The sequence below is a fragment of the Thermovibrio guaymasensis genome, from assembly GCF_003633715.1.
Taxonomy (GTDB): Bacteria; Aquificota; Aquificia; order Desulfurobacteriales; family Desulfurobacteriaceae; genus Thermovibrio; species Thermovibrio guaymasensis.
On the sequence record NZ_RBIE01000001.1, the window covers coordinates 558,229 to 673,571 of the forward strand.

Below are 115,343 nucleotides of genomic sequence, written 5' to 3' on the forward strand. Positions count from 1 at the left end.
TCAAACCACCTCGGTTTGCCGATGTAGAAGACGTATTTAAAGTCTTTGTTCAACCTGTAGGAGTACTTAATTGAATCTGCTATGTAGGTTTCAAAACCTTCGGATATGAACTGACGACCTATTGAAAGGAGAGAGTTCCTGTCCTTCTTCAGGGGAACGTCAACGTACACCTGGTAAAGGTCTACGTCCCAGTCATTTCCGTACCCTAAGTCTTTCCATAGCTTTCCGTAGAAGTGAAGTTCACTGTTGCCCTTTAAGTCCCTTATGTCAAGCTTTAGGTAGTTATCAAAGGGGATAGAATCCTTATCGTAAACGTCCTGGCGAAACTCTATCTGAGTTTTTACCTCTCCCTCGTATCCAGGTAGTTTAAGTGCGGCCAGCGAACCGCTGGTTGAGAGGAGTCCTATTCCCAGTCCCAGAGCTAAGGTTCTCTTTCCTATCCCCACGTTTAACCCTCTCTGTTAGAGCTGTACCTTCGGATATTACAAAAAAACTTAATTCCATGTCAAGCTTTTAAAAAAATAAAAATCGCTTTATCAAAGAGATTTATCCTATATTGAATATCTATTTCCTTAGAAAGGGTTGTTGAAGAGGAGGACTTCAACTGTTTCACCTTTTTCAACGTTTCCCCTCTCTCTGCCGATTACTGCAAGTCCCTGGCATTTTACCACTGTTAGAAAGTTGCTGGTTTGTTGGTTACTCTCGGGGTAAACTTTTAGGACTCCTTCCTCAGATGAGAGTTTAACTCTTATGAAATCAACCCTTCCCTTCCTTGATTTTAACTTATCTCCGGCTACTGCCGTAACGTACTTGTTCTGAAATTCCTTAATTCCCATAGCTTTCTTAACTGCCGGTACTAAAAACTCAAGGGCGTTGACTAAACAGGCAGCCGGGTAACCTGGAAGGCCGAAGAAGAGTTTATCCTCCCTCACTCCAAAAGTTAGGGGTCTTCCCGGCCTGATGTCCGTCTGTGTAAAGAGGATTTCTACTCCAAGTTCTCTTATAACTTCCCTTACGAGGTCATACTTTCCCTTAGAGATTCCCCCTGTAGTAACGGTAAAGTCGCAGGTTGAGAGGGACTGGGCTATGAGCTCTTTTAGCTCTTCAACGTTATCCTTTCCCTTTCCAACGTATACGACTTCTGCTCCTAAAGACTCAAGGAGGCCTTTCAAGGTGTAAAAGTTGGTATTCCTTACGGCTCCTTTTCTAAAAGGTTCTTCAGGTTCAAGTACTTCTGTTCCTGTCGTTACTATTCCTACTTTTACTCTCTGAAATACTTTTATTCTGTAAACTCCAAGGTGGGCAAGGAGGCCTACTTTCCGGTAGTCTAAGAGCTCTCCTCTCTTAATTACCCTTTCTCCCTTCCTTATTTCGCTTCCTCTAAAGTTTACGAGGTTACCCTCTTCAACCGGAAAGTCGATTACTAATTCATCTCCCTCAACCTTGACGTCCTCAATTCTGACGGCAGCGTTACTCCCTTCGGGGATGACTCCCCCGGTCATAACGAATGCAGCTTCTCCACGTTTAAGGGAAAACTTCTTTTGGCTTCCTGCCGGAATTTCACCTACTACCTTTAACCTTGCAGGGAGTTCTGTTAGTAAAGCTGTATTAAAGGCAAAACCATCTATTGCAGACTTATCCTGGTCGGGGATATCAACCGGAGATACTACGTCCTGGGCTATTACTCTACCGTAGGCTTCGTCAAGGACTTTAGTTTCAGTTCCAGTAACTTTTACCCTTCCGTTTATTATCCCTTTTGCTTCCTCTCTCTTTACCTTCACTTTCTCCTCCAACTATGGCCTTCCAAATGGACATATTGGGAAAACGCAGACTGGACAGCTGTGACAGAGCCCTCCGTGTCCCTTAGAAGCGACTTCTTCCTTCGTTATGACGTCTCCTACCAGGAGCCTTGGGAGCCAGATGTCAAAGGATGTTGCTTTGAAGAAGAGGGCTGCTGCCGGGACTGCAACTATAGGTTTTCCTTTTATCCACCCCAATGTAAGCATATTTCCAGGCTGGATAGGATTACCCCTTATGAAGTTCTCCGCTCCTGCTTTCTTTATGGCCCTGTAGGTAACGTCATCGGGGTCAACCGACGTTCCGCCTGTAAGGACCACAATGTCGTACTTCTTGCTGAATTCCTCTATCTTTTCCCTTATTTTCTCCTCATCGTCTGGAAGAATTACTTTCTCTGCGACTTCACACTTGAAGAACTCCAGTTTAGGTCTAAGTTTTTCGTAAAACTTATCCTTGATTCTTCCATAGTAAACTTCATTTCCGGTTATTATCATTCCTGCTCTTTTTTGTGTAAAAGGAATAACCCTAATTATCCCGTCCTTTGCAATTTCTACTGCCTTCTCTATCTGTTCCTTTGGAGCTGTGAGCGAGATAATCCTTACTGCAGCGACTTTCTGACCGGGTTTGACCCACATGTTTGTGTGGATAGTTGGACACGAAGGCTCACCTACCATGTTGAACTTTAGTAGTTTTTCAGTATCTACCTTTACGACTCCAAAGACCTTTGAGTAAATGACTATCTTCCCTTCCTTAGGCTCTTCATCCCGATAGAGGTTCTCTCCCATAAGTGCATCGGCAAGGACTTTTGCAGCTTCGTCTTCGTGTACTTCATCTTCCCCAAGCTCTAAGACGTAAACGTACTCCTTTCCGAGGTTCTTAAGCTTCTCAACGTCTTCTTCCCTTATTATGTGTCCCTTCTTAAAGGCCCTTCCTTTAATCCCTTTTTCTGGGTTAACTTCTGTGATGTCGTGGACTAAAACCATTCCAATGGCGTCTTCAACCTTAACTTTCCTCTTCATTCTTCCTCCCTATTACTGGTAAGTGATGGGCTGAAAGGTAGAAAGTACTTTCCCTTCCTTCCTGAAGTAGGAAATTTGGAGATAGGGAAGATGGGATGTGGAGCTCTACCTCTTTTCCCTCAAAGGTGGCGTAAACCCTGCTGATTTCCCTTCCCTTTTCAACCTTCTTAACGACCATTTCAACTCTGTTCGTTTCATCGGCAAGGGAGAGGGCGAGTGAGTTGGGAAGTATTGAGACGGACACTTTCTCCCCAACTTTAAAGTTCCCCTTTCTACACTTTAGAACTCTTCCTGAGGGGAGCTCTACAGCTGTAAACTTCCCAACTTCCTTTACTGTACCTTCAACGAAGCTCCTGTGGCCGAGTAGTTTTGCAGTTTCCACAGATTCTGGATTGAAGAAAACTTCGTTCGGTTCTCCTTCCTGAATGACCTTTCCGTTGTTCATAACAACTATCCACTCTGCTAGCTCAAAGAGCTCTTCAGGGTCGTGGGTTACCAAGATGGTAGGTATTCTGTAAATCTCTAATATCCCCTTTAGTTCCTTCCAGAGCTCCTCCTTTAAGTTCCTATCAAGGGCTGAGAAGGGTTCATCAAGGAGCAGGATTTCAGGTTGGCTTGCAAGGGCCCTTGCAAGGGCTACCCTCTGCTTCTGTCCACCGGAAATCTGTTTAGGGTACTTGTCCTTTAGGTTTTCTATCTTGAGGGTTTTTAGGAGTTCCTCAACCCTTCTTCTATCCTTTGCTCCGTAAGTGACGTTTTGGTGTACAGTCATGTGTGGGAAAAGAGCGTACTCTTGAAATAGGTAGCCAACCTTTCTTTCCTGGGGAGGGAGGTTGACTTCCCTTTCTGAGTCAAAGAGGAGCTTCCCGTTAACTTCAATCCTTCCACTGTCAGGCTCTATTAAGCCTGCAACTGCTTGGAGGGTAAGGCTCTTTCCTGAGCCGGAAGGAGCGAAGAGGGCAGTTACCTGAGACTCAGATTTAAAGTTCACATCTAAGGAAAAGTTCTTAAATTCCTTCCTTACGGATACTTTCAGCATGGCTCTATCTGTACCTTTATGTCTGCAGGTTTTCCAAAGTAAGCACAGGTTAAGACTATTATGTCAACCCCTGTAGAGGCGTAGGTTTTAATGTTACTCTCATTTATCCCTCCGGCGGCTGCTACTTTTGCAGAAGGGAAATTCCTTTCCTTAAACTCAACGACCTTTTTAACCTCTTCCGGTGAGAATTTATCAATCTGAACTACATCGGCGCCGGCCTTCAGCGCTAAAAAGGCTTCTTCAACTGAGTTAACTTCTACTGTGACCTTTTTCTCAGGAACTCTCTTCTTTAAAGAGGGTAATTTCTTTAAGAGCTCCTCCAATCCTCCCAGGAACTTTGAGTGTTGTTCAAAGATTAGGACAGTCTCAGATAGACCTAAACGGTGGGGGAGAGCTCCACCGGCCAGGATACCCTTTATACAGATTTTCTTTGAAAGGGGAAGAGTTTTCCTCGTTGTAACGATTTCTACGTCTGGATTTACGCTTTTAGCAAGGTTAACTAGGTTCCTTGTTCTCGTTGCTATTCCGGAGCCGTACTCAAGAAGGTTCTGAGTTACCTTCCATACTTTATGTATTGCTTCAGCTTTGCCTTTTGCTTTAAGGAACACTTCCTTGGGAGGCACTTGAGTTCCGCTGGAAGTGAATTTAAGGACCTTTAAGTTGAACCTGTCAAAAATCCTTTTACACTCCTCCGTTGCACAGACTACTATTTCGTGTCTTGCTGAAAAGCTTATAGTTCCCTCTTTATTTCCAATATCCAGTAAATAGGTTGTTAGGTCAAAGTAGGGAACGTCCTCTTCAATGAGTTTATCAATTTCACTTTCTGTAAAGGTTACCATCTCTTTCCCTCTTGGGAGAGCCTGTTAATTAGATAGATGATCACAATTGAGATCCCTGCTGAAACGGCAGTTAGGATATTTGCCCTCTCAAAGTCTCCTCCTGAAACAGCGCTGTATATTTCCAGGGGAATCGTGTTTGTTTTAAATGGGATATTACCTGCAAGCATCAAAGTTGCTCCAAACTCCCCTAAAGCCCTTGCAAAGGAAAGGACAAGCCCAGCGATTATGCCACTTTTTGCTAAAGGTAAAACAACTTTAAAGAATGTGTAGAGTTCACTTTTACCCAGTGTATAGGAAACCTTTATTAAGTTTTCGTCAACAGATTCAATTGCGGCTTTGGAGCTCTTTACAAAGAGGGGGAAGCCGGCAACAAATGAGGCAACGACGGCTCCGTACCACGTGAAGACTATTCCCGTATTAAAGAGCTTATATAGAACGGAACCTACGGGGCCGTTTCTCCCAAGAATTAGAAGGAGAAGGTATCCTGTTACTACCGGAGGGAATACTAGTGGAAGGGTTATAAGTGTGTCAACTAGGTTTTTTAAAGGAAAGTCCTTCTTTGCAAGGGCGTAGGAAAGTGGAAGTCCGAGTATAAAAATCATCATAACTGATACGGTAGCAACCTTAAGTGAGAGTTTAATTGAAAAGAGAGCTTGCGGGTCTAGCATCTATTTGCTCCCGTTAACTTTTAAGAAACCAAACTTTCTAAGCTCTCTTTCGTCTTGAGATAGGAGAAACTGAACGAATTCTTTGGCGAGTTCATCCTTTTTTGAGGAGCTTACTACTCCTGCGTAGAACTTTATTGAACTGTGTAGGTTATCGGGAAAGGTTTTTAAAAGCCTCAGTTTGTTTTTAAACTTTAAGTAGTCTGAGTAGAAAATGATTCCTGCATCTACGTTTCCTGTTACTGTCCAGATAGTAATTTGCCTTACAGTTGGAGCGAAGATGAGTTTTCCCTTTAACTTTTCGTAAAGGGCGAGTTTTTTTAGGGTCTCTAAAGTGTACTTTCCTACGGGAGCGAGTCTATCCCCGACTGCTATTCTCCCTGCTTCCTCTAGTGATGACAGTTTAGAGTTCTTTGGTGTTACAAGAACTAACGATGTTTTGGCAAAGGGTTGGGAATTTCCCTTCTCTATGAGTCCCTTTTCAATTAAGTACTCCATCCACTCTTTAGAGGCCGATATGTAAACGTCGGCCGGGGCTCCAGCCTCAATTTGACTTGCAAGTTTGCCTGAGGATGAAAAGTTGAAGATTAGCCTGTGGCCCGTCTTTTTCTCAAACTCTTTTCCAACTTCAGAAATTAGCTCTTTAGCTCCCATTGCAGAAGAGATAAAGAGTTCCTCTCCAAAAGCAGGTAAGTTAAGGAGAAGAGTTATAATTAGAAGGAAAATCAGCCTCATCTCTCACCTCCTGATAGGGAGGGCCCGACGGGCGTTTGGGGAGGTGCGTGGTCGGGCCCGCTCAAAAAGTGCTCCAATAAATCAAAAGGGGCCAGCCCCGAGCTTGGGACTGACCCCTTTCAAAGAGAGGTTCCTTTCCAAGCTCGGGAGGCACGTCCGTTTCCAGACGCACCCTGTCGGCCTGGCCCCATAGGACTTTAGTCCCTTAGGAAGCCAGGCTCGGAACCTCCGCCTCCATTATACACTAGATTTTCAATTACTAAAAGGCCGTCTCCCACTCCGATTAGGTAGCTTCTGAAGTTTGGATACTCTTTGACTTGATTTAGGAAGAGCCTAAGGAGGGCTACTGACCTTTCGTACCTTCTTTCATATTTCCTTCCTGCAACGTATCCCCTGAAGAGGACGTTATCAAATACTACCATCCCTCCAGGCTCTATCAGGGCCTGGACTTTGTAGTTGAAGAAGGGGTACTCTCCCTTTGTGCTATCAATGAAGATAAAGTCGTACTTTCTGCCTTCCGATAGTTCTTCCCTTATGAAGTCAAAGCCGTCCGACTCAACAACTTTTATGGATGCTTCGGCTCTTTTAAAGAAACTTCTTGCTACTTCAAGCCTTTTCCTGTTGGAGTCAACGGTTGTTACCTGAGAGGACCTATTTGCGAAGTAGATGTTTAACGTGCTGTATCCTATTCCCGTTCCTATCTCAAGAACTTTTTTAGGCTTTAGCGTTGAAACTAACAGCCTTAGAAGTTGAGCGCTTGAAGGAAGGAGAATTGGAACCTTCTCCCTTTTTGCGTACTCTTCAATCTCTATTAGTATCTCTTCCTTCTTTCCAAAGGAGCCTATGAACTCTTCAACTTCCTGGGGTAGAATTTCCCCTAAGTTTTTCCACCTTTTAAATTCCATAAGTTAAATTATAGGAGGTTTTGATGAAGTTTGCCCTTCCAGTTAAAAGTGCTGAAGGACCAGATGTTGAGGTCTTAAGCACTTTTGAAGGAGCTCCCTACTTGGCAATCTTAACCTTAAGTGAAGAGGGAGTAAAAGTAGATTTCTTTGAAAACCCTGCTTCTTCCCGCTCAGAGATCGCTCAGTTCCTTCTCTCCCTTGGTGTAAAGAAGGTAGTATTCCCTTCTGCAAAGCCGCTGGTAAAGTCGGCCCTGAATCAGCTGGGAATAGAGGTAGTTGATAGGAGTTTCAGAACTCTAAAAGAGGCAGTTTACGCTCTTTTTTAACTACTCCCACCTGTTCCCTGATACAACGCTTACACTTAGGGGAACAGAGAGCTTCACTACCCCTTCCATTACCTCCCTTACTAGCCTTTTAGTTTCCTCTTCCTTTTCCTGGGGGGTTTCAACAACTATTTCATCGTGAACCTGGAGGACCATAAAGGAGTCTGTGCTTTGAAGTTCCCTATCAAGTTTAATCATTGCTAGTTTCATTACGTCTGCTGCAGTTCCCTGTATTACTGCGTTAACTGCAGCCCTTTTCCCGAAACTCCTTACGTGGTAGTTCCTATCTTTCAGTTCTGGAAGAGGTCTTTTTCTTCCAAAGAGCGTTGTTACAAAGCCTTTCCTGTAAGCTTCATCAAGGGTAGAGTCTATAAACTCCTTAACCTTTGGAAAGTTTTTAAAGTACTTCTCTATAAACTCTTCAGCCTCTTTAAGTGGAATTCCAAGCCTCTCTGAAAGTCCGTGAGGGCTCATTCCGTATATGATTCCGAAGTTAACCGTTTTTGCAACTCTCCTCATCCTTTCGTCAACCTCTTTAACCTCAAAGAGGTGTTTTGCAGTTTCAGAGTGTATGTCTTCTCCCTTTCTGAAAGCTTCTATTAACCTTTCATCCCCTGAAAGGTGGGCCAGTATCCTTAGTTCAACCTGGGAGTAGTCTGCCCAGACCAGCTTATAACCTTCTGGGGAAATTACTGCATGCCTTACCTTCTTTGATATCTCGTCTGAAACTGGAAGGTTTTGTAGGTTAGGTTCTGCTGAGGAGAGCCTTCCAGTTGCAGTTGCCGTTTGAAGGAACTTTGTATGAACTCTCCCTTGACTGTCAACGTACTTTAGTATTCCCTTTACAAAAGTTCCTTCAATTTTAGTTAACTTTCTGTAGATAAGGAGGAGCTGGGCTATTCTGTGACCTTCTAAAGCTAAAGTTGTTAATGTTTCAACGTCCGTTGAGTAGCCTGATTTTGTCCTCTTTAGAGGTTTGAGCCCCAACTTTTCAAACAGGATTTTAGCAAGCTGCTTTGGTGAGTTAAGGTTAAAGGCTTCTCTGGCTATTTGGTATATCTTCTCCTCTATTCTTTCTGCTTCCTCCCTAAGTTCCTTTCCAAAAGTTTCAAGGTACTCCCTATCAAAGAGGACACCCCTCTTCTCCATTCTGTATAGGACGTAGGACAGGGGTTCTTCAATCTCCCTGTAGAGTTTGTAGAGTCCCTCTTTCTTAAGCTTTTCCTCTGTAATCTGGCCAAGGGAGATTACGTGGTGGGAAATCTCCTTTAAAGGTGGAAGTTCGGCACTTTTTAGGTGTTCCTTCAGTAAGTTCTCCGGAGAGTAGTCCTTTAAAAGAGGGTTCAGTAAATAGTATCCCAGTGATATGTCAAAGAGGGGGAGCTCCCTCATCTCCTGACCGCAATTGTGGTAGATATCCTTTAAGTTGAAGGTGTAGAGTTTTACTCTTCCTCGTTCTTTTAGTTTGGGTAGGACTTCTTTCAGCGGAATTACCGTAAAGTATTTCCCGGCAGAGAGTATAGCCTCATCTCCTCTTACTATTAGTCCTCCGGCCGGCTGAGAGAAGAGGTCTTTAGGTGCGAGTAACTTTAAGATCTCAGTTAGGTCTTTCTCTTTCCCCTTCTCAATTTCGCTTCCCTTTAGTTCTAAATTTGGGAAAATTTTCTTTAGCTCCTTTGCAGTACTTCTCATTTCAAGTTCAGTTAAGAGTTCCGATAGGCACTTACCGTCTGGTGGTTTAACCTTTAACTCCTCTGGAGAAATCTCTACTGGAACGTCTTTCTTAACTTTTGCAAGCTCTCTGCTGAGGAATGCCTGTTCTTTGAACTTTTTTAAAGTTTCCCTTCTCTTTGGAGTGAGCTTTTCAAGGTTTTTGTAGAGTTCTTCAAGGTTTCCAAATTCCCGAATTAGTTTTACGGCAGTTTTTTCCCCAATTCCTGGAACTCCCGGTATGTTGTCAATCTGATCTCCTGATAGGCCGAAGACCTCAGGAATTTGCCAAGGTTCAATTCCATACTCCTTTTTGAACTTTTCAAGGTCGTAGAGTTTCTGACTTCCCCTGTGTGAGATTGAGATGACCTTTACGTTCTCTCCAATTAGCTGTCTCATATCCTTGTCGGACGTGACTATGAAGACCTCAAAGCCTTCCTTTGAGAGCTTATCAGCTAGAGTAGCAATTACGTCGTCTGCTTCGTAACCTTCAACCTCCAAAACCTTTATCCCTAGACACTTCAGGAACTTCTTTATGTAGGGAAGTTGCACTTTAAATGCATCGGGAGTCGGTTTCCTGTTTGCCTTGTAACTCTTTAAGATTTCATTTCTAAAGGTCTTCTTGCCAACGTCAAAGGCGACGGCTGCGTACTCAGGTTTAAAGTCCTTAAGTAGCTTTAGGAAAATCCTTATAAATCCAAAGATTGCGTTCGTTGGGAAACCTTTACTGGTTGAAAGGTTCCTTATTGCGTAAAAGGCCCTATAGGCCATTCCTGTTCCGTCAAAGAGGAATACCCTTTTATTCAATTCCTTCTCCCGTATAGAGTTTAAAGAAGTTTGTTACGTCTCCTGCTCCCAAAGTAAGGAGAACGTCTCCTGGTAAGAGCTCCCTCCTTAATACCTCTACCGCTTCTTTTAAGCTTCCGCAGTAGAGAGCTCCAACCTCCTTGGCCAGTGTCTCTGCCGTTATTCCCTCAATTGGCCTCTCTCCTGCAGGGTATATATCGCAAATATAGAGGTTATCTATTCCTTTGAGAACCCTTACGAACTCCTTCCACAGAGCGGCAGTTCTTGTGTATCTGTGGGGCTGAAAGAGGATAACTATTCTCCTATCTGGAAAGGCTTCTTTAATTGCCCTGTAGGATGCCTCAATCTCGGTAGGATGGTGTCCGTAGTCGTCAAAGAAGGTAATTCCGTTGTAACTTCCTTTAAGTTCCATTCTCCTCCTTGCGTTCCTAAACTCTTCAAGACCCTGGGCTATCTCGTTAAAAGGAATTCCTACTTCAAGGGAAACGGCTACTGCTCCAAGGGCGTTGACGACGTTGTGCCTGCCCGGAACGTTTAACTTTACCCTGCCTAGTTTCTTCTCCCTGTAAAGGACTTCAAATACAGTTCCAAGACCTAAAGGAGTGATATCCTTAGCCTGAAAGTCTGCATCTTTTGAAAGGCCGAAGCTGTTTTTCCTCTTGTAGACTTTCTGGTAAATGTCCCGTGTATTTTCGCAGTCTATACATGCAAAGAGTTTTCCGTAGAAAGAGGTCCTGTTTGCAAACTCTAAAAAGGCTTCCTTTATGTTTTCTAGACTTCCGTAGTAGTCTAGGTGGTCGGCATCAATGTTCGTTATTACCGATAGTGTTGGGTTGAGCTTTAAAAATGTTCCGTCGCTCTCGTCAGCCTCTGCAACCAGCCACTTCCCCTCTCCCTGAACGGCGTTGTATCCGCCTAAGAAAGAAAGGCTTCCTCCAACTAAGATTGTCGGCTTTAAACCTGCTCCGTAAAGTATCCTTGAGATCATAGAGCTTGTCGTCGTTTTCCCGTGAGTTCCTGCAACTGCTATGCTTTCCGTTAACTTCATTATGTCAGCAAGGACGTCTGAGCGTGGGATTACCGGTATACCTCTTCTTTTAGCCTCTTTTATCTCAGGGTTATTCTCCCTAACTGCCGATGAGTGGATTAAGACGTCTGCTCCTTCAACATTTTCGGCTCTGTGGCCTATAAAAACTCTTATTCCTTTATCCCTAAGTTTTTTTACCATTATTCTTTCTTTTATATCAGAACCTTGAACATCAAATCCTCTATCCTTTAGGATTAGGGCAATTCCTGACATTCCAATTCCGCCAATACCAACTATGTGTACTTTCAACGTCTCCTCCAAGTAAAATTTCCTATTAAGTTTCAGGGGGTGGTATGGATTTTACATTAGTTACAGGAGGAGCAGGCTTTATAGGTTCCCACCTAGTCGAAGAGCTCCTATCTCAGGGAAGAATAGTAGTGGTTCTTGACGATTTATCAACGGGAAAAAGGAAAAACTTGCCAGAGAGTCCAAATCTCATCTTTGTTGAAGGCTCTATAGCTGATAAGGAAATCCTAAAAAGACTTTTCTCCGAGTACAGGTTCTCAACTGTCTTCCACCTTGCCGCAGTTGCTTCCGTTTACCACTCTATTGAGGAGCCCCTTTACTGCCATCAGGTCAACTTTGATGGAACACTCTACCTCCTTGAAGAGTCAAAAAGGGTAGGCGTTGAGAAGTTCATCTTTGCCTCATCTGCTGCTGTTTACGGCGATTTACCGGAGCTCCCAAAGAGGGAAAATATGGCCGTTAAGCCTCAAACTCCTTATGCCGTTGATAAATACGCCTCCGAAAGGTATACGGTAAACTCTTTTAACCTTTACGGCCTTGATGCTACAGCTTTAAGGTTCTTTAACGTTTACGGTGAAAGGCAGGATCCAACTTCTCCTTACTCTGGAGTTATTTCAATCTTTATTGAGAGAATTAGGAGGTTTCAAAGAGGAGAAAGTGTGATTATTGACATCTACGGTGATGGAAAGCAGACGAGGGATTTCGTTTACGTTAAGGATGTCGTTAGAGCTCTCTTATTGGCAGAGGAGAAGCAAACTGCCGGCGAAGTTTATAACGTTGGGACAGGTGTGGAAACTTCTCTTCTTCACCTCCTAGAAGTTTTAAGAGAAATTGCTGGTGAGATTCCCCCTGTTCGTTTTCTGCCTTCCCGTCCTGGAGATATAAAACGTTCAGTTGCTGATATTTCTAAGATTTCACAGATAGGGTATAGTCCTTCCTATTCCCTTAAAGAAGGATTGGAAAGGCTTTGGAAATGGGTAACTAGAACTTAGTCTTCCTTGCTATCCATGGAGGAACGTATCCGGTTCTTCTGTGGGCGTCAAAGAAAGCTTCATCAATGTAGGCATACAGTGCGTTAAGCCTTAGTACTAGTGCGTATATTGGGAATAAAAAAGTGTAAGGTATAAGCTTAACGTCCCAGTTTTTCCTTTCCGATATTAGGACAACAAAGAAGAGTATTAAAAAGAACGTGTGGAGTGCGTAGATAAGGTAGATAAAGGTTATTATGGCCAGAACTTCAAGGAGTGAAAACTGAAGGAACAACTTGATGTAGTAAAGGAGTATAAAAACTGGGAGGGCAAAATTTTGAATTAAGACTAAGTAGTAAGTGTATAAGGCCTCTCTCCAGCCGACGATTTTTGGATTAAGTGCCCACGTGTGTTTTTTAAAGTACAGGTAAACGAGGTCACCGTCCCACCTTTTCCTCTGTTTTAAAATTCCTGTCCAGGTTTCAGGGCCGTCTGTTAAGCCTATTGCATCGTAGGCAAACCCCAACTTTATGTCCGGATAAAGGTTTCTGTACTTTTTAAACCTAAGCGTTAGGTCTAGGTCTTCTGCCGTACCAGCATCCCAACCTCCAAGACCGTTTAAGAAGTCAGTTTTGAATATCCCGAAAGCTCCTGATATGTTGTTTATGAGACCCAAGGCGTCTAAAAACTGTTTTGCCATGTAGATTGATATCGCGTACTCTATTGCCTGAAATTTCGTTACTATGGTTTTATTCCAGTTCCTTATTCTTAAGTTTCCCGAAAGTGCAACTAGCCTTTCATTGCTAAAGTGGGACACAGCGTTTTTTATCATGTCCCTATCGTAAGAGGTATCTCCATCAAGGGCCAGTGTGATTTCACCTTTTGCGAAGTTTAATCCAAGGTTAAGGGATGAAGCTCTTCCTCCCCTTTCCCACTTTGGAATTACCAAAATTTCCTTATTTCCATGGATTCCTTCATATTTCCTCGCTACCTCGTAAGTTTCCCTGTTCTGTTTTGCACCGTCAACGATAACTATTACCTGAATATAACCTCGGTAGTTCTGTTCAAGCATTGATTCAATAGAGTTCTTTACAGATTTTCCTTCGTTGTAAGCTGTAATAAGAACGCTTACAGGAGGTGTCCAATCTCTTCTTTTCCTTTCAAAGAGGCCAAAGGTGACTTTTAGGGTTAGTACTATTACCATTCCTGCTGCTAAAGGGAAATCAAAGAGTAAGTAAGGGAGGATTAAAATTATCTTTTCATATAAGTTTGTGTTAAGGATGATGTTTGATAGATATGTGAATACTGCGTAGATGTAGTTTCCTAGGAATTCTATCATTTTTCCATCTCTTTAAAGAGTTCTTTAACTACCTCTTCTGCTGATAGATCAGTTATTCCCTTATCTGTACATATATAACTCTCTTTAAACTCAATTTGATCAGTTAGATTGTTCACTTTAAGTAATCTCTCTACCTGTTCTGCAATTCTCTTCACTACTACTTTAGCTCCTTCTGGTGGAGTTTCAGGAAGGAGTATCAGAATGTACCTCCTCTCTGAAGAGCTTATTATGTCGGAGCTCCTTAAGTTTTCTTTTATAATAGATACGAGGTCTTTAAGAAAGAGTTTAACTTTTGTTGGTGCTTCAGTTATGGCTTCCTCCTTTACTGTAAGCTTTAACCCTAAAACACAAAAGGTCCTTTCGGGATATCTCTTGGCCAGTTTAAGGAACTTATCAAGTATGTATATGAAGAGGTTAAAGCCTATTACGCCTAGCTGAACGGAGAGCTCTTCAAATATATTAAGCGGGAACTTTCCTTCTGCTGCAACTAACTTTCCAAAAGGAGTTAAAATGTAGGTATTAACAGTTTCCTCCTTTATGTTTTCTGGTGGAAAGGTTTTTGAACAGTTAGCGCATAGTACACTTATGTCAGGTTCAATGAATACGCTTTTACACTCGTCACAGATATACTTTTCAAGAGGTTTATCGTAATCTACTCCTATGTGTTTAAGCTCTTCGTGGCACTTTGGACAGATTAATTTGTCTCCGACCTGAAACTCACTTGCTGGACCTATGTATCCACAGGAGTAGTGGTGTATGAACTCTTCAAGTCTAATTTTTACTGAGCCGCAGTTAGGGCAAATCTCCCTTAGAATTAGGTTATAGTAACCGCAAAAAGGGCATAGGGATGTTTTATTTTCTATTTCTGTTGAGAAGATTTTTTGCCTCTTCATCAGCTCTAAATCTTCAAGTTCCCTACCTTTTTCCTCCTTTCTTAAGATTGTTTTTGCTTCAGGCCAGAAAAAGCCGATAACAGAATTTCTGTTTAGTACTGGTGAAATTTCCTCTATCTTCCTTGTAACTAAGAACCTTAGTAAGTTCATTCTCCAGTTTTCAGGTAGAGTCGTTGCATAAGGATTAGGTACGAGTTTCTCTATTGTTTCCCATATCTCTCTAGCTTTTTCAATAGATTCGTTTGATAGGGAAGCTTCAACTCCATCAACGAGTTTTTTAAATTCTGGAGATGGTTCAAGGTTCGAAAAGAGGGGAGATAAGGAACTTTCAGGTTCTCTACGCAGGACCTCTATGGCTCTATCAACGAACTTCCTGTTCTTGGCTTCAACGAAGAAGAGGTGAGGTGATCTGAAAAGTCCCATTTTATTAACTTCTATTAAAGCTTCTTCAGGTTTAGGGAAGATTAATCCTTCACTTTTCTTTGCTCCTTGAAGTATTATTATCTTCGTTATTTCCATTTTCTACTCCTAAGTAATTTAGTACTGATAGAGCTCTTTCTTTGGCAAGGATAATATTAGACTTTACCTTTGCTTTTACAATTTTTGTTGAATCAGCATATCCGATTACTTTTAGGTTACAGACTTTTATTAGTGGTTTAATTTCATCTAAGATGAGTTTAGCCTTGCTATCTAGTTGGTAAGAACCTTTTTGGAAAAAAATAGGAATTTTAAAAGAAATTGTGTTTTTTTCATCTATTTTAGGTGCTAAAAGAGAATCTTTATTTTCCTTTAATTTTACTGAATACTTCAAAAGATATTCCTTTTGAGGATTTAAGTTTTTTATTTGGAGTTCTCCGTTCCTAAAAGGTAATTGAGCAATCTGTTTGATAGTATTATTTTCTTTAATCTCAAATAGCTCAGCTGTACTTGATAGCTCTTCTCCTTTACGGGTAGGTTGTTTTAAGACAAATTCTTTCCCTGGGAAAGTTATCTCAACGTTAATTTTTAGACCTAACCTTTCAACGGTTAAAGAGTACTTTCCTGAATCTTTAAAGGAGCACTTAAAGATAACCTCAGCCCTTCTTCCTAAATCTCCCTTTACTTTAAGAACTTTGTACTCAACTTGAGCTCCTAAAGAGCTTGAGTTTAAGCTTAGGAATATAAACAGTAACGGGAAGATTCTCATAGAGCTCATTTCCTTCCTCTTTTAACCTGATTTCTATTTCTCCGTGAAGATCTCTCTTTTCTAGAGGTCCTACTAAAAACGGAGGCTTTAATTTTAGATTTGGTTTGATTTTGACTATATTTCCTTTCAAAATCTTTCCTGAAGGTAGTTTTACCAGAGCTTCATCTCCTAGCTTAATCTCTGTTAGAACTTTAGATGGAATGTAAACTATAACTTTATAACTGTTTTCTTTAATTAATTCAACAACTTTCTCGCCGGTATTTATCGTTGAGCAGGAAGGGAATACAAAGGACACTTTTGCAGGAAAGGGAGCTTTTATTAGCTGAACGCTTTCCGACTTTAACCTTTCTAATTGTGCTTTTGTCTGTTCAATTTGGGTGTCAATTGAAGTGATTAATGGTAGAAATGGGTTAGGTGGTGTCCCAGTCTTTGATAAGTATATAGCTTTTTTTAATTCTTCTTCTTTAGTTGTTAGTTCTATCTGAATTCTTTCTTTTTCTCTGATTAAATTTTTTAAATTATTCCTGAGTAAGTTTATGTCGTAAAGTGTTGCGTAGCCTTTGCTCAGAAGTTTTTTGACTTTATTAAGTCTACTTTCTAGTTCTCTTTCTTCCTTTTCAATTTGAATCAACCTTTTTTTAAGTATTGATATTTCTTTTTTTACACTTTGAGGAGAATTAACTCTTAAAGTTGTAAGAATTTTGTCTTGCTTTGCCTTCCTAGCCCCTTCTTTAATAATTTCCTGTTTTATTTTTTTAAGCTTTTTTATCTTCTGAATTAAAGCTTCTATTTCCTTTTCCCTTGAAGAATTTTTTATTATTCCAATTACCTTTCCTTTCTCTACTTTATTTCCCACTTTAACGTAAGACTCAAATTTACCAGAGATGGTAGAGTAAATTACCGATTTATCGGATTCTATTATTCCTGTAAATCTGTACGTGAAAAACTCTTTAAAAAGAACTATTAGGATCCCTATAAATATGAAAAAACTGGCAACTCTTAAAAACCACTTCTTGGCCCTTGAAGGAGGTAAGGGAGGTGGATGTTCAACTTCAAGAGGAGTAGGGGCTCTAAAACGTTCTCTTAAGCTTTTAGAAATTGAGAACCTTTTCATCTGACTACAATTTCCTCTGGAAGGGTTTTAGCGTCTAAGAAGACCAACTTAAACTTCCTTCTACTTTCCTTCTCTTCTTCCAAGTAAATTCTAAAGTCCGTTAGGTTTTGAACAGCCACACTTTTTATTCCTTCCATTTTTATCATATTAACAGCTTTTATAAATTCTACCCTTGGCCTTTTAAAGAAGGACTGACTGGGGGGAAGTTCTTTTTCAACTGATAGGGATATTAAAACAGGTTTAAGCTCTTTTAATGAAAGCTGCGCGTACTCGGAAGCTTTTCTCTTTAAGTAATTGATGTTGGTTGAGTAACACATTACGTTTATACCGTCTGCAATTTCTAGAACGGTTTCCGTAAGGCTTGTTTCATCGTACTTGATTCTATCGTACTGAGGTGATACGTCAACAAATACTGGTTTTTCGCTTAAGTCTTTTACTTGGTTAAGGGTTTCCAAGTAGAGGTTTACTAGCTTTTCTTTTGAGGTTTTCCACTGAGGAAGGGCATGAGGTTCAATATCAAGGTGAAGAGCGGAAAAACCGTTAATTCCTGCGTAATCGTTGAACCTGTTAAATAGATTAACAATTTTTAAGAGCTTTTGTCTATTTTGGGTAAATATCCAGCTGTTTTCTCCTAAGAGTAGCTGAAGTTCTATACCTTCATTGTGGGCACTCTCTATAAACATCTTAAGTTCTCTCCAACCCTCTAAGTTTCCTAGGAATTTATTTAACTGCTTTTCATTTAAAGACATGTATATCGTTCCAATGTTTAGTTTTTTTACTTCTTTTATGAATTCAATTTCTCTTTTAAAGTTCCCAAGTACGTTATCTGTTTTCCACCAGTAAGCGTGAAGTTTTCTAGAGACAGAGACGTGCTCCTTTCCTCTTAGAAACTCTTTCTCAGTTAACCCTTTTAGTGCAAAAAGAGCTTGAACAACTTTTCTTTCACTATCAAGGAGGGAAACTTTAATTGAAAAGAGTTCAGAGGTTAGTAGGGCTTCTTTAAGATAGCTGTCAGTCCCCCCGGTAAGTCCTGCCTCTCTTCTCAGCTGAAGGGTTTTAAGTGCTTCTTCTTTTTCCTTTAGGGACGCCTTTAAGCTTTTAACTCTTTCCTGATAGATAAGGGCGTTTCTGTAAGGAATTTGAGATGCTGTGATTAGGGCGTAATTTGCTATTTTCGCTCTAAGGAGTTCTCTCTGAGCCCTGAGGATTTTCTCTCTGTGGAGTTTCTCCGTTAGGTTTTTACTGTTAAGAGGCATTGAGAGGGTAAAGGAGACGCCGATTCCTTTTTGAAAATCTCCAATTTCTTTATCGGTTATCCCTCCGGTGAACGTAAACCAGCCGGTAAGGAGGCTTTCTCCTTTTTGGGAACTCTCCCTTAGAACTTTAAAGGCTTCCTGTAAAAGTTTTATTTCCTTAAGTTGAAGGGCATCCCTATAAATTTCTGTAGGGTCGGGGATGTAAGCTTCTTCAGGGTTTCTTATTTCAAGAAAAGGTTTAAAGTGAGGAAAGTTTGGCTTTCCTATTAGTTCTCTTATTGTTGCGAAGGCTTTCTCCTTTTTCTCTTTAAATATTCTTTTTGTAGTTTCTATTCCTATTAGGTTTGATTCAACTGATAGGAGCTCTGACCAGAGGGCGAGTTTTTCTTCAAATCTTTTCCTCAGTACGTCTTTAATAATGAGTAACTGATTAATACTTTCCTCTGCCAAGTTTTCCATTTTGCCGTAGTAATAGTAATCTGTATAAGCTTTCCTTAGTTTAGTTAGCAGTTTCCTCTTTAGGAAAAAAAACTCAGCCTCTTTTTCAAGGATTAGGGCTTTAAGAGCAGCTTTTTTGATAAAGGTTTTCTTTATTACGGGAACTTTTATAGATGTTGACAAACCATACCTGTATCCTGAAACTTCTTTTGCATATTCTTCCGATGGGAAATAGGTGGCTGTTACTGACAGTTGGGAACTCTTCCTTTCCTCTCTTATATACTCAAGGCTTCCTTTCAATATCTCAATCTCTTTCTCCTTCTCAAGGAGTACAGGATTAGACCTAATTAGAAGTTCCTCAAGATAACTTAAGCTTATTGTTTTCCCGCTTGCTGTTAGCGTTAGGATTGCCGTTATGAGAAACAGGTTTAAAATTATGCTCTTCATTTCTAAATTCTCAATACTTAATTATGAGGAATTATATTAATTTAATTTGAGAGGTTGATATGCCGATTCTCCTTGATGGTATTTACGATGGAAAGAAGCTTTATAGGGAGCTCCGTCACCTTGGTCTTAGGAAGCACGACGTTAAGGAGGTCTTTGTTGCCAACGGTAAGACTTTGATTTACCTAAAGGACGACTCCTTGAGCGGAGTTTACCCTGAGCTCCAGCCCTCTCCTGAAGAGGAAAGGGAGATTAAAACTGTTCACAACTACGTTGAGAAGTTTAAGTACCTGATTGACCTTGAAAGGCTCTCTGAGATTGGGTTTCAGGAAGAGGAGATAAGGAGGTTATCGGGTAGGGAAAGGGAACTCCTTGGAAGGGCAATCCTTGACCTTAAGGGAAGTAGAGCTGGAACTAAGTTCCACCTCCACCTTGTAAGGTTCTGGAGGGAAAAGCCTATAGAGACTGAGATATCAACTGGGGACGTTGTCCTTGTAAGTAAGGGAAATCCTCTAAAGAGCGACCTCCTTGGAACTGTTGTGAGGATAACGGAAAAGACGATTACCGTCGCCTTTGACAACCGTCCACCAAACTGGGTTTATAAGAAGGGCGTTCGTGTTGACCTCTACGTTAACGATGTAACCTTTAAGAGGATGGAGGAAAACCTAGAGGAGCTCCGCCATGCCGTTGGAAGGCAAAGGGAGATTAGGAACGTAATAGTTGGTTTAGAGGAACCAAAAGCTGTTACTGAAGCTGTTGAATTTGAGCCCTTTGACTCAAGGCTGAACGAAACCCAGAAAAGGGCCGTTTCACTAGCCCTTGGAGCTCCAGACTTCTTCTTAGTTCACGGTCCTCCCGGAACTGGGAAGACGAGTACTGTAACTGAGTTAATCGTTCAACTTGTAAAGGAGGGAAAGAAGGTTCTTGCGACTGCAGATTCAAACATTGCCGCAGATAATATCCTCCTTAACCTATCAAAGTACCCTGAACTTAAACTGGTTAGAATAGGTCACCCTGCAAGGGTTCTTGAGGAGCTTGAGAAGTTTTCAATTTACGCTCTCTTTGAGGAGCACGAAAAGAGTTCAAAAGTGAAAGAGGGTTGGGAGAGAGTTAAGGAACTTATAGATAAGAGAGATCAGTTTACGAAACCTACTCCTTCCCTCAGGAGAGGAATGAGCGACGAGGAGATAGTTTACTTCGGAAGAAAGGGAAAGAGCTTTAGGGGTGTTCCTAAGAAAGTTATGCACTCCATGGCAAACTGGATTTTAACCAACTACGAAATTGATGTAAGGATAAAGGCCCTTAAGGAGATGGAATCTATTATCTACAGGGAGATTATTGCTGACGCTGACGTTGTTGTATCAACGAACTCAATGGTTAAGTCGGAGCTCCTTGAAGGCTTCCACTTTGACGTTGCAGTTATAGACGAGGGAAGCCAGCAGGTTGAACCTTCAACCCTTATTCCGATCATGAGGGCCGATAAGTTCTACATTGCAGGTGATCACAAGCAACTTCCCCCCACTGTTATGAGCGAGGAGGCAAAGGAGCTTGAGAGGACCCTTTTTGAGAGGTTGATAGAGAAACATAGGGCGCTCTCAACGATGCTCACTGTTCAGTACAGGATGAATGAGAAAATTATGGAGTTTCCAAGTAAGGAGTTCTACGAAGGTAAGTTGATTGCCGCCCCTGAAGTTAAGAACCATACCTTGAAAGATTTATGCGTAAGTGAGCCTGAAAAGTTTAAAGAGGTCCTTGATCCTGAGCTACCACTTGCCTTTGTTGATACTTCAAACATAAACGCTTACGAGTTCCAGCCTAAAGGTTCAACTTCCTACGAAAACTATGAAGAGGCAAAGCTTTCGGTTGAGATTGCACACCTCCTTTACAGGATGGGGCTTGATAGGAGGGATATAGGAATCATTACTCCCTACGCTGCCCAGGTTAAGCTCATAAAACAGCTCCTCATAGAGAAGGAATTAAAAGTTGAAGTAAACTCAGTTGATGGCTTCCAGGGTAGGGAAAAGGAGGCAATCATTATTAGTTTCGTTCGTTCAAACGATGAAGGAGAGATAGGCTTCCTTAGGGATTTAAGGAGGTTGAACGTAGCAATAACCAGGCCAAGGAGAAAACTGATAGCCATAGGAAACTCAAAGACCCTCAGCAACCACGAAACCTATAAAAAGTTTATAGATTACGTTAAGGAGAAGGGAAAGTTTTACTCCCTTAAAGGCTAACTCTCCTTGACCGTATAGTTAATAAGCGTTCCAATACCCTCTATATCTACCTCTACTCTATCTCCTTCGTTTAGGGGGCCTACTCCAGGAGGGGTCCCCGTTGCTATTACGTCTCCTGGAAGGAGGGTCATTACTTGGGATATGAAGGAAACTAGCTCAAAGGGTGAGAAGATCATATCCTCGGTGTTCCCTTCCTGTCTTACCTCTCCATTTACCTTAGTTGTAATCTTTAATCCTATCGGGTCAATATCTGTAGCAATCCACGGACCGTAAGGGGCGAACGTATCAAAGGATTTTGCCCTTGTGTACTGAACGTCTTTCTGCTGAAGGTCCCTTGCCGTAACGTCGTTAAAACAGGAGTAACCGAGGATGTACTCCTTTGCTTCCTCAGGGGTAACCTTCCTGCACTTTTTCCCTATTACTACTGCAAGTTCACCTTCGTAGTCAACCCTGTTTGACATGCTTGGTAGGACTATTCTCATCTTGTTTGCTATAACTGCCGTTGAGGGTTTGAGGAATAGGAGAGGTTCTTCAGGTAGAGGTTTACCCATCTCTTCGGCGTGGGCCTTATAGTTAAGACCGACCGCAACGATCTTTGAAGGCCTTGTAGGTGATAAGAACTTTGTTTCCCTTATTGGAATTACCTCGTCTGTCGGGGTTATACTCTCCATCAGATCTGAAACCCTTGTTTCCTTAACTGGGACTATTTCCCTTCCTTTAATGATCCCAAAGATAGTCCTTTCTCCATACTTAAACCTTCCTATTTTCACGGTTCCCTCCTAAACTACGGCAACTGCAAACATTTTACCATTGACTGAAACCCTATCTCCTTCAGTAACGTCTACTACTTGGTTCGTTAGAACCGTAAACTCAAGCTCCTCTGAAAAGAGGTCAATCGCTAGGAGCTCTCTACCTCTAAACTGAACTTTTTTAACCGAAGTTACTATACCAACTATAAAGTATTGATTTAGAGAAGGAAGTACGCAGGTATCAAGCAGTTCTTCTGGGTGGCCTTTAAGCTCGGATAACAGCCTACGGGTTTCTTCCTCTCCAACTTCCCTTTCTAGCTTCTCAATGGCCTTTTCGTTCCCCTTTACTGCCAGTTTGAGGAGCTCCCTGTTTTCGTCTGCTATCTGGTCCAGCTTGGTTAAAGGTGCAAGTTTCTTTATCTCTTTTCCGTAAAGAGTAAGGATTACCTCAAGTTCCCCCTTTAGATCCTCCGGTAGCTGGCAGAGGTTGCACAGTTCAAAGTAGAAGCTGATTCCGGATGTAACCTCAACTGCTTCGGTTAGGAGGGTGAACTCTTCAAGGGAGTTTATCTTGAAGTTAAAGTCCTCAAAGGTGTAAAGTGAACCTTCCCTGTATCCCAAGTAACAGCCGAGTTCTCTCTCTTCCTGGCGGGAAAATAGGGAAAACTTCTCTTTCCTGAGGATGTAAGAGTAGACTGAGAAGTCTGTTAAGTCTTTACTGTAGCAGATTAATTTTTCGTGGGTGTCAAGGAGGTCTTCAAAGACGAAGTGCTTAATTTCCTGTTCCTTTCCTTCACTTACGGCTTCTTCGCAGATATCCCTATCAAGGCCTAGGATACTAAAACTGTCCTCCATAAAGTCTCCCCTTTTGGTTTAGAGGAAGGGGGAGAGTTTCCCCCTTTACTGCTGGTGAATTTCAAGCTGATTGAAGAAGAACGGAATCTCGTAAGCTGCAGACTCAGGAGAGTCTGAAGCGTGAACGGCGTTCCTTCCAACGTCGGTTCCGTACTTCCTCCTAATTGTCCCTTCGGCGGCCTTTGCAGGGTCTGTTGCGCCGATGATTTCCCTTACCCTTGAGATAGCGTTTTCTCCTTCAAATACCATAGGAACACAAGGACCTGATGACATAAAGTCTGTAAGCTCGTCGTAGAAGGGTCTGTCCTTGTGAACTATGTAGAACCTCTTTGCCTGCTCCTTTGAAAGGTGGACCATTTTGATTGCAAGGAGTTTGAGGTCATTTTCCTGTAGAATCCTAATGATATCTCCCACTGCATTTTTCTTAACGGCGTCTGGTTTGATGATAACGAGAGTTCTCTCAACTGCCATCCTTTTCCCTCCGGTCTGTAAAGTTTTCAGAGATTATACCTTTTCTTACTTCCTGGAGGTAGTTGTGGGCGAGCCTTGTCGGTTCTGGAAGTCTGTACTTCGTTGAGAGCTTTAGAACCCAGTCTCGGGCTTCCTCGTTAGTTATGAGGTTTCCGGCTGAGACGTAAACAGGTTTTACGTTACTTCTAGTTCTTAACGAGTAGCCTATAACTTTTCCATCCTTTGGGTCCAGTATAGGCGTGTAGCACCCTTTCTCCCTGCAAGGCTCCTCTGTCTTTCCGTAGAGGATCTTCTTTGCACACCCTACTGTAGGGACCTTCTCTACTACTCCAAAGTGGGCTGCAATTCCAAGTCCCCTCGGATGGGCTATTCCGTGGCCGTCAACGACTACAAGCTGTGGTCTGTTCTTAAGTTTTCTGAATGTCTTTATTAAAAGTGGGAGTTCCCTAAAGGCTAAAAAACCCGGGTAGTAGGGAATTTCCACTTTCATAACTTCGTACCTTTTCTCTACTACTTCCATCTCAGGATATCTAAGGACTACGAAGGCACCAATACCGATGGTTGGGTTTTTATAGGGGTCAACGAAGGTTAAATCGCATCCTCCTACTAACTTCGGTTCCTTTTTAAGAGGCTCAAGTTTTACCTTTTCCCTCAGTATCTCCTGAACTTTCCTTGCTCTGTTAAAGAAGAACTTCACTTTCCCCCCTTAAGTATCGACTCTTCCTAGGAGTGTTAGCCCTACTGCTCCAAAAATGAAAAGGGGAGCGAATGCAGCGTATGAAGGTGGAAGAACTCCGCTCTTTCCAAGGCTTAGAAATAGAGAAATTACGATCCACATTGATACGATTAAGAGAGCTGCAAACAGGAGAGTGTATCCTCTTTTGTTCCTTGGGTTGTAAACCCCAAAGGGAATCCCGATAATGACTGCAACGATAGGTAGAAGGGAGAGGGAAAGTCTTGAGTAGAGTTCAAGGCTGAGGTAATCTGTTTCATAACCTATCCTTGATAGTCTTTTAATGGTTAAGAATAGTTGGGTTAGTCCCATACTTTCAGGTAAGGTTGAGGAGAGTAGGAGTTCCTTCGGGGTAATTTGCAAATTTAAGTCTTTCTCCTTGAACTTTTGGCTTTTAAGCTCTTCAAAGTCCCTCTCAAAACCTTCTTTTAACCTCCAGATACCATTTCTCCTATACTTTGCTTTTAAAGCATCAATTCTCTTTACAGGCTTTGTTCCGTTAACGCTCAAAACTGTTATCCTTTCTCCTTCCTTTTCAGCTGGTTTAAAGCTCCAAAAGAAGATGTACTGGTTCTTTTCGTTCTTTACCCAAATCCCGTTTATAGGAACTTTCTCTCCCTTTCTTTTCTCCATGAGTGCTTCGACTTCCTTTACCTTACTCAGCCCGGCTGGAACTACTTTTTCCTGAAGGAGTAGAGAGGAAAGAGAGGCAAGGGATGCTAAAAGTACTAGGGGAAGTGTGAACCTGTAAATACTTATCCCTAGTGCTTTTACAACTGTAAGTTCACTAGTTGAGGAAAACTTTGAGAGGGTAATCATTGCAGATAGTAAAACTGCTATCGGTATTACTCTGACTAAGTAAAGGGGAAACCTGCCGGTAACGTAAGTAACTTCCGTTTTTAAGCCGTACTTAATGAGAATTTCTAAGTTGCTAACCATGTCAATTACTGCAAATAGAGTGAGAAAGGTTAGGATACTCAAGGTAAAGTACTTTAGACTTTCGGTAAAAACGTACTTATCAAGGATTTTTACCATCTTCCACCGATCTCTATTTGGAGCTTTTCCTTTATAGTTCGTAGATAAAGTGGGACTGTAATTAGTCCAAATACTAAATCTGGAGTAAAGGCTAAGATAGGTACTCCCGTTTTAACTGCCAATTTTTTACTAACTGTGTAAATTACGTAGTAAATAACTACGATTAGAAGTCCGAGAGTTACTCCGGTTCCCACTGCTCCCCTTGGAAGGGAAACGGCTACTGAGAAGGCAAGGAGCCCTACTATTAGGGGGGCGAGTGATAGGGAGAGTCTCTTTATAATCTCGGCTCTGCTTTCTATACTTCCGTCTTCAATCAGCTGAAAGAGTGTTTTATATTTCTTTGCTTTAAACTGCTCCTTTTTTGAGAACTTGTAGAGCTCCACTGTGTAACTCTTAAATGAAAGGAACTTTAGTCCTTCCGGCTTTTTCCAGTCTATAACTTGGGCATTCCCGTTAAATATATCTAAGAAAACGCTGTCCCCTTTGGTTCTTAGAACGCCTTTCTCTCCAAATATAGTTATCAGTTGAAGTTTTTTCTGGATTGATACCATGAAGTTAAGGATGTACCCCTTTTCGGGGTAGATCTTCTCAACGTAAAAGGTAACTCCCGGGAAGTTGGAAGAGAATTTCTTGGGGGTTATGTTCATCGTTATCTTCTTCTTCAGGAGTTGAGTAATTTCCTTTTTCACCTCAACGTTGCTCTTTGGCGCAATGAACATGAGAGATAGGAACGATAGTAGTGAGAAGAGGAGACCGAGAACTATTACCGGCTTGGAAATGTCTTTAATGCTGATTCCGCACGACTTTAAGGCCACAAGTTCGTTAGAACTTCCCATCTGTATAAAAGTTATGAGGACGGAGATTACGAAAGATATGGGAATTACTATTCCTAAGAAGGAAGGAACTGTCTTAATTAGGACGCTGAGAAAGTCAAGGAAGCCTACCCCCTGACCTAAAACCGTTTCAGCTATGAATGATGCCCTATCCATCAGAATGATGAAGATGAAGAGGGATGTAGTTAGAGTTACTGCCTTTAATACCTCAATTCCAATGTACCTGTAGAGTATTTTCATTTTTCCTTTTTAACGTACCTGTACCAGTCAACTACTATAGCACTTGCAATAAAGATTGATGAGTAGGTTCCGACGATTATTCCTACAAGGAGTACAAACGCAAAGTCGTTTATTACTCCGCCTCCAAACAGGTAAAGGCATAGGACAACGAACAGCGTTGTTAACGATGTTATGACTGTCCTTGAGAGGGTTTGGCTTATACTATCGTTAACTATCTCCTCAAAGGGTCTACTCCTAAGTAAGACCTTCATGTTCTCCCTTATCCTGTCGTAAACAACGATCGTGTCGTTAATGGAGTATCCGATAACTGTAAGCAAAGCTGCAATGACGGGAAGGCTAAACTCCCTTCCAACGCTCATGAAGATTCCGACGGTAGCTAGTGAGTCGTGAACGAGGGCCAAAATTGCTCCACATGCGAAGATGGGCTCAAACCTCCATGCTACGTAGATTAGGATTCCTATTAGGGCGTAAATTATCGCCATTATTCCCTTTTCTTTGAGTTCCTTTCCGATTGTTGGACCTATCATTTCAACTTTTAGGACTGTTAGCTTTCCGTCAAACTCTTCCTTTAAAGTTTTCCTTATCTTTGAAACTGTTTCATTCGGATCTCCCTGAACAGGAGCTTTTATAAGAAAAGCTCTTTCACCTTCAACGTTCTGGACTGAGACCCCCTCCACTTTCCCTTTAAGTAGGTTTCTGATCGTTTCTGTATTAACGTTTTCCTGGTTAATCCTTACCTCAACCAGAGTTCCTCCGGTAAAGTCAATTCCAAACTTAGGTCCCTTAACGAAAGCTCCGTAAAACCAGCTTCCAGCTATCAGAAGGAGTGAAAGGAGGTAGGCTAGGTGCCTCTTTCCGATAAAGTCAAACTTCCTTTTCATCAGAGCTCCCTATATCCTAAGTAGTGATGGTTTGTACCTTACCAGTAAGTCAAGGAGGACTTTCGTCACAAAGACGGCTGTGAACATACTGGTTAGAATACCCAAGGAGAGGGTAACTGCAAATCCTTTAATCGGCCCGGTTCCAAACTGGAATAGAACTGCTGCAGCAATTAAGGTTGTAATGTTTGCGTCAAGAATTGTTCCCCAAGCCCTTGAAAATCCTGCTTCAACTGAAGGGAAAAGGTTTCTTCCCTTCCTTAATTCTTCTTTAATTCTTTCAAAAATTATTACATTTGCGTCAACTGCCATACCAATTGTCAAAATGAATCCTGCAATTCCAGGGAGCGTAAGGGTTGCACCAATTAAGGCCATAAGTGCCCAAAGCAGAATAACGTTCATTAGTAGGGCAACGTCTGCAATTACTCCTGCAGTTTTGTAGTAGACCATCATGAATAGCATTACGATTACTAAACCTGCCACTCCCGCCTTTATTCCCTTTTCGACCGATTCTTTACCTAGTGACGGTCCAACCGTCGTTTCTTCAACAATCTTTACAGGTGCAGGGAGGGCTCCCGCCCTTAAGACTATTGATAGGTCCCTTGCTTCCTGGTAGGAGAACTGGCCGGAAATCTGGCCCCTTGCTCCGATTTGGCTCCTTATCACAGGAGCTGACTGGACTTTATTGTCAAGGACTATTGCAAGGCGTGTTCCTATGTGTTTTGCAGTGTACTCCTCAAAGATCCTTGCTCCTTCGGAGTTAAGGATAAAGCTAACTGCCGGCATGCCAAGTTCATCCCTGCTGGGGTAGGCATCTTTAAGGTAAGCGCCCGTTAGTATAGGCTCTCTCTTTACTATGAAAAAGTTGTAGCCGACAACTTTCCCGTTTTTATCCTTTATCTCCTGGATTAAAACTTGTTTATCTTCTGGAACTCTCCCACCGAACTTCTTAACGAGTTCCTCAAGGGAGGAAACCTTAACTTCTTCCCTCTTTCCGTCCTTTATCAGGTAGAACTTTGGCCCTGTTGGAGATGGCTCAACTAAGAGACTGCTCCCTTGAGGGATAGTTCCCCCTAGCTTTCCTACGAGTTCTTCGGGGCTCCTTGCTACGTCAACGACTTCTTTAAACTCTAAGTTTGCTACTTTTCCAATTACCTTTTTGGCCCTTTCCGGGTCTTTAACGCCGGGGAGCTCTACTATAATCCTATCCTTTCCGTTCCTAACTATTACAGGTTCTGCAACTCCCAGCTGGTCAATCCTGTTCCTTATGGTCTCAAGGGCCTGTTCTGCAAGCCTATCTACCTCCTTTGATACGTAGGAGGGTTTAAGGAAGAGCTCTATCTTCTTACCCGAAACTTTTATGTTGAACATGCTACCGTAATCTTCTTTTATGATTTCAACTGCCTTTTTGACTGAATCCTCTGTTAAGAGTTCTATCTCAACCTTTTTCCCTTCCCTCTTTAGGTTTAAAACTGGAATATCTTCAGATTCAAGCCTCTTCTTAATGTCCCTTGCTGCATTTAAAGCTTCCGTTTCAAGGGCCTTTTCCGTATCAATCTGGAGGACTAAGTGAGTTCCACCCTTTAGGTCAAGTCCGAGGTTAATTGGCTTTGTTAGTGCAACGTAGATGGCGCCTAAGAGTACTGCTAAAACGAAAACTACTTTCCACTTAAGGTTCTTCATTTCCCAGACTCCCCGCTTTTGTCGGCCAAAGTTTACTACATGTAGACTTTAACGCTGGCCTCCTTCTTTAGCCTATCTGTGTAGTCCTTAAGGGCTTTTTGAAACTTCCTCATGTAGATTTCTTGCTTTATCTTCTCCCTGTCGCACTTGCCCGTTTCTTCACTCTTAACGAAGACTATGAAGTAGCCCTTATCAGTTCTAACCAGCTTGTACTGACCTGGCTTGAGGCTCCAAATGGCTTCGTCAAGGGGTTTTACCAGCATTCCCCTTGTTACTCTACCTATGTAACCTCCCCTCTCGGCAGTAGCCCTGTCCTGGCTCAGTTCTCTTGCGACTTTCTCAAAGGAGACTCCTTCTTTTAGAAGTGAAAGGGCCTTCTCTGCAGTTTCCTGGGAAGTTGTGTAGATGTAGTAAACCTCCCTTACAGGTTTACTCTCCACTTTCCTGCAGTACTTCTCAACTTCAACGGGGGACACTTCAACCTTTGACTTAACCTCTTTTGCTATTAACTTTGTAATGAGGAGCTGTTCCCTCAGCTTTTCCTTAACGTCTTTAATGGTGAGACCCTCCCTTTTGAGGGCCTCTTCAAACTCCTTTTCACTCTTGAAACCGCTTCTCTCTATAAGGTCTTTAAGGGCCCTTTGAAGCTCCCTGTCTGAGACCTTTAAACCCTTTTTCTTGGCCTCTGTTAAAAGGATCTTCTTCTCAATAAGTCTATCCCTTGCAACTCTCAGGTCGTTTATTCCCTTTTCCTTTGCAAACTTAACGACTTCGCTGTAGAGAACTGGCTCCCCATTTACAACCGCAGCTATGAAGTCAACTACCTTTGAGTAACTAACGGTTGGGAGGATAACTATCAAAAGGAGGTAAAGGAGAAGCCTTTTCATTTTCCCTCCTTACTTGCCGTTTATCTGGACTTTTCCCTTCTTTTGGAGTTCCATAACGTACTTTTTAATTGCCTTTCTGAAGGCCTCCTGCTCTTTCTGCTGTTTGAGAGACTGAACTATGAAAGGTTTGAGTGACTGGAAGGGAATTTGTTTTCCGTTTGGATCTATAAACTGCTTTTTATTCTTCTCATAAAAAGCCCTTGCCTCCTCGTCCGTTACGTTAACTTTAGGGACTTTAACGTGTTTCCTTATGAGTTCCTGAACTAGTATCCTCCTTTTGGCCAGTTCCAACTCTTTTTGAACTTTCGGGTCCTTCTCTATTCCCTCCTTTTGGGCTTCCTGGTAGAGGATCTCTTCCTTAACCATGTTCTCAAGGACCATTTTCCTGAACTGAGGGTTATTCTTAAGTCCTTGATATTTAGCGGGCAGACTGTCAATTGCACTGTTGAGCTGGCTTTCCGTAATTTTCTTGCCGTTAACTGTTGCTAAGACCTTATCTGCCGCCATTGATGAAGTTGAGGCTGAAGCTACGATTAGAGCCGTTAGAAGTGCCTTTTTCATTTTTCCTCCAAAAGCAATTATTTGGTGAATAAACTTACTACTAAATTGAAGTAATTGCAAAGATTGGCTGATAGCATATTTTATCCACCGTCCTAAACCTTTTTCTGGGTGAGAAATGAAGAGGAAAGTCAATTTAAGTGAAGTTACAGTAAAGGAGCCTATTAAGGTTGATACTGAAATACAGCCTTCACTGGTGGAGCTCCCCCCTGAGGAAGTTAGCAAGTCTTCCCCCTTTAAACTCCACCTTGAGGTAAAGAAAAAGCCCGTAGGTTATCAGGTTAAAGGTAGGGTTACGGGAGAGGTTGAGCTTACCTGTAGTAGGTGTTTAAAGAAGTTTAGCCATAAGGTTGATAGGGAGTTTAATTACGATCTGATGCCGACTTCCCAAATAAGCGGAGGGCAGATAAAGTCTGGGGAACTTGATATAAAATTCTCCGATGAAAGTATCCTTGACCTTGCCGAAGTTGTTCAGGAGCAGGTTATGTTGGAGCTCCCCGTTAAGCCCCTTTGCAGCCCTGAGTGTAAGGAGGTTAAGTACACAGAAGGGGAGTTTGAGGAGGAAGAGGAGAAGAGAGAAGTTGATAAGAGATGGGAGAAGTTAAAGGAACTTCAAAATAAACTAAGGGAAAAGGAGAAGTAAGATGGCAGTTCCAAAGAGAAAAGTCTCAAGAACTAGAAGGGACAAGAGGAGAACTCACTGGAAGGCCAAGAACCCTGCTATCTCCGTCTGCCCCAACTGTCTTCAGCCAAAGCTTCCTCACAGGGTTTGCAGGCACTGTGGTTACTACAAAGGGGAGACAGTTGTAGAGGTAGAGGAGTAAATGAGGATTGTCCTTGATGCCATGGGGGGTGACTTTGCCCCCCAGGTTCCCGTAATGGGAGCTGTTCAGGCCGTAAAGGAGCTGGGCGTAAAAGTTTTCCTAACGGGGAAGAAGGAACTTGTAGAGAGCGAACTTAAAAAGTACTCCTATCCTGAAGACTTAATTGAAGTAGTTGATGCTTCCCAGTCTGTTAGTATGGATGAACAACCTTCAAAGGCCCTCAGGAAGAGGGACTCCTCAATCCACGTAGGCCTTAACCTCGTTAAAGAGGGGAGGGCCGATGCCTTCGTTAGTGCAGGTAACACCGGTGCGGTTATGGCCATATCCCTCTTCACAGTTGGAAGGATAAGGGGGGTTGAAAGACCTGCCATTACGGCCGTTCTTCCAAACCTTACCGGCTATACTTTCCTACTTGACGTTGGAGCGAACGTTGACTGTAAGCCCTTTCACCTTCTCCAGTTTGCGGTTATGGGTAGCGCTTACGCCCGTTACGTCCTCGATGAGGAGAGGCCAAGGGTTGGTCTTTTAAACGTTGGAGAGGAGGAAGGAAAGGGAAACGAACTGGCTAAGGAAGCCTATAGGCTCCTTAAGGATGCTAAGGATAAGGGCCTTAACTTTATTGGGAATGCTGAAGGAAGGGATATTTATTCTGGGAAATTTGACGTTATAGTTTGTGACGGTTTTGTAGGTAACGTTTGTTTAAAGTTGAGTGAAAGTATAGCTAAAACTCTTGCAAAGATCCTGAAGGAAGAGATAGATAAGCACTTCATCTCAAAAATTGGTGCAATAACTCTAAAGCCGGCGATAAAGGGCTTTAAAAGGAGAATTGATTACGCAGAGATTGGTGGAGCTCCCCTTCTTGGTCTAAACGCTCCTGTTATAATCTCCCATGGGAGCTCAAACGCAAAAGCGATAAAGAACGCTATTAAAACAGCTACCCGTTTTGTAAAGAGCGAACTTAACAGACACATAGAGGAAGAGATAGAGAGGTTCGGGAAGTCAAATGGGAGTTAGAATCGTTTCAACAGGCTCTTACCTGCCAGATAGAGTCCTTACTAACTTTGACCTTGAGAGTATGGTTGAGACCTCCGACCAGTGGATAACTACAAGGACTGGGATAAAGGAGAGGAGGATCAGCAAGGGAGAAACAACCTCAGATATGGCTACTGAGGCGGCGGTAAGGGCTTTAGGGGATGTTTCACCTGAAAACCTTGAGCTCATAGTTGTTGCAACGGCAACTCCCGATTCCTTCTTCCCTTCAACTGCCTGTAAAGTTCAATCAAAGATAGGGAACAGAGGAGCAGTTGCCTTTGACGTTTCTGCTGCCTGCACAGGTTTTATTTATGCCCTTTACGTTGCTGATTCAATTATGAGGAGTAAGGGAGTAAGTAGGGCTCTCGTAATAGGTGCTGAAAGGTTGTCAAAGATAGTTGACTGGAGTGACAGAACCACCTGCATTCTCTTTGGAGATGGTGCAGGAGCAGTTTACCTTGAAACTTCAGAGGATGAAGGGATCCTCGGCTTTGACCTTGGAGCTGACGGTTCTTACGGGGAGCTCCTTGCAGTTCCTTCTGTAGGTTCAAACGAAGAATTTCCTTACTACATTAGGATGAAGGGAAATGAGGTCTTTAAGGTTGCCGTTAGGACTATGGTTGAATCGGCTTTAAGAGTTCTAGAGAAGGTTGGAATGAAGCCTGAAGATGTATCTCTCCTAATTCCTCATCAGGCAAACTTGCGTATAATAAAGGCGGTTTCTGAGAGGTTGGGCATAAATCAGGAGAAAGTCTTTGTTAACCTTGATAGATACGGAAATACCAGTGCAGCTTCAATACCCGTTGCCTTAGATGAAGCCTTAAGGAGCGGAAAGTTAAAGAGGGGAGATGTTGCCCTGTTGGTCGCTTTTGGGGGAGGTTTTACCTGGGGTTCCTGTGTTATAAAAGTTTAAACTAACTGGAGGGAGAATGTTAAAGACGAGGCTCTGTGAGATACTCGGAATTGAGTATCCGATTTTACAAGGGGGAATGGCCTGGATTGCAGATGCCGAGCTTGCCGCTGCAGTTTCAAATGCTGGAGGTCTTGGGATTATTGCAGGCGGTAGCAGGAGCGCTGAAGAGCTCCGCCAGGAGATTAGAAAGTGTAAAGAGCTTACGGATAAGCCCTTTGGCGTAAATGTAATGCTAATGATGCCTAACGCTGAGGATATTATAAGAGTTTGTATTGAAGAGGAAGTTCCGGTAGTAACAACCGGAGCGGGAAACCCGGGAAAGTACATCCCCGCCTTTAAGGAAAAGGGAATAAAGGTAATTCCTGTTGTTGCAAGTGATGCCCTTGCAAAGAGAATGGAGAGGATAGGCGTTGATGCTGTGGTTGCCGAAGGAATGGAAGCCGGAGGCCATATAGGGAAGTTGACTACAATGGTTCTCATTCCTTCCATAGTAAGGGCTGTAAGTATTCCTGTAATTGCTGCCGGTGGAATAGCCCTTGGAGAACAAGCAGCTGCAGCCTTTGCCCTCGGAGCTGAAGGAGTCCAAGTAGGTACTCGCTTCTTGGCAGCTAAGGAGTGTAACGTTCACCCCAAGTATAAGGAGAAGATATTAAAGGCGCGTTTCAATCAGGTTACTGTTACCGGAATTACGACAGGCCATCCTGTAAGGCTCATTGAGAATAAGTTGACTAAGAAGTTTGAGGAACTTGAGTTTTCAGGAGCTCCAAAGGAGGAGCTTGAGGAACTTGGAAGGGGAAGGCTCCGTCTTGCTGCTGAGAGCGGTGATGTTGATTGGGGCTCTGTGATGGCCGGTCAGGTTGTCGGATACGTTAATAAAGAGGAGACGGCTGAGGAAATTATTAAGGACATAATGGGAGGAGCTGAGAGGACCTTGAAGAATTTGTGCAACAAGTTCTTTAATTGTGAGGTTTAACCTATGAAGGTAAACGAAGGGAATTTAAACGCTGAAGGTTTGAAGTTTGCAATAGTTGTTAGCAGGTTCAACTCTTTTATAACTGAAAGGTTACTTGAAGGAGCTCTTGACTGTCTCGTTAGACACGGATGTAGTAAAGACAATATAGAGATCTTTAAGATTCCCGGAGCTTTTGAGATACCTCTTGTTGCAAAGAAGCTTGCAGAGAGAGATTACGACGCAGTTATAGCCCTCGGTGCAGTGATAAGGGGAGAGACTCCCCACTTTGATTACGTAGCTGCCGAGGTAAGTAAGGGAGTTGCCTCTGTTTCCCTTGAAACCGGAAAGCCGGTTATTTTTGGAGTTTTAACTACAGATACGGTTGAGCAAGCAATAGATAGGGCTGGAGCTAAGGCTGGAAATAAGGGTTGGGAAGCAGCTTTAGCGGCTATAGAAATGGTTAACCTCCTAAAGGGTATGGAGAGGTAATGACTAACAGGGATAAGAGAAGGGCAAGACACCACGCTTACCTTATGCTTTACCAGTGGGATATTTCGTCCCTTTCTCCCGAAGAGATATCCTCCCTCTACTGGGAAGAGGTGGAAGAAACTTCACCACAAGTAAAGGAGCTTGCCAAGAGGCTCTTTAGATCAACAGTTGAAAGCCTTGAAAATGTTGATACTGAAATAGAGAAACACTTAAAGGAAGGCTGGAAAGTCTTAAGGCTCCTTCCCGTTGACCGTTCAATCTTGAGGGGGGCTACCTACGAGATCCTAAACTGGAATCTATCTCCTGCCGAGGCCGTAATAAACGATGCCGTTGAATTTGCAAAGCTTTACGGTGAAGACCCAAAGTCTCCAGCATTCATTAACGCCGTCCTTGATAAAGTAAAAAGAGATGTCGGGAAGTAGGCTGGCCCTCTTTGCAGGTTCGGGAGATCTTCCCTTAGAGTTTTTGAAGTCGGCCTCAAGGAGAGGTGAAAAGGTTATTACCTTTGCCCTCTCCGGTATAACCCAGCCTGCCGTTGAGGAGATTTCCTACAGGACTTTCTGGATAAAGCCCTTTAAGTTAGGGGACTTTCTAAAGAAGTTGGCCTCTTCTCAAGTTAGGGAGATAGTTTTCCTTGGAAAAGTTGAACACAGAGTTGCCCTTTCCCTCAGCGGCCTTGACTTAAAGGCCTTAAAGTTCCTCTTCTCCCTTAAAGATAGAAAACCTGAAACCATAATTAAGGGTATTTTCTCTGAAGTTGAGCGTTTAGGTGTGAAAGTTGTAGATCCAATCCCTTACCTGACTCACCTTCTTGTCCCCTCAGGTACCGTAATGGGGAAGGTTCCCTCTGAGGAACTCTTAGAGGAGCTATCTTCTGGAATGGAAATTACGCGGAAGATTGCATCCCTTGATATTGGCCAGACTGTCGTTATAAAGGATGGGGGTGTTGTTGCAGTTGAGGCAGTTGAGGGAACTGATGAGTGTATAAGGAGAGGGGCAAAACTTGCAGGGAAAGGTTTTATAGTCTGTAAAGCCGCTAGAGAGTCTCAAGATATGAAGGTTGACGTTCCAACTGTTGGAATTGAAACTGTTAGGCTTATTAAATCGTTAGGGGGGAAAGCGTTAGCAATTGACTCTGGGAAGACCTACTTGCTCAATAGAGAGGAGGTGGAAGATTTCTGTAAAAAGCATAATTTTTCCCTCGTTTCCCTTTAAGTCCCCCTCCCTCCCCTTATGGAGAGGGAGCCGCCCTTATTGATTTTTCTAACGCCTTCACCTACAAGCTTACTTAAAGTTTTATACGTAATCAATACCTTTAAGTTTTAAACTAAAGTTTGAAGAATTCCCCTAATTTCTCTTTCTGAAGGGATTTTAGGCAGGTTGCCCATCAGAAACTTTTTCTCCATGCACTTTTCAACGAAAAATGCTATGTCGCTCTTTTCAACTCCAAGGTCCTTAAGGCTTGAAGGTATTCCAAGGAACTCTAACCACTCTTCAAGCCCTTCTATTACCTTTCTGTAGTCGCCGTTTATTCCCAGGTGTTTCCCTAGTTCCTCTATTTCCTCTTTAACACTTAGACCGTAGAACTTTAAAACTGAAACTAGGAAAACTCCGTTTGCAAGGCCGTGGGGAACCTTCTTTAAAACCCCTAGAATGTGGGCAAGCGTGTGGACGAGGCCTGCTCCTGCAAGGCTTATTGCCATCCCTCCAAGCAGACTCCCCTTCATAACTCCTTCCCTTGCCACTAGATCTGCAGGGTTTCCTGCTGCCCTTGGAAGGTTCTTGAAGATCAGTTCTGCCCCTTTGAGGGAGTAGAGCTTACTTATTATCCTTGCCCTCTTGGATAGAAGGGATTCAACTGTATGGGTGAATGCGTCAACTCCGGTGTTTACAGTTACGCTCCTCGGCATTGACAAAGTAAGTGTTGGGTCATCAACTGCAAGGGTCGGAAAGAGGTAGTGTGAGATTAAAGGGGCCTTTTTCATTCTTTCCTTGTCTGTAAGCACTGCGTAGGGGGTTACTTCTGAGCCTGAGCCTGAGGTTGTTGGAACTGCAACTAGAGGAATTCCGAGCTTTTTAAACCCTTCAGGGACGCCTATGTACTCCTCTAACTTACCTTCGTTTGTAAGCATTACTGAAACAGCTTTTGCAACGTCAAGGGGACTCCCTCCCCCTATAGCGATTATGAGTGTTGGGGAAAACTCTTTTACTTCCTCTAAAATCTCAAGTGCGTTCTCAACCGTAGGTTCCTGCTTTACGTTGCTGAAGATTTTTATCTCTCCTTTAATGTTTTCCTCTACCTGTTTTACGTATCCGTTTGAGATGGCAGAAGGTGAGCAGATAACTGCCGTTCTTTCTGGGTTTAGCCTGAGGAAGTTGACTTCCTCTTCCAGTTTCTTAAGAGCTCCGTTCCCAAAAACAACTCTCGTTGGAATGTGATACTTCTCAAAAGGCATCTTTCCTCCTTTTGTCTTTTCCTCTATGATACACTCTGATTAAGTATAAAGGAGAGAGGGAAGAGATGAAAATTGCCGAATTTTACCGTATGTGTCCTAACTGCGGAGGGATTATTTCAGACGAAAGGCTTAAAAAGGGACTTCCCTGTGAGAAGTGTTTACCAAAAGAGATTGACTATTCAGAGAGGGAGGAGATATGCTCTGACCTTGGAGATAACTTAAGGAGGTTTGAGGAGCTCTGCTCCCTTGATTCCTTTGTTAAAGACTATACCCGTTTCTTTAAGGAGAAAACAGGTTTTACCCCTTGGTCGCTTCAGATTATGTGGGCAAAGAGGGTTGCCCTTAAGAAGTCCTTTACTATGATTGCTCCTACTGGTGTAGGGAAGACTACCTGGGGCCTTGTAACTTCTGCTTACTTAAAGGGTAAGGTTTATATACTAGTTCCTACGAAGCTCTTGGTTTTGCAAACGCTTGATAGACTCTCAAAACTAACGGATAAGAGAATAGTTGCATATACTGGAAAAAAGAGTGAAAAGGAAGAAATAAAAAGCGGCAATTTTGACGTCCTTATAACGACGACAAACTTCCTCTATAGGAACTTTGAGATTATTCCAAAGCCCTTTAACTTTGTCTTCGTTGATGACGTTGATTCCCTCTTAAAGAGCGCAAAGAACGTTGATAAAGTCATTCAACTTCTCGGCTTTACTGAGGAGGACGTTAACCTTGCTATGAAGGTTATTGACCTTAAGTCAAAGATTGCCTCTTTAGGGGAGAGAGCTCCCAAGTCCCTCTTTGAGAGGTTGAGGAAGTATGAACGGTACCTGGAAAGGAGGAGGGAGGCAATAGAGAACGTCTTGGTTGTATCCTCAGCTACTTCTCAGCCCCGTTCAAAGAGGGTTAAGCTCTTTAGGGAGCTCCTCGGCTTTGAAGTAGGTAAATCTGCTTCAGCTTTAAGGAACGTTGAAGATGTCCTCATATATACAGATAAGGATTTCCTTGATGAAGCTGTAAGGCTCATAAAAAAGTATGGAAAGGGCGTTTTCGTCTTTATTTCTTCAGATATGGGTAAAGATTTTGTTGACGTTGTAGTTGATAGGTTAAACAGTAGTGGAGTTCCTTCTGTTTCTTACGAAGATTTCACCCCTGAAAATCAGGAGAAGTTCGTAAACGGTGAAATCTGGGCTGCAGTCGGAATTGCAAGCTACAGGAACCCCCTTGCAAGGGGTATAGACCTACCTCAGGCTGTAAGGTACGCTGTCTTCCTAGGTGTTCCAAAAATGGAGTTTTCCGTTAGGTTAACCCTTGCTCCTGTGAAGCTCTTTGGAATGCTTCTAGTTTTAAGGGACCTCTTTCCCAGGGAGGAGGAACCTAAGGTAATTTCCTACCTTACCTACCTTAAAAGGTACTTGAGCTTAAAGGAGGAACTCCTTGATAAGTATCCAAGGATAAAGGGGAAGCTTGAAGAGATTAGATCCTTCCTAGAAGGTTATCTGAGCGATGAGGAATTCTTAAAGAAGATTAAAGAGTCTGAGACTGTAATCCTTAAGGAGAGGGATGGGGAGCTCTACGTAGTTGTTGGAGACGCTGCAGGGTACGTTCAGGCTTCCGGTAGGACTTCAAGGATGTTTGCGGGAGGTTTAACTAAGGGCGTTAGCCTTATGTTCGTTGATGACCTTAAGGCCCTTACTTCCCTAAGGAAAAGGATTTTAATCTTCCTTGAAGATGTTAACTTCAAAGTTCTTAGCTACGGCAAGGGTAAAGAGCTTTCAGAGAAGTTCGGGTTTGAGCTTATAGAAGAGAAAGATTTAAGGAGAATTTTTGAGGTAGTTGATAAAGATAGGGAGAGGGTTAGGAAAATCCTCTCAAGAGAGATAACCTCTGAAACAAAGAGTTTGGTCAAGACTGCTCTAGTTGTAGTTGAGTCTCCAAACAAGGCCAGGACTATTGCCTCTTTCTTTGGAAAACCTGTTAGAAGGAGGTTAAAGGACGTAGATGCCTATGAGATAAACATAGGTAACAAACTCCTCTTACTTACAGCATCTAAAGGGCACGTCTTTGACCTTACCGTTAGGGATGGTATCTGGGGAGTTAAGGAGGAAGAGGGAAGGTTTATCACCGTCTATGACACTATAAAGTACTGTACGAAGTGTAACGAACAGACTACTGAACCCTTCTGTTCAAAGTGTGAAGGGAGGCCCGACGTAGATAAAGTAACTATAGTTTCAGCCTTGAGGGAGTTAGCCCTTGAGATTGATGAAGTTTACATAGCCAGTGACCCAGATACTGAAGGGGAAAAGATCGGTTGGGACGTTGGAGTTGTTATCAAACCCTACCAGATGAACTTAAAGAGGATGGAGTTCCACGAGGTAACGAAGTGGGCCTTTATGGAGGCTATTGAGAATCCTAGGGAAGTTGATGAGGACTTAGTAAAGGCCCAGATAGTTAGGAGAGTTGCAGACAGGTGGGTCGGTTTTTCACTCAGCCAGCACCTATGGAAAGTCTTTAAGAAGAACTGGCTCAGTGCAGGTAGGGTTCAGACTCCGGTCTTAGGCTGGGTTATTGAAAGGTACAAAGAGAGTAAAGAGAGGATCGGTGTAATTACGGTTGAAACTGAGGTAGGTAAGTTCTCTTTTAAGTTTGAAGACCTCAAGGAGTTTAAAAGGGTAATACCTGATAAGGTGAAGGTAAAAGTTCTAAAGGTTGAGGAAGTGGACAAAAACCCAAAACCTCCTTTCAATACTGGAGAGCTCCTAAAGGAGGCTTCTGATAAGTTGAACCTGTCTGCAGACAGAGTTATGGAGATTGCCCAGGAGCTCTTTGAGAGCGGTTTCATAACTTATCACAGGACCGATTCAACTAGGGTTTCAACTGCAGGGATGGGAGTTGCTAAAGAGTATATTTCTGAAAAGTTCGGTCCCGATTTTGTTAAGCTGAGGCCGTGGGGTGAAGGAGGGGCTCACGAATGTATAAGGCCTACAAGACCTCTTGACGTTAACGCTTTAAGGACTCTGGTAACCGTTTCAGGTTCAACGGCTAAGATGACTGAGGAGCACTTTGCAGTTTACGATTTAATCTTTAGGCGTTTCATCGCTTCACAGATGGTTCCAGTTAGGGCCGTCAAAGTTGAGCTCCTCCTAAAGCTCTTACCTACCGACGTTGAAACTACAGAGGAGAAGCTTGTAAGAATCGTTAAGGATGGCTGGAACTTAGTTGAGCCTTTAACCGTTGAGGAGCTCCCCTTTGAAGTTAAAGAGGGTGAAACTTACTACTTTGACGTTTTCTCCTATACTAGGAGAAGAGTTCCGAAGGTCTTTCCCTACACTCAGGGAGAGCTCGTTGAGGAGATGAGGAGGAGGAGAATAGGAAGGCCCTCAACTTACGCAAAGATAGTTCAAACTCTCCTTGACAGACACTACGTTGTTCAAAGGGGTAGATTCCTCTACCCTACAAAGTTGGGAGTGGATGTTTACAGTTACTTAAGTACCCACTTTCCCGAGTATACATCGGAGGAGTTTACTAGAGAACTTGAGGAGTTGATGGACAAGGTAGAGAGGGGAGAGGTTGACTATCAGGAGATAATCAGAAACCTAAAACCGGTTTTGAGGTTTGCAAAGATTAACCCGAAACAGACCGTAGGGGATTAGGAGATGACCTTTTCAGCCCGTAGCTTTCCCTTTTCTGCTTTTCCTACTCCGATAAATTCCTCTCCACTTACGACAGAGTACTTTCCTTCTGGGAGCTCCATTTCTAAATCTCTTTTTCTCTTCATCACTTACTTCAAGTTTTGGGAAAGGGAGGACATCTTGAGGAGGAATTAGGTATCTCTCAATACCTTCTTCCTCTATCTTGTCTAGGGTTACAGCCATCTCCTCTCCGATGTTCCCTACTCTCGTTCGCCTTAAATCAGTTACAACTGCACTGCAGCCGAGCTCCTTTCCTATATCGTGAACTAGTGAGCGTACGTAGGTTCCTGAAGAGCAGCAGACTTTAAGGGTAAAGTAGGGGTAGTTAAAGTCAATGAGTTCAAGGGAGTACACCTCTACTTTCCTCGGTGGGAGCTCTACTTCCCTTCCCTCCCTTGCAAGCTGGTAGGCCTTTTTCCCTTTAATCCTTACTGCCGAATAGGGGGGAGGAACCTGCAGGATTTCTCCTGTAAACTTATTAAGGACTCTAAAGAGTTCCTCCTTCTTAATTTCCCTGCACTCAATCTTTTTAACCTTTCCATCTATATCGTAAGTGTCAGATTCAAGGCCGAATCTACCTGTTACTGTGTAACACTTATCCTGTTTTAATAGGTACTCAGAGAGCCTCGTTGCTTTTCCAACCGATAGGATAAGAATACCTGTAGCGAGGGGATCAAGGGTTCCTGTGTGACCTACTTTTACTCCTTTTGGGAGGAGTTTTCTAACTTTAGCTACAACATCGTGGGAAGTAAGCCCTTTAGGTTTGTCAACTATCAGGAATCCAACCATCTATTTATACTCGCACATATCATGTTCAGTGTTGACGAAGTTGGCAAAGTCAATAGGAACTTCTATTATTTTCTTATACTCCCTATCGCTCATTCTATACTTTACAGTGATTTTAAGGGTGTATATGAGGGACTTACTGTAATTTGAGTAAATTGGTTCTATTGTTTCTAGAAGGGCCTGGCTGTACGTTATCTCAACTGTTCCGCTTCCATCTGCTGGAATATCGCTTCCGCTACAGAAAACGTAACTCTTCATCTCTTCAAGGAGCTTAGGATCTTTTGCTTCTTCAGGCATGTATGGATTTGGGATAAACTCTACCGTGCATCCTTCAAAAGTAAGGTCGCTATCTTCTGTAAACTCCTCATCCATATCTGTTTTGGAGAGGTTAACGATTATACTTTTTGTTTGTGGACTTCCGTATTCTGAGCAGGTATTATTTGTATCGTCCCAAGTTGTACAACAAATTATGTCCTGCTCAACTTTACTAACTGTTGTTGTTGAGGTAAGATCTCCTCCTCCTGAACCTGCCCCTCCACAGCTTACAAAGAGGAGTAGCAAAGGAGAGGCTATTCCAATTAATCTCTTCATTTTTCTCCTCCTAAAGTCTCTGTTCCTTCAGAGCTTACTAAAGTCGGAGTTATGAAGACGAGCAGTTGGCTTTTACTAATACTAATTTTGGTATTTTTAAACAACCAACCCAAAAGGGGAATCCTTGATAAGCCTGGGACACCGTTTGTTGACTTTGATTTTTCCTTTTCGTATATACCGCCGATTACAACGGTATGACCATTTTTAATTATTACTTTTGACTTTACGTTCCTCGTATTTATAGCAGGTTCGTTGCTCCCTGTGACTGTTACGTAGTCGTAGTTAGGAGAATCTTTTCTAACTTCAAGGTCCAATATTATTTTTCCGTCATTTGTAATATGTGGCTTAACTTTTAAGATTAGGGAAGCCTTTTTAAAGTTAATGTTGTAACTTGTAGCTCCTCCGGCTCCTACAGTCGACTCTGTATACGGGATCTCTATACCCTGTTCAATGCTTGCTTCCTGGTTGTTTAAGGTAAGGACTTTAGGGCTTGAAATAATTTGTGCATCTCCGTTTAGCTCCATAGCCTTAAGGGCTAATTCAACTTTAATTGTTTGGCTTTTATTGAGTATTCCCAAAGCCAAGGTATTGTCAAATACGGGCATATTGGAGAGCTTCATGTATGTATCTGGAGTTATGAGAGGTGTGTAAGATGAGGTATTAAATCCGTAGGTTGAAGCGATGTACGTTGAATCTGTAGAATCTCCGAGTCTATTGTAACCACTTATATACCACGTGAAGCCAAGGTCTTTTTCAGCTCTAGTTCTAATCTGGACTATTTTTGCTTTGACTAAAACCTGTTTTCTCGGTTTATCGAGGGCAGAAATTAACTCCTTTATCTGTCGGTAGTGGCTCTCTGTTACTTTGAGAATTAAAGAGTTTGTATCTTTGTTGTAGTTTATCTTCTCTCTTGGATCAGAATCAATTACTGACTTAAGCTCTTTTATTATTTCATCAGCGCTTATAAAGCTGAGGGGAAGTATGTAGGTATGTACTGGTTCAAGTTTTTCCTGAACTACCAACTTCTTCTTAGGTAAAATCCTGTAGTAGGCTGGAGTTTCAACGAACGTAAGGTTAAGAGGATCAAGGATTGCTTTAAGGGCTTCCTTCCAATAAACAGGTTTTTTAAAGTCAACGTTGACTTTTCCCTTTACTTCAGGATCAAAGACGACGTTTATCTTTGCTATGTGGGCTATTGCTCTTACTACTGAGCATACATCTGCATTTGTGAAGTGGAGGGCTAATTTAGGTCCGTTATCTTTAGTTTTTACTGCTCCTTTTAAATTTCTGTTTTCTCTTAGACTATAGAGGGTGACGTATAGATTGTTTCTTTTAGTTGTTACTTGGGTTGCTGCAACTTTAGGTGATAGGATTAACTCTATTAAACCTTTTCCTTTAATGTTTTTTACCTCTATCCTTTCTACTAGATTGGCTGGTACTCTTTCCTTAGAAGGCTCAAAAGAGACTTTAGGAACTTCTATAAAGAATATATTCCCTACTTTTTTAAATTCGGGCTTAGAATCTGTTGGAAGTTCTATAACAACTTCCTCTCCTTGGATTGTTCTGATAACGTTAAACTTCGGTTTTATGAAGTTCCCTTCATAGACTTTAAGCTTGACCTTTGAACCTTCCTTTGAAACTTTAAGAGTTCCAGGTTTCGTTAGATCTATCTTTAAAAGCGTATTTCCATTAAAGGGTTTTAAAATGGCTCCTTTGACAAAGTTACCTCTCTTTCTGAGTGAATAAACTTCAGGTATTTTGCAGTTACTGAAGACAACTTCAATCGTCTTTCCCTTTCTTTTAGTAGATTTAATCTGACAACTTCCATCAGTCTTTACATCAACTTCAAGTAGGTCTCTTGGAGCTCCAGCAAAGTTCTCTTTTGTGTAGATAAAATCTACAGAGCTAATCTGTCCTGCTATTGCTAAAGTATTTAAAGCCAATGCAAGGAGAATGGAGCGTTTAATCATTATTAAGACCCTCCGTATCAACGTTCAATTTAATCTCTTCTTTAATTAACTTACCTTTGAATTTCCTATATTTGAAAACAGTAATAGAACCGTTCGTTATCTTTGCTATTTTCTCATTGGGAGAAATAGGATCCCCTTCCGTTAGGATGAAAGTCTCTCCAGTTTCCGGATCTAATAGGACTAGGTAGCGTTTTCCATCTTTTTTAATTACTCCTTGAATGCTCAGTTTACTAAAGAGGATATCTATTTTAGGTTTAAAGAGGTTTATTTCCTTTGGGATTTCCTTTAAAGTTTCTTTATTTTTATTTTCTATTAGAATTTGTTCCTTGGTGAGAATAGGATTTATAAATGGATCTATCATTTCCTTTCCGGTTGCTGTTGCTGTCAACCCTAAAACTCCTGCTATTAGTAAGGCCCTTTTCATTGTTTACCTCTTAAGAGTGAAAGCTTCAATTTCCATGTTGACTAAAATAGTGGCCTTTAAATTTTCTTCCCTTTTACCTCTTCTGTTTGTGGAGTGAGTTGAAGTAATCTTTATGTCTCCAAAGTTTATAATTCGGTTGGCACTTGCAAGCCTTTCACACCACTTTATAAAGGCTGGATAGGTTCCGCTAAGTTCTACCTTGTATGGGTAGGCAATGTAGTACCTTTCGTTTCTTTGACCTTCTTTCTTTATGAATTTTATAGTCATTCCGCTGTCTGCATCGGTAATAGACTTGATTATTTGGCTCACCTCCTCTCTACCTGTAGGAAGTTTATTTTCTATCTCTTCTATTTCCCTGTTCAGTTCCTTAATTTTCCTTACAAGTTCTTTTTTTCTCTTTTCAACAATTTTGAGACGGCTAACTGTAAGTCTTAACTGTTCTGCTTTTTGTTTCTTCTCGTTAAGTTCTTGTTTAAGGGGTAAGATTCTGATGTAGTAGAGAATAAAGAATAGGAGGATACCAACAAGTAGGATAATTAGCCATTTTTGCCACCTTGCCAGTTGGCCCCACTTCTCATATAGGCTCATTAAATATTCCATCACTTTTGCTCCGCTTCAAACTCAAAGTTGTAGAAGTGGACTTTAAGGTTTACTTCTCTATTTTCATAGTCAACTCTTTTAGTTTGCTTAAACTTAACGTTGCCTATGCTATTCTCAACTTTTTTTAGAAAGGTAGGGAATTCCTTTATATTCCAGATATTTCCATTGACGTATACTCTTTTTGAAGAGAGTTTTAATTCATTAAGCCACACGCCTTTCATGTTCTCTTTTGAAGAGAAAAAGTATAAAGGTTTAGGAACCAGTCTCCTTCTGTCCAACTTAGTAACTACTTTTAATTTTTCCTCAAGTTCTCTTTTCTTTGCTGTAAGGTTCTTTTCTATACTTTGGATCTTCCTCAATCTTCTTTTTTCTGCTTGAAATTCTCTGATTTTCTGTCTTGTTGCTTCAATCTGGGATTTTATAGAGTTTTCAAGAAATATTTCTACACTAAACGCCCCTAGTATTACGAGCACTAAGAAGAAAACATCCGGTTTTAAATACTTTTCAAAAGTTGATTCTTTAACTTCGGCAAAGTTAAACCTTAGCATCTTTGTCACCCTTATACCTTAGACTTAGTCCTGCTGCTACTGCAAATTCCTCACACTCGGGTATTCCTGAGAAGGCTAAGGGAGCTCCTTTTCTACACTCTTTACCTGTAAGTTCATTAAAGACATCCTCTATTCCTTTGAGCTTTGCCGTTCCTCCATAGAGGTAGATTTTATTTACTTCAAGGTTAAACCTGTCCTTAAAATTCTCTATGGTCCAGAGAGTTTCAGTTATAATCTTCTTTAGAAATTTTACTTTTATGTCCGTAATGTTTTCTGGTTTATACTCTTTTACACTTATAGTTTCTCCCCTTTTAAGTCTTTCTGCCTCTTCAAAACTTAGCATGAGTTCTTTTTGAATCTGCTCTGTAAGGGAAATTCCTCCATACTCAACGTTCCTCGTTATGTAGGGATAGCCCCCAAAGCTAATAATTATCTTTGTGTATGAAGCTCCAATATCCACCAAACATACTGGAACGGCAGTTTGGTCCGGGTTATTCAAGTAGAACTGGTTATTGATAGCAGCAGGTTCTATATCTATCACTACAGGTTCAAGCCCTGCTTTTCTAAGTAGCTTTATCCTTCCTTCAAGGAAGTCCTTCCTTACTGCTGCAATGGCAATGTCCATGTTTCCTTTCTCAATGGATATTGGAAGGATTCTGTAGTCAATTTTGACTAAGGGAAACTCTTCAGGACTTATTATGCTTTGCATGTACTCTGTAACTGCTTCTTCTGGGTCTTTAGCAGCTGAGACGCTCAAAACACTGTAGAAGCAGGAATTTAAAGGTACGTGAATTACCACTTCTTTGTCCTTTATCTTCTGTTCCTTTAGTAATTCCTGTATTGAGTTAATAAGCTCAAATTCGTCTATTATTTCAGTTCCTGCAAAAACTTGTTCCTTGTACTCCTTTAATCCGTAAGACTTAACCTTGTATAGACTTCCTTTCTTTTCTGACTGGACGATCTTTAAAGAGGAGGTTCCTATGTCTAATGCAGGGTAGAGGTAGTTACTTCCCTTTAGGAATTTACTTAGCCATCCCATTCCGTCCCCTTAAAGAGGTCTAATCGTGCTTATGCTTACTATTGGAAGTAGCAGAGCGTAAACAATGAAACCTATTACTAGTCCAACCATTAACATCGTAGCAGGCTCAAGTAGGGAAGTCAAGTTTTTTACTTTAAACTCAACTTCGTTTCTTAAATAATTTGCCGCTTTTTTACACATTAGACTTAACTCTCCGGATTTTTCTCCGGTCCTTATTAGTTGATTAACTACTTTTGGAGCCCTTAACTTTGCTAGCTCCTTGTTTAAAGAAGTTCCCTTCTTAATTCCTTCTTTAACTTTAAAAAGTACCTTTTTAAGGTAAGTGTTCTTTACCGTTTCTGTAGCAGTTTCAAAAGCTTCTATTAGAGGTATTCCCGATGACAGTAAGTTTCCCAACGTATCAAAGAAGCGCTGCAGTTCTACGAAGAAGATTATCTTTCCAATTACAGGTATTTTTAGCTTAAATTCGTCAAAACTCTCTCTTTTCTTTGTAGCTGTAAAGAAGATTGTAGTTGTTAGTCCGGTTAGAAGAGCAAGTATAAGTGGATAATTTTGAGTTAATACACGGCTGACTCCTATTACGATTTTCGTACTGGTCGGCAGAGATAACCTTGCAGTTTTGTAGATTACCACGACTTTAGGTATTACAACAGACATCATAAACACTACTACTGCTAACGCCACGACAAAGAGGACTGAAGGGTATATTAAGGCCTGAATGACTTTTCCTTTCAGTTCTTCTCTCTTTTCCAGTATCTCAGCAGCAGTTAAGAGGTTTTTGGTTAAGAGACCAGACTTTTCCCCAGACTTGACTAAGGCAATAACAATTTGATCCTCTATTCCAGCTTCAAGGAGGGCTTGACTGAGGGGAACTCCCTCCTTCAACCTTGAGCTAACTTTTTTGAAGAAGACTGCAAGGTGTTTTGATTCTTCCGATTCTGTGAAAGATTCAACTGCCTCTACTATCGGTATTCCTGCATCAAGGAGGGTTGAAAGGGTTCTCAGGAATACTATTAGTTCCTGTGATGAGGGGATATTCTTCCTTATTCTAAAAAGATCCTTTCTCCTCTTCTTTTCTCTTTTCTCTTCCTCTATCTGGTAGGGGTATATTCCTCTAGCCTTTAGTAGTGAGTAGGCTGCCGACTTTGAAGGTGCCTCAATTACTCCTTTTACCTCTTTTCCTTGACTGTTAATTCCTCTGTACGAAAATACAGCCATTAGCTCCTAGCCACCCTAAGGACTTCCTCTGGAGTTGTTATTCCCATAGTAACTTTAACTGCACCGTCCATCTTTAGGGTTTTCATTCCCTTTTCTAAAGCTAGTTCCTTTATCTCTTCGCTATCCTTTCTCTCTAAGATTAAGCGTTTAATATCCTTGTCTATTTGTAATATCTCGTAAATTGCCGTTCTTCCAAGGTACCCAGTTCCAAGGCAGTGTTCACACCCTTTACCTCTTGCAAATTTACCGGAGAAGTTTTTAATTCCGAGCTCCCTCTTTTCTTCCTCCGTAGGTGTGTAAAATTCCTTACAGTAAGGACAAACTTTCCTAACTAACCTCTGGGCTATTACTCCTATTACAGATGAGGCTACCAGGAAAGGCTCTATTCCCATATCGGTTAGCCTTGTTATTGAAGAAGGGGCATCGTTTGTATGGAGAGTTGAGAAGACAAGGTGTCCGGTGAGGGCTGATTGGATTGCTATCTCTGCAGTTTCAGTATCCCTGATTTCTCCTACCATTATTACGTCTGGGTCCTGCCTTAGTATACTTCTTAGAGTATTTGCAAAGGTAAGGCCTATTTCAGGTTTAACTTGAACTTGGGAAATTCCATCAAGTTGATACTCAACGGGATCCTCAACGGTTATTACGTTTATCTCTTCCCTGTTTATCTCTGAGAGGGCGGCGTAAAGGGTCGTTGTTTTACCAGAACCGGTTGGTCCCGTTACCAGTAAGATCCCGTGGGGGGATTTTATTAAATCCATAAACTTTTCATAGTCTTCCGGAAGTAGTCCAAGTTCTTTCGTTGAGTAGAGGATACTCTCCTTCATTAAAAGCCTAAGGACAACTCTCTCCCCAAAGTAGGTGGGAAGAGTTGAAACCCTTATGTCTATCTCCTTCCCTCCTGCCCTTATCATTATCCTTCCGTCCTGAGGAAGCCTCTTCTCTGCTATGTCAAGGTTTGCCATTATCTTTAGCCTAGATACAACTGCAGGAATTTTGCTCTTTGGTATTTCCCTAACTGTCTTAAGGACTCCATCTACTCTTAGCCTTACCCTCATTCTGTCTCTAAAGGGTTCAAAGTGGATATCGCTTGCCCTTCCCCTAACTGCCAACATCAGGATTTCGTTTATGAGCTGAACGATTGGGGCTTCCTCTAAAGAAGTTAGTATGTCCTCTTCTCTCTTCTCTACTTCCCTCTCTTGAACTACTTCCTCCTCACTTCCCTGTAGGAGGTTATTTATCTCGTCGTAAGGAACTACTACAACCTTTACCGGTTTAGATAGGAGCCATTCAAATTTCTTTATTCCTTCCCTGTTAAAGGGGTTGTCTGTTCCTACTACAACTTCTTCATCGGTTTCGTAGAGTGGAACTATTCTTTCCCTTCTAATTAGTTGGCTTGGAACTTTCTCAATGAGCTCCTTTTGAGGTTTTGGAGGATTCCTTAAGAAATCAAAACCGACCTCTTTAAATAGCTCTTCTGCCTCTTTTAGGTGCCACTTTAAAAGGCCTGAGGCTTCTCTGAAGGATTGGAGCTCCTGTTTAGGTAGGAGCCCTTTCCCCTTTAACTCCTCTATAAACTCTTTCTCACTTAAGTTTTTTAACCTCAATTTCCATTCCTTCATTTAGTTCAAACTTTCCGAATCCTTTTATGTCTGAGAGTACACTACTTCTAGTTCTCTTAATTTCTTCAAGGTTTTCGTTGTACTCGTTTACTTTTGTGCTTGTAAGGGAGTTTTCCTCCTGAACGTTTCTGACAACTTTAGGGGTAATAAATACTAGCAGGTTGGTTTTCTCAATCTGGTGTCCAGTCTTTTTAAACAAGTTACCTACGACAGGTATACTTCCCAGTACTGGAATCCTCTCAACCGTCGTTAGCTTCTTCTTCTTAATTAAACCACCAATAACTAAAGTCTGGCCGTTTTTGACGTCAACCGTTGTCCTAGTTTCCCTCTTTGAGGTAATAGGAGCTGTTTGATCTGCATTTGCATAACCTACTACGTCTTCTACCTTTTCGTAAACCTTTAACCTAACTTCTCCTGATGCGGTTATGTGAGGAGTTATCTTTAGAACTATTCCAACGTCCTTATAGTCGTAGGAGATTACAGGATTGTTGTTTGCGTCGTACTTCAATCCGGTAGAGTAAGGAATCACTTTTGATATGTTTATCTCTGCCTCTTCGTTATCCAAAGTTAAGATTTGGGGGGTTGCTATAACATTAACTCCGCCTTCCTTTGCGTAGGCGTTGAGTAAGAGACCTATGTCTGGAGTTCCATCTCTCCACTTAGCTATACCAAGTAAAAGTCCGGGGGATGCAGAGGGGTATCCTGGTTGGAGGGGAAGGTTTCCGTACAAACTTCCTCCAAATGGAACGTGCTCTCCCCTTGAGAGGAATTTCCACTCAACCCCCATCTGGAGGAGCTTATCCATTGACATTTCAACAATTTGAACTTCAACAAATACTTGGGGTCTTTTAACGTCTATGCTCTTTATTATTTCCTTTATTACCGCAAAGTCTTCAGGTTTTGAAAGAACTATTAGAGAGTTGCTCGATTTGTCTGCAACTATCTTTACAGCTCCAGTAAGCCCGTACTTCTTCTTGTCGCTCCCCTTAAATAGGCTGTCAAGGACTTTTGCCGTGTCCTCTGCAAATGCGTAGTTAAGCCTGACTATGTGAACGTTTCCTTTTTTTACCTTAATGGGCTTATCTAATTTTGCAATCAGTGAGTTAACCTGTCTAACGATTTTGGGAGTTCCTACTAGGTAGAGGGTGTTTGTCCTTTCATCCGTTGCAAAGTGGAAGTAGTCCCTTCCTGGAATTGGGAATGTTTTTGCTATATCAAAGGCAAAGCCCTTTTCAAGGAGTGCCTTTAGTACTTTCTCAACGTCTTCAGCCCTTGCGTTTTTTAACTTGTAGGAAGCTATTTGAAGGCTTACCGGAGCCCTATCAAGCCTGTTCAAAACTGTTATTAGCTTGTGGATGTTCTTCTCTTTATCGGTTACTATTATGGCGTTTGAATCCCTTACTATACTCACCTTTCCGACTCTTGAAAGCATGTTCCTCGCCATTGAGTGTAAGTTTGCTACTAGTAGGTGTTTTGGTATATAGATGTACGTAAGGACCTTATCTCCACCGTCAATTTTTCCCCTTGCGACCGTTGCTGACTCTCTTGCAACTTGGTTGTTCCTCACTATCTTCACGTAGTGGCCGTAATCAACAACTTGGTATCCCAGCTCGTCAAGGGCTGCAACGTAGAGGTTGAAGAGCTCTTTCCTTGGAATGGGCTGGGGGGAAATAACGGTTATCTTTCCCCTTAAACTTGGAGGAATTACGATATTTTTACCTGTGGCCTTACTAACTATCTTTGTAAAATCCTTTATATCAACTTCCTCAAAGTTAACCTGAACTGAGGAAGGTTCTTGAGATAGGGATTTTTCAGGGGCGCCCATCAGGGTTAAAATCGTATATAGGACCGATAGTTTCCTTCTCATCTTTCTCTCCCTATTCTATCTCGTAATTTAGTTTGACTTTTCTTCCTCTTCTTAAGACTGTTATAGTTATTGAATCAGCGTTCTTTAGCTTTTCAAAGGCTGCAAAAGAGTCTTCAGGTGTTCTTATCCTTATCTCATTTATGGAGAGGATAATATCCCCTGGCCTTATTCCAAGTTTATAGATAAAGCTTTTTGGGTTAACGTAGTTAACCTTTAACCCTTCAGGGTTCTTTACTGGAACGATGTTTATGTACTTGAGGAAATCTCCGGTTGAAATTTGATTAATGATTTCCTTCCTCCTTATGAAGAAGGTTTTTCCATTTTCGTAGGCTCTCTTTCTCTCTAAAGTTTCCTTTCCCTTGAGTTTGAGGATAAACTTCCTTCTTCCCTTTGATAGAACTACCTCTTCAGGGTAGACCTTTTCGACTTTGTAGCCTGCAATTTCTTGACCTTCAGATACTATAAGTGTCTTTCCGGAACTGTCCTTCAGTATTGCTATACTGTGGCCACACTTTGAACATATTACAGTTCCCTTTAGGGTGTAGGTTTCAAAAGAGATTATTGTTTCCTGAGGGATCTCTTCTACCCTCTCCTTCTTCCCTCTTGAAAGGAAGAAACCTTCCCTCTCAAGGTTGTAGCTTAGGTTAAACCTCTGAGGAACGGTTTTATACAGGGATAAGGAGAACTTCTTGCACGGTTTTACTTTTAAAAGGGCAAGTGAGGATATGAAGTAGGAAAGTGAATAGGCGAACAGTACAGTAATAAATAAGTTTAATGCTGTTTCACCCTTTAATCTCATTCAAGAGCTCCTTCACCATGGCTAACTGCCCTTCCCTATCTTCCTTCTCTACTTCCTTATCAAGTATTGCATATTTTACTCTATTTAGAATTTTCTTATAAACCGGTCCCGGTTTTAAGCCGAGCTCCTTTAAGTCCTCTCCTCCGATTAAGGGCTTTACAAACCTGCTTTCCTTCATGAAGTTTAGCACCTTCTCCTTTACTTCATCAGAGGTGGCTCCAAGGAGAATGAGAAGTTCTTCGGGCTTTTTCTCAAGTATCTGGTACACTTGGCTGGGGAGGTTTGCTTTCCTTAGTTTCTGGAGCGTAGGGTGGATTTCCTTTAGAACCGACTTTAAAAGTTTCCTCTCCTTCTCAGGCACTGCAAGTTCCTCTATGTATTTTTCAACTCTCTCGTGGGGTTCTTTAAAGAAGAGAGCTCCAAGGTAAGCTATGTGGTAAAGGGTTTCCTTTTCAGGGAAGTTTAGTTTATGCCAAGTTATTATTTTCCTTACCCTTTCAAAAAGGTCTTTTTTACTCCTGTCCCACCTTAAGTTTGGAAAGAGCTCTTTTAGAACTCCGTACTTTTCCATCTTTAAGAAAACCCTTAGGGGGTTCTCCTCGTTTAGAATCTGTTTTAGCTCGTGGTAGATTCTCTGTCCTTCAACGGTTTTAAATAGCTTCCTCTCAACTGCTATCTTTAAGAGTTTTTCTGTGTGTTTTCCCAAATCAAACCTGTAGCGGGTTGAAAACCTGAGAGCTCTCAGTATCCTTGTAGGATCTTCAACGAAGGAGAGGGCGTGGAGAACTCTTATTTTCCTGTCCTTTATGTCTTTCAGAGCTCCAAAAAAGTCTATTAGTTTTCCAAACTCCTTCTCATTTATCTTTACTGCCAAAGTGTTGATTGTAAAATCCCTTCTGAATAGGTCTTTCTTTAAGGGAGCAGACTCAACTTCAGGAAGAGCTCCGGGGGAGCGGTAAACTTCCGTCCTTGCAGATGCCATATCTATTCTCGTTCCATCTTTAAATACTAAAGTTGCCGTTTTGAACCTGTCAAACGTGTGAACTTTTGCAGAGAGTTCTCTTCCCAATACCTTTGCAAACTCTGTTGCATCTCCCTCAACAACTATATCAATATCAAAATTCTTCCTTCCAATTATCAAGTCCCTTACAAACCCTCCGACTATGTAGGCGTTTATCCCCAACCTATCGGCTATCTGGCCGATTTTCTGTATTAGGTTAAAGAGCTCTTCAGGTAAAGTTTCCTTTAACTTCCCCTTAACGTTCCTGTAGTGGGGTTGACCGCTCCTCTTTCTTTCGTAGTACTTCTGCGTTTCCTCAAGTTCTTCCCTGTAGAGGTTCATGAGGATGTCTGTTCTTGTTATTACCCCGATAACTTCCCTTCCTTCAACAACCGGAACGAAGCTCTGCTGCCTTTTAACTATTATCTCCTCAACTCTACTTATGGGCTCTTGAGGGTTTACGGTAAAAAACTCCCTCTCCATTACCTCCTCTACTGGGTTCTTTTCAAGCCCCATGTAGAGGGCTTTATCAAGGAGGGCTCTCGTTACTATTCCCTCAATTTCCTCTCTTTCGTTAACTACAGGGGCTGCATTTATGCTGTTTTTCATCAGGATTTTCCTTGCCTCTTCAACTGTTGCACCTTTCTTAATTGAAATTACGGGAGACGTCATTATGTCCTGTGCCCTCTTAAGGGGAACTATGACCTCTTCAAGTACTTCCTTAAGCTCTTCAAGGACTTCAAAGGCGGTTTTCCCCTTAATAGACGCTGAGGCTGCTTCCCTGTGACCTCCTCCCCCAAACCTTTCTGCTACGAGGGATACGTCAACTTTTTTCGTCCTGCTCCTTCCTATTAAGAAAGTTGTTGATTGAACTTCAACCACCCCAAAGATTGCCGGTAGTGAGTAGATGTCCATTATCCTGCTGATGAGGGGAGCTATGTCACCTACGTAGGAGTCAAACCTTCCATAAGTTATTCCTAACTGGTTTCCGTGGACTTCCACTACTTTCAAGTTGTCCTTTAAAACCTTTAATAGGTCTATCTCTTTTTCCGTTAGTTCCTTTGGCAAGTACTTCTTTACGAACTCAACGTCGGCTCCTACAGAGAGTAAGAAGGCTGCAGCTAGGAAGTCTATGGGTTTTGTTGATGGATACCTGAAAGAGCCTGTATCTGAGTAGATTCCGGAAAGCATTGCGCTTGCTTCGTAGGGGTTCGGAATTAGCCCTTTTCCTTTAAGGATTAGTGCTATTATTGAAGTTGTCGCTCCTGCCTCTTTGTAGTGGAGCTGGCTGACCTTTCCAAGGAGTTCCTCAGAGTGGTGGTCAAAAATAATTACCTGCGTTTTATCGCTTATCCTTCTCTTTAAGGCTTCCGGTATCCTTTCAAGGTTATCTGTATCAACCACTATCAGCTTTCCTATTTCTCCTTCAAAGTCTTTCTCTTCTGTAAATTCAAGGATTTCAGGGTTTTCCTCAAGGAGTTTAATTACGTCCTCCCCCTTCGTTTCGGGTAGAACTACCTCCCCTTCAGGGTAGATTTTCTTTACACCTATAACTGCTCCTAGGGCGTCAAGGTCCATATTTTTATGGGTCGTTATCACGGTTTTCATCGTATAATCTCCGAGAAAAGGAGTTGGCTAAAAGTGAAGGTAAGAGTAAAGGAGTTTAAAGACAAGGCTTCTTTAAAGGAGTATCTCCTATCTTTGGGCAATACTACTCAAGGGGCCGAGATCCTCTCGTCAAAGGGAAAAGTTTTCTTATTTGAATTAGACGGGGTTGATACGAGGGCTGCCAACATTTTAAAGCAGGACGCAATTTCTGTCGGTGGTGACTGTGCCGTTCCGAGGAAGGCATCTTCCTTTGAAAAGGGCTACTGGAAGGTTTTGCTCGTTGTAAACGGTAGAGAGCTTGATAAGTTAACTGAGAAGTTGGAGAAACAACCCTTCGGTTTGAGGAAGCTCTCTTTAAAGTTAAGGGAAACTTTAAAGAACTACCTAAAGGACTCTTTCATCCTCTCCTATAGGGGAAAGGAGCTTCCCCTCTCTGAGCCCGTTGTTATGGGGATTTTAAACGCTACTCCAGATTCTTTTTCTGATGGCGGGAAATACACTTCCCTTGATTCAGCAGTTAAAAGGGCTGAGGAGATAATCTCTCAAGGCGGTAAGATCGTTGATGTCGGTGGGGAGTCAACCAGGCCGGGGGCTCCTCCAGTTCCCCTTGAGGAGGAGTTAAGGAGGGTTATTCCTGTTATAAGGGAGATAAGGAAGAAATTGGGAGATAACTTCTTTATTTCCATTGATACCTATAAAGCTGAAGTTGCCCGTCAAGCCCTCCTTGAAGGAGCAGATATGGTTAACGACGTAAGCGCCTTAAGGTTTGATCCAAAGATGGCCGAGGTTGTCTCCTCCTTCGGATGTCCGGTTGTAATTATGCACATGAAGGGAACACCAAGAGATATGCAGAAGAATCCCCACTACGAGGACGTAGTTTCTGAGATATGCGATTTCTTTGAGGAGAGAATTTCCTTTGCGCTTGAGAGAGGGGTAAGTAGGGATAAAATTATCCTTGACCCAGGAATAGGCTTTGGAAAAAGGTTAATTGAGGATAACCTCTGCATTTTAAAGAGGTTCTCGGAGTTCAGAGTTTTTGGCCTTCCCCTTCTAATAGGAGCTTCAAGGAAAAGCTTTATAGGAGCAATTACTGGAGTTGAGAATCCTGAAGATAGACTAGCGGGAAGCCTTGGAGCAATAGCTCCTGCTTTTTATAGAGGGGCGAAAATTTTTAGGGTTCACGACGTAAAGGAGACTTACGATTTCCTAAAACTCCTTTACGAAGTTGAGAGGGCTAAGTGCTGAATTTTATTCCTAAGGTAACTTTCTGGGACATCGTTGATATTCTCGTTGTTGCTTTTCTTACCTATAGGGTTTTCATCTACCTATCCCAGACTAGGGCTGTTCAGATCTTAATAGGCCTTATGGTGGTTCTCCTTTTATCTGCAGTTGCTAAGTTGTTCCACCTCTACACCCTTTCTTTCATATTCAATAACCTGTTAACGATCGGCATTTTCGCACTCATCGTTATCTTTCAGCCTGAAATAAGGAGAATTCTTGCAAGGATTGGAGAGAAGCAGTTTGGAATCTTTACATCTGAAGAGGAGGCTGAGAGGGTAATTGAGGAGATAGTTAGGGCCTGTGCGACGATGTCTGAAGATAGGATTGGAGCTCTAATAGTAGTTGAGAGGGAAGTTAACCTTGATAACTACGTTGAATCCGGGACTTTCATTGACGGTAAGGTGAGTAAAGAACTTCTGGTTACGCTCTTTTGGCCGGGAACTCCCCTTCACGATGGAGCTACAATAATTAGGAAGGACAGGATCTATAAGTCTGGTGCCTTCCTGCCCCTCACGTTAAACCCTAACCTTCCCCAAACTGTAGGAACCCGCCACAGGGCAGCAATAGGCATAACTGAAGAGACCGATGCAGTAGCAGTTGTCGTTTCTGAGGAAACAGGAGCTATCTCTATTTCCTACTCTGGAAAGTTAATTAAGAACCTTGATCCGTCTAAACTTAAGAAGGTTCTCAAAGGTCTTCTGGTTAAGAGAGTGGAGAGGAGAAAGTTTAACTTCGACCTTTTGAGGAAATCTGATGAAGAGGTTTAGTGAGTTTTTCCTTAGGAACCTTCACTATAAGGTTCTTTCTTTAATCTTTGCAGTTCTCTTCTGGTTTTTGGCTACTAACAAGGAAGTTACTGAAACTACCGTAAGGCTGGAGATTAAGCCTATTGCTACTGGAAATTACAGGGTTATAGACTATACTCCTAAGAAATTAACCTTCCTCGTTGAAGGCTACCGAAAGGAGCTGGTAAGGTTAAAGGAGCTTAAAGAGGTTTACTTTAAACTTCCTCCTGAGTTGGCCAAGGAGAATGGTTGGGTAAGAGTAAAGTTGAACAAGGATGACTTCAACTTGGGATCTTCTGTAAGGATAAAGAGAGTAAAGCCTTCTGAGATTGAAGTGAAGGTTGAGAAGCTGGTCCTAGTTACTGTTCCGGTCGTGGCTAAGTTGAAGAATTTGCCCAAAGGGGTTCGTTTAGAACTTCACCCCAACTATGCCATTATTTCACTTCCTGAAGAGCTCAAGGAAATACCGATATCTGTAGAGACGGAGGAAGTTGACCTAAAAGGAGTAAAATTGCCTGCTGAGTTTGTAGTTCCCCTCAGCTCAAAGTTCCAAACTGAGCCTAAGAAGGTAAAGGTTGTAGTAAAGAGTGGAGGAGAGAATGAAGGTGAAAAGGAAGCTCTTTGGGACGGACGGAATAAGGGGAATAGCAAATAAGTTTCCCCTTACTCCTGAAATGGTTCAGAAGATCGGTTTCTCCTACGGTTTTTACCTTAAATCAAAGTACCCAGAAAAGAGGCATACAGTCGTTGTAGGTAAGGATACTCGCCTCTCCTCAGATATGATAAAGGCTGCTCTGATAAGCGGTTTAACTTCTGCTGGAGTTGATGTTGTTGATGTTGGAGTAGTTCCGACTCCTGCTATCTCTTTCTTGATTGGGGAAGGCTTCTTTTCCGGCGGAGTGATGGTTTCAGCCTCACACAATCCTTACGAGTATAACGGTTTAAAGTTCTTTAACTGTGAAGGGAAGAAGTTCTCCGAGGCAGAAGAGGGAGGATTAGAGCTTGTAGTCTTTAATAAGTACGAACTCCCTAAAGCGGAGCCTTCGGAAATCGGAATGGTCTTTGACGGTTATAACTTAGTTGAAGCCTACAAGAAGTTCCTTGAAAGTGCGAGCCGTTACTTGGCGGGCCTCAAGGTTGGCCTTGACTGTGCAAACGGCGCAACTTTCCAGATAGCCCCTGAAGTCTTTAGCTCTTTAGGCGCTAAAGTCTTCGTCTTCAACGCCGAACCTGACGGTAAGAACATAAATGACGGCTGCGGAGCTCTCCACCCTGAACTTTTAGCCCAGAAAGTTAAAGAGCTTAACCTTCAGTTGGGCTTTGCCTACGATGGAGATGGAGATAGGTGTGTGGCCGTAGATGAAAAGGGAAACGTCGTTGATGGGGATAAGTTAATAGGCCTTTTGGCGGCCCACTATGGCGACAGATGTAAAGACGTTGTTGCTACCGTTATGAGTAACGTTGGTTTAGAGCTTTTCCTTGAAAAGCTCGGTCTAAGGCTTCACAGGACGGGAGTAGGTGACAGGTTGGTCTCTGAGAAGATGGAGGAGGTGGGAGCTCTCGTAGGCGGCGAGCAGTCAGGCCACATAATACTGAGGGATTACCTACCTACCGGAGACGGAATTTTAACCTCTTTAGTTGTTGCATCCCTCGTTAAGTCCCTCCGTAAACCTTTAAGTGAGATAGTTTCACAGATAGAACTCTACCCTCAAAAGCTCAGAAACGTTAGGGTTAAGGAAAAACCACCAATTGAGAGTTTAGAGAAGCTCCAGAGTGCAATTAAAGAGGCACAAAAGGAGCTAGAAGGAAGGGGGAGGGTTCTAGTCCGTTACTCCGGGACGGAACCTCTACTCAGGATAATGGTTGAGGCCGACAGTGAAGAGTTAATAGATAGGATAATAGAGATGATAGAGAGAGCAGTTAGAGAGGAGGGAATTGCCCTTTAAGGAGGAAAGATGTTAAAGAGACGGCTTCTAATCGCCCTTTTTGTTGTTCTTTTCCCTCTCCTTTCCTTTGCCGGAGAGTTTGGAGCTGAGGTTCTGTACGACAAGTGTTCTGTAAAGTTCTTTCCCAATGGAAGGAGCATTTGGAGGGAAGAGAAGGCAGTTAAGATACTTGATAAGAGAGGGATAAAGGAGTTTGGAGAAGTAGTTATACCCTTTTCAACAGAACACCAGAGACTTAAAATCCTCTACGCCTATACAGTTACTCCCAGCGGTAAGGTCGTTAAGCCTAACAAAAAGGCCTTTAACATCGTTTACCCTCCCTTTGTCTCAGAGGCTCCTATTTACTCAGATTTAAAGTATCAGACGATATCTATGCCTGCAGTCTCTCCAGGTTCCATTGTTAAGTATGCCTATGAGCTTGAGACCTTTAAACCCTACATGAAAAATAACTTCTGGACTACAAATTACTTTCAGGACTTCTTTCCCGTTAAAGAGGCAACTTTTACTGCTTACATTCCTAAAGGCCACTACTACAAGTACAAGGCCTACCATATGGAGGGAGATGAAGGAAAGCCGAAAGTAGAGGAAGGAAAGAATTACACAGTTTTAAAGTGGGAGCTTCACAACGTCCCTCCAATCCACAAAGAGAGGAATATGCCCCCTTACGGCGAGATTGCGAAGAAGGTATCTATAACCTCTATTAAGAGCTGGGATGATGTTGCAAAGTGGTACTCAGACCTTGCCCGTGAGTCCCTTAAGCCAGATAAATTGGTGAGAGAAACTGCCCTTGAGTTAACGAAAGACAAGAAGACTTTAGAGGAGAAGATTAGGGCAATCTACAACTTTGTTTCCCAGAATATACGCTACGTTGGAATGGAGTTTGGAATAAACGGTTATAAACCCCACAGGGCGGGAGAAGTTTTAAGGAACCGCTACGGAGACTGTAAGGACCACGCTACTCTCTTAGTGTCAATGCTTAAAGTGATAGGAGTTAAGGGATATCCCGTTCTGATTCCTACTCTCTCAAAGGCCAACACGGACCCTGAAATGCCGATGCCTACGGCCTTTAACCACGAAATTGCTGCTATAAAGTGGAAGGGTAAACTCCTCTTCCTTGATACGACTTCCGACTACGTTCCTTTTGGCTACCTTCCCCCTTCTGATCAGGGAAGGACAACTCTTTTAGTTGACGTAGATTCTTCCAAAGGGTTTTTAGAGGAAACTCCTGTTTACCCTCCCTCTGCAAACGTTGAGGGCTTTTCAGGTAGATTTAAACTTTTGCCCTTTGGAGCTCTAAGGGGGAACTTTAAGTTTACTTACACCGGAATTTACTCAGTGATAGAGAGGGCAAGACTTTCTGAAATGACTCCTCTCCAGATAAGAAGGCACGTTGATGAGCTTGCATCAAAGGTTTCTCCCGGATTTAACGTTGATAAGTTCAAAATCTCAAACTACAGGGACTTGAACGTTCCGGACGTTTTTATAGAGATTGAGGGGAAAGATAGCTCTTACGGGACTATAACATCCCACACTCTCCTTGCCAAGTTCCCGTCTCCCGACTTTAGCCGCATAGTTTCCCTCGTTGCTGCAAAGGAGAGGAAGTACCCCTTCGTAGTCGGGTATAAGATGGAGAAAGAAGTTGTGTCTTCGGTAAAGCTCCCATCAGGTTATAAACTCCTCTTTAAACCGGAAGACCTCACTTTCAAAAACAGAGTGGGTTTCCTGAAGTTAAACTGGACTCAAAAGGGAGATACCCTTACCCTTAGGGCTAAGATGGTTTTGAATAAGAGAATTGTTCCTCCAGATGAGTACAGGGATTTGAGGGAGTTCTTTAACTATACCGTTAAGAGTTTGAGAAATCAGGTAATTGTTTTAAAGAAGGTTGAAAATTGAAAAAGAAATTTGTGGAGGAGTAGTTGCTCGTTTTAGGTATAGATACTTCCTGTGACGACACTTCTGTTTCAGTTTACGACGCTAAGGAGAATAGGGTTCTATCAAACATAGTCTCTTCCCAGTACTCCTTTCATAGGGAGTTCGGAGGAGTTGTCCCTGAAATTGCTGCAAGGAAACACGCTGAGAATATAGACTTGGTCTTTGAAGAGGCTTTGGAGGTTGCTGGAGTAGGAGTTAAGGATTTAAATCTAATATCAGTTACAAACCGTCCAGGCCTTCTACCTGCCCTCCTTGTAGGACTTACTTTTGGTAAAGGACTTGCCTACAGCCTATCTGTTCCCTTTAAGGCCGTTCACCACATAGAGGCCCACATTTTCTCCCCCTTCATAGGTAGTGAACCTGAGTACCCCTTTATTGCCCTCGTTGTAAGCGGAGGTCACACCCTTATAGTTTTAGTTGAAGGGTTTGGAAGTTACAGTCTCCTTGGGAAGACCCTTGATGATGCAGTTGGAGAGGCCTACGATAAGGTTGCAAAGCTCCTCGGCCTTGGCTATCCAGGAGGACCTGTAATAGATAGGCTATACAGGGAGTATGATGGGAAGTACTTGGAGCTTCCAAAACCTAAAGTAAAGGGCTTCAACTACAGCTTTAGCGGAATAAAGACTGCAGTTAGACGTTTGGTTGAAAAGGGTTATCCGGCTGAGCAAGTGGCCGCTTCCTTCCAGGAGACTGCAGTTTCTTACCTAATAGGTAAACTTAAAAAGGCCTTAAAGGAAACTGGAGTAAGGAGGGTTGCGGTTTCAGGGGGAGTTTCTGCAAACTCCTTGCTGAGGGAAAGGTTAAAGGAGCTTGATGTTGACCTCTACCTTCCTCCCTTAGAGTACACTTCTGACAACGGAGCTATGGTTGCCTACGTAGGTTATAGGAGGTTCTTAATTGAAGGAGAAGATACTCTGGAGGTTGGAGCATTAGCCCGTTGCCCGATAAGTTAAAGGGAACTTACGTCCTGGAGTTTTTAATCCTTCAGGAGTTAAATCTTAGAGTGAGGAGTGGAAAGGAGTTTTTCCTCTTTCCCGGCCTTTACGCCTACGTAGGTTCTGCCTTTGGTTCGGGAGGGATACCGTCCCGACTTTACCGCCACCTTAAGAGGGAGAAAAAGAGGCACTGGCACCTTGACTTTATAACGACTTCTCCTTACTTCTCTCCCCTCCTTGCAGTTGTTATTCCTAACTTAAGGGTAGAGTGTGAAGTTGCAGGCTTCATCTCTAAGTTCGGCTCTCCCGTACCCTCTTTCGGCTCTTCTGACTGCCCGTGTACTTCTCACCTGTTTTCTGTGAGAAGTCTTGAGGAAGTCAACTCTGGACTTTTAAAAAAGTTCAGCAGTGCTAAAATTTTCAAAACCAGCCAACTGGAGAGGGTATGGAGTTTAAAGAGCTCTTAAACAGACTCGTTGAAGGTCAAGACCTTTCCTATGATGAGAGTAAAGATCTCTTTAAATCGGTAATGGAAGGGGAGCTAACTGACGTTCAGATAGCCGGTATTCTGGTTTCTCTAAGGTGTAAAGGAGAGACTGTTGATGAGATTTCCGGAGCTGCCTCAGTTATGAGGGAGAAGGCTACCAGGGTTCCCATTTCAGAGGAAATCAGGAGCAGACTTGTTGATACCTGTGGGACCGGAGGGGATCAGAAGGGGACCTTTAACATTTCCACAACCGTTGCTCTGGTTGTTGCTGCCTGCGGAGTTCCTGTTGCAAAGCACGGCAACCGTTCTGTAACAAGCAGGTGTGGTAGCGCAGACATCTTGGAGAGTTTTGGCGTTAGGATAGACTTGACGCCTGAGCAGGTTGCAAAGTGTATAGAGGAGCTTAACTTCGGTTTTATGTTTGCTCCCAGGTTCCATCCGGCGATGGCTTCCGTCGTTCGTCCCCGCAGGGAGCTTGGAATAAGGACGATTTTTAACGTTTTAGGTCCTCTGACAAATCCTGCAGGTGCAAAGAGGCAACTTATGGGAGTTTACTCTGAGGAGTTGACTGAAAAGTTGGCGGAAGTCCTTTCTAAACTTGGTTCTCAGAGGGCCTTTGTAGTTCACGGTAAGGACGGAATAGATGAGATAACGATAACTGGAAGTACAAAAGTAACTGAGCTCAGTAATGGAGAGATAAAGAGTTACATCGTTAACCCTGAGGACTTTGGTCTGAGGAGAGCTCCCCTCTCAGAGATTCTCGCAGGTGAGACCCTTGAGGAAAATAGGGAGATAGTTAGGAGAGTTTTAACTGGTGAGGAGAGGGGAGCAAAGAGGGACGTTGTTGCCCTCAACTCAGCCTTTGCCCTCCTTGCTGCAGGTTCAGTTTCCTCCGTTGAGGAGGGGATAGGGAGGGCTATTTCTGTAATGGAAGAAGGTAAACCCTACGAGCTCCTCTGTAGGCTCGTAAAGCTTACAAACAGCTTCTAAGTTGCCCTTTTCCCCTTTTTGCCTATACTCTTTAGTGAACTCAAGCTGAAGGAGTAGTGGATGTTTGGATTTTTTAGAAGGAAGCCCTCTTTAAAGGAGGAGCTCAAGAAAAACCCCAACCAACCTGAAAAGTGGTTAAAGCTTGCCCAGGAAAGAGAAAAGGAGGCTCCAGAGGCCCTGTATAATGCCCTTATCTACAGCGGTGGGGAGCTCGTTGATTCAGTAGCAAAGACTTTAAAGAACCTTGTTATCTATAGGGAGTTTGAACCGTACCTTGAGAAGATAGAGAAGGAGCTTGGAAAGGAGTATTCCTCATTCTTTGAAGGAATGGCCCAAGAGTACAGGGGTAACCTTCAAGCTGCAAGGAACCTCTACGATGTGGCAAGGAACTCGGCCAATCCTTTACTCTCCTTCCTCTCTTCTTACCACATCGCCCTTCTTTACATGAAGGAGGGGCTTTATGAATTCGCCTACAAAGTCTTCAAAGAGCTTGAGGGTAAAGTTCCTCAGGAGTACGAGTTTGACTACACTGTTAAGAAGAGGGAAGTTGAGGAGAAGTTAGGATTAACCGGTTCAAGGATTTTAAAGACTTTTAAAGAGGGACTAAAAAAGACCAGAGACGCCCTTGGGCTTTCGGATTTTAGGGGAAGAAAGGTAGATGAGAGCCTCTTTGAAGAACTTGAGGAGAGGTTAATTCTGGCCGACGTCGGAGTTAACGCAACTATGGAGCTTGTGGATTACTTAAAGAGGGAGGCTAAAAAGAGGAAGTTAAAGAGCTCCGACCAGCTCCTTGAGCTTTTAAAGGAGAAGTTAAAGGAGATTCTAGTTAATTGTAGGGGTGAAATTAACCTATCTGAGAAACCTTCGGTTATATTAGTTCTTGGAGTTAACGGGGTTGGAAAGACTACAACCATCGGAAAGCTTGCAAAACAGTTAAAGGACAGGGGATACTCCGTAGTCCTTGCTGCTGCCGACACCTTCCGAGCAGCTGCGATTGAGCAGCTTGAAGTCTGGGCCGATAGGGCTGGAGTAAGAATAGTTAAGGCTTCGGAAGGAACGGACCCAGCAGCCGTTGTCTATGATGCGATTCAGAGTGTAAAAGCCAAAGAGGACGACGTTTTAATAGTTGACACTGCCGGAAGGCTTCACAATAAAGAGAGGTTAATGAAGGAAATCCACAAGATAAAGAAGGTTATAGGAAGGGAGTTTCCCGGTCAACCTGCTGAAATTCTTCTCGTTCTTGATGCCAATACGGGTCAGAACGCCATAAGTCAAGCCAAGGCCTTTAAGGAGATAACCGACGTTACAGGAATAGCCCTTACAAAGCTTGACGGAACGGCAAAGGGAGGAATAGTAATTGCAATCTGCAACGAGCTTAAGATTCCTATAAAGCTCGTTGGAATTGGGGAGAAGATAGAGGACCTCCGTCCCTTTGACCCTGAAGAGTTCGTAGAGGGGCTTTTTGAGGAGGAGCCTAGCACTCAATAGCTCTTCCCTCCCCTTTCTTGTTTCCTTTTTCTCTAACCTGGTAGTAGGGGCACTTAGGATTAGTGCAAACGAGGGCTTCTAATTTTCCGGTCTTTTTAAGTGAGACAGGTGAGCCGCACATCGGACAGAACCTGTCAAGGAAAGTGAGGAGCTCCGGATAGGGTGTAAATACAGTTTTCTGATAGTTCCTCATAATCCCCTCCTCCTTTTAAATTACTGATGTTAAACCTTTAAAGGGACAAAACCTGTCCTATATAAGGAGATTTGAAGTAATGAGTTTGTTAGCTTTTCTTAGGTTTCTTTCAGTATCTCTTTTGGATCAAAGGATGAGGCCCTTAAAGCAGGGTAAACTCCGGAGATCGTTCCTACAAGTCCAGCCAGAAGGAGCGATATAAGAGCTCCCCTTAAAGGAACAAACGTGCCCCAACCGGCAAAGGTTGAAACGGCTAAAACGATTAGGGATGAAAGAAGAGCTCCCCCAATACCTCCAATCAAGGAAAGAACTACTGATTCAATTAAGAACTGTAGGGCTATCTCCAGCCTGGTTGCTCCAAAGGTCCTCTTTACTCCAATTTCCACCAGCCTTTCGTAGACGGATAGGATCATTACTCCGAGAATCCCTAGAGCTCCTACTCCGAAGGAGATAGAAGAGACTATGAGGGATAGTTTTGAGAAGATCTCCATGGCCTGTTTTTGCGTATTAATTAAGTCTTCAAATTTATTTACGCTGAAGTCCTTTTTTCCGTGCCTTTTTATTAGGAACTCTTCTACTTCCCTCTTTACTTTTTCAATTTCTGCTCCTTCAGAGGGCAGTAAGTATATTCCATCTACGTAGTCAACGTTTGAAATCCTCTTAACTGCCGAGGATAGAGGGATGTAAACCCTTTCATCAAGGTTCTCTCCGCTTAGGTCGGTTCCCCTCTTTTCCATTACTCCAACAATTCTGTAAGGGGCGTTAAAGAGGTATATAACCTTCCCTACTGGACACTCTTCACCGTAGAGCTTCTTTGCCACCTCGTAGCCCAGAACCGCCCTTTGGGCAATTTCCTCGTTGTCTTCTTTACTTAAAAACCTTCCGCATATAGGTTTGTAGTCTGCGATTTTTGAGTAAGAAGGCCATACTCCATATACTTCGGCGGTAATTCTCTTTCCCATGTAGTGGACGTTAGGTGAAACTTTCTTGTAAGGGGAGACCTCCTCCACATCTGGGCACTTCTTTTTTATCTCCTCTGCGTCCTTAACCTTTAGAGTTGGGTAGAAGGAGAGCTGAACAGTTCTACCTCCGAGGTTTTTAACCTCCCCCGGTAAGATTACTAAAACTCGGGAACCTAACTTTCCTATTGCCCTTTCCACCTTTAACTTCATCGCTTGGGTTATTCCCATCATGAGGGATAGAGAGAAAACCCCTATTGCTATTCCAAGTATTGAGAGAATTAGCCTTTTCTTGTTCTCTTTAAAGTAGCTAACTAAGCTCTTTAACTTCATGCTTTTTTCCTCAAAGCTCTTACAGGCTCAAATCCGGCTGCTTTCCTTGCGGGGAAGTAAACTGCAAACAGGCTTACTGCAACTGCAAACAGCGGAGCTATTATAAAGGCTTTAATCGGGTAAACTACTGGAATGTTAAGTTTAGGTAGAATCCACTTAATCGCCAGGATTCCTATTAGAGAACCTGCAACTGAGGAGATTACGGCTACGATTAGAGACTCACTTAAGAAAAAGTACGTAACTTCCTTTTTCGTAGCTCCAAGGGCTTTCCTCAGTCCTACTTCCCACTCCCTCGTGTAAACGTTAACGTAGAAGATGGAGGAGAGGACGAAGCCTCCGACTACGAGGGCAGTTAAAGAGGCAATTCCTAGGAATAGGGCTAAAGTGGCAGAAAGCATAGAGAGGAACTTCTTTACGACAACCGGAGTTATTATCATAAACTCATCAGGTTTGTGGTTTCTAAGTAAAATTTTCCTGGTTTCCTCAACGATTCTGTCGTAGTCGTTAAGGTTTAATACTCTAAACCTTATGACGCTCACTTTATCGTAAGTTTTCTCTATCGTTTTATCAAAGACCCGATAGGGGGTAAAGAGCCTGTTGTCAAGGTTGTGTCCGTTAGGAGTTTTTCCCTTCTTCTCGTAGACTCCTACCACCTTTAGAGGAGTTTTCCCCACCAGGATAATTTTCCCGATTGGATTTTTCCCCGGCCAGAAGAAGTCGCTAACGTCGTGACCTACGACTGCTACTTTCCTTAGCTCCCTAAAGTCTTCCTCTGTAAATCCCCTTCCTAGTTCAATCCTATAGTTCCACGAGGTAAACCAGTTTTCCCCGACTCCAAAGACGGACGAAAACTTTGGATTTTCGCCGTTTGAGATCATTGTCGGTTTTACTATTCCGTAGGTTAGGGCAAATATTCCTTCAAGTTTTTGAATCTGGGCAACGTCCTTTAGGCTTAAGTTCTGAAAGGAGGAGCGAGGTCCTCTCTTTACCGAGCCTGAAATTATTAAAACGGAGTCGGGACCGAGTTTCTCTATTACCTTTTTGGCCTGGAGGGAGCTCCCCTCAATGGCGGCTACGATTAAAACCAAAGAGACAACGCCGAAGAGGATTCCTAGAACTCCGAAAACAGTCCTTACTTTACTGTAAAGGAGAGAAGAGATTAGTTCCTTCAGTATAAAGAGCTTCATTCTTCTACTTTTCCGTCCCTTATCTTTATGACTCTATCTGCGTACGAAGCAACCGTTGGGTCGTGGGTTACAAGAACTATTGTCTTTCCTTCCCTGTTAAGTTCCTTAAAAATTTCCATTACTTTTTTTCCCGATTTGCTATCAAGCTGTCCCGTCGGCTCATCTGCAAGGATTACTTCAGGGTAGTTCATTAGAGCCCTTGCGATTGCAACCCTCTGCTTCTGACCTCCTGAGAGTTCGCTAGGTTTAAAGTTTAACCTCTCTTCCATACCAAGCCTTTCAAGGAGCTCCTTTGCCCTCCCTTCGGGGCTTTTCCCCTTAAACCTCTCTTTCCTATCCTCTTTAGGTAAGTACTCTACCGGAACCAAGACGTTATCTAGGACTGATAGGTAAGGAATTAAATAGAAGGACTGGAATACAAATCCTATAAACTTTGCCCTCAGTTTTGAAATCTTATAGTCTGAGAGTGAGAAAACGTCAATCCCTTTCAGGAAATACTTACCTTCAGTAGGTCTATCAAGGGCTCCTAGTATATACATTAAAGTTGACTTTCCAGAACCTGAAGGTCCCATTATGGCTACAAATTCCCCTTCCTCTATCTTAAGGTTTATTCCCTTTAGGACTTCAACGTTTAAGTCTCCCTGCTTAAAAACTTTCCTAATGCCCTTAAGCTCAATTAAGGCCAACTTTTTCTCCCTTTGGAGTGGGCTTAAATTTCTTTCTCAACCACTACCTCTTCCTTTATTTTCCTGATTAAGTCTTCAAATGCGGGAAGGACGTCCTTCCTAAACCTTCCTCCAACAGCCACCAGCATAATGTCATCGCCAACCTTTAACTTCCCTTCATTTATCCATACTTCTATCGCTTCTATTCCTTCTCTGCTCTCAAGCTCTCTTACTACGTCTTTCAGCCTTTCCCTATCAACTGAGAGCTCCATTCCCTTCACCTTCTCTCCCTTTTTGGAGCTCCCCCTAACGATTCCGTTGTGAATTAGAATCATTCCCAGGTTTTCAGGTTTTGCCCTCTCTTTAATCCTCTCAATCAGCTCCTCTGCCGTTGGCTTTTTCATCTTCTCTCCCTAGAAAGAGGTTTCTGTACTCGTCAAAGTAGTTTAAGTTTGTAAAGCTTACTCCTTTAAAGTCAAAAAGTTTTACCTCTTTAACCTTTATTTCCCTGCTCTTTAGCCTCCTGTGGAGCTCCCTAACCCTGTGGACTCCTTCCCTTACCATCTCCTCAACTAACGGGAAGTTTTCCTTTTTTAAAACAGCAAACAGGTAGTTCCTCTCTATGAATGCAGGAGGTTCCTTCTCAGTTAAAAGCCTTAAGACCTCTGTCCTTATTAAAGGGCAGTCCCCCGGGAGTATTAAAACCCTTTCTCCCCTAGCCTCTTTAAGTGCGGTTAAGATTCCGTAGAGAGGGGAGTAGCCGGTAAATGGTTCTACTATCCACTTTGCCCCTTTAAACTCTTTCGGTTTTACCCCTTTTCCAACTATTAAGACTTCATCTGCAACCAATAGGGCCGATTTAACCGTTTTTTCAAGGAGGAGCTCCCCCAAAAGGGGAGCTATGAGCTTATTTTGGCCAAAGCGGGAGCTCTTCCCTCCGGCTAAAACGGCTGCCGTTATCAGTGGCCACCTCCTTGGGCCATCTTAAAGGCGTGTTTTATTAAGGGAGCAAAGCTCCTCAAGTTCTGCTCAACTGCCTTCCTAGAACCTGGAAGGTTTATGACCATACACTTTGGACTTAAAAAGCCAACCTTTCCCCTACTCATTATGGCTTTAGGGGTAAACTTTACTCCCAATACCCTCATAGCCTCTTCAAAACCGATCATCTCCTTCTTTAAGAGGGGCTCTGTAGCCTCCGGAGTAACGTCCCTTTCGCTAAATCCCGTTCCTCCGGTGGTAACGATTAAGTTAGCCCCTTTCTCCTCAAACTCCCTTATTGCCCTTTGGATTTCTTTAACGTCATCTGGAACTATTTTCCTTCCAATTACCTCTGCCCCAAACTCTTTTAAAATCTCCTCAGCCAAGGGGCCACTTTTATCTTCCCTATCTCCCCTTGCGGCAGAGTCGCTTACAGTTATGACTGCAGCAGTTAGGCCAGTTAAGTCTTCCGCCCAGTCGCTCTTCCCTCCGCTCTTGGATACTACTTGAACTCCCTCAATTACCATGTTCTTATCAAAGGCCTTACACATGTCAAAGATGTTAAGTAGTGCCATCATCACGGCGTTCATGGCTTCAACTTCGTAACCTGTTCTCCAGATTCCCCTAACTTCTGCTTCAACCTCTACGTAATCCTCCCCTACTTTAGTTTCAACTTCAATGTGATCAATAGGTATGGGGTGGCAGAAGGGCATTATGTCGGCTGTCTTTTTGGCACCGATTATCCCTGCAATTTGGGAAGCTGAAAGGACGTCACCTTTCGGGATTTTCTTTTCCAGAATTAGTTTTACTGTTTCTGGGGAAAGCTTTATCCTTCCCTTGGCTTTTGCCGTTCTTAAGTTGTTAAACTTGTAGGTAATGTCGGCCGTTTTCATTCCTTTACCTCCGGAGCTCTTTAAGACTAACAGTATTATATAAATCGGAGGGAGTATGGTTGAAAGGTTGATTCCTACTTTGGTTATCTCCCTAAACGTCCTTTACTTGTTTAGGGAAATTAGGTTTATTCACCTGTTAAGCGGTTTTCTACTTGGAGGCCTTTTAGTATACAGGAGCTTTAAGGTAGGCTATCCTCCCCTCTTTACGCCCTTTGACTCAATTTCCCTCTTCTCCTCCCTCTTTTTCGTTTCTGCTTACTTCCTTAAAGCCGGTAGGTCTACGTCCGTTTTAGGCATTCTCCTAACCCTTCCCCTAATACTTGTGAACCCTGGAGTTAGGGAAATCCCGCTGGTAGTGAGGACTCCCCTCTTCTTCCTTCACGTTGGGACGGCTTTTCTCTCTTACACTCTCTTCGTTCTCTCCTCCCTCTTTGCTCTCTACTCCTTAATTAGACGGGAACTCCCCTACATAAAACTCCTCCTTGTCGGCCACTACCTTTTCATTCTATCCCTCTTCTTTGGCGGAATCTGGGCATACCTTGCCTGGGGAGACATTTTCCCTTTAGAGCCCAAAACCTTCTTTTCCCTATTCCTTTGGCTCTTTGCTTCCTTGACCCTCCACTTAAAGTTTGAACCCTCTTTAAAAAGGTTCATCCCCTACTTTACTGTAGCCCTTGCACCCCTTGTTCTCTTTGTTTACCTTGGAGTTAACTACCTCTTCGGAGGAACCCATGGTTTTTAGGTCTGTTAAACTTTTCGCCTTTTTGGTTTTTACCTTTTTTCTCTCCGGTTTTTCTTCCCTCTTACTTTCCAGCGGTATTCTCCACTCTTTTGAAGTTCCCTATTTATTTCCTCTCTTTCCGCCCCTCCTGAAGCTCGGAATTGTTTCTCTTTTCCTTTCCCTTCTTCTTATTTCACTTCAGACCCTCTACTGTGCCATTTCTAACCGGTTTATTCCTCTAATTTTCCACTCCTTCCTTGCCTTTTCAACTTTTCTCGTTTTGCTTTTTCCCTTAACCTCTAAAACTTTTAGTTTCTACCTCTACCCCGGCACTTTTGTTGAGCTTGAGGGTAAAAAAGTTGCCCTTGAGGAGGTTTTCCCCTCTAGTAAAGGCTTTTACCTGAAAGTCTTTATTGAAGAGGGAGGTAAAAGGGAAGAGGGTAAAGTCTCTTTCAACTCCCCCTTCAAAAGCAGTTTTGGAACCCTTTGGTTTTCAGGAATTGATAGGAGCTCCCCTTACCCGGCCTTCAAGTTTAAACTCCTTGAGCCCACTCCTTTTCCTCTCTTTTTATTTTTGAGCGCTCTCTTAACTGTTTTGAGTGGATTGTTCTATACTTTAATTAGTCTTAAAAGGGAGGGATAAGATGTATACAAAGCAGGAGGAGAGGGAGCTCCAGAAACTTACAGATGAACTCCTTAAGTTCATTGAAGGTAAGACGAAAGATTACTGGAAAAAGCTCTCAACAGAAGAGGCTAGAGAGATTGCAGAGAAGTTGAGGAAGGTAATCCGCTACCACGACTATAAGTACTACGTTCAGGCAAATCCGGTAATCTCAGACTACCAGTACGATAAGCTCTTCCATGTACTTAAGGACCTTGAAGAGGCCCACCCTGAAATAGTTACCCCAGACTCTCCAACCCAGAGGATTGCCCCCGCCTTTACCGGTGAGTTTGAGAAGGTAAAACACTACGCAGAGATGACTTCCCTTGAGAATACCTACTCTCCAGAGGACTTAAGGGAGTGGGATAGGAAGGTTAAGGAGCTTCTGGGGGTAGATGAAGTTGAGTACATAGTTGAGCCAAAGTTTGACGGTGCAAGCGTTGAGCTTGTTTACCAGAACGACCTCTTCGTTCGGGGTGCAACCAGGGGAGACGGAATTTACGGCGAGGACATTACAGTTAACCTTAGGACAATTAAGTCTATTCCTTTAAGGGCTCCCTTTTCAAAGTACGGTATAGACCTTATCTCAGTCCGAGGCGAAGTCATAATGCCAAAGAGCGTCTTTAAGAGGCTAAACGAGGAGAGGGAAAGGAAGGGGTTAACTCCATTTGCAAACCCTAGAAACGCCGCAGCCGGAACGATACGGCTTAAGAACCCTGCTGAGGTTGCAAAGAGGGGCCTTGACTGTTACGTCTATCAGATCCTCCACTCTGAGCCAAAGAGGCTGTGTGAGGATATAAGAACTCAGAAGGGAGCCCTTGAACTCCTTTCAAACTGTGGGTTTAAAACCCCTCCAATTCAAAAAATCTGTAAAAGCATTGATGAAGTGATAGAGACAGTTCTGGCGGCTCAAGAGGAGAGGGAGAGCTGGGACTTTGAGGCCGACGGAATGGTTGTAAAGGTAAACGATACCTGCGCTTGGGAGAAGCTAGGAGAAACCCTCCACCACCCCCGCTGGGCAGTTGCCTACAAGTTCCCGGCAAAACAGGCAGTAACTAAGCTTATTGACGTTGTCTGGCAGGTTGGAAGGACAGGAGCTCTAACTCCAGTTGCAATCCTTGAACCTGTTGAGGTCGGAGGGGTAATAGTCTCAAGGGCTACGCTCTTTAACCCAGACTTTATCAGGATGAAGGATATAAGGCTTGGGGACTACGTAATAGTTGAGAGAGCTGGTGAAACAATTCCCTACATAGTTGGTCCCGTTGTTGATAGGAGAACAGGGGATGAGAAGCCAATAGAAGTTCCAACCCACTGCCCTGTTTGTGGAGCTCCAATTGTTAAAGAGCTTGACGAGGCAGTTCCCCGTTGTCCTAACATTAACTGTCCAGCTCAGCTTAAGGAGCACTTAATCTACTGGGGAAAGGTCCTTGATATTAAAGGGCTTGGAGAGGCAACTGCAAACCAGCTTATGAAGAAGGGTCTCGTTAAATCTATTGCAGACCTATACTACCTTGATAAGAAAGATCTAATTAGGCTCCCCGGTTGGGGAATTAAGAAGGCCCAAAACCTTCTTGAGCAGATTGAGAAGTCAAAATCAGCTCCCTTCTGGAAGAAGTTAACCGCCCTTGGAATTCGCCACGTCGGTGAAAAGACCGCCCAGCTCCTTGCCAAGCGCTTTAAGAACATTAAGGAACTTATGGAGGCAGACTTTACCACTCTGGCCTCAATCCCCGGGATTGGCCCGATAACCGCAACCAGTATAAAGAACTTCTTTAAGGCCGAGCAGAACATTGAGATGATTAAACGCCTTGAAGAGGCAGGATTTAAGTTTGAAAGGACTCCTGAGGAGGAAGCAGAACAGGAGCTCCCAAAACCCCTTGCAGGTCAAAATATCGTCTTTACCGGAGAGCTTGACCACTTTACAAGGAAAGAGGCCCAGCACATTGTGGGGCTCCTTGGAGGAAACCCGACAAACTCTGTTACTCGTAGGACCAGTTTCGTCGTTGTAGGTAAGAACCCTGGCTCAAAGTACCAAAGGGCTCAGAAGTTAGGGATTAAGATGATTAACGAGGAAGAGTTTATTAATATGCTTAAGGAGTACGCTAAAGAGAACCCTGAAGTTAGGAAAATTCTTCAAGAAAAAGGCCTTCTTTAATTAAGGAGGAGGCTTTGGCGAGGAAGGAGATAGTCACGGGGAATGAGCTTCTCTTTTCATATCAGAGGGGAAAGAAAGTTTACCTATGTAGCTCTCAGACGTTCTACTCTGAGGTAGCCGGCGCTTACCTCCTCTACCCTCCCCTTTACTCTGAACTAGATGAGTACGTGAAAGTCTCAGATAGCTACCTCTGGAGTATTGCAAATCTTATGGCCGAAGGTTTAGCTGGAAGGGATGTGAAGGTAGAGCTCTTAAAGGCTGTAGAGGAAATTAACCGGTTGTTTGAAAAGGGGAGGGGAGTTCTTCCCTCAAAGAGGAGCTTTAGCTCTTTTAAATGGAGCCCTTTCCCAAGTAGGGAAGTAAATATTCCTTCAACTGGAAAAGGAGGTTTTCTTCACTTCATAAAGGAAGGGGGAAAGAGAGCCTTTTCCGTTTTCCTCTACGTTCCTGAAGCTGGGCCGACCAGTTGGTATGAGAGTAAAAAGAGGCTATATAGCAGGCTCTTACCTCTACTTCCAGAGGGTATGAAGAAGGAAATAGACTACCTATTAAGTAAGTGTTCTGATTCTCTCTTTGGACCTGTTGCAGGTTACTTCCTTAGACACGGAGAACCTCTAGATTGGAAGTTTTACTCAAGAACTAAAGATGGAGTATACAGGATTTACACTCTCTACCCTAAGAACCTAAAGTCGAGGAAGAGGTACTCAAAGGAGAAAGTTAAGGAGAGAGCCCTAGAAATTTTAAAAGGTTCTTTAGAGTACCAGTCGGTTTCGAGAAATCAGAAGCTAAAGGAGGTTGTTGAAAGGGAATTTGAGGAGCTCTACAACGCCTTTTCCCGCCTCCTTGAACTTACTTGGGACTTTCATAAGAACTACAGCAAACACCTTTTAAAAGCTTTAGACCTTGAGTTTAATGAGATCAAGGTTATTAACTACTCCCAAGAGTCTAGGAAAAAGGTTCCCTTCTCCGTTTCAGGTAGTAGGGTCGAGATAGAGAAGGCCAAAATCCTTCACTTTGGGAAGGGAGGAAAGGTAGTTAACCTCCTAAAAAGGAAGTTGGGAGAGTTCGGTGTAGAGGCAAGTTCAGTAAGCCTTGATTTTATACCTATTTTTGAAAAAGGAGCGGTAGTTAGGTTTAAGGGAGATAAAATCCTATTTAGACCTGGCTTCTTTTACCTTTCCCTTGGTTTAGCCCTTGCCCTTGCAAAGTTTGGGAAGGAAGGAGAGGCTATTTTCTTCCAGTTTCACGAGGGTAAGGAAGGTAGTCCCTGGTGGGATATAAAGAACCTTTTTCTGGACTTAACAAAGCGTATTTACAACTACGGTACCTCATATCCTAATCAAGGTTTTACTGATGAGCTTTACCCTACCTTGAAAAAGTACGCTTCTTACGTTGTACCTTATGCTCTTAACTCAGCGGTAAAGAGTGGAAAGAAGATAGAGGTCCTTTTTGACGTTAAAGGAGGGGACTTTAAGGTTCAAGGCCACTTAATAAGGGAGTTCTCTTCAGGTTACCTTGTTCCTTCCTGTGCAGTTGAAGAGTTGGGAGTAGAACCGTTAACCCTTAAACACAGGCTCTTTAAGGTTTACGAATACACTATTGAGAGCTCCTACGAAGGAGTAAAAACGAAGATTAAGTTCTTAGGTAGGGTTATGAGGCTTGCTGGAGGTGAGGAGGCAAAGGTTGGAAACCTTCCAGCTAAGTTAATAAATCCGATAATCCTTACCTCAGATAAGTTAACCTCTCCTGAGAAAATTAAAGATACAGTACTTCAGGCCTTTCACAGTAGTGGCTTTGAAGGGGAGCTCCTCATAGTTCAAACCAATCCCGATTACCCGATTACCCACTTTATAAAGAGGGGAGTTCTTAAAAAGGCCTTTATCCTTCTAAAGTCTGAAGGTGGTACCCATACTAAAGTAATAGAGGACGTTATGGGAGATGAGGCCAACAAAAGGCACTTCTGGACTCTTTTTGCTCCTCTTCCGCCTACAGCTAAGAAACTTTTAAAAGACGAAGGTTTTGTAACTTCCCACGGGATTACCTACCTTCCTTTCCTATCGGGGGAGCTCTGGACTGAAGGAGCTCCTTACTTGAAGTTCCTTTTCCTTACCTACGGGATTTTCCAATCTGACCTCTCTAATGACTTTGCAAAGGAAAAGGAGTACTTAAAGGATTCAGGGGGACTTAGTGTAGTAAGGAAAGGTTCTACGTTTAAGTTCCCAAAAAACGGCCTGATTATTGAGGGTGCTTCAAGGATCGCCAGCGTTCTCTGTATTTGAGGATTAACTGTGGTTGTTAACGATTTAAGACCCTTATTCGGTAAGCTTTTTGAACTCTCCTTTATTAAAAGGGCTTCAGAAGTTTGGGGCTTTAAAGTTCCTATAGTTGAAAGGGAGATTTCCACTTTAACGTCTCTACTGAAGGATTGGGAAGTAGACCCCGATTTTTCAAATAGGTTTTTAAAAGCCGGAACTGTTGCTTTTGACGAGTATCTCAAATTCTTAAGCCAGGCCATAACCTCCCAGGTGGGGAAGTTTAAATTCCTGTCCTTTGAGGAGAGGGTCCTTTACCAGGAAGAACTACTTCCTCTCTCTTACCAGAATGCAGATTTTATTGCCTACTTAAAAGGTGAATGTGGTACAGTTGCTGTCGTTTTGGAGCTAACCACTTCAGGCGTTTTTGAGCTCTTTTACAACTTCTACCACGGTAGAATTGATGAGGGATTAAGTTCCCTTTCGAGGCCGGATATCTTTGTTCCTGTTAACTACTTAACCTCCTCCCTCTTTGAATTTTCAAAGGAGATTTCAGCTTACCTTAATAACCTTGATAGGTTAGGCATTCCGTTTTCAGAATTAGAGGCCATCAAGTTCGCTCAGGTACTTGGATACGCCATTTCCCATAAGCTTGATAGGGAATGGCACGAAAAGAGAGCGGACTACTACTTTATCGGAGTAGTTTCTCCAGTATTTGAGATGCCAAGCGGCCTTTTCAAGGCTGACGGTAGTGATGAGGAGCTTGAAGAGATTTTAGAGAGTTTAAGAAATTACTACAGTAAGAGGAAAAACTTAGGTAATGTAAGTTGTGTTATAGAAAAGGTAGCTGAGAAGGAAACTTGCGAGCTTTACAGTGAAAAGCTTGGCTCAATAAAAGAGGTAAGAGCTAGAGTGGAGAGGGGTATTTTGGAATCTGAAAGGGGAAAGCTCTACCTTATGGTTCACCCGGCAGGTAGTGGTAAGACTACTTCCGTCTTTAAACTCATCAAAAGTTTGAGGGAAAGGGGAGAAAGGGTTTTCCTCTTTTACTTTTCCCCGAGGAAGAGGATAAATGAGGATAAGAGAGAAAAATTCTCTAATGAATTGGGAGGTAAGCTCCTTTCAACTGAACGGGAATTTTCCTCAGGTGATTCGTACAGTGGTTTTTGGACTGGAGGTTTCAGGAAGGGGAAGCTATCCTCTGCAAAGGCAGACCTTGAAAATAGAATTAGGTTAGGTGAAGACCTTGATCTTGTTGGTCTTTTCTCAACTATTCACTCAGTTGCAAGGGTTTACGGTAGGAGTACTGCTGAGAAAGTTAGAGAAATGGCCAAGCTTTGGCTTGAATATGGGAAAGGGAACGGAACCATTATCGTTGTTGTTGATGAGCTTACCGGTAGTGAAGGGGGATTGGTCTCTTTAAAAGACTTGATTGATGCTCTCTCAAGGGAAGGACTTTTAAATAGAACCTATCTCTTTGGACTTGATGCTAACCTTTTGTGTGGTGAAGTTGTTGATAATTACGTTAAGTGGGTAAAGGATTTCCTTGATAAAGGTTTGACAGCTCCAGAGCTCCTGTTAAGGGTTACTGAGGAGAATTTTCAGAGGACCCTTCATAATTACTCTTCAAAGACTGCTGAAGATTTCTTTGGAGTTCCCACTATTGTTGATAGCCAGCCTGCCTTCATTGGAAGAAGCTTGAAGCTAGTAACCAGGTGGGAGCTCCTACCAAAGCCTAAAAGCAGGGAGGAGAGGTTAGGCCTTTTAGCAAAGAAACTTGCCGATTGGCTACTGTTGAAGGGAAAAGGAACCTTCTGTTACATTCAGGATAGGGAAGTTGCAGCTAAGCTTTCTTTACTTTTAGAATCTAAAGGGTATCGGGTTGGGATTTATACTGCCTATAGCTTTAGCGAGGACTTTAAAGGTTGTGACTTTATTATCGGTACCTCGTCAATATCAAGGGGAATTGATGTACCCTTTAATAAAGCCCTAATCCTTATTCCCTCTTTCTTACCTGAAGTTCAGCTTGGGGAAGTTTACCAAGCAGTTTCAAGGATAAGGCAAGGGAAAGGGGATGAAGGTGAAAAGGAGGTAGAGTTTGTTTACATAGGTTTTGAAGGAGATAAAAAAGAGTACAGAAAGCTTTGGGAGTTTAGGGCTTTTAAAGTTGTAGATTTGGCTAAGGAGATTGTCCTTTCTTACTTCCTTAAGAGTAAATCCCACAGAACAGTTGTTCTCCCTCCAACTAGGGAACATACAGGGGATGAGGTAAATATTATTAACTCATTAATTGAAGTTGAAAGGCTTACCGGCGTTCCCGTTTATTCAGCCTCATCTACCACGAGGACTTCTATTTCCTCTCCTGATAAACCTCCCTTAAAGTTCTGTTATCCCTTTAGACTCTATAGAGGCTATGGAACTTTAACTGTAAGCGTTAGGCTTTTAAGGAAAGCCCTTTCCTTATTAAAAACCCTTTTAAAAGAAGAGGGAGTTAGGAAAGAAAGGATAGGAGAGCTAATAGGTATGATTGAAGAGTTAATTAGAGCAGAGGGTAGGAAATTGGTTCCGAACCTCCAGGTGGCTGTTAATAGTGTTTTAACTGAGACTTTTAAAGACAAAATTAAGGGTCTTTCCTATCGGGGGAAGTCTGTTGACCTCCTCATGGCTGAAGGTGGAATAGGCTTTTCTGCCCAGGTTCTTCCTCAAGGGGCAATAGCTTTCGTTTTAAGGAGGGAAAGGTCCTCTTGTTTTGGCTCAGTTCCAAAGGTTCCGTTGGAAAGCCTCTAAGATTTCTTCTTTAAGAAGAAAGTTCCAGCTGTAAAGAGAGCTCCCCCTAAAATTAGAAGGGCGTAAATCTGATCCCTTAACTCCCAGAGGGATCGCCCTTTTATAGCTATAGAGAGAGCTCCGTTTATGTAGTACTTAAGGGGGGATAAGGCCGACAGCCACTGAAGTATTTTTGGCATACTCTCTATCGGAGTCCAGCTTCCTGATAGGTATAAAACAGACACTAAAATTAAGATCGTTAGCTGTGAAACTTGAAGCATGTTCTCCGATATTGAGGCTATAAAGAGGGAAAGTCCCGTTGTTGTAAATGCGTATGCTGCAGTTAAGAGTAGGAAGTCTATCTCCTTTCCGTGAAAGGGAACTCCTGAAAGCTTTTCAACGGTAAAAAACAGTGCAAGGGCAGTAAAGATTAAAACGAGAATGGACATTGCAATAACCTTTACTGTAGTGAAAAACTCAATAGGTACCGGTGAGACGAGGAGCATTTCAACATTTCCCCTCTCCTTTTCAATAACGATTGCGGCAGCAGGAAGGAGGAGGAGGAAGAGGGTAATTACGGTTAAGAGCTCCGAGTAGGCCATAAATACTTTACTTGAGGCGTTCTGGTTGAAGAAAATCCTTGGCCTAACTTCAATCCAGCTCCCTCCTCTCATAAAGTTTCCTGTCAGGAAGGTATAGATTATCTGCTCTGCGTATGCTGAAAAGAGGTAACTTGAGGAGATTTCAGCTCCGTTTACCAAAACTCCAACTTCTAACCTCTTTCCCTCCTTTATGTTCTTTTCAAACTTCTGTGGAATTTCAATAACTCCGATTGCCCTATCATCAAGGAGAACTTTGTCTATCTGGTCGTCGTCCATTAAGTAGCCTTTAAAGTTAAAGTAGTACGGGGGGAACTTTGATATTAGCTCCCTTGATAGAAATGAGTAATCCCTATCCTGAGCGTAAAAGGAGGCGTTTTTTAAAGTTAGGTCAATTCCCGTTGCCGCTAAGTAGATGTCAAGGGTAAAGGCGTAAACTGTAAAGATTAAAAGTCCCCTATTCCTCATAAACTGTAAGAACTCCTTATAAAGGAGGACTAAGAACTTCATTTTTCCCTCTTTTTAAATGTTACGTACGTAATCAGGTAAACCGAAACTAAAAACAGGATTAAGACTGCCAGTTCCCTCCACAGGACGCTAAGAGGGGCTCCTTTAAAGAAGATACCCTTTATGAACTTTAAGTAGTAATAGGTTGGTATTATGTGAGCGGTTATGTAACCGCTCATATCCATTGAAGAGACCGGTGTCATATAACCTGAGTATAGAACTGAGGGAACAACTGTTAGTATTGTTGTCCCAATAAATGCAGCTGCTTGTGAAGAGAAAAGGTTTGATATTAAAAGACCAAAACTTACAGAAACCGCAACGTAAATTAAACTTCCAATAACCATTAAAAGGGTGCTACCCTTTTGGGGAACTCCAAATAGGAGAACTGTCATTCCGTAGCATATGAGGAAGACCGGTATTGAAATGGTAAAGCCTGCGAGTAACTTCCCCATTAAGAACTCTCCCTTGGTTATGGGGGAAGAGTAAACGTTGTATATTGAGCCCATCTCTTTCTCTTTGACGATTAGTAGGGCTGAGAAGACTGCAGGCGATATTAGAAGGACAACTGCAAGGGTCCCTACTGCAATTATGTAGTCCTGATTGAGGGATTCGTTAAACCAGTACCTGCTCTTTACCTTTAAAACATCCTGAAGTTTTAACCTATCAAGGTTTTCCTTTACCGTTATTCCTTCAACGTAAGACTTTATTACCGTTGCCCTGTAGGGAAAGGTTCCGTCAATTATTGCCTGATACCTTGTGTTCTTTCCCTCCTTAAACTTCTCCTCAAACTTCGGCGGAAATACCAGTAGAAATCTGATCTTCTCATCTGTAATTAGGTCAATACCCCTCTTATAAGAATTGACTTCCCCTTTAAAGTCAAAATACTCCCTGTTTGCCTTAAACTTTTCGGCTATCTCCCTAGATAGGGAGCTCTTGTCAAGGTCAAATACTCCAAAAGGAACTTTTTTTACTTCTAACTTCATTCCATATCCGAAGATTATCATCATAGATACAGGGACAAAGAGGAAAGTAATTAACCCGATAGGGTCTCTGAGGAGCTCCTTAACCTCCTTCTTAACTATTCCCCATACTCTTTTCCACTTCATTTACAAAGACGTCCTCCATTGAAATCTCGCCCCTCTTTACTCTTAAAACCTTAACCCCTGCTTCCTTTAGCCTGTTGAGGTCAAGTTCTCCCTTTACGAATACCTTTACCTTCTTCCCGTAAATTACCGCTTTAAACCCAGACTTTTTTAACTTTTCCTCTGCCTCAAATGGGTTTTTAGTGTAAACTATGAAAGGTTCTCCCAACTCCTCTTTAGTTCTCTTTTTGAGCTCGTCGGGAGCTCCCACTGCAACTGCCCTTCCCATGTTCATTAAGAGGAGCCTGTCGCAGTACTCAGCTTCGTCAAGGTAGTGGGTCGTAACTAAAACTGTTGCTCCAAAGTCTTTAGAGTAAGTCCTTATTACCTGCCAAAAAACGTCCCTCTCAGCCGGGTCAACTCCGCTTGTCGGCTCGTCAAGGAAAACGATCGGGGGTTTGTGAAGGAGGGCTGAGAGGAGGGAAACCCTCTGCTTTATCCCAAGAGGAAGAGCCTTTACTTTTACCTTAAGGTAGCTTTCAAAGCCTAAAATATGTGCAGTTCTACTTACGATTTCCTCTACCTCTTCTAAACTTACGCCATAAACGGCTCCCCAGAGCTTAAGGTTTTCCATAACGGTTAGGTCTGTATAGAGTGAGAACTTCTGACTCATGTAGCCGATTATCTCTTTTATCTTCCTCCTTTCCCTCTCCCCGGCAACTAAAATTTCTCCCTCTGTTGGCTGGTAAAGGCCTAAGATTGTCTTTATTAGAGTTGTCTTACCTGCACCGTTTGGTCCAAGTAGTCCGAAAATTTCTCCACTCTTTATAGTAAAACTAACTCCGTTAACTGCCTTAAAGTCTCCAAAGGCCTTAACTACGTTCTTCACCACTACTGCCTCTTCAGGAGGGATGGTTTTCGGCCTTAGAATTTCAGGAAGTTTCACTCTCTTTAGCCCCACCTTTTCAACGAAGAAGTCCTCAATTTCCGGCTCAACTTCCCTTATTTCCACTTTGAGGCCTTTTAATACTTCCCTTATCCTTTCGCCTTTACAGACAGCCCTTACCTTTTTCCCCTTCAGTCTAACTGTATTCGTTATTTCCCACAGCTTCTCGTAAGCCTTTCTGTAGTCCTCTCCTTCAACTACAAATACCCTTCCCTTTGTCCTTGCAACCTCCTCCGGCTCGCCCTGAGATAGGGCCTCTCCTCCCTTCATTAGCAAGATGGAGCTCCCCCTCTCTGCCTCATCAAGGTAGGAGGTTGCAACCATTACGGTTACCCCTTCCTTTACAAAGTCGTAGATTAACTTCCAGATTTCCCTCCTTGAAACGGGGTCAACTCCGGTTGTCGGCTCATCAAGTATTAAAAGCTCAGGTTTGTGAATGAGGGCACAGCATATCCCGAGTTTCTGCATCATTCCGCCTGATAGTTTCCCGGCCTTTCTCTCTTTAAAGGGGTAAAGGCCGGTTACTTTGAGAAGGAGCTCCATCCTCTCTCTCTTTTCCCTTTCACTAACTCCGTAAAGGTCTGCAAAGAACTCAAGGTTTTCTTTAACTGAGAGCCTCTTATAGAGGTTGTGCCCCAATCCCTGAGGCATGAAGGAGATTTTCTCTCTTACCTTTTGAAATTCCCTTTCCCTGTTTGGGTCCTTTCCAAATACCCTTAAACTTCCTCCGTCGTACTTTATAACTCCCGCTGTAGACTTGAGAACTGAAGACTTTCCAGCCCCATCAGGTCCAATGAGAATGTAGACCTCCCCCTTATCAACCTTAAAGTCAAGCCCCTTTACTGCAATAACCTTTCCTCTTCTGTAAGTTACAGTTAACCCTTTACCTTCAACTACTCTCATTCCTTAACTTCCAGATAACAGTCCGCAGGCATTCCCGGCTTTAAGACGAACTTAGGGTTTTCAATCAGCCTCAGCTTGACTTTAAACACCTGTTTTACCCTTTCCTCCTTAGTTTGAACCTCCTTAGGGGTGAACTCTGCCCTCGTGCTAACGTAGGTTAGAACTACAGGGAACTTTCTCTTCGGGTAGGCATCAACGACCAAGTAGCCCTTCTGCCCTACGTGGAGAAGGCCAACTTTGCTCTCAGGGACGTACCCTTCAAAGTAGAGCTTATTCAGGTTGTAGAGGGTAAAAAGACTTGCTCCCGCTCCAACAACCTCTCCCGGCTCAACCATCTTCTCCGAAACTACTCCGTTAATTGGAGAGGTAATTTTCAGGTTCTCTAAAACTACCTCAACTTCCTCTAAGCTCCCCTTTAAGCTCTTAGCCCTGTTAAGAGCTCCCTTGTAGAGCTCCTCCTTTGCCTCAATTGACCTTTCGGTGGCCCTTATTTCCTTCTTTAGGGCCTCTATTTCCCTTTTCCTGTTTTAGGCAAGCTTAACTCCTTTCTCTGCTTCCTTTATGAGAGCTCTTGCTCCCTCAACTGCAGCCTCGGCACTTTTATAGCCGCTTTCAGCCTCCCTCAGCCTCAGCAATGCTTCCTCATACCTGCTCTTAGAGATAACTCTCCTTTCGTAAAGCCTCTTAAACCTCTCGTAGTCCTTTTTTACCTTCTCTAAGGTTGCCTCTGCCCTATACTTTTGAGCTAAGGCCCCTTTTAAAGAGGCCTTTGCCCTCTTTAACTTCTCTTTAGAGACCTTAATTGAAAGGGAAACCTCTCTTTCAAATTCCCTCAGTTTTTCCCTCTGTGCGGCCAACTTCTCCTTTAAGAGCTCCACCTCTTTCTTTAGCGCCTCAGCCTCCTTTAGAGCTCCTTGGTAAGCCTTCTCTGCCGCTTCCCTCCTTGCCTTAACCTCTTTTGAGTCAAGGAAGGCAAGGATTTCTCCTTTCTTAACCTCATCGCCCTCATCAACGAAAACTTTCTCCACTTTTCCTGCATACTTTGTAGCAACGTCGTACTCGTCTCCCTCTATCCTGCCGTTTATGTATAAAACTCCTTTCTCTTCATTTTTACATGAGGAAACAAAGAAGGGGACCAAGACCAAAATCAGGGCCAAAAACCTTTTCATAGTTTCCCTCCGACTGCGTACTCAAGCTGAGCCAATGCTTTATAGTAGTCTGCGACTACTTTAACTAAGGAGGACTTCGCACACGTTAGGTAGGCTATTGCATCAATAACTTCAGTAGAGGTTCCGACGTGCTCCTTGTACCTCTCCTTTGAGTCCCTTAAGAGCTCCTTTGCCTCCTCTACCCTCTTCCTTGCAGCTTCAATTCTCTTTAAAGCTGTGTCAATGTTTGTGCAGGCTGAAACTACTTGAAGCCTAACCTGCCTCTTTACCTCTTCAAGCTTCCCTTTTATTTTTAACTTCTCTTCCCTGCTCCTCTTTAGCTCCCAGAACCTCTTACTTCCCTCAAATATGGGAACCGATATTCCAACGCTTGTGCTCTTGTTTGAAAAGTTGCCATTTAAGGGGTACTGGTCGGTCTTTGAGTAGGAGAGTTTCAGGAAGGCCTGGGGCATAAACTGGCTCTTTGCAAGGTCAACTCCCCTTTCTGCTGCCCTTAAAAAGAGTTTTACCTGTTTTATAGCTGCCCTTTCCTTTAGTGCCCTTTCAACTAACTCCTCAGGGTTAAACCTCCTTCCTTCAACCTCAAGGTTAATTTCCCCCTTTGGCTCAAAGTCAAAATCCCCTGAGTCAACCCTTAACTTCTCAAGGGCTACCCTGTAGTAGCCTATAGCCTCCTTTAACCTCTCCTCTGCCTCGCTTACCTTTACCTCTGCCTCAAGGAGGTCTCTCCTTGGAACTATCTCCTCATCAAAGAAGGCCTTTACCACCCTGTAGTGCTCCTTTGCGCTCTTTAGTGACTCTTTAGCTGTTTCTACCAGCGCCTTTGCCTTCAGAACCTCGTAGTAGTCCTCCTTTACCCTTTCAACGATTAGGTTTTTAACCTCCTCAAGGTAAAACCTGTAACCTTCCTTCTGGCTCTTCTTTACCCTGATCAGGTTTAAAATCCTCTCCCCTGTGAATAAGGGAGTTTGGAGTGAGAGCTCCTCTTGGTAGAACTTCCTCTTAAATAGGGAAAATGAGGTCGGAGGGAGAGCTCCTCCCAGAACCTCCATCGTGTAGGAAGGGGTATCTGAAAGGTCTGTGTACGAATAGCTGAACTTAACTTCCGGTAGGTAGTTGCCAAAAGCCTTTTTAACCTCGTACTCAGAGGCCTTCAGCTGCCTCTTAGCTTGCTCAATCTGGGGGGAGCTCTTTAGAGCAGTTTCAATTAGGCTCTGGAGCTCCCCTGCTATGCCCAGAGTTGGCATTAGGGTTAGTGTTACTATCAGTGCTAATCTCATCCTCTTCCTCCGTAAATAGTGCAGGTATGAGGGTTGAAATCCCGCAGATAGTTGCAAAGAAAAATGCATCTGCAAACGAGTGCCAGAATGCGTGTTTTGTGTAGAGCGTTCCAAGGATAGCGTTTGCCTTTTCACTTAACATCGGCTTTACAGTTGACATCTCGTAGTAAAGGTGGTTTTTTACTTCCGTTAGGAAGGAGATTACTTGAGGGCTTTGAGAAGAGACTTTTTCGGCCATCCTTATGAGGTGTTTATCCTGTGATGAGATTAAGATGTAAGTTGAAATTGCGGTTCCTACGCTTCCCCCTACGAGCCTTAAGAGATTCTGAAGACCAGAGGCCTGTCTTAGGAGCTCTCCCTTAAAGTTTCCAAGTGAAATCTGAGAAAGTGCAGGGAAGAAAAAGCCCATGCCTGATGCCCATGGTAGTAAGTAAATTACTATTTCAAACTTGTTCATATCAAGGTCAAGCTTAGTCTGAAGGTAAGTTCCGACTGTGAAGATAACGATTCCGGCTATTATTGATAGCTTCTTTGAAATGACTTTCTTGTCAATCAAAAGGCCGACGACCAAACTTACAACTCCCGTGGCAAGGGATGGCCACAGGAGGATTTCACCTGCCGTAATTGTGGGGTAACCCCTTAACTTCTCAAGGTAGAGGGGAAGTAGGAAGTAGGAAGCGTATACTCCCATTCCAAATATTGATAGGGAGATTACTGGGTAGCTAAAAAACTTGTATTTAAACAGTTTCAGGTTAATTAACGGGTTTTTTGTCTTTATCTCCCACCAAACAAAGAGTACTGTAGAGATAGAGGAAGTGTATAGGAGGCTTACAGTCTTTTCGTCTTTCCATCCCCAGCTGTTTCCCTTTGAGAGGGCTATTATGAGGGTAGTTAGGGCTATGCCTAGAAGGGATAAACCTAAGTAATCTAAAGGCCTAACCTCTTTTTCCTTAACATTTTCCAGTAGGAGTGTTAAGAAGTAAACTACTAAAACGCCGGGAATTAGGTTAACGTAGAAAATCCACCTCCAGTTAAAGTGCTCAGTTAAGTACCCTCCCAAAGTTGGCCCTAAAGAGGGGCCAAATGTTGCTCCGAGGGCGAACATTCCCATTGCAGTTCCCCTTTTCTCCGAGGGAAAGAGCTCAAAGAGGAGCGTCATTGTCATTGGAACTGCTAAGCCCTCTCCAATTCCCTGAAAGACCCTTCCTAAGATCATTGTGTCAAGGTTGGGGGCAGCTCCACACAGGGCGCTCATAACTGTAAATAGTCCAATTCCCAAAAGGTAAGTATTCCTGTGGCCCAGCTTTCCACCGAGCCAGCCGACAACGGGCATTGCAACTGCTGAAGCTATCATGTAGGAGGTAATTACCCACTGAATGTCGTCTGGGTCAGCGTCAAAGGCACTCATCATGTGGGGAAGTGCAATGTCAACAATCGTCGTATCAAGTAAGGTCATGAACATTCCGGCAACTATGAGGATTCCTTTTAAAAAGAGCCCTTTATCCATTACTCTTTCTCAATAAAGAGGTTTACGTTCGTTCCTGGCTTAATGCACTTTAGAGGAACTCTTTTGAGCTTCACTTTAACAGGAACCCTCTGGGTCACTTTTGTGTAGTCTCCCTGAGAAGTGTCCCTCGGAATCAGAGCAAATACTGAGCCTGCAGACTTACCGATGGAGATAACCTCCCCCTCAAATTCTTCTCCGCACGCTTCAAGCTCTGCCTTTGCCTTACTTCCAACTCTTATGAACTTGATTTTGTCCTCGTCTATCCAACCTAAGACGTAAAATGTCTTAGGGTCGTAGATTGAATATACTGGAAGGCCGGGAGAAACGAAGTCTCCTATTTCCTTCCACTTCTTGGCAACGTAGCCGTTTACCGGTGATACTACTTGGGTATTTCTGAGAAGTTCCCTTGCCTTCTCAAGCTGTGCCCTTTTACTCTTTATTTCCTCTTTTATCTGTTTGATTGACTTCTTTAGCTCATCTATCTTCTTTAGCTGGGCCTTGGCTGATTTAACCCTTTCTTTAAGGGCGAAGTTCCTTTCTTTCAGGCTTTCCAACTCTTTTTCTAAGGCTGCCACTTTTAACTTCAAGCTCTTTGCCCTTTTAAGTTCCTCTTCTGAGTTCTTTACCCTTGATTGGGCTTCTTTTAGGTTTGCTAGAGCTCCGTAGTAAGCCGCTCTAATTTCCTCATACTGCTGCTTTGATACGACCCTTCTTTTGTATAGGTTCTTATACCTTTTGAACTTTTTCATTGCAGTTTTGTAGGTTTCTTCAGCTGCTCTCTGGGAAGCCTTTGCTGCATTTAAGTTGGCTTTAGCGCTTCTGACTGCCGTTCTGTAGTTAACTTTAGCAATTTCAATTTCCTTCTTAAGCTCTTCAATTTGTTTTAAAGAAGCTCTGTAGCTCTTAACGGCCTCTCTGTAGTTTGCTGGAAGTTCCTCTTTGAGCCTTTCTAGCTCTACTTCCAGTTTCTCCCTGTTTTCCTCCAATCCTTTTACTGCGTGTTCAAAGGACTTTACATCTTCCCTGTAGACCTTATCGTCAATTTTAAAAAGGGGAGCTCCTTTCTTTACCTCTTCGTACTCCTCTTTAAAGAGTTTAACTACCTTTCCCGAAACTTTCTGTGTTGAAACGTTAACGATGTCTGCCATCTGAAAGGCGTTATCGGTTATGACGAACCTGTAGTGCTGGTAGAAAAAGTGAGCTACCCATAGAGTTACTCCAATAACTATTAAGCTTCCTAATAAAATGGAAATTCTTTTCATTTTTCTTCACCTCGCTTCTCTGTAAAAAGTTCTACTAACTTCTTAACAATTTTCTCTAATTTCTTCTCATCAATTTCCGATTCTAAGAAGATTTCCTCTGATAGGAAGTATCCAAACAGTGATGAATGAAATAGCCTTGCAGTTTCTTTATCTGAAGAGAGAATTTCTGCTATTATTGAGTCAAGTCTACTGATGAATTCTCTGTAAATTTCAGATACTTCTTCTGAGTGGGGAGATATTTCTGAAAGGAGAATCTTTATAAAGTTTTTTTTCTCCTTAAGGGAACGAATTATTTCCTCTGCTACCTTTTCAAGCTTTTTCTCTATCGAAAGAGATTTTTCCGTTTTTATTTTCTCTATGTCGGGTAATACTGAAAACTTGTTTAAAACCTCTTCAAAGAGTTCCTTTTTGCTCTTAAAGTAGCGGAATAGGGTTACTTCTGAAATTCCGGCCAATTTGGAAATTTCCTTAGTCGTTGTTCCAATGTACCCTTTTTCGGAAAAGCACTTGTAGGCTGATTCAACAATTCTTTCTCTGGTCTTAGTCGTTCCCATTTTAGCCCTCTTAGTTAGTAATTACTTACATTATAACTGCTGACAAAACCTCAGTCAAACTCGCTGCTGTGGTAATATAGTTTTGGGTGGAAACCAGAAAGGTTTAAAGGGGGAAATTTAAAGTGGAATTTGTGACTCTAAGGGTAGACCTGATAGAGGGGAAGGTTCTCCTAAGGAGGGAAAGGTTAGAGGGAGTTTACGGTTTACTAGATTACGGCCTTAATGTTCACAACTTCTTTAAAACCTACGAGAAGGAACCTTACTCTCCTTACAATGCCGTTGTTTTCGGTAAAGGGCCCTTTGCTGGTTCAATACTTCCCGGGTCCCACAGGCTTGTCTTCTTCTTTAAATCGCCGCTTTATAGGACTCTCTTCCCTTCAACCATGGGAGGGGCAGCTTATACCTTTCAGAGAACGGGAGTTGACTTTGTTTCAATCATAGGGAAGGCTGAAACTCCCTCTGTCCTTGTGATTTATGGAGATGAGACTTCCGTTGTAGTTTCCGTTGAGCCCCTCAAAAAGTCACTATCTGAGCTTTGGAAGGATGGAGTTTACAGTTTCTCAGACTACTTGGTAGGCAAGTTTTTAGATAGGGTTCCTGGGGAACTCAGAATTGCTTGTGTAGGCCCTGCCTCCCTTAATACGAATTACGGTGCAATTTTCTCTCAAACCCTTAGAAACGGTAAGCCGGTTGAGGGAAGCGAGGACTGGGCCGCAAGGGGAGGTGGCGGTAGCGTACTTCTAAGAGCACACAATATTGCTGCCATTGTCTTTGGTGGAGTTTATAAGGAAGAGAAGAGGCTCATCAGCAACTACGACCATACAAAGAAGCTCTTTTCGGGTATTTTCTCAGAACCTCTCTTTAAGGTGATTGCAAAGAAGACTGAGAAGTACCGTTACAACCCAAAGCATGGAACCGGCGGAACCTTTGGAGAGGACTACTACGCCGAGAGGGAGAAGACTCCCATCCTGAACTGGCAGATGCCTTACATCCCAAGGGAGGATAGGGAAAGGCTCTTTAACTTAATAAAGGAGAAGTATGTTGAAATCTTTAATAAAGAGTCAATAGATAAAAATACCTGGACTACGTGTGGAGAGCCCTGCCCTGCCGCATGTAAGAAGGTAAGGAACGGCCTTAAGGTAGATTATGAACCTTACAACGCCAACGGACCCCTTGCCGGGAATATCTACTTAAAAGCTGCAGATAGAGCGGTTAGAACCGTAGATTCTCTCGGCTTTGATGCCATAGAGTTTGGGTGTATAGCTTCTTGGGTTTTTGAACTCATTGAGAGGGAAATTTTAACTCCAGAGGAGGTTGGTATTTCGGGAAAGCCCCTCCTTTCTCCACAAACCTTAATCAATGAGCCTGAGAAAGCTTCAGAGGTAAACGCCGACCTCCTGTGCCAGCTTGCTAAAAACGTTGCCTACGCAAAGGGTGAATTTCCAAAGTTACTGGGAGAGGGAAAGAGGAAGGCTGCTTCCTACATAGATGAGAACTTTAAAGAGAGGATACCTGAGGGAAGGAGCTCTTTGGACTATGCAGTTTTCGTTGCTCTGGGGAAGGAAGGAGAGATTTGCCCTACAATGTATTGGGCCCTTGGAAATTTTATTCCCCTTCCCGTTCAGGGAAAGTACTGGACTTACTACAAATTCGGGGTTTTCCCAGAGCCAGAATCTTTGGCGGAGAAGATCGTTGAAAGCTCAATATCTGAGTACTGGTACGACAACGTCGGTTGGTGCAGGTTTCATAGAAGGTGGATGACGGCAGGTGAGGTTTCCTGTGAGTTGGACGGTGAGTGTTCTCTCTCCAGAGGCCTTGCAAAGCCCGTTTTAGAGAGGCTGTTTGAAGTTGTTTACGGTGAAGGAGTTAACCTTTTGAGGCACGGGAAGGATTTCCTTAAGAGACTGTGCGATTATGCCCTTAAATCCGGTAGTTATCCCATTTTTCCTCCATCTGAAAGGGTGATTGACCTAATAGCCGGTGCAAGTTATGAGTTTGGTAATAAACGCTGGGAGGAGAATTTTAGGAAGAATAAAGCAAAAGCCGTTAGGGACTATATCTCAAAAACCTTAGAGACCTACAGCCTACTTATTGGTCACGAAGGCTGGAAGTTGTAGTAACTCTTTATAGATAGAAAAGGTTGGTAAGGCTTTGTGATAAAATACCTCAAGGAGCCGAAGATGAAAAATATTTCTTACCTAAGGGTCTCTGTTACCGATAGGTGCAACTTCAGGTGTAAGTACTGTATGCCTGAAGGAGTAAAGGAGTTTATTCCCCATCCGGAAATCCTAAGGTATGAAGAGATATCCCTCATCGTAAAGGCGTTTTCTAAATTGGGCGTTGATTCTGTAAGGCTTACTGGAGGAGAACCCTTAGTTAGGAAGGGCATTGAGAGTTTTATCTCAGATTTATCTCAGATAGATGGAATTTCGGATATTTCGTTAACTACAAACGGCTACTTCCTTTCAGAGAAGGCTTCTCTACTAAAAGAGGCAGGACTTAAGAGGGTTAATGTAAGTATAGATACCCTAGACCCTGAGAAGTTTTCTTTTATAACGGGATCTTCAAAGAGCTCCCTTTTTAGGGTAATAGATGGAGTTTTAGCTGCAATTGAAGCTAACTTAAATCCTGTAAAGGTGAATACGGTTTTAATTAAGGGGTTTAACGATTCGGAAATTGAGGAATTTGTAAAGTTCTCCGATGAGTTTCAGGTAGAGGTTCGTTTTATTGAACTAATGCCTGTAGGAGGAAAATTCTTCTCGCAGGAAAATTTCATACCTATTTCTGAAATTAGGGAGAAAATAGAGGCTATTTACGGGCCTTTGGAACCTTATAAAAACTATAAAAAGGGACCGGCAAAGTCCTTTAAGGTCTCGGGGACGAAGGCAGTTATCGGTTTTATACCTTCTATTAGTGAGCACTTCTGCCACGAGTGTAACCGCGTTAGGCTTACTTCAGACGGTAAGTTGAGACTTTGCCTTATGTCAGACAAAGAGATAAACCTTAAGGAGATTATCCGTTCTCCAGATTTCTCCTTTGATAAACTTTTAAATACTCTGAAAGGAGCTCTTTTATTAAAATGCAAAGTAAACGGAATAGAGGCCCTTGAGTCCTTAGGGTGCTCCCGTAAGATGTTTACAATAGGAGGGTAATAGATGACCTTAATTGAGTTTGACTTAACGGTTATAACAGTCTGTTTTGTCGTTATAACAGTTTTTACCGTTACCCTTTTAGCAGCCCTCTACAACTTAATTAAGAAAGTTGAAGATAGCTTAGATACAGTTAATTCCAGCTTAAAACCTACAGTTTACGAATTAAGGAACACTGTTAAGGTTCTTTCAGACTCTTTTCAAAGAGTTAATTCTCTCCTTTCCTTTACAAAGGTGTTTAATAGGAGAAAAGAGGACTAAATTAGTTTGTAGATATTGAATTAAGAGGAGGGTTGAGATGAGGAAGAACTCACTACTTTTCATTTTAGGAACAGTTGTAGGAGCAGGTGCCGCTTATGTAGCAACTACAAGGAAGGAAGAGCTCCTTAAGAAGATAGAGGAGCTTCAGGAGCAGCTAAAGGAGAGCGAACTTCCTGAAAAGGCAAAGGGCCTCGTTAAGGATATTAGTGAGTCGATTAAGAAGCTTATTTCAACTCCCGAAGGTGAAATAAGCGAAGAAGAGAAGAAGAGTATCCTTGAAGAGGTTGAGGCTAAAATACAGAAGTTGGAAGAGACGGTAAAAGAGGGTAAATAGGGAGTAATGCTCCTTTCTCACCTTTTAAAACCCCTTTCCTTTCCCCTAGAGGAGGAAGTTGAGGTAACTGGAATAGCTGAAGATTCCCGACAGGTAGAAGAGGGCTATCTCTTCTTTGCCTACCGAGGGATTTCTTCTGATGGAAACGACTTCATTGAAGATGCTTTAGAGAGAGGGTGCTGTGCAGTTATAACCGATTCTGAAAGGAGTTACAGAAAGCTAAGAGGTAAGCTTCCGGTTTTCCTAGTTTCTGAGCCAAGAAAGACTCTCTCCCTCCTTTCAGCCCGCTTCTATGGAAATCCGGAGAGGAAAGTTAGAGTTATCGGAATAACCGGGACCAACGGGAAGACTACTACTGCACTGCTTACTTTTCAGGCCTTAAAGAGACTTTCTGTTAAATCGGGATACGTTGGAACTTTGGGCTACGGTATGTCTTTAGATTCCCTCTCTCCTACAGGAATGACAACTCCTTCCCCGACTACTTTTTTCAAGATCCTCAAGGAATTTGCCGATAGAGGTTGTTGTTATGTTGTTTGTGAAGTCTCATCCCATGGTTTAGAGCTGGATAGGGTCTTTGGAGTTCCATTTGAGGTTGCAGTTTTTACAAACCTTACACCTGAACACCTTGATTTCCATAAAGACCTCTTTTCCTACTTCCTTTCAAAGGAGAAGCTCTTCTTTTCGGCGAAATCTTCATTAATTAACGTTGATGATAGGTGGGGAGTGGCCCTTTCGGCCCTTAGGGAAATTTTTCCAGGAATTTCCTTTACTTATGGGAAGGCTGGAGACTTTAAAATCCTTGAATTTAGAGACGGCCTTCTGAGTCTAAATTTTCAGGGTAAAGTTTATCAGGTTCCCTCCTCCTTAAGGGGAGATTTTAACGGTTACAATCTCTGTGCCTCCTTTTCCACCCTAACCCTTTTAGGTTTTGAGCCTGAAAAGGTTAAGGATTCTTTTTATGGATTAAGAGTTCCTGGACGCCTAGAGGAGGTCTATCCTAGAGTTTTTGTAGACTACGCCCACACTCCTGACGCACTTTTAAAACTCCTTAAAACAGTTTCCTCCTTTACTGAAGGTAGGTTAATAACGGTCTTTGGCTGTGGAGGGGAAAGGGATAGGGAAAAGAGAGCTCCTATGGGGAGAATTGCTTACGAGCTTTCAGATGTTGTTATAATAACTTCCGATAATCCAAGGGGTGAGGACCCTCAAAGGATAATAGCCGATATACTAAAAGGGATTCCCTCCAGAGAGAACGTTTTTATAATTCCAGATAGGAAAAAAGCTATAGAAAAGGCCCTTTCCATTAAAGGGGATAATGACGTTGTTGTTATAGCCGGAAAAGGCCACGAAGATTACCAGTTAATCGGGAAGAGGAAAATTCCCTTTAAAGATCAGCAGGTAGTAAAGGAGTTCTATGAGAGGAGAGGAAGTTGCTGAGCTGGTTGGTGGGAAGTTAATGGGATCGCCTTCCCGTGTAAGTTCCTTTCACTTTGATTCAAGGGAAGTAGGAAAGGGAGCCCTCTTTGTTCCCCTTAAAGGAAGAAGGGATGGCCATTCTTTTATTGAGGAGGCCTTTAAGAGGGGAGCTGTTGGCTCTTTAACGGAAAAGGAGTTCACAGTACCTCCAGGGAAGTTCGCAATTAAGGTTTCAAATGCATTTGAGGCGTTTAAGAAGGTTGCTCTTTACAAGCGTTCAAAGTTTTCAGGTACGGTAGTTGCTGTAACAGGAAGCGTTGGGAAGAGCACGACTAAGGAGCTCCTTTTTCACATTTTCTCTCCCTTCTTCTCTACTTACAGGAACAAGAGGAGTTTTAACAACGAAATTGGGGTAACGTATACTCTTTCAAATCTCCCCTCCTTTTCCAACCTCTACATTCAGGAAGTCGGAACAAACTCTCCTGGAGAAGTTTCACAGCTTAAGGCTTTAGTTAAGCCCCAAGTTTCTGTGATTACAAAAGTAGGAATTGCCCACACTGAGGGTTTTGGTTCATTGGAGGAGATTGTAAGGGAGAAGTTCTCTTTAACTGATGGGGTTGACCTAGCAGTTGTTCCTTATCAGTTCTCTGACTACTCAAAGGCTAAGGAAACGATTACTTTTGGAGAGGAAGGTAACGTTAGGCTAGTATCTCTTGACTTAACTTCTAGAGGTTCCTTCTTTACCGTTGAGGCCTTCGGTGAGGAAGTTACCTTTAAAAGTCCAGTTCCGGGCTATTCTGTTGTTAATTCAACCCTTGTCGGTGTTGCTGTTTCTCGGTTTTTAGGGGTTTCTTTGAAGGAGCTCCCTTTCCTTGTAGAGACTTTTACTCCGCCTTCAGGTAGATTGAAAGTTGAGGACTACGGTTCAACAATTTTGATTGACGATTCTTACAACGCAAACCCGGCCTCCTTTGAAAATGCAATAAAGGTCCTCTCTCTCTTTCCCAAAGAAAGAGTGGCAGTTGTCGGTCAAATGCTTGAGCTTGGTCCTTACTCAAGGGAAGAGCATAGAAAGTTGGCTCTTCTCCTTGAGAAAGCAGGTGTTTCTTTACTTGTAGCCTATGGGAAAGAGGCTTATTATACCTATGAAGCCTTTAATGGTAAAAAGTTCTACTTCTCTGAGAGGGAGGAGTTGCTCTCTTTCTTTAGAGAATTTCCTCTTTACGGAAGAGTTATACTCGTTAAGGGTTCAAGGGGAAATAGACTTGAGGAGGTCTGTGAAATTATAAGGGAGAGGTTGAAGAGTTGAAGGTAGCCGTTATTTATGGAGGGCCTTCACCTGAGGCTGAAGTTTCAAAAAAGAGTGCGGAGAGCGTAATAAGGGCATTGAATAATTTAGGACATCAGGTCTTTCCTCTGGAGCTTTCTCCGGAGCTCCCCTTTAAACTTAGGGAGGTATCGCCTGATAAAGCTTTCCTCGTCCTCCATGGAAGCCCTGGGGAGGATGGAACAGTTCAGGGATTGCTTGATATCATGGGAATTCCTTACACCGGTTGTGGTGTAATTTCAAGTGCCCTTTCAATGGATAAGGATTACACAAAGAGGCTCCTTTCATCCTACGGGATACCTGTTCCTTCAGGTATTACCCTTTTTAAGGGTGATAAGTTGGAAATGGTAGAGATACCCTGTATTGTTAAGCCCGCCAGAGCGGGTTCAAGCGTCGGCGTAACGCTTGTAAAGGAAGAGAAGAAACTTGATAAGGCCTTAGAGGAGGCTTTTAGGTACGACGATAAAGTCCTTGTAGAGGAGTACCTTCCAGGAAGAGAGCTCACCGTTGCCGTTCTTAATGGAAGGGCCCTCTCCCCTATTGAGATTGTTCCAGGTGGAGAGTTTTACGACTTTACAGCCAAGTACTCTTCACCTGTTACTAAGTACAAAGTACCGGCGGAGCTCCCTTTTAAGTTGGAGAGGAAACTTCGGAGTATAGCTGAGAAAGTCTATAAGGTCCTTGATTGCAGAGGAGCGGTAAGGGTTGATTTTAGGCTTAACTGGTACGGTTCACCTTTTGTTCTTGAGGTAAATACTATACCAGGTTTAACAGAGAGGAGTCTTTTACCTAAGGCTGCCCAAGCTGAAGGTATTTCTTTTGAAGAATTAATAAAGGAGATGTTGAGGACTTGAAACGTCTCGTTATATTTATCTTCCTCTTTTTGTTTTTCGGTTTTGTTTTCTACGGTATCTTAAATGCTCCGGGGCATCTTAAAGAAGTAGAAATTATCGTTGTAGAAAAACACGGTAATTGGAAGAAACAAATAAGCCAATATGTGGTTTCACTTATTCAGCCGGGTGAATCTATTTCCTCTGCTCTCATTGAAAAACTTTCCGATAAGCTAGATTCTTTTCCTTGGGTAAAGAAAGAGGAAGTTTCAGTTAAAGGAGATAAATTAACAATTAAGGTCTGGGAAACCATTCCTACGTTTTACCTTTTCTTCAATAGAACCTATTACTTAATAGGTGATAATGACTTTGTTCTTGAAAAGAGTTCTAGAGCCATAAGGAGCTTGCCTGTTTACTACTACAAAGGAGCGGAGTCCCCTTTTGTGACAGATAGGGGGTTTTTAAAAATTAGAAAAACTGTTAAAATGGAAATTAAACTGGCCAACAATAGGATAAAGGAGTTGACTTTAAAGGGAGAACCGCCTCAAATTATTTTGAGTGATAACTTTATAACCCTAATCTTTAGAAAGGGGAGAATTATAGTTTATTTAGGAGCTGAAGGTACTTCTTGGGATAACTACAAAAAATTTATTTCCCTTGCAGGCTTTCTAAAGCCAGGAATTTACGACTTTAGGTTCTACGACATGCTTACCCGGGGGAGGAAGTAATGGTTACAGAGAAGAAGATACTGACTATTGATTTGGGAACCAGTTCAATCAGGACTGCTCTTACGCTCGTTAAGGGGGATAAGAAGCATACTACAATTGCGACTACTCCTTCTAGAGGTATAAAGAACGGAAGTATAATCAACGTTCCATCGGCTAAAGATTCTTTACGTTCGGCTCTCAACAAACTGAAGCTTGAATCAACTTCGGCCGTTCCCCTTGAAGCTTACGTTATAGTTCCTGGTGGATGTACCTTAGGTTATGAGGTTGAAGCAAAGATTTCCTTCCCCGGGATTAAGACTATAAACTACAATGATGTTAATATGGTTAAAAATAAGATAAAAGAGGAAATAAGGAGGAAGAAAGGTCTAACCCTTAAGAACATCTATGAAATCATCCATATACTACCCCAAGAGTTTATAGTTGACAACGTTGACGGTATACAAAACCCTATAGGCCATTCAGGTAGAGAGCTTAGTATGAGGGCTTTTGTTATCTTGGCCTCTAAGGCCTACTTAAAGACTCTAGATCAGCTTTTAAAAGAGGTAGGTCTTAAACTTAGAGGAGTTGTACTTCAGACTCTTGCTTCTTATTACGCAGTTAAAGACGATAAAACTTACTTTAACAATAACCTATTTATCTACCTTGGAGCAGGGAATACAGAGGTCCTTTACCTGAGGGAAGATGCTCCAGTTTTCTTTAAGCATGAACCTTTTGGAGCTGAAGATATAATAGATTTTATCATTCAGCAGTTAAAAGTTAGTAGGAATGAGGCTGAAAGGCTATTTAATGAATATGGAAGTGCTTATGCCTTCAGCGTTAATCCAGAGGAGGTAATAAATATAAATTATGGAACTAAGACTTTGAGAGTTCAAAGAATCTTGATTCCTGCTCTTATTCACCTTCAGCTTAAGAAGTTAGCTAAAGACATAAAGAAAGCCTTAGAAAATGAAGACCCATCCTTTCTAACTCACCTTAATAGAGTTTATGTTACCGGTGGGTTTGCTAAGCTCAAGGATATGCCGGTTCTCCTGGAGAAACTCTTTAAAGCTCCTATTGTGGTTGTTTCTCCTGAAGGAGAGTTGAAAGATCCCTCTCTATCTCCAATAGAAGGAGTAGTTAACTATGTACTCTCCCTCAATAAACGAGAAAGGCTTACTGATATTAAAGAGGATCTTACTAAGGATTACGGTAAAGAAGGTTTATTCTCTACAATATGGCGCTTTTTAACCCAGTATATTTAAGGAGGTGTAGATGTTTGATATAGCTGATGATCTTTTCCAGGGGCCTGTAATAAAGGTAGTGGGAGTTGGAGGAGGCGGAGGTAATGCTGTTTCCCGAATGTTTGAAATGGGAATAGAAGGGGTAGAGTTTATAGCTATTAATACTGATGCTCAAGTCCTCTCAAAACTTCCTATTCCCGTCAAAGTTCAGATAGGTGAGAAGTTAACTAAGGGACTTGGTGCTGGTGGAAAACCTGAGATTGGCGAGCAGGCAGCTCTGGAGGATGAGCCTAAAATAAGGGAAGTCCTTGAAGGTTCCGATATGGTTTTCATAACTGCCGGAATGGGCGGAGGTACGGGAACGGGAGCTGCTCCGATTGTTGCTAAAGTTGCTAAGGACATGGGAATACTTACCATTGGCGTTGTTACCCGCCCCTTTGACTTTGAAGGTAGGAGAAGGCAGGAGTTTGCCGAGGCGGGGATCAGAAGGTTAAAGGAGTTTGTTGATACTCTGATGGTTATTCCAAACCAAAAACTCCTTACAATAGCTCCCAAGGATATGAACATCCTTAATGCTTTTAAACTTGCAGATAACGTTCTCTATCAGGCAGTAAAAGGGATAAGTGAAGTTATTACAAGGCCTGGCCTTATTAACCTTGATTTTGCAGACGTTAAGACTGTTATGCACAGTGGAGGTTATGCCCTGATTGGTATAGGAGAGGCCAGCGGAGAGGATAGAGCCTTAACTGCAGCAAGGAAGGCAATAGATAACCCTCTCCTTGAAAACGTTCAAGTTGAAGGAGCAAGTAGAATCCTTGTAAATATAACCGGAGGAAGTGATTTAACGCTTGATGAGGCTTATGCTGCTGCTTCTTTAATAAAGGAGAGGGCAAAGAGGGATGATACTAATTTCTTCTTTGGAGTTACTATGGACGATAGCCTTGAAGGTTCAATAGAGGTTACTGTTATTGCTACGGGATTTGATGAAAAAGGGAGGCCTTTAGCAACAGGATTTACTAACTTTAGTAGGCCTCAAACTGCAGCTCCTTTCCAAACGACAGAGGCTGTTGATGAACTTGATATTGATATATCTAAAATACTTGAGCAGCTTAAGGAAGACTAGGTTAAAAAACTTCTAGCTTTCTCCGAAAATGATTATTGAGTGGGGGGATCTGAAATGGAGAAGAACCTCTTAAAGGAAGTTAAGGAACTTCTTGACCTTGTAAAGTCTTTTAAAGACGAAATCTCTGATATTTCAAAGAAGAAGGAAGGTTTCAGTTTAGCTAATGATCACATAGAGAGCGCTATAAGTGAGAGTGAAGAGGCAACTAAAAGGCTGATAGAATCGATAGGGAAGACCTTAGAAGATCTAAACTACCTTTTGGAACTTTCTTCTCAAATTGAAGATGAATCCTTAAGAGAGAAGTTGATTGGGAAACTAAAGGAAATTATCTCCCGTTTAACTTCTGATTTAACTCTTCTTGAATTTCAGGATATACTGGCTCAGAGACTCTTAAAGGTAAAATCGTTTTTAAATGATATTGAAAAGAGCATTCTTAGAATAGCTCTTCTTGTTGGTATAGAGGAAATGCCTGCTGAAGAGCCTGAGCTCAGGAAAAAGATGGAGGAGCTCCAGTGGAAGAGAGAAATTACTCAAGAAGACGTTGATGAGATAATGAAACAGTTTGGGCTTTAGGGAGAGGAACTATGAAGGTAGAGATTCCCGAAGAGTTAAAAGAGATTTTAGACGAGTTTTTAGTTGAAGCCTCAGAAATTCTGGAAAACCTTGATCAGGACTTGGTGGACCTTGAGAATAACCCGGAAGATAAAGAGCTCCTTAACAAAATTTTCCGTGGAATGCATACCTTAAAGGGAGGGGCTGGTTTTTTAAACCTAACGACGATAGTTGAGATTGCCCATAGGATAGAGGACATCTTCAACAAGTTAAGGAACAATGAGCTCAAGCTTACTCCAGAGATAATGGACGTTATCTTAGAAGGTATTGATCAGCTTAAGGTTTCCCTTGAAATGTTAAAGGAAAACTCTGAACTTCCCGACCTTTCAGAAGTAGAACCTATTTTAAAGAAACTTGATTCAATACTTAAAGGTGAAACGCCTGAACAAGAATCTTCAGAAAGTTCTTCAGATTCTCAAGGAGGTAAAGGAGATATTGAGTTTGTTGAAGGTATTTCGGATACTTTAAAAGAGCTGATAAAAAAGTATCCAGGAAAGGACCTTTCTCAAATACTTGAAGAAATTATCCTCCTACCTCCCGATAAAAGACCTATGGAGGTTATCCCTGAAATAGAGAAGCTAATAGAGGAAGGTAAAGATGTTAAAGACTTAATAAAGAAGAAATCCACTGAAAAAGTCAAAGAAGGAGCTTCTGCTCAGTCTCAAAGCCAGCCACAACCGCAACCACAGTCGCAACCTCGGTCTCAGAAAACTTCAACGCCTTCCTCTACCCAGCCAAAAAAGACAAAGACCGAAAAGAAAAGTTCTGAAACTATAAGAGTTGATGTAGAAAGGGTAGAAAACTTAATGAACTTGGTTGGAGAGATTGTCCTTGATAGGAACAGAATTTTAAGGGTAACTGCCGAGGTAGAGAAGGAGTGTAAATCAGAAGCTGTAGAGCAGTTAGTTGAAGCAGTTACTAGTCTTGATAGGACTGTTAGCGACCTTCAGGTTGCTGTTATGAAGTTGAGGATGCAACCTATTAAGAAAATATTTAGTAAGTTCCCTCGTCTTGTTAGAGACCTTGCGAGGAAACTGAATAAGAAAGTTCAGCTGATTATAGAAGGTGAAGATACAGAGCTTGACCGTTCAATCTTAGATAAGTTAGAGGATCCTTTGATTCACCTTGTAAGGAATGCTCTTGATCACGGGATAGAACCTCCTGAAGAAAGGATAGCAAAAGGTAAACCTGAAGTTGGAACTGTTCGTCTCTTTGCCTACCATGAAGGAGATCACATAATAGTTGGGATTCAGGATGATGGAAGGGGAATAGACCCAGAGAAAGTTAAGAAAAAGGCTTTAGAAAAAGGGCTGATTACTCCTGAGCAGGCCGTCCAAATGAGTGATAAGGAAGCCTACGAACTGATATTTATGCCTGGTTTCTCAACTGCAGAGAAGGTTAGCGATGTATCAGGTCGTGGAGTTGGAATGGACGTTGTTGCAAGTACGATTCATTCTTTAAGGGGATCTATTGAAATTGAAAGTGAACTTGGTAAAGGAACAACAATTATCCTTAAACTTCCTTTAACTGTTGCAATTATTAGAACTTTAATGATAGGTGTTAACGGTCAGGTTTATGCTGTTCCTCTCCACTCTGTTGTTGAGGTGGTTAGGTACGATGAAAATTTAGTAAAAGATGTTGGAAAATTTAAAAGTTTTATGCTTAGAGAAGAGGTTCTTCCTCTCTTTTCCCTCAACGAACTCCTTGAACTTCCCGATAAGGATCAGAAGCACTTTGTAGTTATAGTAAAGGTAGGAGAAAAGTATATAGCTGTTTCTATAGAGAACCTCCTTGGAGAAGAGGAAATTGTTATCAAGTCCCTTGGAGAACTCCTAGCGGATATTCCTGGAATTGCCGGCGCAACGATTGCTGGTGATGGAAGAGTTGTTCTAATTCTTGATCTAAACTCTCTCCTTTCTGACTATAAAGTAAAACTAATTGGAGCAAAGGTATGAAGGAGAATAGGGAAAGTAAAGATATGAACATCCTAGGTGTAGAGGAATTAATAGGGGAAGTACGGGAGAAAGAAATACAGGTAATAGCCTTTAAACTCTCTGAGGAGCTTGTTGGAGTTCCGATAGAGCAAGTTATTGAAATTACCAGTAATAAAGATATAACTCCTGTTCCCAAAGCTCCTTCTTACGTTATAGGTGTTATGAATCTTAGGGGAAAGATAGTTCCAGTTATTAACCTTAAGGAACACCTTGGAATACCATTTACAATACCCGAAAACATTTATAGTGAAAACAAGATAGTAATTCTTGAAACTCCAAAAGGGGACGTTGGCGTTATAGTGGACAGAATTGTCGGTTCAATTAAGTTCCCGGAGGACGAAATACTTCCTGAGCCTATAGGAACGGTAGGTATTGATATTAAGTTTATCAGCGGAGTTGTTCAGCTTGAGGAGGAGCTTTTAATAATTTTAAACATTGAATCAATTTTTAATAGGGAGGAGTAAGATGTTTTGCTCATGGGAAAGGAAAGAGTTGGAGAGGTTGAAGGGGGAAATTGAAAATTTAATGGCTGAAAAGAAAAAGCTTGAGGAAGAACTTGCACAGATTAAGAAGGAGAGAGATTCCTTAAAGGAGGAACTATCAGCATGTTCTCAAAGGGTAATTTCCTATCGGAAAGAGAATGAGGAGTTAAAAAAGAAAATTGACCAGTTGGATAACGACGTTTACACTTACAAGCAAATTCTTGATTCCCTAATGGAGGAAGCCATATTTGTTGCTACGGCGGACTTTAAACCCGGAAGAGCCGGCAATGAAATTGTCTATGCTAACAGGCGTGCCTTTGAAATAGCTAATAAGTGGAGGGACGTCTTTATCTCTGAATTTGGAGTTGATCCAGACAAGCTAATAGGAACTAGCATTCACGTTTTCCATAAGGACCCAGAGAGGGTTAAGGAGCTCCTGAAGGCTACCAGACCCGGTGAGCATAAGAAGAATGCCGATATTCAAATAGGTCCGTACGTTATGGCCTCTTACCGCCATGCAATTGCAAATAAAGATGGAAGCATTCGTTATTACGTAGCAACCTGGAGGGATGCAACTGCTGATAAACAGGTTGAGGAACAGCTTGAGAAGGCAAGCCGTATGTTCCTTCAAAACTTGAGGGCTACGAAACAGTCTCTTGTGAATAACCTTGCAACGATTGTTGCTGTGTCGGTGGCAATTAAGGAACTTAAGGACGTTCTTGATCTTTCAGAAAAACAGATTGATGCTGCCGAGGATATTGAAAATGCTGTTAATAAACTCGTTGAAGTTTCAAACAAGCTTATAGAGAATTACCGTTTTGTTCTGAATGAGCTTGAGAAGGCAGAGAAGAAGACTGTTGAGTCTATTTCTCAAATGGAGAACATAAGGGATATTACCCGCGAGATGGAAGAAGTTGTTCATGCCCTTCAAGTACAAACAGAGCAGATAGATAGGGTTGTTGAGGTAATTACTTCAATTACCGAGCAGACTAACCTCCTTGCCCTTAACGCTGCAATAGAGGCTGCAAGGGCAGGTGAGGCAGGAAGGGGATTTGCCGTGGTTGCAGACGAAGTTAGAAAGCTTGCAGAGAGGACCAACAAGTCTGCAAGTGAAATTAGAGAAGTTGTCAAGAACATGAGAGAGCAAATGAATAAGACTGCTGAGATTACTAGTAGAGGCGTAAATGCCGTTGAAGAAGGAATGAAATTCTTCAAGAGCAACCAAGAAGTTTACAACTCTTTGAGGAACTCTTCCTACGAAGTTCAGCGTGTTATTGATAGTATGACCGACATAGTTAAACTTCAGAAAGAGAAGATAGAGCAAATTGTTAAGAATATTCAGCTTTCAAATAAACTCATTGGTACTGTTAAGGAGCAATCAGATAAAATTATTAAAATTGCTGAGAAGACGGACACTTCCTTACACAAAATTTGGGAAACCTTCTACATCTTTGATCTTGGAGATGCAGCTGTTTTACTTGATAGACTGGCTAAACTTGCTGAATTTGCTGCAAAAATCAATGAAGCTGTTAAAGGAAAGTTCATTGAGGGTATCAATCCAGATACTACAATTCTCTCAGAGGTAGATTCTCTAATAAGATTGATTTCTCTTCAAAACAAGGATATCCTTGAGCTCATTAAGAAATATCCTCAGATTGAAACTTACTTCTCAGAACTGGAGGATCAGTTCTTTGAGATAAAACTTCTCCTGAAGGAGCTCTTCATTGCTATGAATAATGATGATGTAAATGAGATTAAGGAAAAGGAGAGTGAGATATCCTCAATTATTAATAAGATTTCTGAAAATTTAGTTCAAGCTATTTCTGAGATCATTCTCAGTCAGAAGAAAAAGGCTAATAAAGGGTAAAGGAGATGGCAAAGAAGAGAGAGCTCTTACCGAAGATCCTTGAAACGGGAGCTAACGAGCTTGAAATTATAGACTTTAGGATGTATGAGCTCCTTGATGACGGTTCTATATATGAGTGGATTTTAGGTGTTAACGTTGCTAAGGTTAAAGAGGTAATATTTAAGCCTAAGGATATAATTAAGGCTCCTGGTCTGCCCCCTGAAGCTGAAGGAATGGCCAAAATTAGGGGGCAGATGGTTCCTATAATAAACCTTGCCAAGTGGATGAAGATTAAGGAGCCGCCTAATGCCGGAAGGTACGTAATTGTTATGGAGTTTTTGAGAGAAATTATCGGAGTTGTTGTTCATGAAGCAAAGAGAATTCGCCGTATAAGGTGGGCCGATATAAAGAGGCCTCCAAAGAGTATAGATGAGAAGTTAGGAGGAAAAGTTATCGGGGTCGTTGAAATTGAGGATAATAAGCTCCTGCTCCTCCTTGACTTTGAAGGTATCCTTGACGAGCTTGGAATGATTAAGATTTTTGGAATTGAAGAAGTTGAGACTGTAGAGAATATAGAGAAGAAGGGACACTTCAAGATACTCATTTTGGATGACAGTCCTGTTGCAAGGAAGATTATTAGAAAGATCCTTGAGTCTGACGGTCACACGGTCTATGAAGCCCAGAACGGTATAGAGGCCCTTCAGCTTCTCCATCAGTGGCTTGAAGAGGCAAAGGCGACAGGAAAGGATATTACCGATTACGTTCAGCTGATCATTTCAGATATTGAAATGCCGGGTATGGACGGTTTGACCTTTACAAGGAAAGTTAAGGAAGATCCTGAACTCTCTAAGATTCCTGTTATCATTAACACGTCATTAAGCGATAGGGCAAACGTTGATAAGAGCCGCTTTGTTGGGGCCGATGCTCACTTAGTTAAATTTGACGCACCGGATCTATTAAAATTGGTCCACCAGTACGCTATCAAAAAGCAGGAAGGAGGTTAGAACATGGCAATGCCCCCAGAGGACATAAAAATCTTGGTAGTGGATGACATGGCTGCTATGAGGAAGATTTTAAAGACCCTTTTGGCTCAGCTAGGTTATAAAAACGTTGATGAGGCAGAAGACGGAAAACAGGCTCTAGAGATTCTGAAGCAGAATCCTAATAAGTACGGTCTGGTTATTACAGACTGGAACATGCCCAACATGACAGGAATTGAGCTCGTTCAAGCTATAAGGAGCGATGAGAAGCTTAAACACCTTCCAATTCTTATGGTAACAGCTGAAGCTAAGAAGGAAAACGTTTTAGCGGCTATTAAAGCAGGGGTAAATAACTACATAGTTAAACCTTTCACTGCAGAAACCCTTAAGGAGAAAATTGAAAAGATCTTCTCCTCCCTTCAGAAGTAGTTGTTTAGGGGCTTAAAGCCCCTTAAACTCCATCCACTCTATTACCTCTCTTATTTTCCTATAAATGGGTTTTCCTTGGGTTTCCTTCAGTTTAAACCCGTCAATTTCGACTACTAGGCATGTATCTTCCCTTGCGCTCGTTATGAATACTTCATCCGCTTTTAAAAGTTCTTCAACCTTAAAGAAGCCTTCAACTACCGGGATTCCCATTTCTTCTGCCAGTTCCAGTATAAACTCTCTTCTTGTTCCTCTTAAACAGCCTGTTTTAAGGCTAGGGGTAAACAGTATTCCATCTTTAAAGAAGAATAGATTTGCAAAGGCACATTCCGATACAAACCCCTCTGAAGAGTAGGTTATGGCTTCATCATAGCCTAGTTTCTTGGCTTCTTCAAATGCAAACTTTGAAATCTCAGCCCCAATACTTGTCTTCTGGGTAAAGATGGCTGAGTAGAACCTCTTTACTGAGTAGACTGACTTAAGCTTTACCCTTTCTCTCTTTAAGCAGTCTCTGGAGCTTACGCTGAAGGAACCGTTTTCGCTTAATGAGAAGCGTACTAATTTTGTTCCTCCTCCATTCTCCTTCCACTTTTTAACTAAAAGCTTTTCAAAATCTTGCTCACTCAGGTTAAGGGAAAATCCCAAGGAGAGAGCTCCCCTCCTCAGCCTTCTATAGTGGTAGGAAATGAGAACTGCCCTTCCCCTTTCAACCCTTACAGTTTCTATTAGCTCCATTACGGCGCATCAAAACCGGGTATTCTCGGAACTTTCTTCAGCTTACTAGCCTTGTAGTACCAACCCCAGAGCTTCTTTAAAGTGTGTCCTATAAACGGCAGAGGTAGCATTATTGAACGCTTATCGTCCCTGTATACTAAAGCTCCGCTCATCCAGCACGGTCCCATATCCATTAGACAGAGTATGTGGAGGTGGTGGATGTACTCTTCCCTCTTCTCGTCTCCCCTCTCCTTTGCCTCTATGTTCCTTGCAACAATCCTTCCCATAACTTCTGCAATGTGCCCCTGCTTTGCCTTCCACTTGGGGCCTTCAAATGCAGCACTGTCTCCTATTGCCCAGACCGTTTCATCTGTTCCAGGAACTGCACAGGTAGGCTCAATCTTTACAAATCCTGCTTCGTTGAGCGGTAGGTCGGAGTTCTTAAAGACTGGATGACCGTCTGTCGCCGGAATGAACATGGTTAAATCGCTCTTTAAAAGGGAATCATCTTCAAATACTACTCCTTCGGGAGTGAACTCTTTGATTTTTTTCCCGAAGTGCCTCTTTATTCCCAGCTTATCTAGCATTTTATAGGCTCTCTCGGCGTTTTTCTCCCCCAACCTAATTCCAGGCTTTGGCATTGGGGCAAAGAAGTGGAGTTGAAACTTATCCCTAATTCCCCTCTTCTTAAAGTAACAGTCAAGGTTAAAAACAAACTCAAAAGCGGGTCCTCCCCTAACTCCTGTCGGGTCTTTAGGGTTCCCTCCAAAGCCTGCAGCTATAATTCCTCCTCCCTTCTCCATGAGATGGTCAATCTTCTCCTTTATCTTTAGACTCTCTTCAGGCTTTCCACATATAGATAGGAAGTTCTCGCTTCCCTTGTGTTTAACTTTACTTCCTCCAAGAGCTATAACTAAATAATCGTACTCTTTCTCTTCTCCTCCTTTTAAATAGACCTTCTTCTCCTTTGTAGATATCCTTTCAACTTCCCCAATTGTTAGTTTAAATCCGTTAGCCTTTGCAACTTCGTCTAGTGGAAGTATCACATCTTCCCACTTGTACTCTCCCGTCGGTATCCATATGGAGATCGGGTAGATGTAGAGGTAATCCCTATTAGAGATGAGTTCCACATCAAAACACTTGTGGCAAAGGGCAAAAGCTGCCTCTACTCCGCCTATTCCTCCTCCCAGAACTAAAACCTTTTTGGCCATTTTTACCTCTCTGATTGCATTTTCAATATAAATTATAAATCTTATTTTTGAACATACGTCAAATTCAATCTATTCTTTCCTTGAAATGGCCCTCAAGGACTTGAGTTATCTTCGGTAGGAGCTCCCTCTTATAGTCTTTTCTTACCTCTTCAAAAGGCTTTTTGGTTAGTTTTATTACTTCTTTGCTCAACTCCTTATTCCACCTAATGTTCCCTTCCGCCTGACACCTTCTACAAACAGTTCCCCCCTTTTTTACCGAAAAAGCGGCTATTTCCCTCTTACCGCAGGAGACACACTTCCTAACTTCTGGGAACAGGCCTTCAAGGAAGAGGAACTTTGATAGGAACATGGGGTAGGCCAATTCAAACACTTCGTTGATTGATAGGTAGTTTTCTACCAGTTTAAAGACTTTCTTACTTCCGGGAAGTTCCGTTTTAAGGAGGAGTTTGACTATCCTTGCTCTGTAGTGTAGTTCCTGGATACTCCTTGGAAAGTTTTCCTTTATTAGTTTTGCCTCCTTTACCTCAAACCTATCTCCCTTTTGAATTAACTTAAACTGAGATACTGAGAAAGGCTCATACTTAACTGGAAACTCTCCCCTTTTAACCTTAACAACTATTCCGACTCTGCCTAAGAGTTCAGTATATATGGAGAGGGCTCTCAGCCCTTCTCCAAGGTTGAGGGCCCTTAAAACGACACCTCTCGTTTCCATTTAGACGTTAAACCTGAAGTAGATTACGTCTCCGTCCTGAACCTCGTAGTCCTTTCCTTCAAGCCTCATTAAACCTTTGTCTTTACAGGCCTGAATGGAGCCTTCCCTCACTAAATCTTCGTACCTTATCACTTCTGCCCTAATAAAGCCCCTTTCAATGTCTGAGTGAATCTTCCCTGCTGCCTGAGGAGCTTTAGTCCCTCTCTTTATAGTCCAGGCCTTAACTTCAGGTTCTCCGGCTGTAAAGAAGGTTATGAGGTCAAGGAGCCTGTACCCTTCCCTTATTACAGCATTAAGCCCCGGCTCTTCCATTCCAAGCTCTTTTAGGAACTCTTCCTTTTCCTGTGGTGGGAGTTCTGCAAGTTCTGCCTCTATCTTTGCACAGATTTTTACTACCGGAGCCCCCTCCTTTTTGGCAAATTCCTTAACTGCCTCTACGTACTCGTTATCCTCAAAAAGTCCCTCTTCGTCAACGTTTGCAACGTACATTACAGGCTTTGCAGTTAAGAGGGCAAGCTCTTTAACAACCTTCTGCCCTTCCTCTCCTATTTCTCCCAAGTAAGGTCTTATCCTCTCTCCCCTTTCCAAGATTTCCTTTATCCTCTCAAGGGCTTCAACTTCAGCCCTTGCCTTTTTGTCGCCGCTCTTTGCAACTTTCTTAACCTTTTCCAGTCTCCTTTCAACGCTCTCTAAGTCTTTAAGGACTAACTCGTAGTTTATAGTTTCAATGTCCCTAACAGGGTCAACGCTTCCTTCAACGTGGACTACGTTTTCATCTTTGAAACACCTTACAACGTGGGCTATTGCATCAACGCTCCTTATATTTGCGAGGAACTGGTTTCCAAGGCCTTCTCCCTTGCTTGCGCCTTTAACTAACCCTGCAATGTCAACGAACTCAATTGTTGTTGGCGTTACCTTTTTAGGCTTTATCAGTTCGGCTAACCTGTATAGCCTCTCGTCTGGAACTTCTACTATTCCAACGTTCGGTTCAATCGTACAGAAAGGATAGTTTGCAGCTTCTGCCTTTGCAGTATTTGTTAGGGCGTTAAAGAGAGTAGATTTCCCGACGTTTGGAAGTCCTACTATTCCACAGTTGAATCCCATTTCTGTTCCCCTTATGAAATAATTTCTGATGCTTGGAAATTTAATCCGGAGGAGTTTAATGGGAAGTTTTTTCCTCTTTTTTATGGTCTTGGGGGTTTTCCTAGGTTTTATCTTTGGAGCCCTTTTCCCCTCTTTTTCCCTCTCCATCTCGTTTGTAGGGGAGCTCTTTTTGAGAGCTCTAAAGATGGTTGTCCTTCCTTTAATAGTCGTTTCCATAGCAGGTGCCATCCTTAATATGGAGACGATAGATAAGTTTAAAAGGATAGGTTTAAGGGCTATTTTGTACTACACGACGACAACTTCCTTGGCAGTTATAACTGGACTTGTTCTTGTCGTTCTCTTAAAGCCGGGGGTTGGAGTACCCTTTTCAGGAAACGACTTTAAACCTAAAGAGATCTCCTTTAGCTTAAAGGAACTTCTAGTTTCCTTAGTTCCTGATAACATCTTTAAGGCCCTTGTGAACTTTGACGTTTTGGCAGTTATCGTTTCAACTATACTCTTTTCTCTAGCAGTTCTATCGGTTGAGTGGAGGAGGGAGCTCCTACTTAAACAGCTTATTACAGAGCTTGACACCTCTTTAATGAGGTTAACTTCCTGGATTATAAAGCTCGCTCCAGTAGGAATCTGTTCATTAATTGCCAGTAAAGTTGCATCCTTAGGTGGAGCTTCAGCTCTTAAACCTATCTTTCTATCCCTGAGTAAGTACGTTTTAACAGTTTTAGCAGGGCTATCCTTTCACGCTCTCCTTACTCTCCCCTTCCTCTTCTTTCTTTTTACCCGTAAGAACCCTTATTCTCTGATTCTTAAAGTAAAGGAAGCTTTAATAACAGCCTTTGCCACTGCTTCCTCTTCGGCCACCCTTCCGGTAACTATTGCCGTTTCAACAGCTGCTGGGATTAAGAGGCAAGTAGCCAACTTTACTCTCCCCCTTGGAGCCACAATAAATATGGACGGGACGGCTCTCTACGAAGCTGTTGCGGCTGTCTTCTTGGCACAAGCCTACGGAATGGACCTATCTCTTCCCCAATACTTAACTATTTTCTTAACTGCAACTCTAGCGGCAATCGGAGCAGCCGGTATACCAGAGGCTGGTCTAATCACAATGGTTTTGGTTCTTGAATCTGTTGGAATTCCGATAGAGGGAATAGGGATAATCCTAGCTGTTGATTGGTTCCTTGACCGTTTTAGGACTGCCGTTAACGTTCTTGGTGATATAATCGGAGCTGCAATAATTTCAGCTTCTCTGGAGGAGAAATGATTGGTTTCCTCCTTGACCTTGAAGGAACTTTAGTTAAGGATAAGAGCTATACTCCCTTTAAAGAGGCCATTGATTTTACTAAGGAGCTTGACAGGAGAGGAATTCCCTGGATAGTTGCTACGAACAACTCAACCGAGAAACCTTATGAGCTCATCAAAATCCTAAGGGAGAAGGGTTTTAACGTTGATGAAAAGAAGCTCCTTTCTCCCTCTCTCCTTGCAAAGGACTTCCTAAAGGAAGAGGGGGTAAGTTCCATTTATTTTTTAGGAACAGACAAGATTAAGGAGTTTTTTGAGGAAGAGGGCTTTGAGGTTAAGGACGATTACAGAGTAGATGCTGTAGTTGTAGGTAGGGATAGAGAGGTAAACTACCAGAAGCTTAAAGTAGCAACGTCGGCCCTTGTGAAAAATGATGCGAAGCTCTTCTCGTTTCACATGAACCGGTTAATTCTTGACCCTGATGGTTTAGTAGGACCGAGCGTTGGAGCAATTGCCACTGCTCTTTCCTACGCTTCTAATAAACCCGTAATCTCCTTTGGTAAACCTTCAAAGGAGTACTTTAATAGGGCATTTGAACTCCTAGGGATTAAAGATCCAAAGAGGGTATTTATGGTTAGTGACGATCCCTTTACAGACCTTGCCCAAGGGAAAAGAGTTACTGGGTTTAAAACTGTTTTCGTTTTAAGCGGTAAGTACAGTGATGAGAAGGTCCTTGAAGAGGTAGAACCTTCTCTAAGGCCTGATTACGTGTTTACTGATATTTCAGGTTGTTTAAAGTTAATAGAGGGAAACCTTGAGTAGTATTCTTGAGAAGGTAAAGAATTACCTTGAGCTCATAAAGGTTGAGCATACAGTCTTTGCCCTCCCCTTTGCCCTTACTTCTGCACTGATTGCTGCAGACGGTTTCCCTAGCCTCTATCAGGTTTTCTGGATAACCGTTGCCCTGTTTGGAGCAAGGACGGCTGCAATGAGCTTAAATAGGGCTATTGATGCAGAGATTGATGCGAAAAATCCCAGAACCGCCAACCGCCATATTCCAAGGGGTGTAGTAAAGAAGACGGAAGGTTTACTACTGGCGGTTTTAGGTTTTGCTCTTATGGTCTATTCAGCGTATAGGCTGAATCCTTTGGCCTTTAAACTTTCCCCGGTTGCAATCTTTGTACTGACCCTTTACTCCTTTACTAAGAGGTTTACGGCCCTCTGCCACATCGTTTTAGGAGTGGCCATAGCCCTTGCTCCACTTGGGGCGTGGGTTGCCGTTAGGGGAAGTATTGACCTTCCTGCACTTATCCTATCAGCTGCAGTTGCTTTTTGGGTTGCAGGCTTTGACATTATTTACGCCCTTCAGGACGTTGAATTTGACCGTAAGATGGGTCTCTTCTCAATACCAGCTAAGCTTGGAGTTGAGAGAGCTCTCCTCCTTTCCCGCCTGTTTCACCTAATAACCCTTCTATGTCTCATCTTTGTCGGCCTTTTAGAGAACTTGGGTCTTTTTTACTACTTAGGCCTTCTGATTTCAGCATTCTTTATGGTTAAGGAACACAGAATAGTGGCTAGGGAAAGGGAGAAAATAGCCTTTGCCTTCTTCAACCTAAACGGTTACATATCTTTAACAGTTTTCTTCTTTACTCTCATTGACTTTCTTTGGAGGGGGACTTGGAGTTCTTAAAGTACTTTATTTCCCTCCTTGTAATAGTTGATCCTTTCTTTGCAGCGGTAATCGTTTCAACTATTGCTAATTCTGTTACTGAAGTTAAAAGCATAGGAAAGGGAGCAACCCTTACTTTCTTGGTTGCTTCGTTAATAACGATCCTTTTCGGTGAAGCTTTCTTAAAGCTTATAGGAGTAAGTGTCTTTAGCATAAAAATCTTTGGTGGGCTGATACTGCTTCATATGGCATTCCAGATGCTTCAGGCCCACAAGCCTAAGACGAAGCATACCGATCGTGAGGAAGAGGCAGTCTACGAAAAGAACAATATTTCAGTGATTCCCATTGGGATCCCCATCCTCTTTGGTCCGGGAGCCTTTACTACGCTCTTAATTTTTAGGGAAGAAGCATCAACCCTCTTTTCCATGCTTCAACTGATGCTTGCTGTCCTTTCACTTGCCGTTATCATCTATTTTTCAATCCTAAACTCCCTTTTCTTCTCAAAGAGGCTAGGGCCTACGGGAATAGGAGTTATGATGAGGATTTTTGGCCTCTTTACGGGAGCCCTCGGTTCCCAGTTCGTCGTTGACGGGATAAAACACCTGTGGATGGAGGGACAATGAAGGCCTGTCTTCAGAGAGTAATTTCTGGAAAAGTTGTTGTTAACGGCAAGGTCGTTGGAGAGATCGGAAAGGGAATAGTTGCACTCGTTGGCTTTGAGAAGGGAGATTTAACGAGCTACATTGATAAGATGGCTAATAAGATAGTCAACCTTAGGATTTTTGAGGACGATTCTGGAAAGATGAACCTCTCTTTAAAGGAGGTTGGTGGGGAGCTCCTCCTCGTTCCCAACTTTACGCTTGCTGCCGACTGCAGGAAGGGTAGACGTCCGAGCTTTCAGTCATCTGAAGAGCCTTCCCGGGCCGAAGAGATGTTTAACAGGCTGGTTGAGGCCTGCAGAGATGAAGGGATCAACGTTAAAACGGGAATTTTCGGTGCAGATATGAAGGTTCACATTATCAACGACGGTCCGGTGACCTTTATCTTAACCAATAAGGAGGTCTAGTTGGCGGGCAAGGACCTTTGGACAGGTTTACTGTCCAACTTTCAGAACTTTACTTCCAAACACGTTCCTTGGCTTAAGGTTGAATACGTCTTTGCCCTCTCTTTCCTGTTCCTTTCACTCCTTTCTCTCTGGAGCAGGAAGTTCTTCAGGAAGCTTCTTATGAAGTTCTTCCTCAGGGATAAGAGACTTACTAAGGCAGAGAAGATGTTGGTTAGCCTTTCTAACTGGATTTCTTACTTCTTCTCGCTTCTCTTTATAAACCTTGCTTTTGTTCAGTTAAGCTTACCTACAAAAGTTTTAAAGGTCTTCAATACAGCCTTTTTTATACTGTACGTCTTCATTTTGACCTTTGTCTTTGCACGGCTCGTTGAGATTTCCCTTGAGAGAATTTCCCAGAGAGTGAGGAAAAAGGTCTCTCCTACAGAAGCTCCTCTTGTGGATACTTACTATTCAATGATTTCTAAAATCGTTAACGTTTTTATCGTTCTCATTGCACTAATAGCGATCCTTGATAAGCTCGGTTTTAACGTTACGTCACTGGTTACCTCTTTAGGAGTTGGTTCCTTAGCGGTAGGCCTTGCTGCTCAGGATACTATTAAGAACTTCATTTCAGGAATTCTCCTCGTTACCGATAGGCAGTTTAGGATAGGCGATAGGGTCTACATAAAGAACATAGACGTTGAGGGGTACGTCTACGATATAGGCTTAAGGACTACCCGCATTTTAACTATTTCAGGCAACAACTTAATAACCGTTCCTAACTCAAAGCTTACAGAGGGAGTCATTGAGAACTCCCTCTACCCTGATCCAAAAGTTAAAGACTCTGTTGAAGTTGGGGTAGCCTACGGTACAGACGTTGAAAAGGTTAAAGAGTTACTTATCAGGTCGGTTGAAGGAGTTGCAGGAGTTCTCAAGGAGCCGCCTCCTTCTGTCTACTTTACACAGTTTGGAGATAGTTCCCTTATCTTTAAACTGATCTACTACGTTGAGAGGAAGGATTTAGCATTTGGCGTAAAGTCCACAGTTAATGAGAGGATTAAGAGGCTCTTTGAGGAGAACGGAATAGAAATTCCTTTCCCTCAACAGGATGTATGGTTTAGGAACCCTTTAAGGGTGGAAGGTGAAAGAGGAAAAACTCTTTAGCGTTAAGATGAGGAGCTCCTTTAAAGGTATCCACATATCAGGAGCGGAGGCGATAGTTCTAGAGGAAGAAGTAGAGGAAACTGTTCTTTCTTTCCTTAAGAGGGCTAGAAGCCACTCACGGGGTAGGGCAGACTTTATAAACGTAAAAGTTGAAGAACTTAAGGAAGAGCCAATTAGAGCTCCTCTCCTTCCTGTCTTTCACGTTGAAGGTGATCCTTTAAAAGCCCTTAAAAGGCTCTTTCCTTTAGCGGGAATTCCGATTGATTTGGGTTTTAAGGTTTACAATCTCTTACTTTCCGGACCGGCTCCCGGTGGGAGAGTAATGAGGGGAGCTATGATCGTTGAAGTCCCTTCAGGTAGGCGCCTAGAACCGGACATGGAAAGGGGAGTTCGGGCCTCGTTCCTAGGGATTACCAGAGAAGCTACAGATGAGCTTAAAGGACTTTCTGGAAAGCACTATACCGAAAACCTAAAGGAGGCTTTGACTCTAACTACAAAGATTAACTATTTTGACGGGGTTTTAGGGGAGCTCTGTATCTCCGACGACCCTAACTATACAACCGGCTACATTTCAGTTTCAGGAGTGGGCTACTTTAGGCTCTTCAACATTAAGCCTTTAAACCACCCTAAAGGGGGGAGGGCTCTTTTTGTAAAAAGGGGAATTCCCGTGAAAGATTTAATCTCTTTCCTTGAGAAGAAACCTTTCCTTGCAGTTAGCTTTCCTGGTTACTACTTTGAACTTCCAGAAAACTTCCGCTCTTAACTGTACCGTCAAGGGAAGCACCCTTTTCAACGGAGAGGGCTCTTACGTTTAAATTCCCTTTTATCTTTGCAGAACTCCTCACCTCAAGCTCTTCTGCCTTTATGTCTCCCTCTATCTCACCCATTAAGACTACTCTTTTTGCTTCAACGTTTCCTTTGACTTTAGAGCTCTCTCCGAATATTATGTAATCTCCTGAAACGTCTCCAAAGACTTGACCGTCAATCCTTACTTTGCCGGTTGCAAATATGTTTCCTTCAACTTTTAACTCTTCAGATAAAATGCTTTTAATCTCTCCACTCTCTACTTTATCTTTTTTTCCTATCAAGGCTCACCTCTAGGAAAGGTTCTGGATTTATTATTTTCCCTTTATACTTTATTGAGTAGTGGAGGTGAGGTCCTGTGCTCCTTCCGGTACTTCCCATGAGGCCTATAATCATTCCCCTTCCAACTCTCTGTCCTTTATGGACTACGATTTTAGCCATGTGGCCGTAGAAAGTTTTAAATCCGTTTCCGTGGTCTATTTCAACGTACTTTCCAAGAAGTCTGCAGTAGCCAGCCTTTACGACCTTTCCTTCAGCAGCAGCCCTTATTGGAGTTCTCCACCTGTTTGCTATATCTACTCCCAGGTGAAACTCTACAGACCCTGTGATAGGGTTTCTCCTAAGTCCGAACCCAGACGTTATTCTTCCGGCTGTAGGGTAGCCTATAGGGGTAGTCTTAAAGTTCTTTATGATTAGATCAACCCCAGGTATAAGTTCCTTCAAATCAATGCTTGGGTTGTTCAGTACCTTATCAATCGGAACGGCGGTACCACCTTCCCCTGCGCTTTCAAACTTTATACCGACCTTCTTCATCAACGAGTTAATCATTTCAACTCTTTTAGCAAGTTCCCTAACGGTTTCTTCTCTTTCTCTCTCTAGCTTTGCTACTTCTTTTTTTAACCTCTCATTCTGAGAACTTAATCTGCTAATTTCCCCTTCAAGTTTTTTCAACCTCTGTGTTAGCTCCCTCTTTTCTTCTTTCCTTTCAAAGTGTTCCTTTATAGAAATTCCCGCAAACACCGTAAGTGCAACGAAGGATCCGAGGAAGAGGGAGGAGAGGGTTATTAACAGTTTTTTGGAAATACTAAACCTGGAGTAGCTTCCTACTTCATCTTTAATTACTATGAACTGTATTTTGTCCTCTTTCATAAAA

The 115,343-nt window shown here is 42.5% G+C and carries 109 protein-coding genes and 1 riboswitch (1 of these 110 running past the window's edge); of the genes, 49 read left to right on the top strand and 60 right to left on the bottom strand.

The genetic code is table 11. From position 1 onward, the window contains the following. The 8 genes from C7457_RS03050 to C7457_RS03085 form a co-directional block, all read right to left on the bottom strand. Nucleotides 1-446: the beginning of a hypothetical protein gene (locus C7457_RS03050; RefSeq protein ID WP_121169967.1), read on the bottom strand. The gene continues 817 nt to the left of window position 1, outside the view; only the first 446 of its 1,263 coding nucleotides appear in the window; its start codon is at nt 444-446; its stop codon lies off the left edge, out of view. A 126-nt stretch (nt 447-572) separates the two neighbouring features. Continuing rightward, the gene (locus C7457_RS03055; protein ID WP_170137335.1) at nt 573-1,781 is read right to left on the bottom strand and encodes a molybdopterin molybdotransferase MoeA; all 1,209 of its coding nucleotides are present in this window, start codon (nt 1,779-1,781) and stop codon (nt 573-575) included. Nucleotides 1,782-1,793: 12 nt separating this feature from the next. Beyond that, on the bottom strand, nt 1,794-2,816 hold the full coding sequence (locus C7457_RS03060) for a molybdopterin-binding protein (protein WP_121169969.1): 1,023 nt from the start codon (nt 2,814-2,816) through the stop codon (nt 1,794-1,796). Beyond that, nucleotides 2,800-3,855 carry an ABC transporter ATP-binding protein gene (locus tag C7457_RS03065; RefSeq protein WP_121169970.1) on the bottom strand — a complete coding sequence of 352 codons (1,056 nt, stop codon included), beginning with the start codon at nt 3,853-3,855 and terminating at the stop codon, nt 2,800-2,802. The genes C7457_RS03060 and C7457_RS03065 overlap by 17 nt, the downstream gene beginning before the upstream one ends. Next, the gene (modD, locus tag C7457_RS03070; protein WP_121169971.1) at nt 3,849-4,694 is read right to left on the bottom strand and encodes a ModD protein; all 846 of its coding nucleotides are present in this window, start codon (nt 4,692-4,694) and stop codon (nt 3,849-3,851) included. The genes C7457_RS03065 and modD overlap by 7 nt, the downstream gene beginning before the upstream one ends. Continuing rightward, the gene (gene modB / locus C7457_RS03075; RefSeq protein ID WP_121169972.1) at nt 4,688-5,362 is read right to left on the bottom strand and encodes a molybdate ABC transporter permease subunit; all 675 of its coding nucleotides are present in this window, start codon (nt 5,360-5,362) and stop codon (nt 4,688-4,690) included. Before modB ends, modD begins: the two co-directional genes overlap by 7 nt. Further along, entirely contained in the window at nt 5,363-6,094 is a 732-nt protein-coding gene (modA, locus tag C7457_RS03080; protein WP_121169973.1) for a molybdate ABC transporter substrate-binding protein, read from the bottom strand. 114 nt (nt 6,095-6,208) lie between these two features. Next, nucleotides 6,209-6,331: riboswitch (molybdenum cofactor riboswitch) on the bottom strand. Further along, nucleotides 6,292-6,999, bottom strand: coding sequence for an O-methyltransferase (locus C7457_RS03085; protein ID WP_170137336.1), 708 nt, complete (start codon nt 6,997-6,999; stop codon nt 6,292-6,294). (Overlaps the previous riboswitch by 40 nt.) 23 nt (nt 7,000-7,022) lie before the next feature. Between C7457_RS03085 and C7457_RS03090 the strand changes: the two genes are divergently transcribed. Further along, a complete protein-coding gene (locus C7457_RS03090) occupies nt 7,023-7,325 on the top strand; it encodes a NifB/NifX family molybdenum-iron cluster-binding protein (RefSeq protein WP_121169974.1) in 303 nt (100 codons plus the stop codon). Here the strand turns inward: C7457_RS03090 and polA are convergent, their stop codons facing one another. Then, nucleotides 7,326-9,839 (bottom strand): DNA polymerase I, encoded by a 2,514-nt coding sequence (gene polA, locus C7457_RS03095; protein ID WP_245939565.1) that lies wholly within the window; start codon nt 9,837-9,839, stop codon nt 7,326-7,328. Further along, nucleotides 9,832-11,175 (bottom strand): UDP-N-acetylmuramate--L-alanine ligase, encoded by a 1,344-nt coding sequence (gene murC, locus C7457_RS03100; RefSeq protein WP_245939566.1) that lies wholly within the window; start codon nt 11,173-11,175, stop codon nt 9,832-9,834. Before murC ends, polA begins: the two co-directional genes overlap by 8 nt. Nucleotides 11,176-11,219: 44 nt before the next feature. On the opposite strand from murC, the gene C7457_RS03105 reads away from it, so the two are divergent. After that, nucleotides 11,220-12,164, top strand: coding sequence for an NAD-dependent epimerase/dehydratase family protein (locus C7457_RS03105; RefSeq protein WP_121169976.1), 945 nt, complete (start codon nt 11,220-11,222; stop codon nt 12,162-12,164). Here C7457_RS03105 and C7457_RS03110 read toward each other — a convergent pair. The 5 genes from C7457_RS03110 to C7457_RS03130 are packed head-to-tail and all read right to left on the bottom strand — an operon-like array spanning nt 12,154 to nt 18,813. Next, nucleotides 12,154-13,479: a glycosyltransferase family 2 protein gene (locus tag C7457_RS03110; RefSeq protein WP_121169977.1), complete on the bottom strand. Its 1,326-nt coding sequence runs from the start codon at nt 13,477-13,479 to the stop codon at nt 12,154-12,156. The genes C7457_RS03105 and C7457_RS03110 overlap by 11 nt on opposite strands. Then, nucleotides 13,476-14,891, bottom strand: a complete 1,416-nt coding sequence (locus C7457_RS03115) for a TackOD1 domain-containing metal-binding protein (RefSeq protein WP_121169978.1) — start codon at nt 14,889-14,891, stop codon at nt 13,476-13,478. The genes C7457_RS03110 and C7457_RS03115 overlap by 4 nt, the downstream gene beginning before the upstream one ends. Continuing rightward, entirely contained in the window at nt 14,845-15,558 is a 714-nt protein-coding gene (locus C7457_RS03120; protein WP_170137337.1) for an OmpA family protein, read from the bottom strand. Before C7457_RS03120 ends, C7457_RS03115 begins: the two co-directional genes overlap by 47 nt. Then, nucleotides 15,491-16,672, bottom strand: a complete 1,182-nt coding sequence (locus C7457_RS03125) for an HlyD family secretion protein (protein ID WP_121169980.1) — start codon at nt 16,670-16,672, stop codon at nt 15,491-15,493. Before C7457_RS03125 ends, C7457_RS03120 begins: the two co-directional genes overlap by 68 nt. Then, on the bottom strand, nt 16,669-18,813 hold the full coding sequence (locus tag C7457_RS03130) for a TolC family protein (protein WP_121169981.1): 2,145 nt from the start codon (nt 18,811-18,813) through the stop codon (nt 16,669-16,671). The genes C7457_RS03125 and C7457_RS03130 overlap by 4 nt, the downstream gene beginning before the upstream one ends. Before the next feature lie 59 nt (nt 18,814-18,872). On the opposite strand from C7457_RS03130, the gene C7457_RS03135 reads away from it, so the two are divergent. Then, entirely contained in the window at nt 18,873-21,044 is a 2,172-nt protein-coding gene (locus tag C7457_RS03135) for an IGHMBP2 family helicase (RefSeq protein WP_121169982.1), read from the top strand. Here the strand turns inward: C7457_RS03135 and C7457_RS03140 are convergent. From C7457_RS03140 to C7457_RS03185, 10 genes are read right to left on the bottom strand one after another with little or no spacing between them, the layout of a single operon-like run. Continuing rightward, complete coding sequence (locus tag C7457_RS03140; protein WP_121169983.1) at nt 21,041-21,814, bottom strand: fumarylacetoacetate hydrolase family protein; 774 nt, start codon at nt 21,812-21,814, stop codon at nt 21,041-21,043. The genes C7457_RS03135 and C7457_RS03140 overlap by 4 nt on opposite strands. Before the next feature lie 9 nt (nt 21,815-21,823). After that, complete coding sequence (locus C7457_RS03145) at nt 21,824-22,648, bottom strand: hypothetical protein (protein WP_121169984.1); 825 nt, start codon at nt 22,646-22,648, stop codon at nt 21,824-21,826. Between the two features lie 45 nt (nt 22,649-22,693). Further along, nucleotides 22,694-23,119, bottom strand: a complete 426-nt coding sequence (ndk, locus tag C7457_RS03150) for a nucleoside-diphosphate kinase (protein ID WP_121169985.1) — start codon at nt 23,117-23,119, stop codon at nt 22,694-22,696. Then, complete coding sequence (locus C7457_RS03155) at nt 23,109-23,816, bottom strand: endonuclease V (protein WP_121169986.1); 708 nt, start codon at nt 23,814-23,816, stop codon at nt 23,109-23,111. The genes ndk and C7457_RS03155 overlap by 11 nt, the downstream gene beginning before the upstream one ends. Nucleotides 23,817-23,825: 9 nt before the next feature. Further along, nucleotides 23,826-24,887 carry an LptF/LptG family permease gene (locus tag C7457_RS03160; RefSeq protein WP_121169987.1) on the bottom strand — a complete coding sequence of 354 codons (1,062 nt, stop codon included), beginning with the start codon at nt 24,885-24,887 and terminating at the stop codon, nt 23,826-23,828. After that, nucleotides 24,881-25,960, bottom strand: coding sequence for an LptF/LptG family permease (locus tag C7457_RS03165; protein ID WP_121169988.1), 1,080 nt, complete (start codon nt 25,958-25,960; stop codon nt 24,881-24,883). The genes C7457_RS03160 and C7457_RS03165 overlap by 7 nt, the downstream gene beginning before the upstream one ends. Next, a complete protein-coding gene (gene secF / locus C7457_RS03170) occupies nt 25,957-26,841 on the bottom strand; it encodes a protein translocase subunit SecF (protein ID WP_121169989.1) in 885 nt (294 codons plus the stop codon). The genes C7457_RS03165 and secF overlap by 4 nt, the downstream gene beginning before the upstream one ends. Before the next feature lie 9 nt (nt 26,842-26,850). Then, nucleotides 26,851-28,521: a protein translocase subunit SecD gene (gene secD / locus C7457_RS03175; protein ID WP_121169990.1), complete on the bottom strand. Its 1,671-nt coding sequence runs from the start codon at nt 28,519-28,521 to the stop codon at nt 26,851-26,853. Nucleotides 28,522-28,556: 35 nt separating this feature from the next. Then, the gene (locus C7457_RS03180) at nt 28,557-29,408 is read right to left on the bottom strand and encodes a peptidylprolyl isomerase (protein WP_121169991.1); all 852 of its coding nucleotides are present in this window, start codon (nt 29,406-29,408) and stop codon (nt 28,557-28,559) included. A gap of 9 nt (nt 29,409-29,417) precedes the next feature. Then, nucleotides 29,418-29,969, bottom strand: a complete 552-nt coding sequence (locus tag C7457_RS03185; RefSeq protein ID WP_121169992.1) for a SurA N-terminal domain-containing protein — start codon at nt 29,967-29,969, stop codon at nt 29,418-29,420. A gap of 115 nt (nt 29,970-30,084) precedes the next feature. Here C7457_RS03185 and C7457_RS03190 point away from each other — a divergent pair, with 115 nt between their 5' ends. The 8 genes from C7457_RS03190 to C7457_RS03225 are packed head-to-tail and all read left to right on the top strand — an operon-like array spanning nt 30,085 to nt 35,391. Further along, a complete protein-coding gene (locus C7457_RS03190; protein ID WP_121169993.1) occupies nt 30,085-30,609 on the top strand; it encodes a YceD family protein in 525 nt (174 codons plus the stop codon). A 1-nt stretch (nt 30,610) separates the two neighbouring features. Further along, nucleotides 30,611-30,790: a 50S ribosomal protein L32 gene (gene rpmF, locus C7457_RS03195; protein WP_121169994.1), complete on the top strand. Its 180-nt coding sequence runs from the start codon at nt 30,611-30,613 to the stop codon at nt 30,788-30,790. Then, the gene (plsX, locus tag C7457_RS03200) at nt 30,791-31,804 is read left to right on the top strand and encodes a phosphate acyltransferase PlsX (protein ID WP_121169995.1); all 1,014 of its coding nucleotides are present in this window, start codon (nt 30,791-30,793) and stop codon (nt 31,802-31,804) included. It abuts the gene before it with no gap. Then, nucleotides 31,794-32,735, top strand: coding sequence for a beta-ketoacyl-ACP synthase III (locus tag C7457_RS03205; RefSeq protein ID WP_121169996.1), 942 nt, complete (start codon nt 31,794-31,796; stop codon nt 32,733-32,735). The genes plsX and C7457_RS03205 overlap by 11 nt, the downstream gene beginning before the upstream one ends. Before the next feature lie 16 nt (nt 32,736-32,751). Next, nucleotides 32,752-33,708: an enoyl-[acyl-carrier-protein] reductase FabK gene (fabK, locus tag C7457_RS03210; protein WP_121169997.1), complete on the top strand. Its 957-nt coding sequence runs from the start codon at nt 32,752-32,754 to the stop codon at nt 33,706-33,708. Between the two features lie 3 nt (nt 33,709-33,711). Beyond that, nucleotides 33,712-34,176, top strand: coding sequence for a 6,7-dimethyl-8-ribityllumazine synthase (gene ribH, locus C7457_RS03215; protein ID WP_121169998.1), 465 nt, complete (start codon nt 33,712-33,714; stop codon nt 34,174-34,176). Continuing rightward, nucleotides 34,176-34,598: a transcription antitermination factor NusB gene (nusB, locus tag C7457_RS03220; protein ID WP_121169999.1), complete on the top strand. Its 423-nt coding sequence runs from the start codon at nt 34,176-34,178 to the stop codon at nt 34,596-34,598. Before ribH ends, nusB begins: the two co-directional genes overlap by 1 nt. Beyond that, complete coding sequence (locus tag C7457_RS03225; protein ID WP_121170000.1) at nt 34,585-35,391, top strand: LpxI family protein; 807 nt, start codon at nt 34,585-34,587, stop codon at nt 35,389-35,391. Before nusB ends, C7457_RS03225 begins: the two co-directional genes overlap by 14 nt. Before the next feature lie 107 nt (nt 35,392-35,498). Here the strand turns inward: C7457_RS03225 and C7457_RS03230 are convergent, their stop codons facing one another. After that, nucleotides 35,499-36,632 carry an iron-containing alcohol dehydrogenase family protein gene (locus C7457_RS03230; protein WP_121170001.1) on the bottom strand — a complete coding sequence of 378 codons (1,134 nt, stop codon included), beginning with the start codon at nt 36,630-36,632 and terminating at the stop codon, nt 35,499-35,501. Between the two features lie 65 nt (nt 36,633-36,697). Between C7457_RS03230 and rgy the strand changes: the two genes are divergently transcribed. Continuing rightward, nucleotides 36,698-40,276: a reverse gyrase gene (rgy, locus tag C7457_RS03235; protein ID WP_121170002.1), complete on the top strand. Its 3,579-nt coding sequence runs from the start codon at nt 36,698-36,700 to the stop codon at nt 40,274-40,276. A gap of 12 nt (nt 40,277-40,288) precedes the next feature. Here rgy and truB read toward each other — a convergent pair whose 3' ends face one another. From truB to C7457_RS03295, 12 genes are all read right to left on the bottom strand, one after another. Then, on the bottom strand, nt 40,289-41,104 hold the full coding sequence (gene truB / locus C7457_RS03240) for a tRNA pseudouridine(55) synthase TruB (RefSeq protein WP_245939567.1): 816 nt from the start codon (nt 41,102-41,104) through the stop codon (nt 40,289-40,291). After that, nucleotides 41,105-41,692, bottom strand: coding sequence for a hypothetical protein (locus C7457_RS03245; protein ID WP_121170003.1), 588 nt, complete (start codon nt 41,690-41,692; stop codon nt 41,105-41,107). Beyond that, nucleotides 41,689-43,662, bottom strand: a complete 1,974-nt coding sequence (gene pilQ, locus C7457_RS03250) for a type IV pilus secretin PilQ (RefSeq protein ID WP_121170004.1) — start codon at nt 43,660-43,662, stop codon at nt 41,689-41,691. The genes C7457_RS03245 and pilQ overlap by 4 nt, the downstream gene beginning before the upstream one ends. Then, the gene (locus C7457_RS03255; RefSeq protein ID WP_121170005.1) at nt 43,655-44,086 is read right to left on the bottom strand and encodes a hypothetical protein; all 432 of its coding nucleotides are present in this window, start codon (nt 44,084-44,086) and stop codon (nt 43,655-43,657) included. Before C7457_RS03255 ends, pilQ begins: the two co-directional genes overlap by 8 nt. A 3-nt stretch (nt 44,087-44,089) precedes the next feature. Continuing rightward, complete coding sequence (locus C7457_RS03260) at nt 44,090-44,686, bottom strand: type IV pilus inner membrane component PilO (protein ID WP_121170006.1); 597 nt, start codon at nt 44,684-44,686, stop codon at nt 44,090-44,092. After that, nucleotides 44,686-45,159, bottom strand: a complete 474-nt coding sequence (locus tag C7457_RS03265; protein WP_170137339.1) for a hypothetical protein — start codon at nt 45,157-45,159, stop codon at nt 44,686-44,688. Before C7457_RS03265 ends, C7457_RS03260 begins: the two co-directional genes overlap by 1 nt. Before the next feature lie 61 nt (nt 45,160-45,220). Continuing rightward, the gene (pilM, locus tag C7457_RS03270) at nt 45,221-46,273 is read right to left on the bottom strand and encodes a type IV pilus assembly protein PilM (RefSeq protein ID WP_121170008.1); all 1,053 of its coding nucleotides are present in this window, start codon (nt 46,271-46,273) and stop codon (nt 45,221-45,223) included. A gap of 9 nt (nt 46,274-46,282) precedes the next feature. Then, complete coding sequence (locus C7457_RS03275; RefSeq protein WP_121170009.1) at nt 46,283-47,491, bottom strand: type II secretion system F family protein; 1,209 nt, start codon at nt 47,489-47,491, stop codon at nt 46,283-46,285. After that, nucleotides 47,491-49,098, bottom strand: coding sequence for a type II secretion system ATPase GspE (gene gspE / locus C7457_RS03280; RefSeq protein WP_245939568.1), 1,608 nt, complete (start codon nt 49,096-49,098; stop codon nt 47,491-47,493). Before gspE ends, C7457_RS03275 begins: the two co-directional genes overlap by 1 nt. Continuing rightward, nucleotides 49,076-50,980: a type II secretion system secretin GspD gene (gene gspD / locus C7457_RS03285; protein ID WP_121170011.1), complete on the bottom strand. Its 1,905-nt coding sequence runs from the start codon at nt 50,978-50,980 to the stop codon at nt 49,076-49,078. The genes gspE and gspD overlap by 23 nt, the downstream gene beginning before the upstream one ends. A gap of 10 nt (nt 50,981-50,990) precedes the next feature. Next, nucleotides 50,991-51,779 (bottom strand): PDZ domain-containing protein, encoded by a 789-nt coding sequence (locus tag C7457_RS03290; RefSeq protein WP_121170012.1) that lies wholly within the window; start codon nt 51,777-51,779, stop codon nt 50,991-50,993. Further along, nucleotides 51,763-54,387 carry a CBS domain-containing protein gene (locus C7457_RS03295; protein WP_121170013.1) on the bottom strand — a complete coding sequence of 875 codons (2,625 nt, stop codon included), beginning with the start codon at nt 54,385-54,387 and terminating at the stop codon, nt 51,763-51,765. The genes C7457_RS03290 and C7457_RS03295 overlap by 17 nt, the downstream gene beginning before the upstream one ends. Nucleotides 54,388-54,420: 33 nt before the next feature. Here C7457_RS03295 and folP point away from each other — a divergent pair, with 33 nt between their 5' ends. Genes folP through ftsY form a run of 9 tightly spaced genes read left to right on the top strand, consistent with a single transcriptional unit; the run spans nt 54,421 to nt 64,231 of the window. After that, nucleotides 54,421-55,632: a dihydropteroate synthase gene (gene folP / locus C7457_RS03300; RefSeq protein WP_121170014.1), complete on the top strand. Its 1,212-nt coding sequence runs from the start codon at nt 54,421-54,423 to the stop codon at nt 55,630-55,632. Then, complete coding sequence (gene cdaA / locus C7457_RS03305) at nt 55,626-56,435, top strand: diadenylate cyclase CdaA (RefSeq protein ID WP_121170015.1); 810 nt, start codon at nt 55,626-55,628, stop codon at nt 56,433-56,435. The genes folP and cdaA overlap by 7 nt, the downstream gene beginning before the upstream one ends. After that, entirely contained in the window at nt 56,422-57,108 is a 687-nt protein-coding gene (locus C7457_RS03310) for a YbbR-like domain-containing protein (RefSeq protein ID WP_121170016.1), read from the top strand. The genes cdaA and C7457_RS03310 overlap by 14 nt, the downstream gene beginning before the upstream one ends. Beyond that, nucleotides 57,053-58,399, top strand: coding sequence for a phosphoglucosamine mutase (gene glmM, locus C7457_RS03315; protein WP_121170017.1), 1,347 nt, complete (start codon nt 57,053-57,055; stop codon nt 58,397-58,399). Before C7457_RS03310 ends, glmM begins: the two co-directional genes overlap by 56 nt. 9 nt (nt 58,400-58,408) lie before the next feature. Further along, the gene (locus C7457_RS03320) at nt 58,409-60,292 is read left to right on the top strand and encodes a DUF3857 domain-containing protein (RefSeq protein WP_121170018.1); all 1,884 of its coding nucleotides are present in this window, start codon (nt 58,409-58,411) and stop codon (nt 60,290-60,292) included. Between the two features lie 23 nt (nt 60,293-60,315). Next, the gene (gene tsaD / locus C7457_RS03325; RefSeq protein ID WP_121170019.1) at nt 60,316-61,284 is read left to right on the top strand and encodes a tRNA (adenosine(37)-N6)-threonylcarbamoyltransferase complex transferase subunit TsaD; all 969 of its coding nucleotides are present in this window, start codon (nt 60,316-60,318) and stop codon (nt 61,282-61,284) included. Next, the gene (locus C7457_RS03330; RefSeq protein ID WP_170137340.1) at nt 61,269-61,733 is read left to right on the top strand and encodes a GIY-YIG nuclease family protein; all 465 of its coding nucleotides are present in this window, start codon (nt 61,269-61,271) and stop codon (nt 61,731-61,733) included. The genes tsaD and C7457_RS03330 overlap by 16 nt, the downstream gene beginning before the upstream one ends. Beyond that, complete coding sequence (gene trpD / locus C7457_RS03335) at nt 61,712-62,743, top strand: anthranilate phosphoribosyltransferase (RefSeq protein ID WP_121170021.1); 1,032 nt, start codon at nt 61,712-61,714, stop codon at nt 62,741-62,743. The genes C7457_RS03330 and trpD overlap by 22 nt, the downstream gene beginning before the upstream one ends. A 60-nt stretch (nt 62,744-62,803) precedes the next feature. Continuing rightward, complete coding sequence (gene ftsY / locus C7457_RS03340) at nt 62,804-64,231, top strand: signal recognition particle-docking protein FtsY (protein WP_121170022.1); 1,428 nt, start codon at nt 62,804-62,806, stop codon at nt 64,229-64,231. Here the strand turns inward: ftsY and C7457_RS03345 are convergent. The 7 genes from C7457_RS03345 to moaCB form a co-directional block, all read right to left on the bottom strand. Beyond that, the gene (locus tag C7457_RS03345; RefSeq protein WP_121170023.1) at nt 64,218-64,424 is read right to left on the bottom strand and encodes a hypothetical protein; all 207 of its coding nucleotides are present in this window, start codon (nt 64,422-64,424) and stop codon (nt 64,218-64,220) included. The two genes, ftsY and C7457_RS03345, sit on opposite strands and share 14 nt — an antisense overlap. Nucleotides 64,425-64,522: 98 nt before the next feature. After that, complete coding sequence (locus tag C7457_RS03350) at nt 64,523-65,716, bottom strand: ABC transporter permease (RefSeq protein WP_121170024.1); 1,194 nt, start codon at nt 65,714-65,716, stop codon at nt 64,523-64,525. Continuing rightward, nucleotides 65,713-66,903 carry an ABC transporter permease gene (locus C7457_RS03355; RefSeq protein ID WP_121170025.1) on the bottom strand — a complete coding sequence of 397 codons (1,191 nt, stop codon included), beginning with the start codon at nt 66,901-66,903 and terminating at the stop codon, nt 65,713-65,715. Before C7457_RS03355 ends, C7457_RS03350 begins: the two co-directional genes overlap by 4 nt. After that, the gene (locus tag C7457_RS03360; protein ID WP_121170026.1) at nt 66,900-67,589 is read right to left on the bottom strand and encodes an ABC transporter ATP-binding protein; all 690 of its coding nucleotides are present in this window, start codon (nt 67,587-67,589) and stop codon (nt 66,900-66,902) included. The genes C7457_RS03355 and C7457_RS03360 overlap by 4 nt, the downstream gene beginning before the upstream one ends. A 23-nt stretch (nt 67,590-67,612) precedes the next feature. Continuing rightward, on the bottom strand, nt 67,613-67,972 hold the full coding sequence (locus C7457_RS03365) for a molybdenum cofactor biosynthesis protein MoaE (RefSeq protein ID WP_121170027.1): 360 nt from the start codon (nt 67,970-67,972) through the stop codon (nt 67,613-67,615). Further along, nucleotides 67,941-68,531: an NTP transferase domain-containing protein gene (gene mobA, locus C7457_RS03370; protein ID WP_121170028.1), complete on the bottom strand. Its 591-nt coding sequence runs from the start codon at nt 68,529-68,531 to the stop codon at nt 67,941-67,943. Before mobA ends, C7457_RS03365 begins: the two co-directional genes overlap by 32 nt. Then, nucleotides 68,528-69,439 carry a bifunctional molybdenum cofactor biosynthesis protein MoaC/MoaB gene (gene moaCB, locus C7457_RS03375; protein ID WP_121170029.1) on the bottom strand — a complete coding sequence of 304 codons (912 nt, stop codon included), beginning with the start codon at nt 69,437-69,439 and terminating at the stop codon, nt 68,528-68,530. Before moaCB ends, mobA begins: the two co-directional genes overlap by 4 nt. Nucleotides 69,440-69,494: 55 nt before the next feature. On the opposite strand from moaCB, the gene ccsA reads away from it, so the two are divergent. The 5 genes from ccsA to C7457_RS03400 are packed head-to-tail and all read left to right on the top strand — an operon-like array spanning nt 69,495 to nt 78,015. Continuing rightward, on the top strand, nt 69,495-70,181 hold the full coding sequence (ccsA, locus tag C7457_RS03380; RefSeq protein ID WP_121170030.1) for a cytochrome c biogenesis protein CcsA: 687 nt from the start codon (nt 69,495-69,497) through the stop codon (nt 70,179-70,181). Then, nucleotides 70,171-70,803, top strand: a complete 633-nt coding sequence (locus C7457_RS03385; protein ID WP_121170031.1) for a hypothetical protein — start codon at nt 70,171-70,173, stop codon at nt 70,801-70,803. The genes ccsA and C7457_RS03385 overlap by 11 nt, the downstream gene beginning before the upstream one ends. 1 nt (nt 70,804) lies before the next feature. Beyond that, nucleotides 70,805-72,976, top strand: a complete 2,172-nt coding sequence (gene ligA, locus C7457_RS03390; protein ID WP_121170032.1) for an NAD-dependent DNA ligase LigA — start codon at nt 70,805-70,807, stop codon at nt 72,974-72,976. Between the two features lie 14 nt (nt 72,977-72,990). Beyond that, nucleotides 72,991-75,255 carry a hypothetical protein gene (locus C7457_RS03395; RefSeq protein ID WP_121170033.1) on the top strand — a complete coding sequence of 755 codons (2,265 nt, stop codon included), beginning with the start codon at nt 72,991-72,993 and terminating at the stop codon, nt 75,253-75,255. Nucleotides 75,256-75,264: 9 nt separating this feature from the next. Further along, the gene (locus C7457_RS03400) at nt 75,265-78,015 is read left to right on the top strand and encodes a DEAD/DEAH box helicase family protein (RefSeq protein WP_121170034.1); all 2,751 of its coding nucleotides are present in this window, start codon (nt 75,265-75,267) and stop codon (nt 78,013-78,015) included. Here the strand turns inward: C7457_RS03400 and C7457_RS03405 are convergent. The 9 genes from C7457_RS03405 to C7457_RS03445 form a co-directional block, all read right to left on the bottom strand. Continuing rightward, nucleotides 78,012-79,103 carry an ABC transporter permease gene (locus C7457_RS03405; RefSeq protein ID WP_121170035.1) on the bottom strand — a complete coding sequence of 364 codons (1,092 nt, stop codon included), beginning with the start codon at nt 79,101-79,103 and terminating at the stop codon, nt 78,012-78,014. The two genes, C7457_RS03400 and C7457_RS03405, sit on opposite strands and share 4 nt — an antisense overlap. Then, nucleotides 79,100-80,206: an ABC transporter permease gene (locus C7457_RS03410; protein WP_121170036.1), complete on the bottom strand. Its 1,107-nt coding sequence runs from the start codon at nt 80,204-80,206 to the stop codon at nt 79,100-79,102. The genes C7457_RS03405 and C7457_RS03410 overlap by 4 nt, the downstream gene beginning before the upstream one ends. Then, on the bottom strand, nt 80,175-82,031 hold the full coding sequence (locus tag C7457_RS03415) for an ATP-binding cassette domain-containing protein (protein WP_121170037.1): 1,857 nt from the start codon (nt 82,029-82,031) through the stop codon (nt 80,175-80,177). The genes C7457_RS03410 and C7457_RS03415 overlap by 32 nt, the downstream gene beginning before the upstream one ends. Next, entirely contained in the window at nt 82,028-82,366 is a 339-nt protein-coding gene (locus C7457_RS03420) for an HlyD family secretion protein (protein WP_484600297.1), read from the bottom strand. Before C7457_RS03420 ends, C7457_RS03415 begins: the two co-directional genes overlap by 4 nt. 192 nt (nt 82,367-82,558) lie before the next feature. Continuing rightward, complete coding sequence (locus C7457_RS03425) at nt 82,559-83,200, bottom strand: HlyD family secretion protein (RefSeq protein WP_121170039.1); 642 nt, start codon at nt 83,198-83,200, stop codon at nt 82,559-82,561. After that, nucleotides 83,197-84,480 (bottom strand): TolC family protein, encoded by a 1,284-nt coding sequence (locus tag C7457_RS03430; RefSeq protein ID WP_170137341.1) that lies wholly within the window; start codon nt 84,478-84,480, stop codon nt 83,197-83,199. Before C7457_RS03430 ends, C7457_RS03425 begins: the two co-directional genes overlap by 4 nt. Beyond that, nucleotides 84,404-85,987, bottom strand: a complete 1,584-nt coding sequence (locus tag C7457_RS03435) for a DHA2 family efflux MFS transporter permease subunit (RefSeq protein WP_121170041.1) — start codon at nt 85,985-85,987, stop codon at nt 84,404-84,406. The genes C7457_RS03430 and C7457_RS03435 overlap by 77 nt, the downstream gene beginning before the upstream one ends. Continuing rightward, nucleotides 85,987-87,249, bottom strand: a complete 1,263-nt coding sequence (locus tag C7457_RS03440; RefSeq protein WP_121170042.1) for an HlyD family secretion protein — start codon at nt 87,247-87,249, stop codon at nt 85,987-85,989. The genes C7457_RS03435 and C7457_RS03440 overlap by 1 nt, the downstream gene beginning before the upstream one ends. Beyond that, nucleotides 87,246-87,803: a TetR/AcrR family transcriptional regulator gene (locus C7457_RS03445; RefSeq protein WP_121170043.1), complete on the bottom strand. Its 558-nt coding sequence runs from the start codon at nt 87,801-87,803 to the stop codon at nt 87,246-87,248. The genes C7457_RS03440 and C7457_RS03445 overlap by 4 nt, the downstream gene beginning before the upstream one ends. Nucleotides 87,804-87,925: 122 nt before the next feature. Here C7457_RS03445 and C7457_RS03450 point away from each other — a divergent pair, with 122 nt between their 5' ends. From C7457_RS03450 to C7457_RS03525, 16 genes are all read left to right on the top strand, one after another. Continuing rightward, on the top strand, nt 87,926-89,920 hold the full coding sequence (locus C7457_RS03450) for an aldehyde ferredoxin oxidoreductase N-terminal domain-containing protein (RefSeq protein WP_121170044.1): 1,995 nt from the start codon (nt 87,926-87,928) through the stop codon (nt 89,918-89,920). Between the two features lie 63 nt (nt 89,921-89,983). Then, nucleotides 89,984-90,955, top strand: coding sequence for a GTP 3',8-cyclase MoaA (gene moaA, locus C7457_RS03455; protein ID WP_121170045.1), 972 nt, complete (start codon nt 89,984-89,986; stop codon nt 90,953-90,955). Between the two features lie 3 nt (nt 90,956-90,958). Then, the gene (locus C7457_RS03460) at nt 90,959-91,213 is read left to right on the top strand and encodes a hypothetical protein (protein WP_121170046.1); all 255 of its coding nucleotides are present in this window, start codon (nt 90,959-90,961) and stop codon (nt 91,211-91,213) included. A 37-nt stretch (nt 91,214-91,250) separates the two neighbouring features. Beyond that, a complete protein-coding gene (locus tag C7457_RS03465) occupies nt 91,251-91,547 on the top strand; it encodes a YtxH domain-containing protein (protein WP_121170047.1) in 297 nt (98 codons plus the stop codon). Between the two features lie 6 nt (nt 91,548-91,553). Beyond that, entirely contained in the window at nt 91,554-92,984 is a 1,431-nt protein-coding gene (locus C7457_RS03470; RefSeq protein WP_121170048.1) for a UDP-N-acetylmuramoyl-L-alanyl-D-glutamate--2,6-diaminopimelate ligase, read from the top strand. Next, nucleotides 92,962-94,272 carry a UDP-N-acetylmuramoyl-tripeptide--D-alanyl-D-alanine ligase gene (locus C7457_RS03475; RefSeq protein ID WP_121170049.1) on the top strand — a complete coding sequence of 437 codons (1,311 nt, stop codon included), beginning with the start codon at nt 92,962-92,964 and terminating at the stop codon, nt 94,270-94,272. The genes C7457_RS03470 and C7457_RS03475 overlap by 23 nt, the downstream gene beginning before the upstream one ends. Then, complete coding sequence (locus tag C7457_RS03480; protein ID WP_121170050.1) at nt 94,269-95,144, top strand: D-alanine--D-alanine ligase family protein; 876 nt, start codon at nt 94,269-94,271, stop codon at nt 95,142-95,144. Before C7457_RS03475 ends, C7457_RS03480 begins: the two co-directional genes overlap by 4 nt. Further along, nucleotides 95,141-95,848 carry a cell division protein FtsQ/DivIB gene (locus C7457_RS03485; RefSeq protein ID WP_121170051.1) on the top strand — a complete coding sequence of 236 codons (708 nt, stop codon included), beginning with the start codon at nt 95,141-95,143 and terminating at the stop codon, nt 95,846-95,848. Before C7457_RS03480 ends, C7457_RS03485 begins: the two co-directional genes overlap by 4 nt. Next, a complete protein-coding gene (locus tag C7457_RS03490; RefSeq protein ID WP_121170052.1) occupies nt 95,848-97,089 on the top strand; it encodes a cell division protein FtsA in 1,242 nt (413 codons plus the stop codon). Before C7457_RS03485 ends, C7457_RS03490 begins: the two co-directional genes overlap by 1 nt. 10 nt (nt 97,090-97,099) lie before the next feature. Next, the gene (gene ftsZ / locus C7457_RS03495) at nt 97,100-98,191 is read left to right on the top strand and encodes a cell division protein FtsZ (RefSeq protein ID WP_121170053.1); all 1,092 of its coding nucleotides are present in this window, start codon (nt 97,100-97,102) and stop codon (nt 98,189-98,191) included. A gap of 54 nt (nt 98,192-98,245) precedes the next feature. After that, nucleotides 98,246-98,764 carry a hypothetical protein gene (locus tag C7457_RS03500; protein ID WP_121170054.1) on the top strand — a complete coding sequence of 173 codons (519 nt, stop codon included), beginning with the start codon at nt 98,246-98,248 and terminating at the stop codon, nt 98,762-98,764. An 11-nt stretch (nt 98,765-98,775) separates the two neighbouring features. Next, nucleotides 98,776-100,758 carry a chemotaxis protein CheA gene (locus C7457_RS03505; protein WP_121170055.1) on the top strand — a complete coding sequence of 661 codons (1,983 nt, stop codon included), beginning with the start codon at nt 98,776-98,778 and terminating at the stop codon, nt 100,756-100,758. After that, entirely contained in the window at nt 100,755-101,261 is a 507-nt protein-coding gene (locus C7457_RS03510) for a chemotaxis protein CheW (RefSeq protein WP_121170056.1), read from the top strand. Before C7457_RS03505 ends, C7457_RS03510 begins: the two co-directional genes overlap by 4 nt. A gap of 1 nt (nt 101,262) precedes the next feature. Beyond that, complete coding sequence (locus C7457_RS08960) at nt 101,263-103,146, top strand: methyl-accepting chemotaxis protein (protein WP_121170057.1); 1,884 nt, start codon at nt 101,263-101,265, stop codon at nt 103,144-103,146. Nucleotides 103,147-103,151: 5 nt separating this feature from the next. Then, complete coding sequence (locus tag C7457_RS03520) at nt 103,152-104,129, top strand: chemotaxis protein (RefSeq protein ID WP_121170058.1); 978 nt, start codon at nt 103,152-103,154, stop codon at nt 104,127-104,129. Nucleotides 104,130-104,132: 3 nt separating this feature from the next. Beyond that, a complete protein-coding gene (locus C7457_RS03525; protein WP_121170059.1) occupies nt 104,133-104,534 on the top strand; it encodes a chemotaxis response regulator CheY in 402 nt (133 codons plus the stop codon). Nucleotides 104,535-104,546: 12 nt separating this feature from the next. Here C7457_RS03525 and C7457_RS03530 read toward each other — a convergent pair whose 3' ends face one another. The 4 genes from C7457_RS03530 to ychF form a co-directional block, all read right to left on the bottom strand. Beyond that, the gene (locus C7457_RS03530) at nt 104,547-105,266 is read right to left on the bottom strand and encodes an aminotransferase class IV (protein WP_121170060.1); all 720 of its coding nucleotides are present in this window, start codon (nt 105,264-105,266) and stop codon (nt 104,547-104,549) included. Further along, nucleotides 105,266-106,456 carry an NAD(P)/FAD-dependent oxidoreductase gene (locus C7457_RS03535; protein ID WP_121170061.1) on the bottom strand — a complete coding sequence of 397 codons (1,191 nt, stop codon included), beginning with the start codon at nt 106,454-106,456 and terminating at the stop codon, nt 105,266-105,268. Before C7457_RS03535 ends, C7457_RS03530 begins: the two co-directional genes overlap by 1 nt. A gap of 64 nt (nt 106,457-106,520) precedes the next feature. Further along, on the bottom strand, nt 106,521-107,168 hold the full coding sequence (gene recO / locus C7457_RS03540; protein ID WP_121170062.1) for a DNA repair protein RecO: 648 nt from the start codon (nt 107,166-107,168) through the stop codon (nt 106,521-106,523). After that, a complete protein-coding gene (ychF, locus tag C7457_RS03545; protein ID WP_121170673.1) occupies nt 107,169-108,272 on the bottom strand; it encodes a redox-regulated ATPase YchF in 1,104 nt (367 codons plus the stop codon). 58 nt (nt 108,273-108,330) lie between these two features. Between ychF and C7457_RS03550 the strand changes: the two genes are divergently transcribed. The 7 genes from C7457_RS03550 to C7457_RS03580 are packed head-to-tail and all read left to right on the top strand — an operon-like array spanning nt 108,331 to nt 114,149. Next, a complete protein-coding gene (locus C7457_RS03550; RefSeq protein WP_121170063.1) occupies nt 108,331-109,530 on the top strand; it encodes a dicarboxylate/amino acid:cation symporter in 1,200 nt (399 codons plus the stop codon). Beyond that, a complete protein-coding gene (locus C7457_RS03555) occupies nt 109,527-110,330 on the top strand; it encodes an HAD-IIA family hydrolase (protein WP_121170064.1) in 804 nt (267 codons plus the stop codon). Before C7457_RS03550 ends, C7457_RS03555 begins: the two co-directional genes overlap by 4 nt. After that, on the top strand, nt 110,323-111,198 hold the full coding sequence (locus C7457_RS03560; RefSeq protein WP_121170065.1) for a UbiA-like polyprenyltransferase: 876 nt from the start codon (nt 110,323-110,325) through the stop codon (nt 111,196-111,198). Before C7457_RS03555 ends, C7457_RS03560 begins: the two co-directional genes overlap by 8 nt. Continuing rightward, complete coding sequence (locus C7457_RS03565; RefSeq protein WP_121170066.1) at nt 111,186-111,800, top strand: MarC family protein; 615 nt, start codon at nt 111,186-111,188, stop codon at nt 111,798-111,800. The genes C7457_RS03560 and C7457_RS03565 overlap by 13 nt, the downstream gene beginning before the upstream one ends. Next, on the top strand, nt 111,797-112,243 hold the full coding sequence (gene dtd, locus C7457_RS03570) for a D-aminoacyl-tRNA deacylase (protein ID WP_121170067.1): 447 nt from the start codon (nt 111,797-111,799) through the stop codon (nt 112,241-112,243). Before C7457_RS03565 ends, dtd begins: the two co-directional genes overlap by 4 nt. Next, nucleotides 112,244-113,386, top strand: coding sequence for a mechanosensitive ion channel family protein (locus C7457_RS03575; RefSeq protein ID WP_245939569.1), 1,143 nt, complete (start codon nt 112,244-112,246; stop codon nt 113,384-113,386). Continuing rightward, a complete protein-coding gene (locus tag C7457_RS03580) occupies nt 113,364-114,149 on the top strand; it encodes a 6-carboxyhexanoate--CoA ligase (protein ID WP_245939570.1) in 786 nt (261 codons plus the stop codon). The genes C7457_RS03575 and C7457_RS03580 overlap by 23 nt, the downstream gene beginning before the upstream one ends. Here the strand turns inward: C7457_RS03580 and C7457_RS03585 are convergent. Next, nucleotides 114,100-114,474: a bactofilin family protein gene (locus tag C7457_RS03585; RefSeq protein WP_121170069.1), complete on the bottom strand. Its 375-nt coding sequence runs from the start codon at nt 114,472-114,474 to the stop codon at nt 114,100-114,102. The genes C7457_RS03580 and C7457_RS03585 overlap by 50 nt on opposite strands. Beyond that, nucleotides 114,455-115,339, bottom strand: a complete 885-nt coding sequence (locus C7457_RS03590; RefSeq protein ID WP_121170071.1) for a peptidoglycan DD-metalloendopeptidase family protein — start codon at nt 115,337-115,339, stop codon at nt 114,455-114,457. Before C7457_RS03590 ends, C7457_RS03585 begins: the two co-directional genes overlap by 20 nt. Nucleotides 115,340-115,343: the final 4 nt, after the last annotated feature.

Bases quoted from the DNA above. Each gene is read 5' to 3' on its own strand.
- C7457_RS03060 (WP_121169969.1), bottom strand. From the start codon at position 2,816: ATGAAGAGGAAAGTTAAGGTTGAAGACGCCATTGGAATGGTTTTAGTC.
- C7457_RS03065 (WP_121169970.1), bottom strand. From the start codon at position 3,855: ATGCTGAAAGTATCCGTAAGGAAGGAATTTAAGAACTTTTCCTTAGAT.
- modD (WP_121169971.1), bottom strand. From the start codon at position 4,694: ATGGTAACCTTTACAGAAAGTGAAATTGATAAACTCATTGAAGAGGAC.
- modB (WP_121169972.1), bottom strand. From the start codon at position 5,362: ATGCTAGACCCGCAAGCTCTCTTTTCAATTAAACTCTCACTTAAGGTT.
- modA (WP_121169973.1), bottom strand. From the start codon at position 6,094: ATGAGGCTGATTTTCCTTCTAATTATAACTCTTCTCCTTAACTTACCT.
- C7457_RS03085 (WP_170137336.1), bottom strand. From the start codon at position 6,999: ATGGAATTTAAAAGGTGGAAAAACTTAGGGGAAATTCTACCCCAGGAA.
- C7457_RS03090 (WP_121169974.1), top strand. From the start codon at position 7,023: ATGAAGTTTGCCCTTCCAGTTAAAAGTGCTGAAGGACCAGATGTTGAG.
- C7457_RS03105 (WP_121169976.1), top strand. From the start codon at position 11,220: ATGGATTTTACATTAGTTACAGGAGGAGCAGGCTTTATAGGTTCCCAC.
- C7457_RS03110 (WP_121169977.1), bottom strand. From the start codon at position 13,479: ATGATAGAATTCCTAGGAAACTACATCTACGCAGTATTCACATATCTA.
- C7457_RS03115 (WP_121169978.1), bottom strand. From the start codon at position 14,891: ATGGAAATAACGAAGATAATAATACTTCAAGGAGCAAAGAAAAGTGAA.
- C7457_RS03120 (WP_170137337.1), bottom strand. From the start codon at position 15,558: ATGAGAATCTTCCCGTTACTGTTTATATTCCTAAGCTTAAACTCAAGC.
- C7457_RS03125 (WP_121169980.1), bottom strand. From the start codon at position 16,672: ATGAAAAGGTTCTCAATTTCTAAAAGCTTAAGAGAACGTTTTAGAGCC.
- C7457_RS03130 (WP_121169981.1), bottom strand. From the start codon at position 18,813: ATGAAGAGCATAATTTTAAACCTGTTTCTCATAACGGCAATCCTAACG.
- C7457_RS03135 (WP_121169982.1), top strand. From the start codon at position 18,873: ATGCCGATTCTCCTTGATGGTATTTACGATGGAAAGAAGCTTTATAGG.
- C7457_RS03145 (WP_121169984.1), bottom strand. From the start codon at position 22,648: ATGGAGGACAGTTTTAGTATCCTAGGCCTTGATAGGGATATCTGCGAA.
- ndk (WP_121169985.1), bottom strand. From the start codon at position 23,119: ATGGCAGTTGAGAGAACTCTCGTTATCATCAAACCAGACGCCGTTAAG.
- C7457_RS03160 (WP_121169987.1), bottom strand. From the start codon at position 24,887: ATGGTAAAAATCCTTGATAAGTACGTTTTTACCGAAAGTCTAAAGTAC.
- C7457_RS03165 (WP_121169988.1), bottom strand. From the start codon at position 25,960: ATGAAAATACTCTACAGGTACATTGGAATTGAGGTATTAAAGGCAGTA.
- secF (WP_121169989.1), bottom strand. From the start codon at position 26,841: ATGAAAAGGAAGTTTGACTTTATCGGAAAGAGGCACCTAGCCTACCTC.
- secD (WP_121169990.1), bottom strand. From the start codon at position 28,521: ATGAAGAACCTTAAGTGGAAAGTAGTTTTCGTTTTAGCAGTACTCTTA.
- C7457_RS03180 (WP_121169991.1), bottom strand. From the start codon at position 29,408: ATGAAAAGGCTTCTCCTTTACCTCCTTTTGATAGTTATCCTCCCAACC.
- C7457_RS03185 (WP_121169992.1), bottom strand. From the start codon at position 29,969: ATGAAAAAGGCACTTCTAACGGCTCTAATCGTAGCTTCAGCCTCAACT.
- C7457_RS03190 (WP_121169993.1), top strand. From the start codon at position 30,085: ATGAAGAGGAAAGTCAATTTAAGTGAAGTTACAGTAAAGGAGCCTATT.
- rpmF (WP_121169994.1), top strand. From the start codon at position 30,611: ATGGCAGTTCCAAAGAGAAAAGTCTCAAGAACTAGAAGGGACAAGAGG.
- plsX (WP_121169995.1), top strand. From the start codon at position 30,791: ATGAGGATTGTCCTTGATGCCATGGGGGGTGACTTTGCCCCCCAGGTT.
- C7457_RS03205 (WP_121169996.1), top strand. From the start codon at position 31,794: ATGGGAGTTAGAATCGTTTCAACAGGCTCTTACCTGCCAGATAGAGTC.
- fabK (WP_121169997.1), top strand. From the start codon at position 32,752: ATGTTAAAGACGAGGCTCTGTGAGATACTCGGAATTGAGTATCCGATT.
- ribH (WP_121169998.1), top strand. From the start codon at position 33,712: ATGAAGGTAAACGAAGGGAATTTAAACGCTGAAGGTTTGAAGTTTGCA.
- nusB (WP_121169999.1), top strand. From the start codon at position 34,176: ATGACTAACAGGGATAAGAGAAGGGCAAGACACCACGCTTACCTTATG.
- C7457_RS03225 (WP_121170000.1), top strand. From the start codon at position 34,585: ATGTCGGGAAGTAGGCTGGCCCTCTTTGCAGGTTCGGGAGATCTTCCC.
- C7457_RS03230 (WP_121170001.1), bottom strand. From the start codon at position 36,632: ATGCCTTTTGAGAAGTATCACATTCCAACGAGAGTTGTTTTTGGGAAC.
- rgy (WP_121170002.1), top strand. From the start codon at position 36,698: ATGAAAATTGCCGAATTTTACCGTATGTGTCCTAACTGCGGAGGGATT.
- truB (WP_245939567.1), bottom strand. From the start codon at position 41,104: ATGGTTGGATTCCTGATAGTTGACAAACCTAAAGGGCTTACTTCCCAC.
- C7457_RS03245 (WP_121170003.1), bottom strand. From the start codon at position 41,692: ATGAAGAGATTAATTGGAATAGCCTCTCCTTTGCTACTCCTCTTTGTA.
- pilQ (WP_121170004.1), bottom strand. From the start codon at position 43,662: ATGATTAAACGCTCCATTCTCCTTGCATTGGCTTTAAATACTTTAGCA.
- C7457_RS03255 (WP_121170005.1), bottom strand. From the start codon at position 44,086: ATGAAAAGGGCCTTACTAATAGCAGGAGTTTTAGGGTTGACAGCAACA.
- C7457_RS03260 (WP_121170006.1), bottom strand. From the start codon at position 44,686: ATGGAATATTTAATGAGCCTATATGAGAAGTGGGGCCAACTGGCAAGG.
- pilM (WP_121170008.1), bottom strand. From the start codon at position 46,273: ATGGGATGGCTAAGTAAATTCCTAAAGGGAAGTAACTACCTCTACCCT.
- C7457_RS03275 (WP_121170009.1), bottom strand. From the start codon at position 47,491: ATGGCTGTATTTTCGTACAGAGGAATTAACAGTCAAGGAAAAGAGGTA.
- gspD (WP_121170011.1), bottom strand. From the start codon at position 50,980: ATGAGAAGGAAACTATCGGTCCTATATACGATTTTAACCCTGATGGGC.
- C7457_RS03290 (WP_121170012.1), bottom strand. From the start codon at position 51,779: ATGAGATTAAAGGGTGAAACAGCATTAAACTTATTTATTACTGTACTG.
- C7457_RS03295 (WP_121170013.1), bottom strand. From the start codon at position 54,387: ATGAAAACCGTGATAACGACCCATAAAAATATGGACCTTGACGCCCTA.
- C7457_RS03310 (WP_121170016.1), top strand. From the start codon at position 56,422: ATGAAGAGGTTTAGTGAGTTTTTCCTTAGGAACCTTCACTATAAGGTT.
- glmM (WP_121170017.1), top strand. From the start codon at position 57,053: ATGAAGGTGAAAAGGAAGCTCTTTGGGACGGACGGAATAAGGGGAATA.
- C7457_RS03320 (WP_121170018.1), top strand. From the start codon at position 58,409: ATGTTAAAGAGACGGCTTCTAATCGCCCTTTTTGTTGTTCTTTTCCCT.
- trpD (WP_121170021.1), top strand. From the start codon at position 61,712: ATGGAGTTTAAAGAGCTCTTAAACAGACTCGTTGAAGGTCAAGACCTT.
- ftsY (WP_121170022.1), top strand. From the start codon at position 62,804: ATGTTTGGATTTTTTAGAAGGAAGCCCTCTTTAAAGGAGGAGCTCAAG.
- C7457_RS03345 (WP_121170023.1), bottom strand. From the start codon at position 64,424: ATGAGGAACTATCAGAAAACTGTATTTACACCCTATCCGGAGCTCCTC.
- C7457_RS03350 (WP_121170024.1), bottom strand. From the start codon at position 65,716: ATGAAGTTAAAGAGCTTAGTTAGCTACTTTAAAGAGAACAAGAAAAGG.
- C7457_RS03355 (WP_121170025.1), bottom strand. From the start codon at position 66,903: ATGAAGCTCTTTATACTGAAGGAACTAATCTCTTCTCTCCTTTACAGT.
- C7457_RS03365 (WP_121170027.1), bottom strand. From the start codon at position 67,972: ATGAAAAAGCCAACGGCAGAGGAGCTGATTGAGAGGATTAAAGAGAGG.
- moaCB (WP_121170029.1), bottom strand. From the start codon at position 69,439: ATGAAAACGGCCGACATTACCTACAAGTTTAACAACTTAAGAACGGCA.
- ccsA (WP_121170030.1), top strand. From the start codon at position 69,495: ATGGTTGAAAGGTTGATTCCTACTTTGGTTATCTCCCTAAACGTCCTT.
- C7457_RS03385 (WP_121170031.1), top strand. From the start codon at position 70,171: ATGGTTTTTAGGTCTGTTAAACTTTTCGCCTTTTTGGTTTTTACCTTT.
- ligA (WP_121170032.1), top strand. From the start codon at position 70,805: ATGTATACAAAGCAGGAGGAGAGGGAGCTCCAGAAACTTACAGATGAA.
- C7457_RS03405 (WP_121170035.1), bottom strand. From the start codon at position 79,103: ATGAAGTTCTTAGTCCTCCTTTATAAGGAGTTCTTACAGTTTATGAGG.
- C7457_RS03410 (WP_121170036.1), bottom strand. From the start codon at position 80,206: ATGAAGTGGAAAAGAGTATGGGGAATAGTTAAGAAGGAGGTTAAGGAG.
- C7457_RS03415 (WP_121170037.1), bottom strand. From the start codon at position 82,031: ATGAGAGTAGTTGAAGGTAAAGGGTTAACTGTAACTTACAGAAGAGGA.
- C7457_RS03420 (WP_484600297.1), bottom strand. From the start codon at position 82,366: ATGGTTGAGCCGGGAGAGGTTGTTGGAGCGGGAGCAAGTCTTTTTACC.
- C7457_RS03425 (WP_121170039.1), bottom strand. From the start codon at position 83,200: ATGAAAAGGTTTTTGGCCCTGATTTTGGTCTTGGTCCCCTTCTTTGTT.
- C7457_RS03430 (WP_170137341.1), bottom strand. From the start codon at position 84,480: ATGAGATTAGCACTGATAGTAACACTAACCCTAATGCCAACTCTGGGC.
- C7457_RS03435 (WP_121170041.1), bottom strand. From the start codon at position 85,987: ATGGATAAAGGGCTCTTTTTAAAAGGAATCCTCATAGTTGCCGGAATG.
- C7457_RS03440 (WP_121170042.1), bottom strand. From the start codon at position 87,249: ATGAAAAGAATTTCCATTTTATTAGGAAGCTTAATAGTTATTGGAGTA.
- C7457_RS03445 (WP_121170043.1), bottom strand. From the start codon at position 87,803: ATGGGAACGACTAAGACCAGAGAAAGAATTGTTGAATCAGCCTACAAG.
- moaA (WP_121170045.1), top strand. From the start codon at position 89,984: ATGAAAAATATTTCTTACCTAAGGGTCTCTGTTACCGATAGGTGCAAC.
- C7457_RS03460 (WP_121170046.1), top strand. From the start codon at position 90,959: ATGACCTTAATTGAGTTTGACTTAACGGTTATAACAGTCTGTTTTGTC.
- C7457_RS03465 (WP_121170047.1), top strand. From the start codon at position 91,251: ATGAGGAAGAACTCACTACTTTTCATTTTAGGAACAGTTGTAGGAGCA.
- C7457_RS03470 (WP_121170048.1), top strand. From the start codon at position 91,554: ATGCTCCTTTCTCACCTTTTAAAACCCCTTTCCTTTCCCCTAGAGGAG.
- C7457_RS03475 (WP_121170049.1), top strand. From the start codon at position 92,962: ATGAGAGGAGAGGAAGTTGCTGAGCTGGTTGGTGGGAAGTTAATGGGA.
- C7457_RS03490 (WP_121170052.1), top strand. From the start codon at position 95,848: ATGGTTACAGAGAAGAAGATACTGACTATTGATTTGGGAACCAGTTCA.
- ftsZ (WP_121170053.1), top strand. From the start codon at position 97,100: ATGTTTGATATAGCTGATGATCTTTTCCAGGGGCCTGTAATAAAGGTA.
- C7457_RS03500 (WP_121170054.1), top strand. From the start codon at position 98,246: ATGGAGAAGAACCTCTTAAAGGAAGTTAAGGAACTTCTTGACCTTGTA.
- C7457_RS03505 (WP_121170055.1), top strand. From the start codon at position 98,776: ATGAAGGTAGAGATTCCCGAAGAGTTAAAAGAGATTTTAGACGAGTTT.
- C7457_RS03510 (WP_121170056.1), top strand. From the start codon at position 100,755: ATGAAGGAGAATAGGGAAAGTAAAGATATGAACATCCTAGGTGTAGAG.
- C7457_RS08960 (WP_121170057.1), top strand. From the start codon at position 101,263: ATGTTTTGCTCATGGGAAAGGAAAGAGTTGGAGAGGTTGAAGGGGGAA.
- C7457_RS03520 (WP_121170058.1), top strand. From the start codon at position 103,152: ATGGCAAAGAAGAGAGAGCTCTTACCGAAGATCCTTGAAACGGGAGCT.
- C7457_RS03525 (WP_121170059.1), top strand. From the start codon at position 104,133: ATGGCAATGCCCCCAGAGGACATAAAAATCTTGGTAGTGGATGACATG.
- C7457_RS03530 (WP_121170060.1), bottom strand. From the start codon at position 105,266: ATGGAGCTAATAGAAACTGTAAGGGTTGAAAGGGGAAGGGCAGTTCTC.
- C7457_RS03535 (WP_121170061.1), bottom strand. From the start codon at position 106,456: ATGGCCAAAAAGGTTTTAGTTCTGGGAGGAGGAATAGGCGGAGTAGAG.
- recO (WP_121170062.1), bottom strand. From the start codon at position 107,168: ATGGAAACGAGAGGTGTCGTTTTAAGGGCCCTCAACCTTGGAGAAGGG.
- ychF (WP_121170673.1), bottom strand. From the start codon at position 108,272: ATGGGATTCAACTGTGGAATAGTAGGACTTCCAAACGTCGGGAAATCT.
- C7457_RS03550 (WP_121170063.1), top strand. From the start codon at position 108,331: ATGGGAAGTTTTTTCCTCTTTTTTATGGTCTTGGGGGTTTTCCTAGGT.
- C7457_RS03555 (WP_121170064.1), top strand. From the start codon at position 109,527: ATGATTGGTTTCCTCCTTGACCTTGAAGGAACTTTAGTTAAGGATAAG.
- dtd (WP_121170067.1), top strand. From the start codon at position 111,797: ATGAAGGCCTGTCTTCAGAGAGTAATTTCTGGAAAAGTTGTTGTTAAC.
- C7457_RS03590 (WP_121170071.1), bottom strand. From the start codon at position 115,339: ATGAAAGAGGACAAAATACAGTTCATAGTAATTAAAGATGAAGTAGGA.